A 108,226-nucleotide genomic window follows, 5' to 3' on the forward strand; every position below is an offset into this window, starting at 1 on the left:
CACGTCGTCGGCAGCGTGCTGCAGTCGGTCATGAGCGTGGTGCTCGTCGGCGCCATCGCCCTCGCCATCGGCTTCCGCTCCACCGACGCCTCCGCGCTGGAATGGCTGGCCGCGTTCGGGCTCCTCGTCATGGTGGCTGTGGCGTTCACGTGGATCGCGGTCGGCATCGGGATGGCGGGTCCCAACGCGGAGGCCGCAGGCAACAACGCGATGTCGCTGGTCATCCTCCCGTTGATCTCCAGCGCGTTCGTTCCGGTCGACGCGATGCCGGGCTGGTTCCAGCCGATCGCCGAGTACCAGCCGTTCACCCCCGCCATCGAGACCCTGCGCGGACTGCTGCTCGGCAGCGAGATCGGCAACAACGGCTGGCTCGCGATCGGTTGGTGCCTCGGGCTCGCGGTGCTCGGCTACTTCTGGTCGACGGCGTTGTTCAGGCGCGATCCAAAGTGAACTCGCGTGCTGCCGCGCGCAGTTCCTCCCGCTCCAGGGTGGCGTACTCCGACACGGCGTCGGCGTACGCCGCCCTGTCGGCGTCCTCGGCGGCCTGCCGGGCTCGGGCCGCCGACATGGTGGGCTGAAACTCGCGCAGCACCCGCATTCGTTCGGCGAGCGCGAGCATTCGGACGGCTCGGGTGTCTCCTGAGACGACCCCAGCCATGCCGAGAGCGTGCAGCACGGTCCCGTACACCGCTATTTCCAGGGGTAGTTGAGCCGATCTCTGCGCCGAGATTCGCACCAGACGTCGTAGCCGCTCGAGCGGCTCCACAACGAGGTCGATCCGGCCGGCGTGCGCGTGTGCCGTGATCGCCGCCGACTGGATCTGCAGCGCCCACGGGTAGAGCCACGCGTCTCCCCGTACGTTCGGTCCACCATCGCCGCGCGCCCCGCCGGCCCCGGACATCCGCTGCACGGCATCGCGCCACAGGCGGAGCCCGGTCTCCGTCTGCCCGCGGGCGAGTGCGATCTCCGCGCGCGCCGAGATCGGGGCTGTAGAAGTCGTCGTACGGTGAGGTCTCGGCGCGGTCCGCCTTCCGCAGCCACTTCTCGGCTTCGTCGGGGTCTCCCCGTTGCAGGCAGGCCAGGGCGAGGCCTGTGCGGATGCCGATGTAATCGTGCTCGTCGCCCAGCCGGGGCAGCGCGTCGAGCGCCGCCAAGAGGTGCTCATGGGCCTCGTCGCCACGGCCAGCTTTCAGGCACAGTTCACTCGCCCTGGAACGCACCATGACCTGGAGGGCCGGGCCGGCCACCGCCGCCAGGACGGTGGTCATCCGGCGGGCCGAGGCGAGCGCGCGGTCCATGTCGTGCTCGTATTCCCAGATATAGGTGGCGACGCACTCGGCGACGCCGGCGACCAGCGGTTGGTCGCTGTCACAGAGCTCGTGCGGCACGTCGTGGCCGGAGGCCAGCATGTCCGGGACGGCGCTCAGTACGGCCGCGGCTGCGCCCAGCAACGTGTCCGGCGGGGCCGGCGGAAGGCGCCGGAGGGTGACGAGCTGACGTGGGAGACCGACCTGCGGCCCGTAGTTCATGAACAGGCTTGCTCCGCTCAACACCGCTGCCGCGCGGGCGACTTCGACGTAGCCGGGTTCCGGGCGGTAGTGCGACAGCGGCTGTCCGGTGTCGGCGGCGAGTGCGGCCAGGCGGGGGTAGTCGGCGTCGGTGGACCACAGCGCGGCGAGCACGGCCGTGAGCGCTGCCGTGGTCGGACCGTCCGCACGGGCCATGGCGTGCCGGAGTGCCGACACGAGGTTGTCCTGCTCCGCCTTGACCCGCACCCCCACCGCCCGCGGGTCCGAACCGAAGGCCCAGTCGTGGTGGACGACTCCGAACTCCCTCGCCCAGACCAGGAATCCGTCGAGCGCCTGCTCCGCTTCGCCTTCCTCCGCGAGGCGGGCCGCACTGAACTCCCGTACGGTCTCCAGCATGTGGAACCGCACCCCGGTCTGCGTGTCGGTGGCGGTGAGCAGAGACTGGTCGGTCAACTCCGTCAGGAGGGGCAGGGCGTCGTCGCCGAGGACGTGGTCCGCCGCATCGGCGGAGAAGCCGCCGGGGAAGACGGACAGGGTGCGCAGCGCCGCCTTGGCGTCCTCGGAGAGAAGGTTCCAGCTCCAGTCGACGACCGCGTGCAGCGTGCGGTGGCGCACCGGCGCGTCACGTGCACCGCCACGTAACAGCGCGAACCGGTCACCGAGCCGGTGGGCGATCTGCTGGACGGAGAGGACGCGTACCCGCGCCGCGGCCAGCTCGACGGCGAGCGGCAGCCCGTCGAGGTGACGGCACACCTCGGCCACCGCGTCCGACGGCAGCTCCGCGCGGGTCCTGGCCGCACGTGCCCGCTGCGTGAACAGCTCGACGGCGACGTCGAGGCCGAGCTCGGGCAGGGCGTACACCGCCTCGGACCTGAGGGCCAACGGGGCACGGCTGGTGGCCAGCACGCATAGCTCCCGCGACGACGAGATCAACGTCCGTACGATGTCGGCGGCGCCCTGGACGACGTGCTCGCAGTTGTCGAGGACCAGCAGAGCGGGGCCCGAGCCGAGCACGCCGAGAATTGCCTGCACCGGGTCGAGCGCGGCAGGTCCGGTGACCGCCCCGTGTCGTCCCGCGCCCGCGCCGAGTGCCGAGGCCACCTCCACGGCGACGTCCTCGTCCGTGGTGACGCCGGCGAGCGGCACGGCATGCACGAGGCGCTGCGCGGCCCGGCGGCCGACGGCGTGGGCGAGCCGGGTCTTGCCGATGCCGCCGGGTCCGACGACGGTGACCACGCGCGCGGTGCGCAGCAACTCCTGGACCGCCGCGATGTCGTCGTCCCTGCCCAGGAGTTGGTTCGGTTCGTGCGGCACACCGTGGCGCGCCACGGGCTTCTGCTCACTCAGCAATGCCTGCTGGACGGCTCGCAGTTCGGCGCCCGGGTCCGTACCGAGCGTGTCGCGCAGTTGCCTGCGGTAGTCCTCGTAGCGGGTCAGTGCGGCGGCCGGGCCCACCAACGCTGCCTCACTGCGTAGAAGTTCGGCGAGCACCTCCTCGTCACGCGGGCGCTGCGCTGCGACAGTGGTCAATGGCGCGGCCGCCTCCGCGTGGCGTCCCGACCGGGCGAGCGCGAGCCCCTGTGCGCGGACGAGGTCGCCGCGCACGCGGGCACACCGGGCACGCAGCGCGGCCACAGGGTCGTCGGCAGCCGCCCCGTCGGTGTCGCCTCCCCAGCCTTCGCACAGCGCGAGTCCGGCCTCGGCAGCCGCCAACGATCCGGCGTGGTCCCCGGCCCTCGCGCGCTCCACGCTCACGGCGGCGTGCCGGAGGAGGGCTGAGCTGTCGACCTGGTCCTCGGCGAAGGTGAGCCGGTATCCGGTCGGCGTACTCGCGATGACGTCGGCGCCGAGCTGCGACCGAGCCCTGGAGACGAGGACCTGCAGAGCCTTCCCCGGGCGAGCCGGCAGCACGTCCGGCCACAGCCCGGCCACCAGCCGCTCGGTGCTGCATCCCGTACGCACGTCGTCCGCGAGCAGCGCGAGGAGAGCGCGCAGGCGTGGCGCGCCGACCTCCTGCCCACGGCAGGCCACGCGCGGCAGCAGGATCAGGGCGGGGGTCACCCGTGCAGGGTAACGGGGGTACGTCAGCCGACCGTTGACGCGGACGTCGTCCTGTTCGCCTTGCGCAACTCGTGTCCGCGCAACAGGCCAAAGTGACCGGGACGGATGAAGGCGCTCTCGATGATGGGGAACGCAGCTCAACGGGCCCTTTACCGAGCCCCGTTCAGAGTGCGCCCACGCCCGCTCGGCACGGGCAACCGCGTGAGATGATCCACCCCACCCACAGCGCTCGATGCCCTAAACACATGTCCCACTGACACGCGTCCACCTGCTCGTGTGTCTGGGGGTCCAGTGACGCTCTCCCACGGACCACCCGTGCGGAGAAGGAGAAACGGAGTCACCTTGCGAAGAACCACCCGTGCGGGAGCCACGATCGGGCTGCTGCTGACGCTCCTCACGCTCTGCATAGCACCGTCGGCCTAGGCCGGCGACATCCTGACCGAGAAGTCGGCGGGACGCAGGTACGCGCTCCAGTCGAAGGCGGCCAGCGACGAGGTCGGCAAGCCGGTGTGCGCGTCCGTGGCCGACCCCGACGGAACCAGCAATCAAGCGGGCAAGCTCCGCGCCCGGGTGGACTGCGCCGACGCGCGCACCCTGAAGCCGACGGAGACCTTCACCCTCCACACCGACAAGGACGCACGCCCGGCCCTGCGTTCCGAGGCGAACGGCCAGTACGTGTCCGCCGAGTTCCACGACACGGACCCCCACTTCGGCATGTTGCGCGCCCGCCAGAGCGAAGCCCTCGGGAACTGGGAGAAGTTCGAGCTGGTCGACCTCAAGGACGGCTGGTACGCGCTGCGCTACAACTACACCCAGAACGGCATATCCAAGGACTATTACGTCTCCGCACGGGTCAACCTCGAGGATGAGGACAAGGGGCTGCTGCGAGCGAGCACGGACGCGACGCCCGGCTCGTGGGAACGGTTCAAGCTCGTCGACATCCCGTTCCCATCCTCGGACGCGCCGCCCGCGGCCACCCTCCCGGCGCCGGCGCGCAGCCTCCGCACGCTGACCTGGAACACCTGCAGCAACAACGGCGCCTGCAAGATGTACGGCTACTCGGCGGACACGTTCACCGACACCGTCACGCAGCGGGCCACCGCCGCCCATGCCGCTGTGATCTTCCTCCCGGAGTTCTGCGAGAAGCTGGCCAAGCCGCTGGAGCACAAACTGGAGGCCAGGGACGGCGGGGCGGACACGTGGGACCTCCGGTTCGCGCCCATCCAGCTCGAGGTCGCCCCGGACCGCTTCGCGCAGAAGACGTGCACCAAGAACCGTGGGGCCTACGGTGTCGCCATCGCCGTACCCGCGGAGAACACCTGGTACAAGGCGGTGGAACTGGACTCGCCGGACAACACGGAGCGCCGGACCGCCCTGTGCGCCGCCGTCCGCTCCTGGGCCGTCATGGCTTGTACGGCCCACTTCAGCACCGGCGGCCCCAACTACGACGACCCGAAGCGGCACATCCAGCAGGCCCAGGCCGCCGACATGGCCGAGCGCTCCACGACGTACTCGGCATCGGGCTACCGAACCCTGATCGGCGGCGACCTGAGCGCCACCCCCACCGTCACACCCGACGGGAGCACGGTGCCCGTCCTGCAGCCGCTGTACGACGCGCACAAGGAATGTGACCAGCCCGCCAACCGCCCCACGGCGGGCAGCTCCAAGCTGGACTACCTCTTCGCCACGTCCCCCGCGACCTGGTCCGGCTGCACCATCGGCACCGACACCGACAACCCCTCGGACCACCGTCCGGTGTGGGGGACGGTGACGCTGCCGGCGCGGTAGGAACCGCGTCCGCAAGGCATCGATCACGCACAACGGAACGGCCGCCACACGCCGAGTGGACGTGTGGCGGCACACCAAACAGCCCCGTACCGCTCTTGTTCTGCGGCAGAGAGCCTGGTCAGAGGCCGGGTTCGCTCTCCAGTTCCCTCTTGAGGTTGCGCAGGGTCCTGTCGATGTTCCTCACCTGGAACACCGCGAAAGTGTGGCCACCCGTGGCGATCCGGTCGAAGACACCCGCCACGAAGTCCGGCCAGGAGCGGCGGTCGTCCGTCCAGGTCTCGGTCACCCGCGTCGACGTCCCCGCCGCGCCCGCCTCCTCGACCTCCTTGAAGCGGTACTCCCACGTGGCGATGGGCGCGCGCAGCCGGGGACGCTTCAGGCCGATCGCGTGCACGCGGAAGACGAACCGCCTGCCCGGCTCCGCCGCGGTGACCGTGCAGCGCGTGGTCCAGCGGAACGCGCCGCGCTTGTTGTGCCCCTCGAAGACCAGGCCCACCTCGGCCGGTTCGTCGGCGCCGGGCACGGTCGCGCCGAGGTTCTCCGGGCTCCAGCGGCCCATCTGCGCGGGCCGGCTGACCTGCTCGTACACCACCGAGGGCGAGGCCTTGACCACGATGCTGCGGGACACGGTGAACGTACGGGGCATAGGGAGCGCTCCATTCCTCGGCCCTGACCTTACCCGTCAGTAGGTTGGGCGGGAAGGGCACCGAACCCCTCAGAGAGGCCGGCTTAGTCGCCGCCCACCGTGTACCGGTCCTTGACCTTCACCTCGGTGACGGCGCGGCCCTCGGGGAAGACGCTCTGCCAGTCGCCGATCACGTGCAGCTCGTCGGTGCCCATGGCGCGGACGACCGTGAGGCCTTCGTCGTACGCCTTGTAGGCCTTCATCCAGAGGTTGGCGAAGGCCTGGGAGCGGACGAGGTGCATCCAGTCGGGGCGGTAGAGCTCACGGTTGTAGTTCGACTCCCCCATCGTGGAGACGAACTTGGAGTACATCGCCTTCACGTACTCCAACGTCACCTCGTCCTCCTCGGCGATCGCCCGGTCGCGGGCGTCCTTCAGCGCGATGCGGAACTTCTCCAGAAGGCCCTCGGTCGCGCCCGACGTGTACGACTCGTGGATCTTGGGCGGGTCGCACAGCCCGTACTTCGGTGAGGACAGGCGCAGGAGCAGGCGCAGCGTCGGCTCGGTGATCCAGAGCGGTCCCGGCTCGTCGCGGTTGCCGAGCGGGTTCGGGAGGACTCCCTCGTGGTGCCAGGCGGGCGGCGTGACGAGGTGCACGCCGGCCCGCCTGCGGTCGTGGTCGAAGCCGGTGGAGTGCTCCAGCTGGCCGATCGGGAGGTGCGTCTTCAGCGCCGACAGGTAGGCGCCGTTGACGTCGAGGGCCGTCACTTCGTGCGCGCCCGGCGGGAGTTCGGGGCGGGTCCACTTGGGACGGGCCTCCCACACCTGGTCCGCGCCGCGCGCGGTCTGCTTACGCAGGATGTCGGGGATCCAGGGGTGCGCCACGATGTCGTAGCGGCCGCCCTTGCGGGTCTCGTCCAGGAGGGCCATCGCGTCGGGGATGGCCCGCTTCACCAGGGCGGCCGTGGCGGCCTCCACGTCACCGGCGTGCGCGGCGAGCGCCTCTGTCACCGCCCTGCCGATCGTGTCGGGCGACTCGGCCTCGGTGCGAGCCCTGCGGCCGGTGGGGACGAGCTTCACCGCGCTGCCCTTTGGCTCACCTTTCTCAACCGCCGCTGCCGGCTCTACCTTTGGGCGTGCCGGGGCGCTCGTGGCAGAGGCGCCTTGCGGGTCCTGGCTCCCGCAGTCGGCCGGGTCCAGGTGCTGCGGGAAGCCCTCTACCTCGTCGGTGGCAGGCCGGCCGCACAGGACGCACGGTTCGGGGTGGGTGAGGCGCTCGGCCGTGCTGTCGGCGGCTTCGTCCCGGACGGGAGCCGGGGGTGTCGCGGGCTCTGCGCGTGACTCCGTTTGTGGCTGCGGCTGCGGCTGTGGCTGCGGTTGTGGCAGCGCTCGTGTTTCCGTCGGCGTGGGGGGCGGCCCTTCTGCCGCCGGTGACGCGAGCCTCGTTCGGGCGGCTTCCAGAAAGTACGCGTACTTCTCGCGCACGTCGCCGGTCGGTTCGCGGCCCGACTCCCAGCCGCCGACCGTCGTCGGATTCACCCCGATGGCGCGTGCCACCTGCGCCTGCGACAGGTTCAGTGCCGCGCGCAGCGCACGGCGTTCCTCGACGGACGGCAGCTCCACCTCCGGGCCGGAGGAGGCCAACAGAGCGTCGATCGCGTCGAACTCGCTCACCGTCCGGCCCCCTTCGCGGACGCGGCGGTCGGCACGGACGTGGTCGCGGCTCTGGTCGCGGTGCGGCGCCTGGGGACGGTACGTCGGCGGTCGGCGGCCAGCGCCTCGCAGGCGCGCGTGGGCCCGGCGAGGAGGTCGAGCACGTCGATTCCGTAGTGCGCGGCGATCGCGTCGCAGTCGTCCAGGCCCCAGGCCGCCGTACCCGACTGACGGCGCGACACCTGTGTCTGGTCGACGCCCAGGACGGCCGCGAGGCTCGCCTGGGTGTCACCGGTGACCTGCATCAGCGCGGCCACCGCGGTACGCAGTCTCTCGACGGAAGACATCCCCATGGCCTTAGCCTACTGAACTGGTCGCGGTTAGCGCACGAGGCTCGCGGATAACGCATGAATTGACAGCCCTGCACATGTCCCTGGGCATATCCCTGCGCGTCTCTCAGCGCCCTTCGTTCCGCCAGACGAAGACCTCGGTGCTCGGGACCCGTTCGGAGAAGAGGCCCGACGCGGAGGCCTCCCGCAGCAGGCCCCGAAGGTCTGCCTCGAAGCGGCCGCGCCGGCTCCCGAACAGGTGAGGCGCCGAACTGGACAGGGAGAACACACCCGCGACGACGTCATCGGCCGTACGTTCCAGGAGTTGCCCGCCGGGGACGACATGGCGGCGCGGCCCGGCGAACCCCGCCCGCGCGAGCACCGCCGCCTCACCGCCGGGGGTCCCCTGCGGCAGCACTCCTTGGCCCGCACGGCGCACCGGCCCCAAGTAGCGCCGTACCAACGCGTCGACAGCCGCGAAGGGTGGTGCCGGATACGGGAACCCGTCGGCGCTCCGCTCCTCCGTCTTCAGGTCCGACACGTGCACCAGCGCCCCGCCGGGACGCAGCATGCCCTTCACGGTCGCCGCCACCCGGTCGCGGTCCATCCAGTGGAAGGACTGGGCGAAGACCGCGACGTCGAACGTGCCGAGGTCGCCGGGCAGGTCCTCCGCGCGGGCCCGCACCCACCGCGCCCGTTCGGCCACGCCCCGCTCGACGGCTGCTCGTTCCGCCTCGGCGATCATGCCTTCGTCCGGGTCGACACCCACCACCTCGCCGAACAGGTGGGCGAGGCTCAGCGCGAGCGTGCCGGGGCCGCACCCCACGTCGATGAGACGGCTCCGCCCGCCCCGCTCAGGCCCCTCGGGTTCCCTGGCGTCGAGCTCCAGCACCTCGGCCAGTGCGTCCGCCAGATCCGGCGCGTAGGGAAGCCTGCCGCGCGCGTAATAGGGTGCCGCGCCCGCGAAGAGCGTGTCGTCCCACTTCCACTTCCAGTGGTCTTCCCCGTCGGCTGTCATGCGTGTTCGCCACCTTTCGTATGGCGGTGAGTGCTTGCGGCCCCGTACCGGACGCGCTCGAACCGCAGTCGACCGTACTGAGCCCGCTCACCGCACGCGGACGCGACGTTCCCCTCCGGTAATCTGCCGTTTTTCCTGCAGGAGGAGTCGCATCAGTGGAGTTCCGGCTGCTCGGCGTGGTCTCCGTGGCCGCTGATTCCGGTGAGCCCTCGAACCCGAGGACAGCACCGCTCTGCTCGCCGCGGTGCCCGGCAGGGAGCGTGTGCGCGCGGAGTTGCACGGCGGGCTGCCGCTCGCGCTGCGGGTGGCGGCCGCCCGCCTAACTGCCTGACGCACCAAGCCGGTTGGGCCTGCGCGACGTTGAGGACACGGGCGTCCGCGTGGCGTTGCGGCTGACGGTCCGTCGGCTCCCCACGGATGCCACGGGGCACTTCGCCGCGCTCCGGCAACACCTCGGGACGCACGTCGACCGGTACGCGACGGCGGCCCTGGCAGGCACCGATCCGGAGTTCGTCGAGGCCGCGCTGGACAAGCTCGCCGGCGCACACCTGGTGAACGCGCTTCGCCTGACCGCTGGACGATGCACCATCCGTCTCGTACGGCTGTACGCGCGCGACCTCGATGCCGGAACGACTCCCTGGTGCACGGGCTCAACCACAGGGTCGCCACGGCGCTGGCGGCCGCCGACGCCGGTGAGCCCGGCGACGAGTCGTACCTCTCGCTGCCCGCGGACTTCCGTTTCGCCTCCGGCGACGGAGTGGTACGCGGCCGAGCGTGGCGCGTACGGGACGGCTGGACTCCCCTGCTGCGTACCGCACTTGAAGCGGCGCGAGCGGTTGGCGATCCGGGCGCCCAGGCCCGGGTCCTCGACCTGCTCGCGGGTGGGTACTGACGGAGGAAGGACGTACGGGCGAGACGTCGGCCCATCTGAAGGCCGTCAAGCGGCGCGCTTGCGGCGGAGCTCGCGCACGGTGTCGGCGACCGCACGACCGAGGGTCTAGCCCTGTAGCACCTCGGCCGGCACCGCCTCGACGCCGCTCAGTGGCAGCCCGCCTCGACCGCGACGAGCGCCCTCGACCTCCACACCCCCGCGGAGACCCTCTCGGCGATCCGGGTGCTGCTGCGCACCGTGGCGGAGTCGTGCGAGCTACTACGACGGCACGGTCCGCGTGCCTAGCGCGCTGCTGCTGCGGGTGGCGGCGGACGCGGGGATGCAGGCGCGGTACGAGACGGCTTTGGGGTGGTTTATGACCCGGATGTGACGGGTCTGGGCCCCGACGAGGCCGGTCTGGGGCGGTGTTCCGTACGAGTCCGGTGTGCAGGGCGGGGCGGTCGCGGCACGGACTCGGCGCCCCCTAGGGGTCTCACGATCCAGGTCAGACCCCACCACCCCCGCGCATCACGTCACTCCGCCGACCTGTCCTGCGCGGTCGGCCCGTCCGCCTCGCGAGTCGCGTGTTCCGTGAGCTGCTGGTTCACCTCGCGGGCCTGTTCGGCCAGCTGACGCGCTCGCGCCTCGGCCTGGTCCGCCCGGGCGTTGATGCGGGCGATGTCGTCCTCGATGACCTTCAGGGCCAGCTCGGTCGCGGCGTCGGCCTCCTGCGGAGGGAGGTCGCCGGGGAGGTCCTCCAGTGCGCTCTTGACCGCGGGGATGCCGCCGCGTGCGTGGATCTCTTTCCAGAACTCGTAGTCCATGGGCGCCATCCTGGCCGATCGGCCACGGTCGACGCGAGGCGGGCCGACCACGAGACCCCTTACGGGTACCGAGCCGCCGTACCGACCTGAACCCGAGAACCGGGACCCAGGCACGAAACCCGGCGACGAGACCCGGGGACTAAGAGACCCGACGACTCAGGGACCACCCGCGGCCCGCCCCCGCCGCCTCGCGCCCCTCCGACGCACACACCGCACCGCGGCCCCACGCCGCGGCCCCGCACCGCGCCCCCTAGGACGCGGGGGCGGCAGGCGCCGCGGGCGCACCGGCTCTGCCCGGGATGCTGAAGTCCAGAAGGTCCTCGGCCGTCTGCTGGGTCTCCTCCGCGGCCTTGCGGGCCGTGGCGACGACGTCGCCGTGTTCCTGTATGAGCGTGTGGTAGATCGGCGCCTGGGTGGCGTCATTGGCCGGCATGACCTGCGGCTCCTTGTTCGGTGACTGCTGACTCGGCCGGGTGCGACCGACCCGCGACCTTACGCGAACTCGGTGCCCCGATGGCACCGACCCCGATCATGAGACGGCCGCTTGTGACGACCTTCACACGCTGCTGACCTGTCGAGGACAGCAGGTCAGGAGCAGTAAGTGTCGCGGCGCGGCCGCTCCCCCGTGGCCAGGAAGCGGGAGACCGTCCGGTCTCCGCAGGCGTTTCCGTTGGCGAGGTAGGAGTCGTGGCCGGTGGCGTCGACGGTGACCATGACGGCCCGGCGGCCGAGCGCCTCGCGCAGCTTCAGGGCGCCGCTGAGCGGGGTGTAGGGGTCGCGCTCGTTCTGCACGAGGAGGACGTTCGACGGGCCGCGGTCGGTGATGCGCACCGGCGCCTTCTTCGGTTCGAACGGCCACGCCGCACAGGGCATGGCGTTCCTGGGCATGCCCGCGGTCAGCGGGAACGCGTGGCGGCTCGCCGTGGCGCCCTTCTGGTACGCGGCCGTCGTGCTGGGCCACGCGACGTCGTTGCAGAGGGTCGCGGAGCCGACGGCGACGGAGTTCTGGACCGCCTCTTCGGGCGGCGCCGGGGGCGCGGGCGGCAGGCTGCCCCGTTCGGCGCCGAGCATGAGCTGGGCGAGGGCGGGGAAGTCGTCGGGGTCGTCCATCGCGTTGAGCATGGTCTGGCGCAGGACGTTCCCGTTCAGCTCCGCCGGGTCGGCGCCCTTCCAGGGGATCGGCGCGCGGTCGAGGCGCTCGGCGAGGCGCAGGAAGAGCGGACGCACCTCGGCCGCCGTCCTGGCCAGCCGGTACTTGTTGTCGGGCCGCGACGCCCACTTGGCGAACTCCGGGAAGGTGTCCTCGACACCCCGCTCGTGCGCGGCGAGCCAGCCGCGCCCGACGCGGGCCGGGTTCGGGTCGTCGTTGCTGTCCAGCACGATGCGGTCGGTGCGGTGCGGGAACAGCTGGTTGTAGACGGCGCCGACGTACGTGCCGTACGAGACCGCCCACGCGGAGATTCTCTTCTCGCCGAGCGCGGCCCGGATGCGGTCGATGTCGCGGGCGTTGTCGGCGGTGCTGATGTGGCGGATGAGCGCGCCGCCGTTGTGGGCGCAGGCGTCGGACATGCGGTGGGCGGCGGCCATGTTGTCGGTGACGGATCCGTCGGGGGCGGGCCAGGGGCGCAGTTTGGCGGGAGCGATGTCGGTGTCCTCGAAGCCGCAGCTGACCGGGGTGGAGCGACCGAGCCCGCGGGGGTCGAAGCCGATCAGGTCGTGGCTGTCCCGCACGCTCTGCGGGAGCTTCTGGCCCTTGCCGGAGGGGTCGTCGATGCTGGAACCACCCGGCCCGCCGGCGATGAGCAGCAGGGCGCCACGGCGGGTGGCGGGCTGCTCGCTCTTGATGCGGGAGATCGCGATCTCGATCTGCTCGCCCTCGGGGTGGGCGTAGTCGAGCGGGACGGCGAGCGTCGTGCACTGCTGCCGGGAGTCGGGGCCGTGGCCCTCGCAGGTGGTCCAGTCGAGCCCCGCGCCCGCCGCGCTCGTTCTGGAGGCGTCGGCCGCCTCGGTGACCGTGGACGCCGACGCGGCGAGTGGCGCGGTGAGGGTGAGGACGGCCGCGGAGGCGGCGAGCAGGGCGGTGTTGCGCTTGATCTTCGTCATGCGGAAGAGCTTCGCCGGTCCCCACGGTCGTCCGCATCGTCCCAACTGGCCGCAGCGGGTGGGGGTTTACCCTTATGGATCACCTAGGGGGTTTGGCCATCACATGGCGTCCGGTGCTGCCGCCTGTTCCTGGAGAGCGTCGATCAGCGTCCTGAGTCGGGGGGGGGTGGCGGCGGCTGATCGTGGCGAGGCCGATGTGCCGAGTCGGAACCGGCTGCTTGATCGCGACGATGCGCACGCCCGGATCCTCCGGGGTCAGAACTCGTCGTGCCGCGTATCTCGGGGTCGAAGCCGGCCTGCTGGGCGTAACGCCGTAGGTAGGCGTCCGTCTTGGAGCAGCCGAGGATCCAGGGCTCGGCGGCCAGTACGGCGCTGTCGGGTGCGGTGCGGGCGGCCGGCCGGCCGGCCGTGGAGCTCGCCCCCGTCGGCGGTCACGCGGAGCCCGCCGACCGCGTGAGATGCGTCCGTCTCCGGGTACTCGCAGACGGACGCTAGGAGGAGTCCATGCCACTCACGTTCCGCAAGAGTTTCCGGATACTTCCCGGGGTGCGGCTGAACATCAACAAGCGCTCGTGGTCCCTCACCACAGGTGGCCGTAACGGGCCCCGCCGCACCCACAGCAGCACCGGTCGGCGCACCACGTCCATGGATCTGCCCGGCCCCTTCGGCTGGCGCCGGACGACGAAGCGCCGCTAGCGGGCGGGCGCTCGGCCGTATGCGCCGGAAATTCCATCGCGTGGCGAGCTCGGCCTTGTTACCGTCACCCACATGTTGAAGCGCGCCGCAGTGACGACGACGCCGGAGAGTGTCCCGGCGCGCTGACCGATGTTCGAGTCCGAAGCCCCGGGGCGAGTGCCCCGGGGCTTCGGCTTGTCGGCGGTCACTCGCCCGTTGCCCGCGAGGAGACCCCCGTGTACGACATGAATCACTCGCACGACGATGCCGCAGCCGAGGCGCGGCCCGACATGCGCGACCCGCGCCACCCGCGCGCCCCAGGCGCCCCGCGCGACCACCGCCGACTCGGCCGCGAGCTCGGCCTGTTCGGCACCGATCCGCTGATCGGCGCGGGGCTGCCCTACTGGCTGCCGGACGGCGCGGACGTACGGCACGCCCTGGAGGAGTACATCCGCGACGCCGAGCGGCGCGCCGGCTACCGGCACGTGTACTCGCCGGTGCTGGGCAAACGCGAGTTGTACGAGATCTCCGGGCACTGGTCGCACTACAGCGACGACATGTTCCCACCGATGGATCTGGGCGGCGAACAGGTGGTGCTGCGGCCGAGCCTGTGCCCGCACCACGCCGTCATCTACCGGTCCCGCTCGCACAGTTACCGTGAGCTGCCGCTGCGCATGGCCGAGATCGGCGGCATGTACCGCGCCGAACTCTCGGGTGTACTGGGCGGGTTGAGCCGGGTCCGGGCCATCCACCTCAACGACGCGCACATCTTCTGCACCCTCGACCAGGTCGCCGACGAGGCGCGCGCCGCGCTGGAGATGATCCGCCGCGCGTACGAGGCGCTCGGCATCCGGGCGTCCCGCTACCGGCTCTCGCTGCCGGGCCCAGGCGGCAAGTACGTCGCCGACCCGGCGAAGTGGCGGCGCTCCACCGCCCTGTTGACCGCCGTACTGGAGGATTCCGGGCTGCCGTATGAGTCCGAGGAGGGCGAGGCCGCGTTCTACGGGCCGAAGATCGACGTCCAGGTCGTCGACGCGGCGGGCCGGGAGTCAACCCTCTCCACCGTCCAGGTCGACTTCCACCAGCCCGAACAATTCGATCTGCACTACATCGGCGCCGACGGCGCCAAGCACCGCCCCGTGATGGTCCACCGCAGCATCGTCGGGAGTGTGGAGCGAGCCGTCGCCCATCTCATCGAACAGCACGGCGGGGCCTTCCCCGCCTGGCTCGCCCCGACCCAGCTGGTGGTCCTGCCGGTCTCCGAAGCCCAGGTGCCGGCCGCCGAGCGTCTGCTGCGGCGGTGCGCGGAGCTCGGACTGCGGGCCGAGCCGGCCGGACCCGAGCACGGCAGCCTGGGCGCGCGCGTCCGGGCCGCCCGTCTCGTCCCCTATCAGGCCGTCATCGGCGCGAAGGAGGACGCGGACGATCGGGTCGCGCTGCGGCTGCGCGACGGGCGGCGCCTGGACCCGTTGCCCGCCGCCGAGGCTCTGGAACGCGTCCGCGCACTGGTGGCGCGGCACCGGACCGAGCTGTGGGACGCCGAACCCGGGGCGCGGTGAAGGCGTCAGAACACCCCGACGCTCCTCGGACCACCCCGACGGTTTCAGAGCACTCCGACGATCAGCGTCACCCCCATGACGGCCATCGTCGCCGCGATCAGGAAGTCGAGGGCGCGCCAGGCCGCGGGGCGCTCGAAGAAGCCGCTGAGCAGCCGGGCTCCGTAGCCGAGCACCGCGAACCAGCACACGCTGCCGACCATCGCGCCCAACCCGAACGCCCAGCGCAGCCCGTCATGGCTGGCGGCGACGGAGCCGAGGAGCAGGACCGTGTCGAGGTAGACGTGCGGGTTGAGCCAGGTCAGAGCCAGGCAGGCGAGCAGTGCGCCGCGCCGTGACCCGGCGGCCGAGCCGGTCGCCGTCAGCGCGGCGGGCCGCAGCGCCCTGCGTGCGGCGAGCACGGCGTACGAAAGGAGGAAGGCGCCGCCCACCAGTCCGATAAGGGTCAGCGCCGGCGGCCACGCGGTGACCACGGCGCCGACCCCGCCGACACCGGCGGCGATGAGCATGATGTCGGACACGGCACAAATGGCCACCACGCCGAACACCGCCTGGCGTCGGATGCCCTGGCGCAGCACGAAGGCGTTCTGCGAGCCGATGGCGACGATGAGCGAGAGTCCCGTGCCGAAGCCGGCGGCTGTGGCGGTCAGTGTCGATCCCATGACCACGACGTTAATGATCATTGTCGCTCTAAGTACAGGTAAGGATTCTCACGTGGTCCGCACACCGCGCGTCCGGCGTCCGGCGCGTTCGGCGGACGTTCGCGCGGCGTGTGAACGTGCGGCGCACGCGACTCCTGTCTAGCGTCACTGACATGACGACTGATCCGCAGAGTTACGAGCTCCTGCTGGTGCCCGAGTTCACCGAGAACGCGGCGGGATCCGGCGACACCGCCGACGCCCACGCCCTGCGTTCGGCGGTGGTGGTGGCCACCGGCGAGACCGGCGCCTCCGGCTATCCGCGGTACGCGGGGGACGGCATGGAGGCCGACATCGACCCGGCGACCCGCGCGGTCGAGGCACTTCTCGTCGACGGGGCCGAACTCGACTACGGGCTTTCGGTGCGGGTCGCGGACCGCGCCCGCTGACACCTCGGCCGCACCGTCCGAACACACGCCGGAATACACATCAGCCACATGACAGAAAGAAACGAAGCGTCAAAAACAATGTCGCACCAGTTTCGACTGCTTGGCTTGAACGCATCCCTTTTCTTGGGTGTCGACAGGATGACCCGGTAGGCTTCCGACTTCGAAATGGGCATGGACCGAAGTGAGCAAACCTCCTGCCGACGACGTTGGGAGCTGGTCATGCGACCGGACGGGCGGATCGGGGGCCTCGTTCAGTCCCTCTCGGAACACCTGGTCAGGAACATGGACGAGCACCGCTGGGAGGGCGCGCGCCGCGATTTCCTGCAGCGCGGATTCACCACCCTGCCCTTCCTGGCGCCTGACGAAGTCAAATCAGCGGTGGCGGACGAAATCGAAAGTCTCGTCGAGGCGCACGGCGTCCGCCGCGGAATGAGTTTCAAGGAGACGGGGCACACACCCCGGCAGATGCGCAATGTCCGCCATCGGGAAATAAGCGAGCACGGCACCGTCATCCCGGAGGTGTACACCGCCCCCGATCTCCTCGCGGCGCTGACGCGGGTCGCGGGCGAGCCGGTCCTCCCGTGCCCCTACGAACCGGAGCGGTACGTGATCACCGAGCTGGAGCAGTCCGGTGACACCCACGGCTGGCACTGGGACGACTACAGCTTCGCGCTCGTCTGGGTCGTCGCCTGCCCGCCCGCCGAGCACGGCGGATTCGTCCAGTGCGTACCGCGCACGTACTGGAACAAGCAGGACCCGCAGCTGCACCGGCAGTTCATCGCACAGCCCATCCATTCCTTCGAACTACGGCCGGGCGACCTGTACTTGATGCGCACCGACACCACCCTGCACCGCGTCTATCCGCTGAGCCGCGGCCGCCGGCTCATCATCAACATGGGGTACGCGTCCCAGGCGGATCTGCACAAACCGATCAGTCACGAGACGATGGACGGGCTCTGGCACGGCTCGCGCGAGGAACAGGCGGGTCAGACCGTATGACGTCGCTCGAGGGGGCCCCCGCGGAAGCGTCCGGACCCCCTCAACTACCGCGGCAGCTCGGCACGTCGGGGCTCGTGGCCCATTACGTCACCTCCGTGATGGGTGCGGGCGTCCTGCTGATCCCCGCTCTCGCCTGGGCCGAAGCGGGCCCGTTGTCCCTCGTCGCGTGGGGGGTGCTGATCCTTTACAGCTACCCCTTCGCCCTGATCTTCGCGAAGATGTCCGTGCTCCACCCCACCAGCAAGGGCGTCGCCCAGTTCGTGGAGGCGGCGTTCGGCACCCGGGCGGGCCGCGTCGCCGCCGTCTTCCTCCTCCTCACGCTGCTCGCCGGCAATCCGGTCCTCGGGCTCGCGGCCGGCCGCTATCTGCTCTCGGCGGTCGACCCCACCGCGTCGAACCGCGCCGCGCTCCTCGCGGGCGCCGCCGTCATCGTGTTCTGCCTGGCGCTCAACCTGTGGGGCATCAAGGTGAGTACGCGCGCCCAGATGGTGGTCCTCGGCGCCGTCGTGCTGTTGCTCGTCGTCGTCATCGGTCTGGCCCTGCCCGAGGCCGACTACACCCGCCTGACGCCGTTCGCGCCGCACGGCTGGGGCGCGCTCGGCAGTACGTTGCTCATCTGCTTCTTCGGGTTCATCGGCTGGGAGAACGCGGCGCCCGTGGCCGAGGAGGTACGCGACCCCGGGCACACCTTCCCCAAAGGCATTCTCTACGCGGTCAGTTGTGTCGGCCTGCTCTACTTCGCCATGGCCTTCACCGTCTCGGTGGCGCTGCCCGAACCGGCCGCAGGGCAGTCGGACATCACGGCGTTCGTACGCCTCATCCAGGTGGCCACCGGATCCTCGCTGCAGAGGAGCGGCTTTCTCGTCGCCGGAATTCTGCTCCTTCTCACCACCAACGCCTGGTGCCTGGGCACTTCGCGCGTCGTCTTCGCTCTCGCCCGCGACGGCGTCCTGCCCGCCGGACTCAGCAAGCTCTCCGCACAGGGGACGGTGCCGGCCCGTGCCGTGCTCGCGCTCCTGCCCGGCTACGCGGTGTCGGTCGTTCTCCTCCTGATCACCGACTCCAGCGAGTCCACGCTGATCAAGGCGTCGTCGGCCACGTATCTGCTCATCTTCCTGATGGCGTTCCTCTCCGCCGCCCGGCTGCTCCCCCGGGGCGGTGCCGCCCGCCTGAACCTGGCGCTCATCGCCACGACCGTCGCCATACTGCCGTTCTTCGGCATCAGCCTCGCCATCGCCCTGGCGATGCTCCTCCTCTCCGTCGTCGCCGAACGGTGGCTGCGCAAGCGCGTGACCCCACCCACCGAGACAGGAGTCCTCATATGACCGCGCGACACATCCTGCGCATACAGGACCTCTCCGCCAAGGAGATGCACTCCCTGCTCGACCTCGCCGAAGCGATGAAGCGCGGCGACGACACCCGTGCCCACCTGACGGGCCGCTGCATCGGCCTGCTCTTCAACGTCCCCTCCACTCGAACCAGGGTCTCCTTCCAGGTCGCCACCTCCCAACTCGGCGCCGACAGCTTCCCGTACGGCGTGGAGGAACTCCGGCTCGCCAACCGGGAGTCGATCGAGGACACCATCGGCGTGCTCAACCGCTATCTCGACGCGCTGGTGGTGCGCTGGTACGACATGGACGAGTACGGCGCGGGCCACCGGCGCCTCCGTACGATGGCAGAGCAGGCGACGATTCCCGTCATCAACGCACTCGACGACGAGGAGCACCCCTGCCAGGTCCTCGCCGACCTCATGACCCTGCGCGAGCTGTACGGGGCGGAGGTACCGGCCCAACGGATCGTGTACGCCTGGTCCTACTCGCCGCGCCAGAAGACCCCCGGCGTCCTGCACTCCTCCATGATGGCCGCGGCCGTGCTGGGCCATCGCATCACCGTCGCGCACCCGCCAGGCTTCGCACCGGAGGAGCGGGTGACCCGGGCAGCCCGGTCGGTCGCCGCCCGCACCGGCGCGAGCATCGAGCTCACCCATGACCTGGAGGACGCCGTCAAGGACTGCGCGGCGGTGTACACGCTGAGTTGGAAGTCCCCCACGCTGGTCGGCCAGGAGGAGATCCAGGCGCGGACCCGGCTCGCGGACCGGTGGCGCGTCACGGCTCCGCTGATGCGACGGGCCGCCGACGAAGCGGTGTTCCTCGACTGCATGCCCAGCAACCGGGGCGAGGAGGTCGACGGCGAGGTGAAGGACGGCCCGTGGTCAAAGATCTTCCAACAGGCCGAGAACCGTCTCCACACCCAAAAGGCCCTGCTCACGCAGCTGTTCGACGGCACGCTGTCCGGAGATGCGCGATGACGGCGGCCGGTTCGGACACGCGGGTCGCGCTGGTGACCGGGGGTGGCGGTGGCATCGGCAGCGCCGTGGCGCGACGGCTCGCGGACGAGGGGGCGGCCGTCGCGGTGGTCGACCGGGACGACGCGGCGGAGGCGGTGGCCGGACGTATTCGCGGCGCGGGCGGGCGGGCGGAGGCGTTCCTGTGTGACGTGTCGGCGGAGAGTGATGTGGCGGCCCTGGTCGAGAAGGTCAGCGGCAGGCTCGGCGCCGTAACCGACCTGTGCTGTGTGGCGGGCAGCATTCGGCGCGGCACAGTGCCGGATCTGTCCCTGGCGGACTGGCACCGGTCGTTCGCGGACAACGTGGACTCCGTCTTCCTGATGTGCCGGGCGGTGCTGCCGCTCATGGAACGGGCCGGGCAGGGCCGCATCGTGACGGTGGCCTCCGGCTGGGGTCTGCGCGCCGGGGAAAAGGCCGCCGCGTACTGCACGGCCAAGGCGGGAGTGGTGATGCTGACCCAGGCCATGGCCCTGGACCACAGCCCCGCGGGCATCCGCGTCAACTGCGTCGCACCGGGCGACACGCGCACCCCCATGCTGGCCCGCGAGGCCCGCCAACTCGGCCAGTCCGACACGGAGTTCCTGGCAGAAGCAGCCGACCGCCCACTGGGCCGGATCGGCACACCGGAGGACATAGCAGCGGCGGTCGCCTTCCTGGCGGGCCCCGACGCGGACTTCGTCACGGGTGCGGTGTTGACGGTGGATGGGGGTGGGAGCGTCTGAGGCCGCGCAGTCGTGCGGTCGCGCTAAGCGGGGCTGCGGCCCGCGGGTCGGCGGTAAGGATGGCTGGCGCTACTCGAGCCGCTCCCCCAGCTTGGCCATGCTCCGCTCCGAGCCCTTTGTGAACCACCACTCGAAAAGGCGGACGTGAAGACCCCACGCCACGCTCCGGACCAGGTGATAAGGCGGTCTACCGTCAAAGATGGCCATCTCGGAGCTGTCGCATTCAAGGCGAACCCGCCAGCGTTGATGGTGGGCCAGCAGCTCGAGTTCGACCGTGAAGCGTCGCCCGTGCTCGACGACGACGAGGGAGACCACGTCGAGTTTCGCCCCTCCGTCGTAGAGCTCACCCATCAGATGCGGGACGAGAAGATCGCGTACGCCTTCTGCTGACGGCACGAGGGCTTCTCCCATCACCATGTCATTGCACGCGCCCGCCCGACCGTATGCGGGGACCGGCTCGCCGTTTAGCCTCAATTTCGTTGAAAGGGGTGAGGATGGATCAGATGGTCTTCGAGTCCATAGAGTACTCGGCTGCATGCCAGGACTGCGGTGCAGAGTCGGCGTGGTGGGGTGTTCAAGCCCTGGTGAACGGCTCCTTGAGCTGGGACACGACATCCGAGTGCTCTGCCTGCGGGTCCATGGTGGCCGTATGCGGGGACGACCTGCCTGTCGAACTGCGGAAGCGGCTGCTCTCCGAGCATGGACCGGCACGCCTGCAGGTGGATCCGGCGGCAAGGAACGCTCAGATCATGCTGGTTCTGCGGTCGGAACTCGGCATCGCCCTGGCGGAGGTCAAGTCACTGCTGAAGGAGGTTCTGGCTGGAACCCACTCAGGCACGATGCCTGAGATCGAGCTCCTGGCCCGCATGCTGCGGGCGTCCGGCGTTGACGCCGTCGCCGTTCGGCCCTAGAGGCGCAGACCTGGCAACTCGACGACTACGACTCCCCAGGTAGCCCGCAGACCCGATCCGTCTCCCACCTCATCGGCGACCCGGCCGGCGCCGGATCGCCGCGTCGGCCCGGCGACGTCGGCGGTCAGTCGGCCTTGGGAGCGCACCGCATGCCGATGTAGACGCAGCGGGTGCCGTCGGGGAGGGCGGAGAAGATCACCGGGGTGTAGTCCGTGCTGAAGGCCGAACCCACGCCCGTGCCGGCGAAGGCCGTCTCCGTGACCGGCAGCAGGTTGATCCCCAGGGGTCCGAGAGATCCTTCATGCCGTCGACGAACTCGTAGAGCGCGTGCCCGGCACCGTCCTTCTCGGTCACCGTGATGACCACGCCCTCGCGCTGGTACGTGCCGACGAGCGGCGCCCAGTTGACCGCGGGCGGCGTCGGCGCCGGGGCGAAGGGCTCCGGCATGGTCACCTCGGCCAGATCGGCGAGAAGCTCGCGGTAGAGCGCCGCGTACACCTCGCGCGCACCGCCGCCGTTGGTGAGCAGCCCTACGGCGACGCCGGCCGACGGCACCACGCGCAGGTAGCCGTACTGCCCGATGGAGGCGCCGTCGTGGCCGTAGCCCGCGACGCCGTTCCAGTCGTACAGGGTCCAGCCCAGGCCCCAACCGTCCGAGCTGACCGTCCACTTGTCGGGGCAGTCCACCTCCCGACGCTGCATGAGGGCGACGGTCTCCTCGGAGAGCACGCGGGTGCCGTTCTCGGCCACGCCGCCGGCAAGGTGCATCCGTGCGAGCCGGGCGAGGTCACCCGCGGTCGCGATGACCCTGCCGTACGGGCCCGCCGATCGCGGCATCATGTCCCATGCCGGCGCCGGTTCCGGCTCCTGGCCCGGCTCGCCCAGGTGCCCCATGGCCGCCCGGAAGCGCAGCGCCTCCTCGGGCAGGGTCATGGTGCGGGTGAGGCCGAGCGGGGTGAGCAACAGGTCCTTGAGTGCCTCGTCCCACGTCTTGCCGGTCACCACCTCGACGATCCGGCCGAGCACGTTGTAGCCGACGCTGCTGTACGAGATCGCGCTCCCGGGCGGGCAGTCCAGCGCGATGTCCCTCGCGGCCTCGACGTACTTGGCGAGGCAGTCGTCACCGCGCCCACTGTCGTGATTGAAGTCGCAGGTCAACCCGCTCGTGTGGCTGAGCAGCCGGCGGACGGTGATCATCCGGGTCACTTCGGGGTCGCCGATCGAGAACTCCGGCAACACATCCGTGACCGGTGCGTCCAGTTCCAGCCGGCCGCCCTCGACGAGCCGCATCACCAGGGTCGCCGTGTAGATCTTGGCTATCGAACCCATCTGGAAGACCGAGTCGGTCGTCGTCGCCACGCCCGTGCCGCGGTGCAGGACGCCGCTCGCCCAATCGTGGACGGTCCCGTCGACGAGGACGGCCAGCGACGCGCCCGGCACGTGGTGCTCGGCGCAGAGCTGGTCGAGGCGGGCCTGCCACCGGGCGAGATCCAGCTTCCGCCCGGCCGAGTTCCGGGTCCCCCAGGCCCATTCGACACTCCAGTTGCCCTGCTCGTCGTGGGTCGTGACGGTCTGCGCGGTCTGAGTCCGCATGGCGGGTCCCCCTAAGTTGCGTAGCGAGTACGGCGTTCCCCTGATGCGAACACTGTACGCATCAGCAATCGGCGTTCGCAAGGTGCGTACGGTGTCGGCTACGGTGAGGGGGACAAGCAGCAGATGGACCGACGATGGATTGAAGAGAGTGGGCGCGCATGTCTGCCGACCCGAAGCCGATCACCTCGGTGTGGACACGTCCGCATCGCCCGCAGCGGGAGCAGCTGACGCGGGAGCAGATCGTGGCCGCGACGATCGAGCTGCTGGACGCCGAGGGCGTCGAGGCGCTCAGCATGCGCAAGCTCGGCACCCGGCTGCAGGCCGGGGCCACGTCCCTCTACCGGCACGTGGCCAATCGGGACGAGCTGATCCAGCTGGCCGTGGACGACGTGTTCGGCGAGCTGGACCCGCCGGTCGCCGCCGCCCGCGACACGTGGCGCGCCGCGGTCGCCCACGCCGCCACCGACCTGCGGGCCATGGTCCTGCGCCACCCCTGGATCGGCCCCGAGCTCGGCCAGGTCGGGCTTCTCCACGTCGGCCCGAACGCCGTCCGCATGACCTCGGGGCTCCTCGCGCAGTTCGAGGCGGCCGGCTTCCCCGCGGGCGAGGAGGACCAGGCCGCGTCGGCGCTCATGTCGTACGTCATCGGCGTCGCGACCAGCGAGGCCGCGTACCTCTCACTGGTCGCCCGCAGCGGTGCCTCCGAGCGCCAGTGGCTCTCGGAGCACAGTCCGGAATCCGGCGATGAGGCAGACCCGCGGCAGGTGCGCGAGGACCGCTTCACGTATGGACTCGACCGCATCCTCGACGGCCTCACCGGCCGCCTCGCGCCGGGCAGTGGAGGCCAGGCGTAGCTCCGGTGGCGTGGGCAGACCGGCGATGACCTTACGGCCGAGGGTAGTTGGGGCCGGCGTAGTTGGGGGCGGGGGAAGTCAGGGCCGGGGCACGGAGAGCTACTCGTTCGCCGCGTCCGCGGCCGTACGCCGGGGTGGCCGCGGCGGGGACGGCGGCCCGGTGATGCTGCCGGTGTCGGCTTCGGTGAGGCTGCCGGCGTCGATTGTTGGGCCACGGACGTGAGCAGGATGCGCTCGCTGCGCGCGTAGCTGCGCATGGCGTGGAAGGCCGCGTCGAGGGAGGTGTTGTGCTGGGCGGCGAGGAATCCTTTGGCCTGCTCGATGATGATGCGGCTGTGCAGAGCGGTGTGCAGTTGGTCGTTGACGGTCTCGGTGTCCCGCAGGGTGCGGGCGTGGAGCAGGCCGATGGTGGCCGCGTCGGCGAACGCCTGAGCCAGCATGAGGTCACCGGTCGGCAACGCACTGTCGGTGGTGCGCAACAGCAACAGGCTCCCGATGCTCTCCTCGCGTAGGCGCAGGGGCACCGCGCTGGCGTAGGAATAGCCGGCCTTACGAGCGGTCGTGGTGAAGTCGCGCCAGGCGGCGGGCGCGTGGGCGAGATCGCCGGGGGCGACGACGTCGGCGGTGCGGTGGCGTCCAGGGCGGGGCCTTCGCATAGGGCCAGGTCCAGCACCTTGCTCAGCGAGGGACCGGGGTCGCACGGGGCGGGGCTGTACAACTGCGGCCCCGGGTAGGCCAGCAGGACCGCGACGTCGGTGACGTCGAGAATGTCGCAGCAGCGGACGGTCAACTGCTGCAGGAAGTCGATGACGTCGAAGTCCGCGACGAAGGTGTCGGCGAGTTCGACGAAGGTTTCGGTGATCTTGCTTTCACGGCTCATGCCTTGACTCCTCTGTGCGCGGGAACCCTCCACGGATCCCGCGCCAGGCGGCTGGTTCACGACGGCAGTTCCCTCGCCAGGATCTCGCGAGCGGTCTCGGTCAGGGGCTGACCCGCCGCGAAGGCCCGGGCCCGCATTCGGACCAGCGCCTCCTCCAGCGACACGCCGAGCCGGCAGCTGAGTACGCCGGTGGCCTGATGCACCTCGACCCAGTGCAGGTCGATCGCGCCTGCCTCGCCCGGCTCGATGGACGGGTCGTCGGCGCCCGACCGCCAGGCCAGCAGCCGACCGGCCAGCGCGTCGGCCACCCGCAGCCCGTCCGCCTCCTGCCGCACGCTCAGCGGACCCGGCGTTCTGCGGTAGCCCGTGAGCGCACCCATCCGTGCCGCACCCGTGCGGACGGGCCAGATGAACACCGCCCGCACCTGCAACGCCCGCGCCTCATCGCCGAACTCGGGCCACCGCCCGCCCACGGACAAGTCCGCCAACTGATACGGAATCTGCGTGAAGTCGCCGGACGCACAGCCTCGACCGGTGCCACTCTTTGTGCTCGTGAGGTTACAGCGGGCAGCCCTGTCTCGGGGCGCTTTCTCGGGTGGCAGGGAGGGCGCCGAGCGGGACCCGGCGCGTACGGGTCGGAGCCGTCGAGTGACGGGCCTGCGTAGCAGAATGCACGTCACCCGCACCCACCTTGGAGCATGCCGTGACCGCCCTCGCCCTGTACCTCCCCGGCTCCGGCGCCACCCCGCGCTGGTTGCAGATCACCGTCGGCGTCGTAGTCCTCGGCCTGATCGCCGCGCGCATCTGGCTGTTCATCCGCCGCCGGAAATAGCAGCCTCGGTGCTCGATGGTCGCGCTCGGCGCTTCAGCGTCAAGCGAGGGCCGACGTAAGCGGTCCGGCTACACCGCCGCCTCCACGGCCGCGCCGATCGACGCCAGCGCAGCGCTCACGCTCTCCTTCAGCGATCGGGCGCTCGCCCCGGCCCGGGAGCGCAGATTCACCCCGTACGCCACCAGCGCCAGCACTTCGGCCGCCGTGGCCGGATCGGCGCCGCCCGCCAGCTGCCCGCGCGCCTGCGCCGCCACCAACGCGGCATGCAGCGCGTCCCGCAGCCCCTTGTGGTGCTGGTCCAGGAGTCGGGCGACGGCCTCGTCACTGCTCTCGGCACCGCCGTGAGCATTGGAGACCATGCAGCCCCAGCGCGCGTACTCGCCCGAGCAGCGCGCCTTGATCAAGCCGGAGAAGAACTCCTCGACGGCGGGCAGCCCCCGCTCGTCCTCGGCGAGCCGGCGAAACACCGGCTGCGAACGGTTCTCGAGGTAGCGGCGCAGGGCGGCCAGGTAGAGCTCCTGCTTCCCGCCGAACGTGGCGTACAGGCTGGAGCGGTTCAGGCCGGTCGCCGACACCACGTCCTGGATCCCGGTCGTCGCCACGCCCCGCTCCCAGAACAGCCGCAACACGGCGTCCAACGCCGTCTCCGGGTCGAAGTGCTTGACGTCCGGCATGGCCGACCTCACCAACTTGAACTGGGGGTTCCAAGATAGTGGCGTCGAGTGCGTGATGGACAGGCCGGGTGTCCGCGGGAGGGGGCCGGATACCCGCTCCCGACCCGCCTCGGCCAACCACAACCCAGCACCGGCCCCACAACAACCCCCGCATGGCGCCCACTTGGCAGGACAGCCCACACACCCCTATCTTGAAACGAGTGTTCCAAGTTCGGTGGCCCAGCCTCACGGCTCGGCCACGCACCCCGCGCACGAGAAAGGGCACACACATGTCGCTCAACGCCGAACTGCGCGCCTTCCACGAGGCCCGACGGCTGGAAATTCCCGCCGAGATACGGCAGGTCATGCAGCGGGCGGACGCCGAACTCGCCGCGTCCGGCCAGGCCGACCGTGCACTTTCCACCGGCGCGCAGGCCCCACGATTCACGCTGCCCTCCGCGACCGGTGAAGCCGTCGCCCTCCGTCAGCTGCTCGACCGAGGCCCGGTGGTGCTCACCTTCTATCGCGGCTCCTGGTGCCCATACTGCAACCTGGCCCTGCGCTCCCTCCAGCAGCACCACGGCGAGATCACCGACCGCGGTGCTCACCTCGTCGCAGTGTCGCCGCAAGTCCCCGACGAGTCCCTGTCCCTGGCCGAGAAGCACGCCTTGGACTTCACCGTTCTGAGCGATGTCGGATCCGAAACCGCCAAGGCGTACGGTCTGGCCTTCGAACTGCCCGACGACCTCGCCGCCGCCTACGACAAGCTTGGGATCGCCCTCGATCGCGTCAACGGCGGCCACCCGCGCACCCTTCCGGTCCCCGCGACCTACGTCATCGACCGGGGCGGCGTCCTCCGCTGGGCCTTCGCCGACACCGACTACACCAAGCGCGCCGAACCGGCGGACATCCTCGCCGCGCTCGACGCCTTGCGTTAGTGCACCTCGTGTGTGCAGCTCGTGAGTGCACCTCGTGTGTGCAGCTCGTGAGTGCAGCTCCTTGTGGCACTCCTCGCGTTGTAGATCACGTGTTCTAGGATCCCGGGATGAGTGACGATCTTCGCCTGACGGTCCTGGGATCCGCGACGCCGTACCCCAGCGTGGACAACCCGTGCTCGGGCTACCTGGTGTCGAGCCGTGAGACCCGGATCTGGGTGGACGCGGGGAGCGGGACGCTCGGCCCGCTCCAGCGGCATGCGCGGCTGGACGAGCTCGACGCGATCTGGATCTCCCATCTGCACGCCGACCACAGCGCGGACCTGCTCACCGCGTACTACGCCGTCCTCTACGCGGACATCAGCCTGGCAGCGTCCATCCCCCTCCTCGGCCCGCCGGGGATCGCCGACCGGCTGGCCGGGTTCCTCACCAACTCGTCGACCCGCAGTCCGGTCGAATCCGCCTTCGCGGTCACCGAGTTGTACGACGGCCACGAGGCGACCGTCGGCTCGCTGCGGCTGACGAGCCGGGCGGTGTCGCACGGCATGCCTGCGTTCGCCGTGCGCGTCGAGGCGGACGGCAGGTCCCTGGTGTACTCCGGGGACACCGCGCCGTGCCCGAACCTCACGCAACTGGCCGAGGGATGCGACGTGTTGCTGTGCGAGGCAGATTCCGACGGTGCGCCGGATCCTGCCGACGGCGACCAGGTGCACCACACCCCCGAGGACGCCGGCGACACCGCCCGCGCGGCCGGGGCAGGCCGACTGATCGTCACGCACGTCGGCCGCTCCCTCACCCCGCAGCAGGCCGTGGCCCGCGCATCCGCCCGCTTCGACGGGCCCGTCGACCACGCTGCCCCCGGCTCCACCTTCACCATCGGTCAGGCCCCTCCGGCAGCGTCCCGCCGACCTCAGGCCCCGGCTGCGCCACGGTTCGCGTAGGCACGCACGTCCGCATCGCTGTCCGTGGTCGCGGCGGCGAGAGCGGCGCGGGCGTCGGGGTCCGTCGCGTGGGCGAGGAGCGCGAGAACGGCGGCCTTGCGGACGTCCGCCTCGGGGTCGGCCGAGGCTTTGGCGAGGCCGGGTACCGCCGGGTCGGCCGGGGCCGCGCTCAGCGCGGTCGCGGCGCCCGCCCTCACCTGCCAGGCGGGATCGCCGAGCGCGGACACGGCCCGTTCGGCGTAAGGCAGCGGGCAGCCCGTGGCGGCGAGTCCGGTCAGGGCCGCCGCCCTGACCAGTGGGTCGGGGTCGTCGATGAGCGGGGCGAGGTGCGCCGGCGCCGGATCGCGCACCGCCGCCAGGCCGCGGGCCACCGCGACCCGCACCTCGCGGGCCGGGTCGGCCGCGGCGCCGACAAGTTGGGCGGTCGCGTCCACGGAGACCAGGGCCCGCACCGCGTGGATGCGGACGCCGATGTCGGTGTCGCCGAGCGCGGCGGCGTACACCTCGGCGGCGCCGAGCCGCAGTTCACGCAGTACGTCGAGGGCGGCGCCGCGCACCGCGGGGTCCGCCACGTCAAGCGCCGCCCGAAGCCCCTCCCCTAGCTCGGGGCCCGCCGGCAGCACCTCGGCCAGCTCGCGCAGGGCCCCCGCCGCGGCCTCCCTGACCTGGCGCGCCGGGTCCCGCAGCCGTGCCGCGAGTGCGGGGCCCGCGCCGGCGGGTGCCGTCTCGGCCAACACGGCGACAGCGGCCGCCCGCACCGCGGGCTCGGGGTCGGCTAGGTAGGGGGTCAGGGCGTCGAGCCCGGGTGCCTCCTCTGCGAGGGCGAGCAGGCGGAGGAGAGCGGGGTTCGACGCGAGCCCGGCGTCCGCATCACGGCTCTGCGCTAGCCCGGCGTCCGCATCGCGGCTTTGCGCGAGCCCGGCGTCCGCATCACCGTTCAGCACGAGCCCGTCACCCGCATCACCGTTCAGCACGAGCCCAGCGTCCGCATCACGGCCCTGCGCGGGCAGCGCATGCGCGTCGGGGCTCGATACGGGTCCGGCACCCTGGGTGGGACCGCTCGATGCCGGACCGGTGCCTGCGACAGGAGTAGACGCGGCCGAATGCGCCGCCGGTGCCGTGTTCCTCGGGCCCGCCGTCGCCACCGGCACCAGCGCAACCTCGCCGAGCGGCCGGTCCTCCCCCGCCACCGGGGCGAACTCCGGCACCGGCACCACGTACGGCTCGACCGCGCGGGCCCTGAACTCCATGGCCCCCGACGGCGCCTTGTACAGGTCGAGGTGGTGCAACCAGCCCGCGTCGTCGCGCGCGGGATGGTCGAGGCGCTCGTGGTACAGACCCCAGCGGGACTCGGTCCGCGCCAGCGACGCGCGCGCGGCCATCTCCGCGCAGTCCCGGATGAACGACACCTCCGCGCACCGCATCAGCTCATGGGCGGTCCGCGCCCCCATGCCGGCGATCTCGCCCCGCATCCGCTCGAACGCCTCGACCGCCAGCGACAGTTTCGCCCCGCTCTTCGGGGGCGCGACGTAGTCGTTCACGAAGCGCCGCAGCTTGTACTCGACCTGCGGCTGCGGCGGCCCGTCGGGATTGCGCAGCGGGCGGTAGACCAGTTCGTGCGCGGCGGCGAGCTGGTCGCCGGGCAACTCACCTTCATAGGCGCGGTATTGGGCCGCGTCCGCGCCTGCCAGGTCGCCGAAGACGAACGCGCCGATCATGTAGTTGTGCGGTACGCAGGCCAGGTCGCCGGCCGCGTACAGACCGGGCACGGTGGTGCGGGCGTGCGCGTCGACCCGCACTCCGGACGCCGAGTGGCCGCCGCACAGTCCGATCTCCGAGATGTGCATCTCAATGTCGTGCGTGCGGTAGTCGTGGCCGCGCCCCTCGTGGAAGGCGGCGCGCGTGGGCCGTTCGGTGCTGTGCAGGATCGACTCGACGGCGCTGATGGTCTCCTCGGGAAGGTGGCTGAGCTTCAGGTACACCGGGGCCCGGTCGGAGGCGAGCTCCGCCGCGAACTCGGACATCATCTGCCCCGACCAGTAGTCCGACTCCACGAACCGCTCGCCGTGCCGGTTCACTTGATAGCCCCCGAAGGGGTTGGCGACGTACGCGCACGCGGGGCCGTTGTAGTCCTTGATGAGCGGGTTGATCTGGAAGCACTCGATCCCGGTGAGCGCCGCCCCCGCGTGGTAGGCCATGGCGTAGCCGTCCCCCGCGTTGGTCGGGTTCTCGTACGTCCCGTACAGGTAGCCGGACGCGGGCAGTCCGAGGCGTCCGCAGGCGCCGGTGGCCAGGATCACCGCGCCCGCTCTGACGGTGACGAACTCGCCCGTACGGGTGTTGAATCCCGCCGCACCGACGGCACGTCCGTCCACGGTGAGCACCCGTACCGGCATCACCCGGTTCTCGATGCGGATGCGCTCCCGCATCTCGCGCCGCCTGAGCTGCCGGTAGAGGACCTTCTTGACGTCCTTGCCCTCCGGCATGGGCAGTACGTACGAGCCGGAGCGGTGCACCTGACGGACCGCGTAGTCGCCGTGCTCATCCTTCTCGAACTTCACGCCGTAGGACTCCAGGCGCTGGACCATCGCGAAGCCGCGCGTGGCGGTCTGGCGGACCGTGGACTGGTCGACGATGCCGTCGTTGGCGCGGGTGATCTCCGCTACGTAGTCGTCCGGTTCGGCACGGCCCGGGATGACCGCGTTGTTGACGCCGTCCATGCCCATGGCGAGGGCGCCGGAGTGGCGCACGTGCGCCTTCTCCAGGAGCAGCACGTCCGCGCCGTGCTCGGCTGCGGTCAGGGCGGCCATGGTGCCCGCGGTGCCGCCGCCGATGACGAGGACGTCGCAGGAGATCTCGGTCGCGTCGGCGAGGGCGGGGATGGCCAGGGGGGAGTCCACGGGCGCGCCTTTCACGAAGGGGGTATGGGAGGTGCTGGGCGTACGAGGGGTACGGGGCAGTACCGGGTTACAGCGACGCCAGGACTCGGCGGCGGAGTTCGGTCGTGCCGGGGGCGTTGCGGGCGTCCCGCTGCCGGGGGTGCGGGACGTCCAGGACGTCTCCGGAGGGCAGCAGGACGATCCGGTCGCCGAGGTGCAGCGCCTCGTCCACGTCGTGGGTGACGAAGACGACGGTCGCACCGGTGCCGTGCAGGATCTCCACGAGAAGGTCCTGCATGCCGGCGCGTGTGTGCGGGTCGAGAGCGCCGAACGGCTCGTCCATGAGCACCGAGCGGGGCTCCCCGGCCAGGGCACGGGCGAGCTGCACGCGCTGCCGCTGTCCGCCGGAGAGCTGACGGGGCAGCTTGCGGGCGTGCTCGGCGAGACCGACCCGCTCCAGCCAGTCGTCGGCGGCCCGCCGCCGTTCGGCCCTGCCCACCCGGCGTATGGCCAGGGGGAGTTCGACGTTGGCGCGGACGCTGCGCCAGGGCAGCAGCGCGTCCTCCTGGAAGACCAGCGCGCGGTCGGCGGCGGGCCCGCGGACGGCCGCCCCGTCCTGGGTGACCCGCCCGCCCAGCGGCGGCAGCAGTCCGGCGAGGGTGCGCAGCAGCGTGGACTTGCCGCAGCCGGAGGGGCCGAGCACGGCGACGAGTTCACCGGGCGCGATGCGCAACCGTACGGTCCCGGGGAGCACTTGGCCCTCGCGGTGGCCGAGTCGTACGTCGTCCAGGTTGAGTTGCGCGCCTTGCCGGGCGGGGGCGTCCACGCCGGCCACGGGGCCGCGGTGTACGGGGCTCATGCGACGGGCTCCTTGTCGAGGGCCGGTACCGGGGCGGGAGTGGGGAGGGAGTCCACCGGCCCCGCGGCGCGGACGGCGCGGCGTGCCGCACGGGACGGGGCCCGTTCGGGCGGACGCGGCAGCCAGGCGGTGGCGCGGCGGCCGAGGACCTCCACCGCGGTGGAGGTCAGCCAGCCGAGGGCGCCGATGGTGGCCATGCCGACGAAGACGCCCGGATAGTCGACGACCGTGTAGTCCTGCCAGGTGCGGTAGCCGACCCCGTACTCCCCGGAGATCATCTCCGCGGAGATCACGCAGATCCACCCGACGCCGATCCCCACCGAGAGGCCGCCGAAGATGCCGGGGAGCGCGCCCGGCAGTACCACCGAGAACAGCACGCGCAGCCGGCCGCCGCCCATGGTGAGCACGGCCTCCTCCCACACCGGGGTGAGGGCGCGCACCGCGTGCCGGGTGGAGACCAGGACGGGGAAGAACGCGGCGGCGCAGGTGATGAAGACGATGCCCTGTTCGTTGGTGGGCAGGAGCAGGATCGCCACCGGGACCAGGGCGATCGCCGGGATCGGGCGGGCCACTTCCACCAGCGGTCCGAGCAGGTCGGCGGCCCACCGCGACCGGGCGATCGCCGTGCCCGCCGCGACCCCGAGGACCGCGGCGAGCAGGAAGCCGACGAGGATGCGGCGCAAGCTGTGGACGAGGTCCTGCCAGTACGGGGCGGTGCCCACCCGGTCGCCGAAGGCGGCCGCGACCTCGCCGACCGTGGGGAATTGGCCGAACCGCAGCCACAGGTCGACGTCGAGGGTGGTCAGGAGCTGCCAGAGGCCGAGGGCGGCGGCGAGCGACGCGACCCTGACGAGCCTGCGGACGATGTTCATGACGCCGACTCCACGGCGTCCGCGTAGCTGATGACGCGGGCGCCCGCGTGCCGTTCCGTGTAGGTCTTGGCATGGCTCGGCGTGACGAAGGCGCGCAGCTCGGAGCCGTCCGCCACCCACACGGCCCGGTCCGCGAACCAGGGGGTGCCGGTCAGGGCGTCCGGCACGTAGGCGGCCCGGACGTCGGACTTCTTCGCGGCCGCGACGGCCGCGAGGAGCTTCTTCGGGCCGGCGAAGGTACGGGTGGTGTCGTGGCCCCTGAGCCACAGCTCGGACGTGGCGGCGCCCGCCGTGGGCTTGGGCGTGGGATGGGCGGCGGCTCGGGCGATCCGCTTCAACGGCTTCGGGGCGACGAAGGCGTCCACGTCGACGTCGCCGACCAGCTTGGCCGCCTTGAGGACGGGGACGTCCTTCTTCAGGGCGGCGACCAGTTCGGGCCGCAGCGCCGGGTCGAAGGTGGCGATGCCGTGGGCGCCGTTGTACAGGTAGACCGCCTCGGCGGGCAGCCCGGTCTCCTTCGCCACCGACTCGGCGGCGGCGACCGGCCGCTCGCGCAGGTAGTCGGTGGCCCGCCGCTGTGCAGTGAGGAAGTCGTCGAGCACTCCGGCCCGCTCCTTCGCGAACTCCTCGCGGACGGTGACCCCGTGGAAGGTCGGCAGGTTCAGATCGGCGCCGTCGTACAGCGCCTTCGCCTTTCCCTCGTAAGCCAGCTGCCCCGGCCAGGCGACGAACTGCGACAGGGCGTCGACGCTGCCGCCGGACAGGGCGGACGCGCCCACGCTGGGCTGCTGGTTGAGCTTGTGGATGTCCTTCTCCGGGTCGATTCCGGCCTGCTTCAGGGCCCGGATCAGCGTGCCATCGGCGGCGGAGCCGACGCTGGTCGACACCTTCTTGCCGCGCAGTCCCGACAGGGACCGCAGCGTCGAATCAGGCTTGGTGACCACGGTGTTGAGGCCGCCGCGCAGGTTGTAGCCGGTGACCGAGACGAGCCGCGTCGGCTGCCCGAGCTGTTTGCCGCGGGCCGCGTTGATCAGCAGCGGATAGTCGCCCATCGACCCGATGTCGATCTTTCCGGTGGTCATCTGGGCGGTGATCGGGGCGCCCGTGGCGTAGTCCTGCCACTTCACCTCGTACTTCTTGCCGTCCTTCTTGCCGCGCGCGGCGAGCTCCTCCTCGAAGTAGCCGAGGGAGCGCAGCAGGGTGCCGGCGGTGACGGTGTTGATGGTCTTCGACTGGTACCCGACGGTCACCGTGACGGTGTCGGAGTCATCGGCTCCGGCCACGCCGCCGCACGCCGTGGCCAGGGGCAGCAGCAGGGCGAGTGGGAGGAGGCGGGTGAGGGTGCGGGCGGGTACTTGGGTGCAAGTGCCCCCGCTGGTACGTACGTTGGAGGGTTTGTCTGTCGAACCCGTCGTGCGAGTCATCGGAGTCGGGCCTTTCACCGGAGCAGGTAGGGCATGTTGACGGTGACGGCGCCCGTGGGGCACCGGGCCGCGCAGGGGCCGCAGTACCAGCACTCGTCGACGTGCATGTACGCCTTGCCGTTGTCCTCGCGGATCGCGAGCGAGTCGAGCGGACACATGTCGACGCAGAGGGTGCAGCCGTCGATGCAGCGGGACTCGTCGATGGTCACGGGCACGTCGGCGCGCTGCGGGACAACAGGCATGGCGGACTCCAGGAAGGGCGGGTGAAGGTCCGGGAGAACGTCCCGGAAGGTGGGTGCGAGGTGGGTGCGAGGTGGGTGAAGGGCGTCGGCGGAAGGTCAGGCGGATCGGCGCAGGACACCGCTCATGGTGATGCGGTCCCCGCGGAACCGGATGAACTCCAGGTCCACGGGGCGGCCGTCGGGCAGATGGGTGAGCCGCTCCAGCATCAGGACGGCGCTGCCGCGCGGGGCTTCGAGGACCGCGGCGGAGTGCGTGTCGGCGTTCACCGCTTCGAGCGTCATCTCGGCGTGCCCCAGCGGCCCGCCGGTGACGGTCTCCAGGAGCCGGAAGACGTCCGTGTTCTCCAGGTCGCAGCCGAGCAGTTCGCCGCCCACGTCCATGGGCAGGTACGACAGATCGAGGGAGAGCGGAAGGCCGTTCAGGCGGCGCAGCCGCTCGATGCAGAGCACGTCGGTGTGGTCGGGCAGCCCGAGCCGGTGCGCCACCGGGCCCGGCGCGCTGACCGGACCGATCGTGCGGACCTCGTTGGTGACCCGGCCGTGCTCGTGGAGGATCTCGGCCAGGCCCTGGAGCCGGTCGAGGGCGTGCGGGTACTTCTCGCACACCACGACCGTGCCGACACCGGCCTTGCGGTCCACGAGCTGCTCGCCGCGGAGCAGGTCGAGGGCCTGTCGTACGGTGTTGCGGCTGGCCCGGTAGTCGGCGGCGATGGCGTCCTCGAGCGGCAGGACACCGCGCGGGAAGCCGCCCGTCAGGATCTGGTGCCGCAGCAGATCGGCGAGCTGCCGTGCCTGGTCAGCACGGAGCCGCCGACGCCGTGCGGCGGCGAGCGGACGTGAGGCGTGACTGTGTTCGGCTGGCATGGGCAGGAACCTACCGGCGTGGTGGCCCCGGTGGTGTTGCGGCAGCATTGCGCCACCTGACACACGTCAGCGCAAGGCTCTGAACTGCGGTTTTGGTCGGACGGCGCCGAAGACCCGCCACCCTGGCGCCCACCAGGTGGACGGTACGGCCGGTGCGCGAAGGTGGCCCTGAGCACTGCGCGAAGGTGTCATCGAGCACCGCACCCGACCGCACCCCGGACGGCGCGAGGCGTCGCCGCTCACGCCAGCAGGGCCGCGGCGAGCTCACGGGGGCGGGCGGCGAACGGGCTGTGGCCGCCCGGCAGGGTGCGCACGGTGAAGGAGGTGCCGGGCATGGCCCGGTCCGCTTCCGCGATCATCAGATCCTGCACGGCCCTCGGCAGTGCCCTGTCGTCCGCGCAGCGCACGAAGGTCCGCGGGACGCTCCCCCACCGTTGCGGGGTCACGACGACCGGAGTGGTCGGGATCGCCAGCGGCAGATCCGGGCTCAGCGCCGAACGCCAGCGGTCGAACCGGTTCGGAGCGGTGTCGTGGTAGTGGGTCTGCCGCAACTCCTCGACGTAGGCGGGATCCTGCGAGAGCGGGTTGATCCGCACGGCGCCCAGTTCCGCGGGGTCGCCGAGGTTGAGACTCTGGCCCCGTGCCGTGGCGTTCTCGGGGGAGCCGAGATAGTCGAAGAACCGGGGCCGTCCGGCGGGCACGAAGGCCGAGAGGTAGACGATCTCGTCGACGAGTTCGGGTGCGCGCTCGACGGCGAGTGACGCGGGGCCGCCCCCGGCGCTGTGCGCCACGAGCACGACCCGCCGGTGACGGCGAGCCTGGCGCAACGTGTCCAGCACGGCCTCGGCGTTGTCGTCCATCGTCACGGTGGCGAGCGCGGACTTCTCGGTCGACAGGCCCGGCTGGCCGGGGCGGAGGTAGCCGCTGGGCAGGAGTGCGTCGAAGCCGTGCCCCGGCAGGTCGACGGCCATGCTCGCGGCACCGAGTACGGCGAGTGCGCGCTGTGTCGCCGCCCACTGCCCGGAGCCGTGCCAGGCCCCGTGCACGAAGACGAAGACGGTGTCCATGGAGGAGTGAAGGGAGGAGTGAAGGGAGGAGGGAATGGCGGAGTGATCAGTCATGACCACATTGCACGCACCCCCACCCCCGCGCATCCAGCGAAGGATCTGACAAGCTGGCCGACGATACATGTGAGGTATCACGGGCGGCTGGAGCTGTGAGACCGGATAACGAGGCTGGGAGGCCGCCATGGAGGCACGGCACCTGCGGTACGCACTGGCCCTCGCCGAGCACGCGCACTTCGGCCGGGCGGCCCGCGCGCTGGGCATCGCGCAGCCTCCACTGTCCAAGCAGATCGCCGACCTCGAACGCGAAGTGGGCGCCCGGTTGTTCGATCGCACCCGCCAGGGAGTGTTCCCGACGGCGGCGGGCGCGGCCTTCCTCCCCCGGGCGCGCTCGGCGCTCGACGAGATCGCGGCGGCGTCGGTCGACGCGGCCAGGGCGGCGCGCGGCGAGACGGGGCGGCTGCGCCTGGGGTTCATCGCCTCGGCGCTGCTCGAACCGCTGCCGGACGTCCTCGGCCGGTTCGGCCGCGAACGGCCCGACGTACGCCTCGAACTGCACGAGATGGCGACCAGGCGCAGCACGGCCGCGCTCGTCTCCGGTGAACTGGATGTGGCGATCGGCCTCGGCCGGCCGGGGGGCGTGGGGGCCGAACAGTTGGTGTCGGTCCCGATCGGACACGACCACCTGGTCGCGGTCGTGAGCAGCGCGCACCCGTACGCGGGGCAGTCGTCGGTGGACGTGGAGCAGCTGCGGCGACAGCCACTGGTCGTGGCGTCGGAGGAGGACGAGCCGGCCGTCGTCGCCGGGCTGCGGAACCTGCTGGGCCACGACGCCCCGGCGCTCGTCGACGCGACCGTCGCGAGGGACGTCCACACCATCATCGGCCTCGCCGCCTGCGGGGTGGGCGTCGGCCTTGGCCCCTCTCGCATGCTGACGGCTCCCCGTCGGGGTACGTGGTTCTGCGAGGTGACCCCGCGGACGCCGCTCCCCGATCTGGTCCTGTCCTTCAGCTCCCGGGACCGCTCTCCGGCGCTGAACGCCTTCCTCGACGTCATCCGCGGGAACTGCCCCGAGGTCGGCGCCGCCCTCGACCACCGGCTCGGCCCGCGACACCGATGAGTTCGACAGTGACCGCGTCCGTACCACGCCACCTCGAACTGCTCCAGTGGGCCCGCGCGGAACCCCTAGGAACTCGTGTAGCCCTGGGCCGTCTCGGCCCCCGGTACCGGCGGCGCCTCGGTGATGTCGAGGAACACCTGATCGGCTTGCGGCCAGCGTTCGGCCACGCCGGACTTGATGCGCTCCATGACCAGTTCCACGACCTCGCTGTCCCGGCCGGGCGCGAGGTCGATGCGCGCGGCGACGAGCGTCGAGTCCATGCCGAGCCGCATCGTGAGCAGACTCGCGACGTGGTCGATCTCGGGCTGTTCGGCGAGGAAACGCCCTATGTCCTCGCGCAGTTCCGGGTCGACCGACTCACCGATCAGCTGCTCCTTGGCCTCCTTGCCCAGGCGGTAGGCGACCGCGATGAGCAGCAGGCCGATCGCCACCGAGGCGGCCGCCTCGTAGACGACCTCGCCGGTTGCCATGTGCAGGCCCATGCCGATCATGGCGAGGGTCACTCCGAGCACGGCGGTGCCGTCCTCGGCGATGACGGTGCGCAGGGCCGGGTCGGAGCCGATGCCGCCCTCCTGCTGCCGCACCTGCCAGAGGGCGCGTACCAGGGAACCGCCCTCGGCGAGAAAGGCGACCCCCAGGACGATGAGACCGACGATGTAGCCGGTCGTGGATTCCGCGCTCTCGGAACGCACCGCCTCGACGCCCTGGAAGATCGAGAAGCAGCCACCGGTGACGAAGATGCCGACTGCGGCGAGCAGCGACCAGAAGAAGCGTTCCTTGCCGTAGCCGAAGGGGTGCTGAGGGTCGGCCGGTTTACGGCTGCGGCGCAGGGCGGCCAGCAGGAAGACCTCGTTCATGCTGTCGGCGATCGAGTGCGCCGCCTCGGACAGAAGCGCGGGCGAACCGGCGAACAGCCCTCCCACCATCTTGGCCAGGGCGATGACCAGGTTGGCGGCGAGGGCCACCCAGACGGTGGTTTTCGTCTCCTGGTCCTTCGACGGCGCGTCGCCCGCGGCCTGCTCGTTCGGCGCTCGCTCGGCCGATGCTGAGGTGTTCGACAGGTGCTCGGTCGGCGGCTTGGCGCTCATCTGGCCTCTCAGTTCTGCGGTGGCTCAAAGGTGCTTGCAGGGGGCAGCACGCCGTTCGTGTACCCCGGAGGTGTGACTCCAGGCGAGCGAGGGTGGGGGTTTCAGGGCTGAGGCCTCTGCGCCGTGCAGATTCCCGCAAGGTGGCATCGGCGAGCGGGGTGCGGTCCAGGGGGGGCCGGGCCGCCCACCGCCATAAGGGCCGGCACCGCAACCGGTGCCTGCGTCGGCGAGGCCATGGGGGCCATAACCGGTCAGCCACCGTCCTCGACGAGTCCGAAGCTTTCAGGAAAGTCCTCCAGGAACGCCCGGCGCGAAGGATCAACTTCCTCCGCAGCCATCGATTCGAGCAGGTCGATGAAGTCGTCCCGCTGATCGCTCGACAGCTGAGTCACCAGATGGGCGACACCCTCCAACACCTTGAGCGCATCATGCGGATCCATCTGCTCGTCGTCGCAGCCCTCGACGAACCAGAGGACGTCGACCAACGCCACCGCCAGAGCACGGGTCAACGACGAGAACACAGGCATCGGGGCGATCTCCCACCAGGCGGCCAACAAGAGTGCGGTCATCTCACCACGCGCCTCTGACATCCCCGTCCGCTGCCCTGCGCGCTGTCCACCGATGGTGGAGGAGCTAGGAGTTCCCACTGTCAGTGGTGGCGGCGACAATCCCCAGATGACCTCAGCCCAACGACTCGATGATCGAATCTCCGACTTAGGACTCCAGGTTGCGGCCACGTTCACGGTCGTACGCAGCTGCGACGAGGACGCCGTGATCCGGCTGTTCGGCGGAGACCCCGGACAGACTCGCCCCATGCTTCTGGAAGAACTGCGCGACCACTATGACAACGACACGATCCTGGTCTCCCGTTCGGGACCCACCGTCGTCGTCGTGGAGAACAACAACTTCCAGGGGTCCCGCGAAGAGGTGTTGCGCCCGCTCTCCCGCCTCGGACGCACCGCCAGCGCTTTCTGGAACGTCAATGCGGTGTCCCAACTGAGCTTGGCCGAGGACGGCCTGATATCCGCCGCGCTCGACATGGTCGTCCCCGACGATCCGTTCGGGGCCCGCCCCGGCGCCTGGGAGCCCCTGCTTGCGGGTCTGACCTTGGGAGTAGGGGGCAGTTGGGGTGACGGCCTGGCGGCCGTCGAGCGTGCGACGGGTGCACGGTTCGACGAAGCGTGGATGCAAGGCCCGCACCGTGCCGTGCAGATCTCACCCGTGCCGGAATACCTGCTGGGGCAGGGGCTCATCGACTCGCCGCTGCTCAAGCGGGAGCCCTTCGTGAGCTACCTGGCCGACCTTGGCCCCGCCGTGCTGGGACGGCTGCGCGTCCACGCACTGCAACTCGCTGTGGAGCACGCCGGCTTGGGCCAACACCCTTTGGCCGTGGCTGTTGTCGCACCCGATGACGACTCCACGGGGGTGCGAAATCGCCTGCAGGAGGAACTCACGGCGGCGAAAGAACTGGCTCACTCCCAGGCCCGGGAACTCAGGGCCGGCGAGGACGATGACTTCACCCCGGAGTGGGAGCGCCCCTCCGCACTCGCGTTCCGACAAGCCATTGTCTTCGGCGTTCTCGCGCAGTGCGTCGCGGCGCGTCGGCCAGCCGCGGCGCAATGTCTCCCGGACATCTTGAGCCAACTGGTCACAGCCATGATGGGCGACGACGAACGAACCCAGGAGTTCTGGATGGTCCAGCATCTGCACGACGCGGCAAGGCGAGCAGCCTGAGCAGCGCGGCGCCACTCCGACCCACGCCTCCTTGGTCAGCGCCCCCACCACGGCCGCCCCGCACACCGATGGCGGCGAGCACCATGGCGCGGGTCCTGCCGAGGAGCCGGGACAGCGATCGCGTAGGGGCGGAGTGGGTAGTGGGAGCGCCCCACCGCGCTCGGGTTCAGGGCGGTGTAAGCGCCTTGAGTTGGGCGGCGAGGTCGGGATGGGTCGTGGTCAGGTGCGGGGCTGTTGCGATCAGGGGGTCGAGCAACTCCGCGGGGTCGTCGGCGGCCAGGGCCGCATGGAGTTGGCCGAGGGGACGGCGGGCCGCGGTGGGCAGGTCGGTGAGGGCCGTGATCTGGCCGGCGATGCGGCGCAGGTCGGCCGCGTTGCGGCGGGCCCAAGTGGCGGTGACGCGTTGCGCGGCGCGGTGTTCGCGGGTGGCCTGGACGCGTTGCTCTCCGGTGGTTCCGGCCGGGCCGGGCCGGTTCCGCAGGTAGCGGCGTTCGGCGGCCTGGCGGCTGGCGACGCCGAGGGGGTGGGCGAGGTCGGCCCAGCTGGCCCCCGCCTCGCGGGCCGTCTCGATCAGGTCGGTCTCCCATCCCGCGAGTTGCTCACGGACCTGCCGCAGCAGGAGAAGAGAAGCCAGGGCCTGCTCCAGGCGAGTCTCGTCACCTCCGGATGCGCCGGGTTCCTTCTGCCGGGCCGCCCGGAGGGCGTCGTCCACGGCTTGAAGGGCCGCCTCGGCTGCGGGAAACGACGCGGCGCTCTGCGTGCCGGTGCTGGAGCGGGCGGATCGGTCGGCCGGGGTCATGGCACCTCCCTCTGATGGTCATCCAGGCTATCCGGTCATCCATTGGATGACATCGAGTTTTGTCGTCCAATGGATGACATGATACAACGGTTTCAGTGAGGCGCATTGGCAGTAACTGCCCGTACCGCTGGAGGTGTTTCATGATGTTGATGCGCACTGCCCCCTTCCGTGGACTCGACCGGCCGGCGCAGCAACTGGTGGATCCCGGGACCTGGTCGCGGCCGTCCCCGATTCCGATGGACGCCTACCGCGAGGGCGATGAGTACGTCGTGTGCTTCGATCTCCCCGGCGTCAGCGTGGACGCGATCGACATCGACGTCGAACGGAATCTGCTGACCGTCAAGGCCGAGCGCCGCCCCGTGCCGACAGCCGACGACGTGCGGATGACGCTCTCGGAGCGGCAGCTCGGCGTGTTCTCCCGCCGGATCGCGCTCGCCGACACCCTCGACGCCGAGCGCATCCAGGCCAGTTACGACGCGGGCGTCCTCACCCTGCGCATTCCGATCGCCGAGCGGGCGAAGCCCCGCAAGATCGCCGTCAGCGCGGGCCCCGGAACCAGAATCGGAACCGGAACCAGTCGTCAGCAGATCTCCGGCTGACCCGACGGCCCCAGGAACAAGGTGGCCGACGCCGCCGCCCTAACCTCCCCCCTGCCCCCACCCGCTCCCCGGCCCCCACACCCGCGCCCCGACCCTGGTGAAGAAAGGCAACCACAGCAGTGATGTCCCACCTGAGCGCAGCGTTCCAGTCCCGGCCTCAGCCCCAGTCCCAGTCCCAGCACACGACGGCGTACGAGCAGATGCTGGACAAGGTCCGCTACCAAGGCGCCTACCCCACGCGGGAACGCGCCGAGGAAGCGGTCCGCCTGGTCCTCGCGGGACTGGGACGCCAACTGACCGGTGACGAACGGGTCGACCTGGCCGCCCGTCTGCCCCACGAAGCGGCACGCATCCTCACCGAACAGATCCCGGCCACCCAGCCGTTGAACGGCGGCTGGGCCTTCGTCAAGGACCTCGCCGCTCGTACGGGTGCCCCTCTGGCCACCACCCGCTGGGACACGGGGTCCGTCCTCTGGGCCGTCGCGGCCTACGCCGGCCCCGAGCTCCTGACCCGCATCCTGCATCGGCTCCCCTCCGGCTACGCCCTGCTGTTCGGTCGCGCCGAGCTCACCCCCGCGGCATAGCGAACGGGGCGCGGCCTGCGAAGTGCGCTTGAACCGGGCTCCCTATAGGTAGAAGCGCCCCCCTCCCGTCACCGCGAAGGCCCCGGCGACACACCCGACGGGTGGTGTCGCCGGGGCCTCGCTCAGCAAATCCCGGTGGCGCTCGCCGACCGGGATGAGCCGGCGGGCCGTCGTGAGAACTCGGTCAGGCGGACGGGTAGACCAGGGTTATCTCCCGGTTCAAGCCGGTCTCGTCGGCGTCCGGGTACATGGAGACCTCACCGTCGGACCACCGCACCAGGAAGTCGTCCGGGTGCCGGTTCTCGCTGTAGTCGCCTGCGGCGAGGACCGTGGCGTGCGTCCAGAGCTTGTTGGGCTTCTTGACCTGGATCTCTCCGTGGAAGCCGTTCTGATCGATGTCCTTGTAGAGGGTCAGTTCGCCATCCGTCCAGCGCACCATCAGGTCGTGCTGGTCGTTTCCGGTGAAGTCGCCCGAGGTGAGCATCGAGGCGTGCCCCCAGGTGCTGTTGGGCGCGGCGAGCTTCTTCTCGCCGTGGAAGCCGTCGCGGTTGACGTTGGTGTAGAGGGTGACCTCGCCGTCGCTCCAGCGGACCAGGAGGTCGTCGGTCCACTTGTTGTCGCTCGTGTAGCGGCCACCGGTGAGGGACGTGGCGTTCTTCCACAGGTCGTTGGGCTTCTGGAGCTGGACCTCGCCGTGGAAGCCCTGCTCGTCCACGTCGGGGTAGAGCGTCAGCTCGCCGTCGGACCAGCGGACGATGAGGTCGTCGCGGTCGGCACCGGTGAAGTCTCCGGACGCCATGGTGGCGGCGTGCTTCCAGGTGCCGTTGGGGCTGGTGAGGCGGATTTCCTTGTCGAAGTTGTCGGCGTCCTCGCCGGCGCCTCGGTACAGGGTGACTTCGCCGTCGGACCAGCGCACGATCAGGTCGGAGTAGTCCCACGTACCGGGGTTGCCGTCGGTGAAGTAGCCGCCGGTCATGGCCTCGGCGTGCTGCCAGGTGTCGGCCGTGCCCAGGACACCGCGGCCGGCCGGCTGCCGGTTGTTGACCGCGTCGTCGTACAGCGCCTTGGCGTCGCCGTCGAGGTAGGAGCTGTAGGAGATGTCGTCCTTGTCGCCGCCGGTCTTCCAGCCGCCGATGACACCGATGATGCCCCAGCCGCTCCCCTGCTTGATGAGGAACGGGCCGCCCGACGCTCCGCCCGAGTACTTGTCGCACGCGATGCGCAGGAAGCTGCCGGGGATCTTGGGGTCGGTGCTGTTGTAGCGGACGGTCTTGTCCGTGCAGTCCAGCGGACGCTTCTGGTTGGCCGGGTAACCGATCAGGCGGACCGGCGCGTGGTCGTAGCCGGCGTTGATCTTCAGCTCGGCGCCGCCGACGACGTCCTCGACGTTCTTTCCGCCGCGCGGTTCGAGCTGCAGGAAGTTGAAGTCGAGGTCGGCCCCGGCGTCAGGGCCCTTGGCCAGGTACCGCTTGTCGACATAGATCCGGCCGGGCTTGACGGTGAAGGCGCCGTGCGGCTTCTTGCCGTCGTCGTACTGCGGGACGAAGGTGAGGTTCTTGCGCGCGTCCTGGTCGTCGAAGCAGTGGCCGGCGCTCATCACGATGTTCTTGCCGGGGCTCTTGACGACCGTGCCGCCGCAGAACCGGCCGGTGTTGGTGCCGTCGTTCCAGAAGAAGGTGCCGACGATCGGCAGGCCTTCGAAGGGCCGGCTGGTGGAGCGGGGCATCCTGGTCGGAGCGGAGAATCCCTTGGCCTCCTGCTCCGGGACGGGCTTCGCGGACCTCATCCGTTCCGGCGTCCAGTAGTCGTCCGCGTCGGCCGGCGTGAATCCGCGCGCGTCCTCGTCCCCGTGGGCCGGCACGGGAGTCGGCGGAACGACGGGCGCTTCCCTGTCCCCCGCCACCGCCGGTGCGGTGGCGTCCCCCCTCGGCGTCGGTTCGCCGGGATCTGCGTACGCCGGAAGGCCCGGCAGCAGAACCAGTGCCGCGGCCCCCGCCGCGGCGCCCAGCGCTCTGCGCAATCTCATGGTCGTTTCCCCCATATGAAGATGAGAGGCGGGTCACCCCGTGTGGCGTGACCGCACCCAAATGAGTCATGATCGTAAATCTATTGCGGACTCGGGGGATATATGGGCAACTTCACACATGCGTCCGTACATGGCGTATATACGGCAATTGCCGCTCCTCTGCTGCTCCTTGGGGCGGCCGTCTCGGCCCACGGTGACGCGCTGCCCTTTCCCGGAGCGGGATACGTGTCCGTCGGCGGCCCGGCGCGACCGGGCCAACTCGTGGACATCACGGTGAAGGAGCGCCCCGGCAATCCGCACCCCACCGAGGTGGAAGTCTCCAGCCGCGCACTGACCGACGACACGGCCTTGGGCGATACGGGACAGGCCTGGGTGGGCGCCGGCCGGATCAAGGAGAACGCCGAACCCGGTACGTACGAGGTGAAGTTCACCCTCCGCCACAAGGATGCGAACTGCATGGCCGAGGCGGACCGGGACTATGTGTGCGACTACCCACCGATCGTGCTCCGCCGGCAGTTGAAGGTTGCCGCTCCGCCGTCGGAGGGGCTGAGCTTCGGCTCCGGCCTTGCGATCGGGGTTCCGGCGGGCGCGGCTGCGACGGTCGCCGCCGGAGCGGTCTGGCTGCGCCGCAAGCGTCGTCGCGCCGCTGGTGAGCCGGTATGACGTAGCTCCCCGCTCCGTGCTGCACCGATAACCACCCGCCCGGGAAATCGCCTATGAGGACTGGGAACCAGCCGCTTCGGTGCGCTGCACCAGACCCTCCAGAATGAGGGCGAGCCCCGCCTCGAACGCCGATTCGTGGTCGAGCTGCGGCACATCGGCCAGCCCCTCCATGGCGTCTCCGGCACCCGTGTCGGCCTGCTCTTCCAGGACGCTCCCGACCGTGTAGCGGCCGGCGGCCAACATGGCCATCTGCGCGTCGCGTTCGGGCACACCGGAGGTGACGAGGAAGGCCATCTTGCGGCGGATCCGGTCGAGGTCGCCGGTCGGGGCGCTGCCGGCATGGAGGCGAGCGCCGTCGCGGCGCAGGAGCAGGGTGCGCCGGAAGCTGCGCGTGTTCTCCAGGAACCAATCCCTCCAGTCGTCTTCGGGCGCGGGGAGGGGCGCGTCGGCGTGGGGGGCCATGGCCGCCTGCGCCATGGCCGCGAGGAGATCCTTCTTGGTGCGGAAGTGGTAGTAGAGCGAGGGCTGCTCGACGCCGAGCCGCTGCGCCAGCCGCCTCGTACTGACGCTCTCCAGACCGACCTCGTCGAGCAGATTCAGCGCTTCGGTGACGACGGTCGCACGGTTCATCTTGGTCACGTTGACATTCTATCGGCGATAGAAGACTCTGGAGAATAATCAATCACCGATAGAATTTTGGAGGTCGGCATGTCGAGCAAGATCACGAAGCGTTCGCTGCGGGTGCTCGTCGCCGGTGGCGGCGTCGCCGGGCAGGCGCTGGCCTTCTGGCTCACCCGTGGCGGCCACCAAGTGACGGTCGTCGAACGCTTCCCGGCGCTGCGCGCCACGGGGGCACAGGTCGACCTGCGCGGGCAGGGCATCGAGGCGGTCGAACGCATGGGGCTGCTGGACACCGTTCGCGGCCACCTCGTGGACGAGGCGGGCGTCGCGTTCATCGATTCCCGCGGGAAGCCGAAGGCGACGATCATGGCCAACACCGCCGGCAAGGGCCGCCAGACCCTCACCTCGGAGTACGAGATCATGCGCGGCGACCTGGTCCGCATCCTCCACGACGCGACCAAGGACGACGCCGAGTACGTCTTCGGCAAGAGCGTCGACGGCTTCGACCAGGACGAGCACCAGGTCACCGCCCGTTTCTCCGACGGCTCCTCCGGTGAGTTCGACCTGCTGGTCGGCGCGGACGGACAGGGATCCCGCATTCGCCGGGCGCTTCTCCCGGAGGGCGTCGATCCGTACTGGCGCGTCGGCATCCACATGGCCTACTGGTTCGTCCCGCGCATCGCCTCCGACAGCAACATCCGCGACACCTACATGGTCCCGGGCGGTCGCCAGATCATGCGGCGCAGCCACAACCCGACCGAGACCCAGGTGTACTTCGTGTTGCGCGAGGAGTCGGCGGAGGCGTCCGCGATCCACCGGGCGCCCGTGGAACGCCGGCGGGAGTTCTGGGCCGGGCGCTTCCGCGACGCGGGCTGGCAGAGCGAGCGGTTCATCGCGGGCATGGAGACGAGCCCGTTCTTCTACTCACAGGAGATCGCCCAGGTGCGCACCGACACCTGGTCCAAGGGCCGGGTGGCCCTGGCCGGCGACGCCGCGCACTGCGCATCCCCGTACAGCGGCATGGGGATCTCCGGTGGGCTGGTCGGCGCGTACGTCCTGGCCGGTGAGATCAACCGCCATGCCGATGACCTGTCGACCGCCCTGGCCAACTACGACCGCGTGCTGCGGCCGTTCGTCGACGCGATCCAGGCACAGGTGAATCCCCGCCTGCTGCGCGTGGGCCTGCCCATGAGCCGGCACGCGATCAGCGCCTTCCAGACAGCCACGGCCCTGGCGTGCGCCCTGCGCGTACCGGACCTCGCCGCGCGCTTCGCGAAAGAGGACCGAGGCGGCGACTGGCAGCTCCCCGACTACTCCCCCTACTCCCCCTACTCCCCCTGCTCTCACCCGCCGATACGTCGGCCCGTCCAGGGCTTTGGTCGTAGGCCGTAGGTCGGTGGTGCGGTGATCGGCGACGCCGGAAGATGGGAGTCGTGGACTCCCCCGGTTTTGATGTGGACGCCTTCTTGCAGCAGCCGCTCACCGCTCGCGTCGCGACGAGCGGGCCGACGGTGCGTCCGGTCTGGTTCCTCTGGGAGGACGGGGCCTTCTGGACCCTGACCGGCCCGTGGACCCGGCTGTTCGACCGCGTGCAGGACGACCCGAACGTCGCACTCGTGGTGGACGAGTGCGATGTCGCGTCGGGACGCGTCCGACAGGTGATCGCTCGGGGTCGGGCCGAGCTCGTGCCCTTCGATGTGCCGAGGGGGCGCCGGAAGCTCGCCCGCTACTTGGGGGTGGACGAAACTCGATGGGACGCGCGTTTCGTGAACTATCTGCACGATGATCCGGGCGAACGGGGCACCGTGTGGCTGCGTTTGGTGCCTTCTTCGCTCTCCGCCAAGGATCTCAGCTACTCCGTGGCTCCCTCGTAAGCCTCGCCCCTATCGGAGCGGAACAGCCCCGGCCTCCTCCGTGGCTCTTACCCCGGAGGTAATCGACCGACAGGTCACCTCCGACGCAGAGTTGGCGCAGCGCCGGGACATCCCGACGCCCTGCACCCTGCGGGCCCCGCTCCCCGGGAAGGACCCACCCCATGCCGTACTTCGAAGGTTCCGACGGAACGAGCCTCTTCTACACCGACTGGGGGCAGGGCAAGCCCGTGGTGTTCGTGGCCGGGGCCTGGCTCAGCAGCAGTTCCTGGGAGTTCCAGATGCTGCCGCTCTCCGAGGAGGGGCTGCGTTGCGTCGCCTTGGACCGGCGGGGCCACGGCCGTTCCGACTGGGTCGGCCACGGCTTCGACTACGACACCCTCGCCGACGATCTCGCGGCCCTGCTCGACCGCCTCGACCTGCGTGAAGTGACCCTGGTGGCGCACTCGATGGGCGGCGGTGAGGTGATCCGCTACCTCACCCGGCACGGGGACGACCGGGTGAGCCGGCTGGTGCTGATCGGGGCCACCGCGCCGTTGCTGCTGTGGGCGCCGGACAACCCGGACGGTGTCCCCCAGGAGGTTTTCGACGCCATGACGGCCGAGCGGAGCAAGGACCGGCCGCGGTGGATGGCCCAGAACGCGCAGGCGTTCTTCGCCACACATCTCGGCAATGGCGTCTCCGGCGAGCTCATGGAGTGGACGGTTCAGCGGTGCCTGGACTGTTCCGCCAAGGCGGCCGTCGAGGTGGTGCGGACGGGCGCCGGCACCGACCTGCGCAAGGAGGCCGGGGCGATACGGGTGCCGACCCTGATCCTGCACGGCGACGCGGACGCCTCCGCTCCCGTCGCCCTGTGCGGGCGGCGCATGGCGGAGCTGGTGCCTGACAACGTCTACAAGGAGTACCCGCTGGCGGGACACGGCATCTTCATGACCCACGCCGACGCGGTCAACCAGGATCTGCTCGACTTCATAGGGGCCGGTCAGGGTGGTGCGGGGGCCGGTCGGGGTGGTGCGTGAGCAACCAGGCCGCGAGCGTCGGCCCGTTGTCAGTGGTCGTTCTTATGCTGACGTCATGAAGATCACTCAGCACGCCCTGGCGGAGGCCTGGCAGCACACCGCCGCGCGCCACCCCCTGCTCCACGAGGTCGACCTGCCGCCCGTGACGATCTCGGAGGACGAGTTCGAGGAGTGGGCCGAGCGCGCCGACGAGGTGCCGGACGCCGGGCTGTTGCTGCTCGTCGAGGACGGCGCGGTGCACGGTCGGTTCGGTCCCCACCAGGAGGTCTCCGTCACCCGCGACCTCGGCCAGGTGATGTATCTGATCGCCGAGGCCGCGATGCGCCTGCGTTGCGACAGCCTCGAAGAGGCGGCCGAGGCGCTGGAGGAGATCGATCCGGTGTGGGGCAGACGGTTCCGCGGCGGCGCCCTGGACGACACGGGGACGGTCGAGCCGTGCGGGCAGGATCCGCTGGAGGGCCTCGCCTGGATAGCCGGGCCCTGGCGCGAGCAGAGCCCGTACACGACGCTTGCCTTCTTCCGCGCGGAACCCGGCCAGCCCGTCGACCCCGAGCGCCTCGCCCTGCTCTACGGGGCCGATCCCGCGCAGGTCGCCGCGGGCACCCGTCTCAAGGACCTGCGAGGGGAGAACGAGGGCAGGACCTACTGGGACCGGCAGTGGGAGAGCTGCTGCTACGGGCAGGCCGGCGGGTGGACGTACCTGCTGCACCACGAGACGCCGGTCGGGGCCTTCGCCGACAAGGACGCCTACGCGGCGCTCGGCATCACAGAGAGCGTCTGGCTGACCGCCACCTCCGCGAAGGCCATCTACACCTTCGACTACATACGGGACGGCCGCCGCGTCGACGACGACCGGGGCGCCCTGGAACTGATCTGGTACGAGCGGGGTTACGCCCCCTATCCGCGCGGCGGCGAGCTGGACTTCGTCAACCGGGGCCTGCGCCGGGCCGAGCTGGACCACCCCGAGCTGACCAACACGTTCGAGCTCCAGTTCCACGCCCTGGAGACCTCCTTCGGCCTGCGTCTGCCGCGCCAGGACTTCGCGGACGAGGTGGTGCGGGTCGCGTACTGGGCCGGGACATAGCGGGGCTGCCGCGCCGCGTCACCGCCCCGTTCGCCACACGCGTGACCCGGAGCCCCGGCAGACAACATGCGGTCACTTAGACTCGCCGAATGGCCAAGTACTTCGACGTGCACCCCGACAACCCCCAGCGGCGCAGCATCGGCAGCGTGGTCGACGGGATCCGTTCCGGCTCGCTCGTCGCCTATCCGACGGACTCCTGCTACGCGCTGGGATGCCAGCTCGGCAGCCGCGACGGCATGGACCGCATCCGGTCGATCCGGCAGCTCGACGACCGCCATCACTTCACCCTGATGTGCGAGAGCTTCGCGCAGATGGGGCAGTTCGTGCACCTCGACAACGACGTGTTCCGCGCCATCAAGGCGGCCACGCCCGGCAGTTACACCTTCATCCTGCCCGCCACCAAAGAGGTGCCGCGCCAGATGATGCACCCGAAGAAGCGGACCGTCGGTGTGCGCATCCCCGACCACACGGTGACCCAGGCGATCCTCACCGAGCTCGGTGAGCCGCTGCTCTCCAGCACGCTCCTCCTGCCGGAGCAGGAGGAGCCGATGACCCAGGGCTGGGACATCAAGGAGCGCCTCGACCACCTCGTGGACGCCGTCATCGACTCCGGCGACTGCGGTACCGAGCCCACCACCGTCATCGACTTCTCGGGCGGTGAGGCGGAGATCGTCCGCCGCGGAGCGGGCGACACCTCGCGCTTCGAGTAGCGAGGGGGCCGCCTCGCCCGCCGGATCGGGTCCGGCGGGGGGGCCGGTGGTCCTTCGTTGCCCGCGTCCGGTCGTTCAGGGCGTCGGTGTGCAGCAGCCGTCCCTGCGCATCAGGTGTCCCGCCGCCGGCCAGTGCTCCGCGTCCTTCGCGTCCGTACCGGCCCCGCTCTTCGGCCGCCGCTCGTACGCGGACGTCAGGTCGTCGGTCGCGTACGAGGTGCCGCCCCGCAGGACGGACACCGTGCGCACCATCGTGTCGAAGTCCGTGAACGGGTCGCCGTCCACCACCGTCACGTCGGCGATCTTCCCGGCCTCGATGGTGCCCAGGTGCCGGTCGAGCCCGAAGATCCTGGCCGGCAGGACCGTCGCGGTGCGCAGTGTGGCCGCCGGGGAGAGCCCGCCGCGGTGCAGGGCGCGCAGGCCCAGGTGGAGCGAGAGGCCCACCGGGACGAGGGGCTGGTCGGTGCCGAGGGCCACCTTGCCGCCGGCGGCGAGGACGCGACGGTAGATGTCGGTCTCCCTGCGCAGGGTGGCCAGTTGGTCCGCGCTGGGTGGCACGGCCGCTCCTGCCTTCACGGCGGCGGCGTCCCACGGCGGCATCACCGCGGTGACGCGCGGGTCGTCGGCCAGCGCCGGGTCCGCGCCGATCAGGGGCGCTGAGGTGAACGGGGTGGCGATCAGCGAGAAGGCCGCGCCGGAAGCGCTGTAGATCTCGATGACGTCGTCCCAGGCACGGCCCGTGGCCGTCGTGGCGTGCCCGAACTCCGCGCGCTGGGTGGCCTGCAGATGGGTCGTCAGGTCCTGACCCAGCTGGATGCCGGGTGAGAGCAGGTGGCTTCCCGCACGTACGCCGAGCCGCTCGTGGGCGTAGCGTGCCGCCTCCTCCATCACCCAGCCCGGCGCGCGTACGTACGTCTTCACGAAGTCCCAGTCGAGTGCCGCGCCGCGGTCTAGGGAGCGCCTGAGCGCGGCCTTGTTCCGGTGGGCGCGGCCCATGCTGTACGCGACGCGGGAGCCGTCGAGGAGTTCGCCCGTCGTGAGCAGGCGCGGGCCCGCGAGTTCCCCGGCGGCCACCGCCTCCCGGATGCGGGCCTGTTCGTACGCGAAGCCGCCCAGCGAGACCGCGGTGGTGATCCCGTACGTCAGCTGGCCGACGGTCTGGCGTCCGCCGTACGTCGTCTGCCAGGGGTGGGTGTGGGTGTCCCAGAGGCCGGGGACGACGGTGTGCCGGGAGGCGTCGACGCGCCGTGCCGCCGGGACGCGGCCGGCCGGGCGGTGGGCTCGTACGGACGCGATGCGGCCGCCGCGGACGACGACGTCCACGTCCTCCCGTACGTCGTTCCCGTCGCCGGTGCCGTCCCACAGCCGGCCCGCGTGCAGGACGAGGTCGGCGGGCGTGGGCCTGCGGTGGTCCAGTGGCACCCGCACGGTGCGCGGGTCGCCGCCGTCCGCGCCGATCAGCCGCAGCCGGCCGTTCGACAGGTGGAGGAGCGTCTTGGAGTCGCCCGACCAGGACGGGTGGTCGGCGGGTTCGGCGGAGAGCATTCGCGGGGCGCCGCGGGGCGTGCCGTCGGGTTCTACGGGCAGTACGTGCAGCGCGGAGTCGACGATCACCGCGAGCAGCCGGCCGTCCGGGGACCAGACGGGTCCTGAGTCGTACCGGTCGGAGAGCGAGGTGTGCGGGGCGACGGCGTGCAGGTGGTCGGCGCCGGTCTGCGTGTCGACGATCCGGATGAGGTTGTAGCCCTCGCGGAAGCGGTAGTTGAGGCGGTTGCGGTCGCACAGGGCGAGGTACCGGCCGTCCGGGGACCAGCTGGGTCTGCCGGGCAGTCCTCCCCCGCCGAGCGGGTCCGCCAGCGCGCGTTCGGTTCCCGAGGCGAGGTCGCGCACCAGGAGGCGCCCCGTCAGGTCCAGGCAGGCGAGCCGTTCGCCGTCGGGTGAGAGCACGGGGTGGACGCGGCCGCCGGTCGCCAGCGCGGTCTCGGTGCCGGTGGCGAGGTCGTGCCGGTACACGCCGAGCAGGCCGTCGCGGTCGTCGGCGTACACCAGGGATTTGCCGTCCGGCGCCCAGGTCGGGCCGAGCAGATAGGCGGTGGCCGCGGACCGGTGCAGTCGCCGGGGCGGTCGGCCGCCCGAGGTGTGGGCCAGCCAGAGCGAGTTGAGGGCCGCGAAGGCGATGCGCCGTCCGTCCGGTGAGAGGGCGGGCAGGTGGATGCCGCGGGTCGGCCGGACGCGGCCGAGGCCCAGGTCGTACTCCTTGACCCGGTAGCGCGGGCGGTCCACCGGCAGGGTGCCGCGAAACGGGATGACCTCGGGCGCGCTCCCGCTTCCGGGTCGTACGCTTCCGGGTCGCACGAGGGTGAAGCGGCCGTCGACGGTGAGCAGCAGCCGCCCGTCCGCCGTCCAGCGCGGTGGCACGGGCGCCAGGTCGCCGGACAGGTCGACGGGGCGGCCGTCGACGACGAGCGTGCAGGAGGCGTGGGGCGCGGGCGTGGTCCGCAGGTACGCGAGGTGCTCGCCGTCCGGGCTCAGGGCGGGCGTCATGACCTGCGCGGCCGCCGTCTCGGTGTGCGCCACGGTGACGGGGCCGGCCCCACGGGCGGGACGGCGGCGATGGTGCGGGAGTCGAGTGAGGTGCCCTGGGGTGTGGTGACGGTGGTGCCGCGGACGAACAAGAGGTGGGTGCCGTCCGGTGACCAGGTCGGGTCGAAGTCCTCCCACGGTCCGTCCTGGAGGGGCCCGTCCTGGCCGGGCAGCCCGGTGAGGCGCGTGAGGGCGCCGTCGGCGAGGTCCAGGACGTGGATGCGGTACGAGCCGCCTTTTACCGGGTCGCCGCCGCGCTCGGAGGCGAAGGCGATGCGGGTTCCGTCGGGTGACCAGGCGGGGCCGCGGTCGTCCCAGGGGCCTTCGGTGCGCTGTCGCAGCCGGGAGCCGTCGGCGTGCATCGTCCAGATGTGGAAGCCGCCGTCCTGGTAGGCGCAGAACGCGACCGAGGTGCCGTCGGGGGCGTACACGGGCCGGTTCGGTTCGAGGCCCGGTGGCGTCAGCGGTGCCGCTTCGCCGTGACCGTGCCCGTGGCCGCGGGGCACGGACCACAGGGTGGCCTGGGTCTCGACGATCAGCCGGTCGGCGCCGGGAGAGAGGGTCGCCGAGCCGTTGGTGACCCGGGTGAAGGAGAGGGGGACCGTGGTGCGCGGTCGGGCGGGTGCCGGGGCGGCGCCCAGGGCGACCGCGGCCCCGGACACGCCTGCGGCGACGATCAGTTGACGTCGCGTCAGGGGCAGCATGGTGTGGTGCCGGTCACATTCCATGACACAGCACACTCGCCCATCACCGGGGCACGGACAACTCTGTGGGGCGACAACACGCCGGGGTCATCAGCGGGCACACCCGGGTCGCGCAGCCGCCCGAGGCCCCGCCGACTCGTACCGCAAGCTGACAGGACGGCCTTCCCGTACCCCGAGAGTCTGGTGGTGCGTGATACCGCAGGGTGACGCGGCACCAAGTGCTCCCGAAATAGCGTCCTTTGACATGACGATGAACCGCACCACCGTACGCGGAAGCGCTCTGGTCTCCGCTCTCGTCCTCGCCTTCGCCCTGCCCGTCACCGGAGCGGGAGCGGCCTTCGCCGCCGACGCGGGCGACGCCGGGGCGACCCACCAGGTGGCCACCGCACCGCTCCACCTGCCCCGGCCCACCGGCCCGTTCGCCGTGGGACGCGACACCCTGCACCTGGTCGACAAGAGCCGCCGCGACCTCTGGGCGCCCTCGCCGAGCCCGCGCGAGCTGATGGCCTCCGTGTACTACCCGGGGCGACCCGGCGGCGGGCACCCCACCTCGTACACCTCGCAGGAGGAGGCCCGGCTGCTGCTGGAGTGGTGGAAGGTCGACCAGCAGGTCTCCCCCGCCGCCTACAGCGCCACGCGCACCCACGCGCGCGCCGGGGCACGGCCCGCGCCGGGACGCTTTCCCCTGATCGTGCTCTCCCCCGGATTCACCGCTCCCCGCTCCACGCTGACCCACCTCGCCGAGGATCTGGCGAGCCGAGGCTTCGTGGTGGCCACCGTCGACCACGCCTATGAGTCGGTCGGCACGACCTTCCCCGGCGGGCGGGTGCTCACCTGCCGGGCCTGCGGTCCCGCCGAGAAGCCCGACATGGGCAAGGTCGTCACTCAGGGGCGGGCCAAGGACCTCTCGTACGTGATCGACCGGCTGACCGGGCGCAAGGCAATCTGGCGGCACGCCGCCATGATCGACCCCGAGCGGATCGGTGCGGGCGGGCACTCCATAGGCGGGGCTGCCGCGCTCGCCACCATGGCCGCCGACTCCCGGGTCCGGGCCGGCATGAACATGGACGGCAGTTTCCACGTCAGGCCCCACGGGATCGGCGGCCGGCCCTTCCTGATGCTGGGCACCGAGGTGCAGCACACGCCGGGGGTCGAGGACGGCAAGAACTGGGACCGGACCTGGCGGTGGCTGGACGGCTGGAAGCGCTGGCTCACGGTCGAGGGCTCGGGCCACTTCACGTTCACCGACGTCCCCGTGCTCGCCGGGCAGGCCGGGGTGGTCGACCCCGAGGTGCCGCTGTCCGGTGAGCGCTCCGAGCAGATCACCCGGGCCTACGTGGGGGCGTTCTACGAGCAGGAGCTGCGCGAGACACCGCAGCCGCTGCTCGACGGGCCGACGCCGCAGCATCCGGAGGTCACCTTCCGGCACCGCTGACCACGCTCGGCCCGCGTGTTCGTCCGGCCCGTTCGACGTGTGAAGTCTCACCCTCACGTCGAGGGTGAGACCGCACTCGATACGGTCAGCAGACCCTGCCCCGGACATTTCTGTTATCGAGGTGGGCGCAGCGCGTCTCCTCTGTGTCGGAGGAGAAGGCCCCCCACACAGAAAGTGGTCACAGCGTGAGCAGCGAACGCCACATCGCGATGATCAGAGCAGCGCAGGACGGGAACCAGCGGGCGCAGGACGCGCTGGTGGCGGAGTATCTGCCGCTGGTCTACAACATCGTCGGGCGAGCCCTGAACGGGCATACGGACGTGGACGACGTGGTGCAGGAGACCATGCTCCGTGTCCTCGGCGGCCTGGACGGGCTCCGCGATCCGGAGAACTTCCGCAGCTGGCTGGTCGCCATCACCATGAACCAGATACGCGGCCACTGGCGGGAGCGCACGTCGGGCGCGATACCCACCGGTGGCGGTCTCGCGGACGCGTACGACGTCGTCGACCCCGGCGCGGACTTCGTGGATCTCACCATCACCCGGCTCGGGCTCTCCGGGCAGCGCCGGGAGACGGCCGAGGCCACCCGCTGGCTGGACGAGGACGACCGGGCCCTGCTGTCGCTGTGGTGGCTGGAGTCCGCCGGTGAGCTGACCCGCGCCGAGGTCGCCGAGGCGCTCGAACTGTCGCCCCAGCACGCGGCGGTGCGGGTGCAGCGCATGAAGGCGCAGCTGGAGACGGCGCGCGTCGTCGTCCGCGCGCTGTCCGCCAATCCGCCGTGCGCCGTGCTCCGGCAGATCACCGTCGGCTGGGACGGGGTGCCCTCGGCGCTGTGGCGCAAGCGGCTGGCCCGCCACGCCCGCGACTGCGCGGCCTGCGAGGGCCACTGGTCCAACCTGGTCCCCGCCGAGGGGCTGCTGGTCGGCCTCGGCCTGGTCCCGGTGGGCGCCGGGCTCGCCGGTCTGGTGGTGCCGCCGGACCTCGTCGAGGTCGGCTCGGCCACCCTCGCGTCCGGTCACGGCGCCGACGCTCCGGTCGCCGCGCGCACGCAGGCCCGCCGCGAACGCGCCAGACGCAGGCGCCGTACGACGAGTGTGGCCGCCGCGGTCGTCGCGCTCGGCATCGGGGGCGCCGCGGTGCATCTGCTGACCGGGCCGGACACGGACGACAGCGCCCCGTCGACCGCGGCGGCGCCCGCCTCCGACACCGCTCCCGCGGCCACGCCGTCGAAGAGCGCCTCCCCCAAGCACTCCGCATCGCCCAGCTCCAAGACCAAGCCCAAGCCGAGCAAGTCGAAGAAGAAGGCGAAGCCTTCCCCGAGCCGCTCGACGGCCGCGCCGCACAAACCGAAGCCGAAGCCGTCGAAGCCCGACACTTCCGACCCCGCGCCCCCGAAGCCGGGCGACCCCGCCGAGCAGGTCGTCGCGCTGGTCAACACCGAGCGCTCGAAGGCGGGTTGCGGCCCGGTCCGGTCCAACGCCAAGCTCGCCACGGCCGCCACCAACCACTCCGCCGACATGGCGGCCCGCGACTACTTCGACCACACCAGCCCGGACGGCAAGGGTCCCGGGGACCGCATCACCGCGGCCGGCTACCGCTGGAGCACGTACGGCGAGAACATCGCCCGCGGCCAGCAGACCCCGGCGTCGGTGATGGACTCGTGGATGAACAGCGCAGGCCACCGCGCCAACATCCTCAACTGCGACTTCAAGGAGATCGGCGTCGGCATCCACAACGGCTCCGGCGGCCCGTGGTGGACGCAGGCCTTCGGCACGGCCCTCTAGCGGAGTCCCTCCCCGCGCGGCTCAGCCGACGTGCTGGGTGTGGAACTGTTCCAGCCGCCGCTGGGCGAGCAGCAGGGTGCCGCGCTGCCGGCCGGGCACCTGCCGGCGCAGGGAGACCAGGGCGGGGCCAAGGGCGCGGACGGCCTCGGGGTCGCGTACGCGGTCCCACAGGTGGTGGGCGCGGTCCGCGGCGGCCTCCACCTCCGGGGAGTCGGGGGCCTGCCCGGACGTGAGGCGGGCCGAGGCCACCGCGAGCCAGGTCTCGCAGCTGCGCGCCGGGTCGCCGGCGAACCGCGCCAGGTCCGCCCGTACCTCCAGCCAGTGGATGGCGTCCTTCGAGCCGGGGCCGTGCATGCGCAGCGCGCTCTGCTCCCAGGAGGCCGCGAGCGCCGCCGCCTCGCCGTGTCGGCCCGCCTCGACGGCCGCGGTGATCGCCGCGTGCGGATCCATGCCGCTGTCGGCCGGCAGCGGGCGCTGCGGCACGGACGGGGCGGCCGGCGCCGAGGGCGCGGGGGTGATGAGCTGAGGTGCGCCCGGGTCGTGGACCGGCAGCAGGTCCTGGGCGCCCTCGTCGAGGCCCTGGGCCACGGCGTGCTCGTGGAGCTGCGGCAGGGGCGGGCGGTGGCCGCTGCGGAGGATCGTCGCGAGGGCCTTCATGTACGAGGGGGTCGCGGGCGTCCGGCGACGGGCGGGCGGGGCGACGCGGCCGTACAGGACGACGCCGGGCCCGGCGTCGAGGGGATGCGCGGTGAGGGCTTGCCAGCTCTCCGCGTCGGAGTGCAGGTCGGCGAGGATGGTGGTGCTGCCCGCCGGGCGCAGCCGCAGTTCCTGAGTGATCCAGTGCCAGGGGAACCCGGTGTAGCGCACGGTCGCCGTGGTGGTCCTGGCCAGCGCGACGTGCAACTGCCGCTGGCGCCGGTCGAGATGGACCTGCCCGATGAGGTAGATCGTCAGAGGTCCCGGCGTCATGGCCGCCGCCCGGAGGCGGGTCAGGACCGTCTGCGGGTCCAGCGGGTCCGCGAGTTCCACGATGCTCGCGGTCGGCGTTCCGGCCAGGGTCTCCGGGGGCACCGCCGCGAGGACGGGGAGCACGGAGGCCGCGTCCACCAGGCGCCCCCTGCCCACCGGGGCGGCCGCGATGAGCAACACGGTTCCAGGCACGGGCCCCTCCTTCTCGATCAGCACGTCAGCACCGTATCCGCATCTTCGGCCCGACGCGCCCATCGGGCTCCACCCGGTCCCCGTCCGACGGGCCCGTTCCGGCCCCCGGTCCCAACTGCCGCCGGTGCTCTTGGAGTCGGCGACGATGTCGCGCGGCCGCGAATGGCGAAGGATCGGCTCACCTGCTCCTCGATACGGAAGGCCACGTCTCATGGCTGTGCGACGCATGCGTCCGATGCCGGGAATCCTGGGCGGCATGGGTCCGCTCGCCACGGCCGCCTTCTACCGGAAGCTGGTCGAGCGCACCCCCGCCGACTCCGATCAGGGGCATCTGCCGGTGGTCGTGTGGGCCGACCCGTCGGTGCCGGACCGGAGCGCGGCGCTGCTCGGCGAGGGGCCCTCGCCGATACCGGCGCTGGTGGAGGACGCCCGCCGGCTGCGGGCGGCCGGGGCGACCTGTATCGCGATCCCCTGCAACACCGCGCACGCCTATGTCGAGCAGCTGACCAGGGTGACGGGGGTGGAGGTCATCGACATGATCGAGGCGGCGCTGCGGCGGGCGGCGGACAGCGCGGCGGGCGTGGAGCGGGTGGGGGTGCTCGCCACGCGCGGCACCCGGGCGGCGGGCCTGTACGAGCAGGCCGGCGCGCGCCTCGAGCTCGGCGTGCTGCAGGTGTCCGACGCGGTGCAACGCTCGCAGGTGGACCCGGCGATCCGCGCGGTCAAGGCGGGGACGGCCATCGAGGACGCCGTCCACCGGATCGGGACGGCGGCGCAGTCCCTCCGCGACCAGGGCGCGCAGGTGGTCGTCGCCGCCTGTACGGAGATCCCGCTGGTCGCCGGCGCGGCGACGCGGGTGCTGCCGCTGGTCGACTCGGCCGAGGCCCTCGCGGACCGTGTCCTGACACGGTTGTGGTGACGGTCTCGGCCCGTTTCGGCCGGCCTTCGTTCCGGGGGACGGGAACGGGTGCGTAATCTCGTACATGCGTACGGACGAACGGGTCCGCGCCGGTCCTAACCTGCGGAGATGATCAGGCACATGTCGACGCACCCCGCCCGCGGCCTGAGCAGGGTGCTCGAGGACCTCGGCCCCGGCCTCCTCGATCTGGTCCACGGCGACCCGGCGTCCGCGACGGAGCTCGGCGGCGTCGGCATCCACGATCCGCACGACGAGCAGTTCCATCCGGAGCGCGCCGTCGTGCTCGGCGTGGGGGTGCACGGAGCGGAGGAGACCGCGCGGCTGATGCGCCGGCTGTCCGGCGCGGGCGCGGCCGCCCTGGTCGTGCGCGGCCCCGTGGAGGGCGCGGAGCTCGAAGCCGTGGCCGCCGAGACGGGCATCGCCGTGCTGGCGCTCGCGCGCGGCGCGTCGTGGGCCCAACTGGCCGCCATGCTGCGGACGTTGCTGTCCGAGGACGACGTGGGCGGGGCGGACCGGCAGACGTTGGGCGGGGTGCCGTCCGGGGACCTTTTCGCGCTGGCGAACGCCATCGCGACGCTGCTTGACGCGCCGATCACCATCGAGGACCGCCGGTCGCGCATCCTGGCCTTCTCCGGACGCCAGGACGAGGCGGACGCGCCCCGGGTGGCGAGCATCCTGGCCCGCCGGGTGCCCGAGCGGTATCTGCGCGTCCACGAGGAGCACGGGGTCTTCAAGGAGCTGTACCGCAGCGAGCAGCCCGTGCACATCCCGCCGCCGACCGTGGGCGACGAGGTCGCGCTGCCGCGCATGGCGGTCGCCGTGCGGGCGGGAGACGAGATCCTCGGCTCGGTGTGGGCGACGCTGCGCACGCCGCTCACCCCGGAGCGGGAGGAGGCCTTCCAGGAGGCGGCCAAACTGGTCGCCCTGCACATGCTGCGCTTTCGCGCGGGCGCCGACGCCGAACACCGGCTCCGCGCCGACCTGGTGACGACGGCGCTGGAGGGCGGCTCCGGGGCGGTCGAGGCGCTGAGCCGCCTGGGGCTCGCCGACGGCCCGGTCCTCGTACTCGCCCTGGGGCTCGAACCGGCGGCGGACGGCGACCACGCCCACCTCACCGCGGAGCGCCAGCGGCTGGCCAGTGCGCTCGCCGTGCATCTGACGGCGGTGCAGCCGCGGTCGGCGGTGGCGCTGCTGGGCGATGTGGCGTACGCGCTGTTTCCCGTGCCGGACGACTCGGCGGCGGCGCGGGAGCGGGCCGTGCAGGTGGCGGCGAACTTCCTGCAGCGCACCGGTGACCGGACGGGCGCGGTCGTCGGGATCGGCTCGGTGGCGCCCGAGCCCGCGGCGCTCGCCCGCTCGCGGGCCAACGCGGACCGGGCGCTGCGCGTGTTGTTCGCCGACCGGGGCACGCGGCGGGTCGCCGCCATCGGGGACGTGTACATCGACGCGCTGCTGATCGAGATGCGGGATCTGGCGATCGCCAACCGTGACGAACTGTCGGGGCCCATCGCCCGCCTGGTGGCCTACGACCGGCGGCACAACGCGCATCTGGTCGAGACGCTGCGGGCGTGGCTGGACGCGTTCGGCGACGTGATCTCCGCGTCGGCGAGCGTGTTCGTCCACCCCAACACCTTCCGCTACCGGATCCGCCGGGTCGCCGAGGTCGGCGAGATCGACCTGCAGGATCCGTCGGCGCGGTTCGCCGCGATGCTGGAGCTGCGGTTGATGGGGCTGTACGACCAGGGTGGCGGGGCGGCGTCGGAGCGGCGCGCCTCGGCGTGAGGGCCTGTGCCGACTCCGCGCGCCGTTCGCGTTCATCCTGCCGAGCACCCGCTACCTGTTCATCGTCTGCGGCGCGGGCCTGAAGGAGCGCTCCCGGCTCGCACACGGCACCTCCGGCTCCGGCCCGTACCAGCTGACCTCCGCGCGGCCGATTCGGAGCTACACCTTCGCCCGGCGCGCAACCTCACCGAAGATCAGCTGCGCGGTGTGGCCGCCACGGGCGGGGTGATCTGCGGCAAGTTCATCCCGGTCGCCTCCGTGGCGGGGATCGACCATGTCGGCATCGGCGCCGACTTCATCCAGGAAGCCATGGTCGACCTCACGCCGCCGTGCTGCGAGTCCCTCGACGACGAGGACCCGCTCTTCGACTTCCCCGGCCTCGAAGGTCCGGCCGGCATGCCGCTGGTCACGGCCGCGCTGCTCGACCGCTGGTGACCCCACGGGCTGACGTCCGCCGTTGCCCGGCGGGTCGCGCCACCGCCGGGCGGCGGGTCATGCGCTCGCGGAGGGCGGCAGGACCTGCGATCACCGCGCAACGCGCCCGCTCCCCCGGCCCCACTCCGGTCCGCTTCGGTCCCCCGTACGAATCCGCGCCCGACGTTCTGTTCCTCGTACCAACTCCGCTTCCGGCCGCATCCTTAGCGTGGCGGTCATCCCACCATCTGGAGGAGTCCCCCGTGCAGGCCGACCACGTTTCCCGTCCCGCGCCGCCGCCGCTCGGCGCCATGCTCGACGACCTCGAAGAACTCGTCTCCTGCGAGTCCTACTCCGCCGACCACGAGGCCGTGGCCCGCAGCGCCCGGGTCGTCGCGGAGCAGGGCGCCCGGCTGCTCGGCGCGCGGCCCCGGACGCTGGTGACCGGCGGCGTGACGCATCTGCAGTGGACCTTCGGCACCCCGCGCGTCCTGCTCCTCGGTCACCACGACACCGTCTGGCCCATGGGCACCCTGACGACCCATCCGTTCTCGGTACGTGACGGCGTCGCGCGCGGGCCCGGCGTCTTCGACATGAAGGCGGGGCTGGTGCAGATGTTCCACGCACTCTCCCTGCTGCCCTCCCTCGACGGCGTCTGTGTGCTCGTCACCGGTGACGAGGAGGTCGGCTCGGACACGTCCCGCGCGCTCATCGAGGACACGGCGCGCGCCTGCCGTGCGGCCCTCGTCCTGGAGGCGTCGGCGGCCGGCGGCGCCCTCAAGACCGCCCGCAAGGGCGTCTCCCACTACGACCTCACGGTGCACGGCCGCGCGGCCCACTCCGGCCTCGACCCCGAGAAGGGCGTCAACGCGGCCACCGAACTCGCCCGCCACCTGCTCGCCCTGCAGGACATCACCGACACGGTGACCGCCCGCACCGGGCCGGGAACGACGATCACCCCGACGGTGATGTCGGCCGGCACGACCACCAACACCGTCCCGGCCCGCGCCGAACTGTCCCTCGACGTCCGGGTCCCCACCCCGGCGGCGCAGCAAGCGGTCGACGCTCTCCTGCGGGGGCTCACGCCGCACCACCCCGAGGCCCGGCTGCGGGTCGACGGCGGACCCAACCGTCCGCCGCTCGACCCGGAGGCCTCGCGCGAGCTGTTCCAGCTTGCCGACGAGGTGGCCGTCCGCTCGGGACTCGGCCCGCTGCGGCAGGCTGCCGTCGGCGGCGCGTCCGACGGCAACTACAGCGCGGGCGTCGGCTGTCCGACCCTCGACGGCCTCGGTGCCGTCGGCGACGGCGCCCACGCCGCCCACGAGCACGTGGTGACCGAGGCCATGCCGGAGCGCGCCGGGCTCCTCGCCGGCCTCGTGGGGGCGCTGCTGTGAGCCTCCTCGACATCCGGGCGCTGCACACCGTGGCGGAGTTCGAGGCCGTCAGCCGTCTCTACGCCGGCATCTGGGGCACCGACCCGAGCACGGCGCCGGTCTCCGCCGAGGTGATGCGCGCGCTCGCCCACGCCGGGAACTACGTCGCCGGGGCGTACGAGGAGGGCCGGCTGACCGGCGCGTCCGTCGCCTTCTTCGGGGAGCCCGCGGGCACCACCCTGCACTCCCACATCACGGGCGCCGAACAGGGGCGCGGCGTCGGCCTCGCCCTCAAACTGCACCAACGCCAGTGGGCCCTGGAGCGCGGCCTGAAGCGCATCACGTGGACGTACGACCCGCTGATCCGGCGCAACGCCCACTTCAACCTGACCAAACTCGAGGCGCGCCCCGAGGAGTACCTGGAGTCGTTCTACGGCGCCATGGACGACGCCATCAACGGCGGCGACGAGTCGGACCGGGTCCTCGCCGCCTGGGACCTGTCGACCCCGCTCCCGGCCGCCCGTGCCGACGGCGTCCCGCTGCCCGCCGACGCCGCACACGCCGTGCGCGACCGCGACGGGCACCCCGAACTGACGGAGACGGGCGCCGAGTTCGTGCTCGTCGACCTGCCGGACGACATCGAGGCGCTGCGCCGCACCGACGCATCGGCCGCCCGCGCCTGGCGGATGGCCGTCCGCAGGACCCTCGGCGGACTGCTGGCCGACGGCGCCCGCGTGGTCGGCTTCCACGACCGGCGCAGCTATGTCGTCCAGCGCCTCCAGACCACCCCCGCCCACCTGCCCACCGGGAGCGAACAGTGACCAAGACGAAGATCTCCGGCATCGAACTGCGCCGGATCGCGATGCCGCTCGTGGCGCCGTTCCGTACGTCTTTCGGGGTCGAGACGAACCGTGACGTCCTTCTCGTGCGGGTCGTCACGCCCGACGGCGAGGGCTGGGCCGAGTGCGCCGCGATGTCGGAGCCGCGCTACTGCAGCGAGTACGTCGACGGAGCCCAGGACGTGCTGCGCAAGTTCCTCGTTCCCGCGCTGCCCAAGGAGGGCGTGGACGCCGCGGCGGTGGGGCGGGCGCTGGCTCCGTTCACCGGCCACCACATGGCGAAGTCGGCCCTGGAGAGCGCGGTGCTCGACGCCCAACTACGGCGTACCGGGGAATCGTTCGGGTCGTATCTCGGGGCTTCGCGGGACCGCGTTCCGTGCGGGGTCTCGGTGGGCATCATGGACTCGGCCCCCCAGCTCCTCGACGCCGTCGAGCGCTATGTCGCCGAGGGCTATGTGCGGATCAAGCTGAAGATCGAGCCGGGCTGGGACGTCGAACCCGTCCGCGCGGTCCGCGAACGCTTCGGGGACGATCTGCTGTTGCAGGTGGACGCCAACGCCGCGTACACGCTCGTGGACGCCCAACACCTCGCCAAGCTGGACGACTTCGGCCTGCTGCTCATCGAACAGCCGCTCGCCAACGACGACATGGTGCAGCATGCCCAGCTGGCCAAAATCCTGCGCACGCCGATCTGTCTCGACGAGTCCATCGAGTCCGCCGCCCACGCGGCCGCGGCGATCTCCCTGGGGGCCTGCTCCATCATCAACGTCAAGCCGGCCCGGGTCGGCGGCTATCTGGAGGCCCGCCGCATCCACGACCTCGCCCGCGCGCACGGCGTTCCCGTGTGGTGCGGCGGCATGCTGGAGACCGGCATCGGACGCGCCGCGAACGTGGCGCTCGCCGCGCTGCCCGGCTTCACCCTGCCCGGCGACACCTCCGGCTCGCACCGCTACTTCGCGACCGACATCACCGAGCCGTTCGTCCTCGCGGACGGACACCTCGACGTGCCCACCGGCCCCGGACTCGGGACGGAACCCCTTCCGGACGTCCTCGACGAGGTGACCACCGCGACCGAGTGGATCGCTCTATGAGGTAGGGGAACGCTCAATGAGGCAGGCGAACGCCCTGCGAGGCAGGGGATCGCCCGTCGACCGCCTGACGGGCAGGCGACGGCGACACCTCGTCGCCCCGCGCCGGCCGGGGCCCACCGGAGGCCATACCGCGGGCGGCACGGACCTGGCCTCCGTCAGAGCCCCCCGAACTCCTCACGGCGCGACCGCCCCCCGCGGCAACGGTCGCGAAATGACCGCCCATTCCCTGCACTTCACCGTGGCGGAACGGATGCCGACCACGATGAACCCCGTCAGTATCTTCCCGGCATTCGGACGGCGTCCAATATCAGTTCCTACTGAGCGCCAGTCCGGTCGGTTATGGGGAACCGGCCGGTCCGGGCCCCGGTGACAGGACCCCGGAAGGCGCGCCGCGCACCCTCGGTCACGTACACCGGATGGCCCAGCCGGGGTGCGGGCCGCCGCTCCGGACGGTCTGCTGTCGGAGGTATGGGCTACCACATAGACAGCCCGCGCCAAGCGGGCACCACACGACGTGACGCACTGGGCATGGCGGCGGCGCTCCTCACCGGCGGCGTCCTCTCCGCGGGGGCGGCCGCGCCCCGGGTCGACCAGGAGGAGCCCGACGGCGCCTGTCCGGCCACCTACGATCCCGACTTCGAGGCGGCGCTCGCCGAGGCCGACGCGGCGCTCCCGGAGGACGACGCCCGCGGGCTCCCCCCGGAGGGCCCACGCCCACGGTTCAGACTGCCGCTGCGCCGCCACTTCCGGGTCACCACCCGCTACGGCGCCCGCGGCAACTGGTCCGCAGGCCACCACACCGGTGTCGACCTCGCGGTCCCCCGCGGCACCCCCGTGTACGCGGTGGGCGCCGGGGTCGTCGTGCTTGCCCGCTGGTCCGGCGCATACGGCAAGGCCGTGACCGTACGGATGTCCGACGGGCACTACGCCGTGTACGGGCACCTCTCCAGCATCCGGGTGCGGCAGGGCTCCCATGTCCGCGCCGGCACGCGGCTCGGGAGCAGCGGCAGCACCGGGCGCGCCACCGGACCCCACCTTCACCTGGAGATCAGAGCCCGGCGGCAGTACGGCTCGGACATCAACCCCTACCGGTACCTGGCCCGGCGGGGCGCCCACCTCTGGTGACCGCCGTGGGGCCGGTGCGACGGTCGAAGGGCCGGCCCCGGCCCGAGGTCCCGCGCAGCGCACGGTGATGCGCGTTCGCGCGCGGCCCGTCCCCTCCTCCGCGCGGCCGTCCCCTCCTCCGCGCGGCCCGTCCTGTCTCCTGCGCGGCACCCGACCGCATCGGGCACAGAATGTCGGGTCCGACACCATGCGCGCTCCCTAGCGTGGTGATCACAGGAAAGGAAGGAGTCCGGGCGTGCTGGAGCGGCTGAACGAGGCCATGGAGCACATCGAGCGCCACCTCGGCGAGTCCGTCGACATGGCGGAGACGGCGCGGGTGGCAGCCACTTCGGAGTACCACCTGCGCCGGATGTTCTCGGCGCTCGCGGGCATGCCGCTGTCGGAGTACATCCGGCGCAGGCGGCTCACCCTCGCGGGCGCCGAGGTGCTCGCCGGGCGGGACACGCTGCTGGAGATCGCGGTCCGCCACGGCTACGGCTCGGGCGAGGCGTTCGCCCGCGCGTTCCGCGCCATGCACGGCGTCGGGCCCGGCGAGGCCCGACGCACCGGAGCCGTGCTCAGCTCCCAGTCCCGGATGACCTTCCGTCTCACCATCGAGGGGAGCAGCAACATGCGCCATCGCGTAGTGGACAAGCCGGCCTTCACCGTGGTCGGCCACAAGGCCCGGGTGCCGCTGGTGCACGCGGGACCGAACCAGGCGATCATCGACTTCGTCCGCGGGATCCCGCGGGAGGACGTGGAGCGTCTGGAGAAGCTGTCGGACCAGGAGCCGCGGGGCGTCCTCGCCGTCTGCGACGACCTGGACCCGAGCCGCGCCGAGGGCACCGAACTCGACTACTACCAGGGGGTGATCACGGCTGCGGCCGCTCCTGAGGGCGCGGCGGAGCTGTCCGTCCCGGCCGGCACGTGGGCGGTCTTCACTGCCTCGGGGCCGATGCCGGAGACCGTGCAGTATCTGTGGCGGGACGTGTTCACCGAGTGGTTCCCGTCCAACCCGTACCGCAGCCGCCCCGGCCCGGAACTCCTGCGGATGCGGATGCCGGAAGGCGGGACCGGGACCGGGACCGGGACCGGGACCGGGACCGGGGCCGAGGGTGACGCCGAGCTGTGGCTGCCCGTGGAGCTGGAGCGGGGCTAACGCGTGCGCCTCACGGCGAAGCGGGACGGCGGTACGCCGAAGGCGCGCGTGAACGCCGCGGTGAAGGCCGCCGGCGAGGAGTAGCCGATCCGGCCGCCGACGTCGCTGACCGAGGCGGTGCCCAGGAGCGGTACCGCCGCCAGCAGACGGGCGCGGCCCCGCCACACGGCGGGGCTGTCGCCCGTTTCGGCCCGGAAGCGCCGGGTGAAGGCGCGTTCGCTCAGGGCGGCCGCGGCGGCCCAGGTGGCGTTGGTGACGTCGGGGTCCGGGGCGTCCAGGTAGGCACGGCACAGCCGTGCGAGGTCGGCGGAGGCGGGCATGCCCACGTGGAAAGGGAGCGGGGCGCGCTCGGCGATCTCGTACAGGAGGAGCGCGGCGATGGTTCCCTCCCGGCCGGACAGCCGGTAATCGGGCTCGAACTCGGCGGCGGCCAGGAGCAGTTCGCGCAGGAGCGGCGGCACGTCCACGACGGTGCAGGTGGTGGGCCACCAGGGGACGGCGCGCGGTTCGATGTACAGGCTGCGGGTGCTCACGCCCAGCATGCGGACCCGGTGCCGGGTGGCGGGCGAGATCAGTACGGCGCGCTCGGGCGGAACCGTCCAGGCCCCCTCGGCGGTGTCGACGGCCATGACGCCGGTGGCGCCGTAGAGGAACTGGGCGCGCCGGTGTTCGTGCCAGTCCAGTACGTGGCCGGGGGCGTAGTCGGTGCCGATCGGCAGGACGGCCCGGTCGACGTGGTCGACCTCAGCCAGGGGGACGTTCCTCACCCCGCCACCCTAGTGGCCGACTCGCGAAAGAACGGTGCCGACCATCGCATGCGGGCGGCCGGGTGGGGCTGGTGGGGTGAGGTCCATGGACTACGTGATGTTGGTCGGCGTGGGGCTCCTCACCGGGGTGACGACGGTGCTGTTCGGTTTCGGGGGCGGGTTCGTGGCCGTGCCGGTCGTGGCGGCGGCGGACGCCTCGCTCGGCGGTGACGCGATGCGGGTGGCGACGGCCACCTCGGCCCTGGTGATGGTGGTGAACGCCGGGTTCGCGACGGCCGTCACGCCGCGACGCGTGCTGCTCGCGCTGCGCGGCAGTGGCCTGCTGCTCGTTCTCCTCGCGGCCGGGGGCGCGGCCGGAGCGTTCGCCACCCGGTTCACGCCGGACGGTCTGGCCCGCTGGGCGTTCGTCGCGTACGTGCTGCTCACCATCGCCGACTTGTTGCTGCGCCCGGGGTTCCTGCGCCCCGGGTTTACGCGCCCGTACTCGGGCGGCGCGGAGTCGGGCGGTTCAGAGACGAACCGTGCGGAGACGAGCGGTGCGGCGTCGGACCGTGCGGAGACGGGCGGCGGTCCGCGTCCGCTGCCGGCCGCCGTCGGTGCGCCGATCGGCGCCGTGGCCGCCTTCCTCGGTGTGGGCGGCAGTGTGATGACCGTGCCCGCGATGCGGCGGGCCGGCCATCCGATGCGGGTGGCGACCTCGCTGGCCAACCCGCTGACCCTCGCCATCGCGCTGCCCGCCACCGCGGTCTCGCTGGCGGCGGCCGCGGTCCCCACCGCCACGAATGCGCGGGGCCACTTGGTGGGTCTGCTCGACGTCGGCGCCGCCGCGGCCCTGCTGGCCGGGGCGCTGCCGGTCATCGCGGTGCTGCGCAGGCGACCGCCCCGGATACCCGACCGGGCCCATGCCTGGGCGTACATCGGGCTGCTCGCCCTGGTGGCTCTGGCGATGCTGTTCCTCGCGTGAGGCGGGAGGGCGGGCGCGGCCCTGGACTCAGGGTTCCCGCCGCCAGCCGGCGGCGTCCGGGCACGCGGCGGGCGCGGAGCCGAAGGCGAAACGGAGGAAGTGCTCCAGCGCGGGCGTCCAGGTGGAGAAGTCGTGGCCGCCGGGTCCCGAGCAGTAGCGATGCGGGACGCTCTGCTGCTTCAGAACCGTGTGCAGCGCGTTGTTCCAGGCGTACGGATCCTCGTTGCGGCCGGCGTAGAGCGCCATCCGGCCCCGGTACGACCGGTACGCCTCGGGGCGGCCCTGCGCCACCTGGGCCGGGTTGAACGCGGGCCAACCGGACTGCGGCCCGAAGACCAGCTCGGTACGGCGTAGCGCGTCGGGGTTGCCGGGGAACAGGTACTTCCAGTAGTTCCCCACGTCACTGCCCGAGCCGTGCCACCAGAACCGCGCCCCGTAGAGCGTGGTGCCCTCGTCGACGATCTGCTGGTGGTCGGGGCGCCGGATGTCCGTGCCGCCGGAGAAGGCGCCGACGGCGCTGAACAGGTCGGGGTGCTGGGCCGCGTACTTCAACGCGCCGTAGCCGCCCATGGAGATGCCGGCGACGGCGCGGCGGCCGGAGGTGGCGAAGTGCGCGTCGATCCAGGGCACCAACTGCTTGATGTGGAAGGTCTCCCACTGCGGTGTGACGTTGCCGTAGGTGTATCCGTCCCAGTCGGAGTAGAAGCCGACTTTGCCGCCCTCGGGCATCACGACGATGTCCTTGAAGCCGGCCCGCGTGATGCTGCGGACGGCGTTGCCGCCGCCGCTGGTCCACTGCTCGTAGTCGGCGGCGCCGCCGTGGAGCAGGTAGAGCACCGGGTACTCCGCCGACGGGCTGTAGTCCGCGGGCAGATGGACACGGACCCGTACGGGCCTTTGGACCGGGGCGATCTGCGGCGCCCCGGGACCGCGCGGGGTGAACAGCGCCCCGGTGGTGAACTCCGCCTCACAGACCTGCCCGTCCGGCGCGGGCCGCCAGTCCCGCAGGGCGAGGCCGTTCGTGTCACCGGACCCGATGTCCGGGCAGCTCACGGCGGCCCGGGCGGGCGGGGCGAAGACCCTGGGGAGCATCAGGCCTAGGGCCAGCGCAGTGGCCGTAAGGAACGCCTCGAAGGATCTTCTCCGCCACCGCATGGCCCCCACCACTCCACTCCACGCCCCGGGGCCGCGCCCCGCCGCCAACAGCGCTTCGACGCTATCGCCGCGGTAACGCGCCCACATACCACCGAGGTTGGAGATCGAGTACCGCGGTGGTTTACCAAATGAGGGCAGCCCCTGGCCCCGGAAGCGGAGTGATCAGCAATCCGGGCTCAGCGCAGAGCGCCCGCGAGATAGGCGTTGCGGGTCCTGATGAGGCGGGGCATGTACCAGCGCAGGACCGTGCGGTCGGCGATGCGGCCGAGAAGTCCGAGCGGCGAGGCGAATTCGATGACGTCCCTCATCACGGTGCCGCCGGTGCCGTCCGGCTCGAAGTGATGGCTGTGATGCCATCGCTTGAACGGGCCGCTCTCCTGCTCGTCCACGAAGCATCGGGGCGCGTCGTACGACGTGACGCGGGCCGTGAGCCGCCAGGTCAGACCGAAGTGGCGGGCTTCGAAGGTCACCGTGTCGCCGAGCGAGAGACCGCCTCGTGTCCTCCCGCCGACCGCCCGCTCCGACGAATCGGCCATCGACTGCGTATGCGCCTCCACATCAAGGCACGCATCGAACACCCGCTCCGGGGGCGCGGCGACGGCGGTCACGATCTCGAAATGCGGCACCGGACCATCCTAGAGGGGGGCGGGACGGGATGCGTGATGGGCCCATTACATGGCGCGGATGTGTGCGAGCGCGGTGTCGAGGAGCTTGCTCACCTGGTGGAGGGTGGTGGCGGTGGCGGTGGCCAGGCAGGCGGGGTGCTGGGCGAGCGGGGTGAGAACGGCGTGGCCCTTCTCGGGATCGTCGCCGATGAGGATCGATGGATGGTCGGTGGTGAGGTGGGGGTCCACGACGAGGAGCTGGCCGGCGGCGCGGTGTCCGCCCAGCACGGCGGGGCCGTCCCAGGCCGGTGCCGTTCCGCCGTAGGCGGTGTGCTGGTCCAGGACGGGGCGCCCGCCGCGGTGCACGGTGAGACGGGTGGTGAGGTGGCCCGGGGGTTCGGCCGTGCGGCCGAGGAGTTGCTCCTCACGCAGCAGGACGGCGGCGGTGGATGAGAGGTCGACCGTGCAGGTCTGGTGCAGGGTGCTGCCCGAGGCGCTGATCAGGGGCTTGGGCAGCCAGGTCAGCATGGCGTGGTCGGCGACGGTGAGGCGGACGTCGTAAGTGGCGGGTGTGGCGGTGGCGCCGGGCAGCGCGATGGTGGCGGTCGGCGTGGTCACCTCCAACCTGGCGTGTTCCTCGGCGGTGATGTCGAGGGCGAGCCGGTCCCCGCCGAGCGGTGCGCACATGGAGCTGATCACGCTGACCCGGGCCCACCCGTCGTGGGGTTGCGTCTGGTGCAGATGGAAGGGGCCGCTGTTGCGCATGAGCGGCACGGTCGTGGTGGAGCCGTGGCGGGCGGCTTTGATGACGGCGGTGGCCCGGACTCCGGAGTGTTCGGGGTCCGTTGGTAGCACTCGCCCGTCCCCATGCCTTCCGTCTGTCCGACCGCTGTCCGCCTCGCTTCCCGCGGCGGTCGGCGCGGGGGGCGCCGTTGTGGGGGGCGGGCTCGGGTGAGGTGCGGTGGCTGTCATACGGCGGCCTCGGTCCGCCAGGCGGCCAGGCAGCCGTTGACCCAGTCAGCGACGGGCCGGATACCGTCGTCCGCGGCCAGGCTGGTGAAGACCACGGGCAGGTCGCCGCGCTGCCGGCCGGCGTCGGCGGCCATGGTGTCCAGGTCCGCGCCGACATAGGGGGCGAGGTCGGTCTTGTTGATGACGAGGAGGTCGGCGGTGGTGATGCCGGGGCCGCCCTTGCGGGGGATGTCGTCACCGCTGGAGACGTCGATGACGAACACCTGGTGGTCGATCAGGCCCTTGGAGAAGGTGGCGGTGAGGTTGTCGCCGCCGGACTCGATGAGGACCAGATCCAGTGAGGGCAGCGTCTCCTCCAGCTGTTCGACGGCTTCGAGGTTGGCGGAGATGTCGTCGCGGATCGCGGTGTGCGGACAGGCGCCGGTCTCGACGGCGGTGATGCGCTCCGGCGGCAGCACGGCTTCTCGGAGCAGGAACTCGGCGTCCTCGCGGGTGTAGATGTCGTTGGTGACGACCGCGATGGACAGCCGGTCACGCAGGGCGCGGCACAGCGCGGCGACGGTGGCGGTCTTGCCGGAACCGACGGGCCCGCCGAGGCCGATACGCAGGGCGCGGCGCTTGCCGTCGGGACGCAGTGCCTCGGCGCTGGGGGTGTGGTGGTGCGGCAGGGTCGTGGCGTGGTCGAGGTGCACGGCGTTCTCCGAACGGTATGGGGGCGGTGTCAGGAGGCGAAGAGCCGCATGGGCCAGGCGGCGTGCTGTTCGCCGGTGATGTCGAGGAGCGGCGAGGACGCGGCGGGCAGGACTCCGACACCGTCGGTGGCGAGCCGTGCCGCCGCGCCGGCGGCGGTGTGGGCGACGTCGTCGAGTTCGCCGGCGAGCCGGGCGAGCAGGGCGGTCGCGTCGAACGGGTCGAGACTCAGCAGCCGCACCGCCGCCGTCGCCGGGCCGCCGATGCTCTCGTACGCGGCACACTGGGCGGCATCGAGCGGGGTCAGGCCGGCGGCGCGGGCGGCGACGCCCAGGACCACCGGCTGGTGTGCGCCCTGCGGCAGGTGGTGGGCGATCTGGTCGAGCGCGGAGCAGGGCCAAGCGGCCCGGGCGGCACGCAGCATCTGCCGGCCGAGCTTGCGGGCGACCTGCCGCAGTGCCGGTGCGGGGGTGCGTGCGTCGGCGGCCTCGTCCAGCGCCATCGGGTCGTAGCCGGTGGCGGCCGCGGCGGCGAGGCCGGCCGCGGTCAGCCCGGCGGTGTGCAGGCGGCCCCGGCAGAACGCCTCCAGGCTTGCGGCGTCGTGCACCCCGTGCGAGGCGACCGCAACCTCCACACCGCCGGAGTGGGCGTGCCCACCGGCGGGGAAACGGCCGTCGGCCAGGACGAGCAGGGCGGCATGGCTCATGGGAACGGTGGCCTGCCTTTCACAGGTACGGACCTTGGGAGGAGGGACTTCCCGAGCAGGTGGTCCGGCGGCGGAGCGCCGCCGGACCGATGGCGCGCTCAGAAGAGGAAGTACCGCTGTGCCATGGGCAGTTCGGTCTCGTAGAGCTCCGGATCCTTGTGCGGATGATCCTTGTCGAACATCAGCTTGTCGTCGGGCTCGTCATCGTCGTCGGCACCATCCGGAAGGGCCTTCTTCAGCACGGTGCGGGCATCAGTCGTCGTGCCCCTGTTCGCGCCCGGTTCCCCTGTGCCGGGTTCTGTACCCGTACCCGTGCCCGTGCCCGCACCCTCGCCGATGGTGACCTGGAAGGTCTCGGGGCCGATCTCGATCTCCGGCGACTCGTCGTTGAGCTGCATGCTCTGCTTGGTGACGCCACGAGTGGATTTGGTTTTCTTCACCCCCTTGGTCAGGTTGTACGTCTTCTTGATGCCGACCGCCTCGGGCACCACGAAGTTGAAGGAGTTGCCTCCCGGGGCCCGGCCGCATGCTCCCCATACCGGGCGGGGCAGGTACGGCTGCGGTGTCGGGATCGACGCGTTGGCGTCACCGAGCTGCGCGTAGGCGATCTGTCCGCCCTTGATGATCATGTGCGGCTTGACGCCGAAGAACTTCGGCTCCCACAGCACCAGATCGGCGACCTTGGCGGTGCCACCGGAGCCGGCCGGCTCGACGGAGCCGACATGGTCGTCGATGCCATGGGCGATGGCCGGGTTGACCGTGTACTTGGCGATGTAGCGCCTGACGCGGTAGTTGTCGTGCCGGTCGGTGTCCTGCGGCAGAGGGCCGCGGCGCTTCTTCATGACGTGCGCGGTCTGCCAGGTCCGCAGGATCATCTCGCCGATACGCCCCATGGCCTGCGAGTCGGAGGACATCATCGAGATGGCACCGGTGTCGTGCAGCCAGTCCTCGGCGGCCATGGTGGAGGGCCGGATACGCGAGTCGGCGTACGACTTGTCCGCGGGGACCTCGAGGTTGAGGTGATGGCAGATGACCATCATGTACATGTGCTCGGCGACCGTGTTGACCGTCAGGGGCCGGGTCGGGTTGGTCGACGCGGGCAGGACGCTTTCGTAGCCCTTGCCCACCAGCTTCATGATGTCCGGTGCGTGGCCGCCGCCGGCGCCTTCGACGTGGAAGACGTGAATGCCCCGGGGCTTGCCGGTCTTGGGATTCTTGGTGGCGTCGAAGGTGTCCTCGACGAACCCGGACTCGTTCATCGAGTCGGCGTGCAGGGCGACTTGGGCGTGGTAGTCGTCACAGATCTCCAGCGCCTTGTCGATGGCCGCAGGGGTGGCTCCCCAGTCCTCGTGGACCTTGAGGCCGATGGCGCCGGCCTTGATCTGGGCCTCCAGCGCCTGGTAGGAGATCGTGCCGCCCTTGCCGAACAAGCCGATGTTGACCGGGTAGGCGTCCAGGGCCTCGAACGTCCGCCGGAGGTGCCACTCGCCGGGCGTCACGGTGGTGGCCCGGCTGCCTTCCGCGGGGCCGGTACCGCCGCCGATGAGCGTGGTCACCCCCGAAGCGAGTGCCTCGTGGATCTGCCCGGGGCCGATGAAGTGCACATGGGTGTCGATGCCGCCCGCGGTCAGGATCCGCCCGTTGCCGGAGATCACCTCGGTTTCCGGCCCCACCACGAAGTGCGAGGCACGCCCACCCCGGTTCTCCTCGGCCGGGTAGGGCTTCGGAGTCATCGTTTCCGGGTTGTAAGCCTGCCCGATCGCCTTGATCTCGCCGTCTCGCAGGCCGACGTCGGCCTTCACCACACCCCAGTAGTCGATGATCAGCGCACCGGTGATCACTGTGTCCACCGGCTTGTGCGTGGCGTCGCCCCTGGGGAAATGCGACTGGCCCATCGACTCCCGGATGACCTTGCCGCCGCCGAACAGCATCTCGTCGCCGCTACGGCCCGGCCCCCCGCACCAGTCCTCCTCGATCTCGACGATCAGATTCGTGTCGGCGAGCCTGACCCGGTCGCCCTTCGTCGGGCCGTACAGCGTGGCGTAATCCTTCCGCCACAGCGGCACCGGAGGGCGCACGGTGAAGCTGAGCTCGCTCGGCGTCGACTGCGCGACACCACTCGTCCCACTGGAGCCATCACTCATGGGGCCACCTGCCACTCACTCGAATCCTTGACTCGAAGGCCCTTGACCAGGTGGTCTCCCTTGATGGGCACCACCCACACCCTGCATACGTGTTCGGGCTCGATCCGCTCCGACGTGCCGGCCGCGATGTGCAGCCGCTTCCCCCTCACGTCGTCGTCGGCCGGGTCGGTGCACTCCTCGTCCTTGAAGAACTTGAGGCATGTGTTGACGTCTCCCAGGTGGAAGTGGGAGCCGACCTGGATGGGGCGCTTCGCGGTGTTCTTCACCCACAGCGGCCCCTCCCTCAGGGAGTCCTCGTGATCGTCCGCGTTGTACGTCACCGCGTGCCGATCGTCGTCCGGGAGGAGTTCGTACTTGCCCGGGTAGACCTTCGCGTGAGGGTCCGCCTTGCCGAGCGGGTCCGGGATGGTCACCAGCTTCGTGCCGTCCTTGAACGTCGCCTCGACCTGCACATCGCGGATCATCTCCCGCACGCCGTCCATGACCTTGAAGTCCGTCAAGTCGACGCCGGCGGTCTTGCCGGGGATCTTGAGCGACTTCGCCACATCGCTCAGCTTGGTGTCCATGAGCTCGGCGACCGTCTTCGTGTCGTGGCGGGCCTCCTCCAGGACGTAGGCCGCCAACAGCGCCATGACCTCCGGGTAGTTCAGTGCGAGATCAGGCTGGCGCCTGAGTCGTCGTTCGGCCAGATCCGCCGCGGCACGGATCATGAGCCGTTCCTGCTCATGTGGCGTCAGGTGCATGCGGGTTCTCCTCCCTGTGGTTCGGCGTGACGTGCGCGGCGAGTCGCCCAAGGAGAACCCGGTGCGGACGCCACTCATGACTCAACGACCCAGGCAGGAATAGAAGGGGAAGCAATGCATCCATTCATACTTTCGGATGTAGCTTGATCAGCGGGCCTCCGGCGTACCCCCTCATCGAGTAGTACCGGCACTCCAGGCGCTGGGCGACATGCCGGCGAGATTCCGGCATGGCGTCCGTGACCGCGGATGGGCGGGCCACCTGGCGGGTGTCGGCGTCGGTGACGACCTGGCGCGCGGTGGAGCAGCCCCGAACGGAACGAGCCGCCTTCGACCCGCCTTCGACTCGCCGCGCGTCGCCGGAGGGCTCTGAGGCCGGCGGGAATTCACAGGCATGCCCTAACTGACGAAGCCCCGGGTCACATGCGTTCCCGAACCGACGTCCTCCGCCCGGTAGTTGGACTCGCCCACACAGTCGCTGTACTCGTAGTTGGCCCTCGACGTGCCGCTCAGGCCGCCCGCGTCGGTGGACGTGGGGCCGCCGAACACCGCGTCGGAGCGGGGCATTTCGGCGCAGCTGGGGATCCCCGCGTAGTACTCCACGAAGCCGCCCTGGGATCCGCGCAGGCCGCCGCTGCCCGCCGGGAGCGTGTACGTGCCGAGGTGGGTCTCCTTGCCGGTGGCCGTGTCCCTGGCCGTGCCGGTCCAGGTGTCGGTTCCGGTGCGCTCGACCCTCATGTCGTAGCGGTGCCCGTAGACGCCGTCGAAGTCGACCGCGCAGGTCACCCCCGGCCCGCCGTCGGCGCCCGCATGGCAGAGCGGGTCGTCGGTGGTCGAGCCGGCGACGAAGGTGGAGAAGCGGGCGGACAGCCGCTCGCTTCCGCCGCTGTTCGCGCGGGGCTGCAGGCCGGTGTAGCCCACGTCCTGGGCGTTGGTGAAGCCGAACTGCTGCGCGAAGTAGATGCCCGACGTGTGCGCCGTGGCCGGGTTGACCGTCATGGGGAAGGTGAGGTTGCTCAGGCCCGCGGACGGTGTGCCGGGCACGGACCAGCTGATCGACACGTTGCCGCCGCCGACCGACGCGGCGGCGGGGTGGGGTGCCGCCAGCAGGAGGCCCGCGGCCGCGGTGGCCGCCGCGGTCACGCCGCACCGACGCCGGATTCCGACGAGAGTCATGTCCTGTTCCTCCTCAGTGTGGGGCCGGAGACTCTGCATGGGGGTCAGAGCCTCCGCGTGGGGGCAGAGACGTGCGCAGCAGTGTCCCGCCGGGCCACCACCACCGCGCCATGGACTATCGCGGCACGGGCTTGGACTCTTGCCGTCCCGGGAGGACCCGCCCGCCCCCGGATAGTCGCGTTCCATCCGCGCCGATCAGCACTCCGCCCACGGTTCCCGTGCGCCCTCTATACGACACCGGGCGGCTCCCGTCGCACCTTCCGCGCGACCCTGTGAGTCAACTCCCCTGCATAGCTACTCTCCGTAGTCACCGCGTCGACGCGTCATCGGGAGCGCGGTTCGGGGTTCCGCTTGCCCCGTACGGGTACGTATAGCTCTGAGCGGGAACGATTTACATATGACCTCGGTGCCACCCAGGACTTCGATGGCGTCCGGCACCGATCTTCGTCACCGAGCCACCGCACTTTTGATTACTCTCCGTGAAGGGAGAGGGACACTGCTGGACTGGGAAACGGGCACCGCCGACTTCACCTTCGGCCTGCGTCACCGCGTGGTGAACGGCACTGATGTCCTTGCGTTCTGGGGCGAACTTGACGCCTGGGCCGACCAGGAGCTCGCCCCCCGGGTCACGGCACTCCTCGACCGGGCCGGCCCGCGGGTCGTCACCGACCTGCGAGGAGTGACCTTCATGGACGCCGGCGGCCTGCGGCTGCTGGTACGGATCCGTCGTCAAGTGGACCGGGACCGGGGCACCTTGTGGCTCGTTCCCGGCAGCGCGCGCAACCGGCGGCTGCTGCGCATCACCGCGCTCGACCGGGCCTTCACCATCCCGGCCAGCGCGCCGGTCCCCTGCGAGCGCACCGGCGCGCGCAGCGGCTTCGGCTGACCCGCCCCGTGAGGGAAACGCCCCGCAAGCCCCCCACAAAGGGGGCCACGGTCCAGGGCGGGCCCTGACCACCGATAAGACCGTCTCGGGGGCAGCATGAGGCAACTCCCCGGGGGTACTCGGCAGCCATGCATCTCTCATCCATACGCCTCCCGTCGGCCACCCACCGCGGGAAGCGCAAGGCCCGGCAGGCGGCCAAGGGGCGGACCGTCGCGGCGGTCGCACGCGCCGGCTTCGTCGGGCGCGGTGTCATCTACCTTCTGGTGGGCGCGCTGGCCCTGCGCATCGCCTTCTCCGACGGCGGTGGCGGTGGCGGCGGCGGACGCCAGGCGGACCGGGGCGGGGCAATGGCGGAGATCGCCGACAAGCCGTTCGGCAACGTCCTGCTGTGGCTGCTCGGCTGCGCCCTCGCGGGCATGGCCCTGTGGCGGCTCTCCGAAGTCTTCTTCGGACAGGCCGGGCCCGACGGCGACAAGGCGAGCAAACGCGCCCTGGCGGGCGCGCGCTGCCTCTTCTACTGCTTCGTTTCGTACTCCGTGCTCGCCTACGCCGCGGGCGACAAGGGCAGCGGCAGCGGCTCGAGCGACAAGACCACCCAGGACGCGACGGCCAAGGTGCTCGACTGGCCGGGCGGGCAGTGGATCGTCGCTGCCGCGGGCGCCGGAGTGATCGTGGCGGGGGTCTGGATCGCCGGACGCGCGCTCCTGCGGAAGTACCACGACAAGCTGCGCATGGGCGAGATGTCCCGGCGGGTGCGGCAGGGCGTCGACGTCCTCGGCGTCACCGGCGGTACGGCCCGCGGCATCGTGTTCGCCGTCGCCGGCGGGTTCGCCGTCAGCGCGGCCCTTCGGCACAAGCCCGGCGAGGCCAAGGGCATGGACAACACGCTGCGCTCCTTCGCCGACACCGGCGCGGGGCCCTGGCTGCTGATGCTGATCGCCATCGGCTTGGGCGCGTTCGGACTCTTCTCCTGGGCCAACGCCCGCTGGCGCAAGTTCTGACGACCAGCCTGAGGGGACGACCGAACTGCCGGACAGGGTGCGCGGGACTCCTCCCGCGCACCCTGTCCGGCTTTTCGCTGCTGGCACCGGATGCCGGTCCGGACCCTCAACGCCATCCCTGGCACCCGACCGCCCGCTGTGTACGATGACCGCGTGACCTCCCGCCCCAAGCTGAGCATGGCCGAACGCAAGCGGCGCCTCGTCTCGGACGAACTCACCGAGTCCGCGCTGCAGTTGCTGGCCCTCAAGGGGTACGACGCGGTCACCGTCGACGAGATCGTGGCCGCCGCCGGAGTCTCCCGGCGGACGTTCTTCCGGTACTTCGCGTCCAAGGAGGACGTGGTCGTCCAGTTCCTCGCGGACATGGGGACCGACATGCGGGCGGAGCTGGCGGCCCGCCCCGCCGACGAGCGCCCTGCCGCGGCGCTGCTGCACGCCGTCGGGGTGCCGCTCGCCGCCTGCTCCGACCACTCCGACCGTGCGCTCGGCGTGGTTCAGCTCATCCTGCGGACGCCCGCGCTGCTGGCCCGGTTCCTGGAGCGACAGGCGCAGTGGCGCGGCCAGCTGACGGAGGAGTTGGCGCACCGCACCGGTCTCGACCCGGAGGCCGACCTGTACCCGCGGCTGGCCGCGGGGATGGCGCTGACCGCCTTCGACACCGTGCTGCAGCGGTGGAGCGGCAGCGACGCCGCCGAGGACCCCGCCGCCCTGCTCGACCGGGCCTTCGCCGTGATCGGCCCGGCACTGGACGCCGTCGAAGTCCGGTGAATCCCGGGGGCCGCGACGGGCCGGCCCGCCGAGGAACTCCGTGGAGCGGGGAGGCGTTGGCAGAACGACGCGCAGAACGCGCGGGTACCAGCGAACGGCAAGCCGAGGTGGCACGGATGGCGATGTGGGACCGGATCAAGGACCAGGCCAAGGGTCTGCAGCAGGGACAGGGGGCGCGGAGCTCCGGCGGCCTCGGAAGGTCGGGGACGAGGTCCGGGTCCGGCGGCGGGTCGAAGGCGCAGCTCGTGGGCGTCCTGAAGTCCCAGCTCAGCTCGCTCAAGACGGAGCTCAAGAGCGGCGCCTACCGGGACGCCAGCATGGCGATGTGCGCCCTGGTGGCGGCCGCGGACGGGTCGGTGGACCCGGCCGAGCGGCAGCATGTCGAGACGCTGATCCTGCAGAACGACGTGCTGCAGAACTTCCCGCCGGAGCAGTTGCGCCAGCGGTTCACCAAGCACGTCGACCAGTTGACGGCCAACTTCCAGCACGGCAAGACCGAGGCGATGCAGGAGATCGCCAAGGCGGCGAAGAAGCCGACGGAGGCCAAGGCGGTCGTGCAGACCGGCTTCGTCGTCGCGGGCGCGGACGGATACATCGCACCGGCCGAGGAGCAGGTTCTGCGCGAGGCATGCGCCGCGCTCAACGTATCCCCCCAGGAGTTCGGCCTCTGACCGGGTGACCGGTCGGGCGGCAGGAGTACGGGTGGGCGCCGCATCGGGCGGCGCCCGTCCCGCCCCCTTAGACCACCGCTCCCGTGCCGCGCTCCTTCCTCCTCCTCGCCTCCAACGGGCTGTATCCGTGCGGCACGTCGTCCGCACCGTACGACCGCTTCGGCTGCGCGGTAGGCGAAGCCGGTGGATTGCGGTGTTCGAGCGCGACGGCCAGCGGGACGGCCGTGAACACCGTCGACGCCATGCCGATGAGGACGCCGGCGATCAGCGCCAGCGAGAAGTCCGCGAGCGAGTCGCCGCCGAGCACCGCGAGGGCGGTGAGGATGAACAAGGCGCCCATGCCCGTGTTCACGGTGCGCGGCAGGGTCTGGACGACGGCACGGTTCGCGGTGGCCGCCAGATCGCGGCGCGGATCGCGGCGGCGGGCCTCGCGCAGGCGGTCGAAGACCACCACCGTGTCGTTGACCGAGTAGCCGATCACGGTGAGCAGCGCGGCGAGGAAGACGCTGTCGACGGGTTTGCCGAGCCAGGCGAAGAGACCCACGACGATCAGCACGTCATGGACCATCGCCGACACGGCGGCCGCCGCGAGGGCCCAACGGAAGCGCACGCTTAGATAGATGAGCTGAGCGGCGACGGCGATGCCGAGGGCGATCAGCGCCTTCTGACGGAGTTCGGCGCCGAGGCTCGGCCCGATCAGCTCGTCGCGTTCGACGGTGACCGTGCCGCCGGGCCCCGCCAACGCCGCCTTGACGCGCTGCTGTTCGACGTCGGTGAGCCGCTCCGTGCGCACGCTGATGTCGCCGTCCCCGGACTCCTGCACCACCGCGCGCGGGAATCCCGCGTCGGCCACGGCGCCACGGGCGGTGTCCGCGTCGACGGGCCTGCTGGTGCTGTACTCGACGAGCCGGCCTCCGGTGAACTCGACGCCGAACTCCAGGCCGCGCAGGGCGATGCCGGCGACGGCCACGGCGACCAGGAGTGCGCTGGCGCCGAGCCAACGGCGCCGGTGGCGCAGCAGGTCCGGGTCGCGGCGGGCCAGCCACGCGCGGACGCGGCCCGTGGTGGCGATGCCGGTCAGGGCGGGCCGCCGCCGGACGCGGCCGCGGCCGACGGCGAAGTCGGCGAGGACGCGGGTGATGACCAGCGCGGTGACCATCGACGCGAGAACGCCGATGCACAGGGTGACGCCGAACCCCTTGACCGGCCCCGTGGCGAAGAAGAACAGCAGTCCGGCGGCGAGCAGCGTCGTCACGTTCGAGTCGACGACCGCGCTCCACGCCTTCGCGAAGCCCGTACGCACCGGTTTGGCCAGGTCGGTCGAGCGTACGGTGAGGTACTCCTCCCTGGCCCGTTCGAAGACGAGCACGTTGGCGTCGACGGCCATGCCGATGGCCAGGACGAAACCGGCGAGTCCGGGCAGGGTCAGGGTCGCGCCGAGAGCCACCAGGGCCGCGTACGAGATCAGGCCGTAGAGCGCGAGGGCGAACGCGGCGAGCGCGCCGAGGAGCCGGTAGACGACGGTGATGAACAGCGCGGTCAGGGCGATGCCGATCAGGGCCGCCCGGGTGCTCGCCTCGATGGCTTCGGCGCCGAGCGTCGGGCCGACGGTGCGCTGCTCTACGACGTCGACGGGTACCGGCAGCGCTCCGCCCTTGACGAGCGCGGTGAGATCACGGGCCTCGGATCGCCCGAACGAGCCGGTGATCTGGGTGGAGCCGCCGGTGATGCCGGTCCGGCACCCCACGTCCTCGTTCACCCCGGGCGCCGAAATGATCTTGTTGTCGAGGGTGATGGCGACGCGGCGTTCGGGTGCGCCCGGCGGCGCGCAGGCGGCGGTGCCGGTGAGGTCCGCCCAGGTGCGCCCGGCGTCTTCGCGGAAGGTGAGGTTCACGGTCCAGCCGGCCGTCGACTGCTGGTCGAGCGTGGCAGCGGCGTCCTTCACGCCGTCGCCGGTCAGTGCGGTGGGTCCGAGCCGCAGGTGGTTGCCGGGTCGTTCGGGGTCGGGCAGCGTGCCCGACCCGTCGGGGGCGGGCTTCGCGGTGCCCTTCGCCGCCGACTCGCCCGTCACCGGGTGGATCGTCAGTTGGGCGGTGCGGCCGATGACTTCGGCGGCCTTGCGGGGGTCCTGTACTCCGGGCAGCTCGACGATGATGCGCTTCTCGCCGGAGCGAGCGATGCCCGGTTCGGCGACGCCGAGGGCGTCGACGCGCTGCCGCAGGACCTCCAGGGCACGGTCGGTGGACGCGGCGTCCGCCGGGACGGCGGGGGTGCTTCTGGTCTCCAGGACGATCTGGGTGCCGCCGCGCAGGTCGAGGCCGAGGCGGGCGGACTGGGTGAGGGCGATGTACAGGGACAGGGCGACGACGGCGAGTGCGACGATCGCCCGCCATCGGTGCGCGCGTGACATGGGTTCTCCGTGATGAGGGCAGGTCGAAGGCGCGCGTGACCGGGCGTCGGGCCGAGGAGGTGTGGCATGCGCCGCGCGGTGTGGCGTGCGGGGCTGCGGTGCGTCCTGCGGAGGCGACGGGTCAGGCGCCGGGGAGGGTCTGCGTGCTCATCGGTGGGGCGGCGCGCGCGGGGCGGCCGCCGCATGGGGTCGCGGTGTCGGCGCGTACGCGGCGGCGGGGCGGGCGTCGGGTCCGCCCGGAGCGCGGTGGGGCGCGATGTCGAAGGGGGTGGGCGGCGGGCAGGCCGGCCTGGGTCCCGGAATGTGCGCGTCCGGCCGGTGCGCGACGGCGACGTGCAGGGCGGGCACGTCCTGCGGCCCGACCGGCTGCGCGGCGTGCGCCGCTGCAGTGTGCGGCGTGAGCGGTCCGTCGGCCGGTGTTCCGTACGCCGCCACGGTGTGCCGCGTGAGCGGACCGTCGGCCGGTGTCGCGTACGCCGCGGCGGACGGGACCAGCAGGGCGAGCACCGTGACGACGAAGGACAGCGCGGACACGGCCACGCGCGCGGAACGGCTCTGCTGCGACACGTCCGCCCCGTCCCTCCGTTGCCCGTCCGGGTGCGCACGGCGCGGCCCCGCCCTGCTCAACGTACGGCCGCACCGGTCCGTTCCGCGTTTCCGTTCAACGCTTCCGTTCAACGGTGCCGTTCCCCGCCTCCGTCCACGTCACGGATCGGTCGGAACCGGCCCACCCGTGGTCCCGGACGCAACTCCCGACCCACAAAGAACAATTGAAGGGTTGACGGAGTTCAGACAATCAGTAAGGTCTAGGCCAATGAGTCGACCGAGGCGCCCGGTTGCCTCTTCCCCCTCACCCCCCACCCCAGAGGGAGCAGAGATGCACGCGAAGCGGAAACTGGCGGCGGTCATCGGTGTGGGCATCGCGCCCGTCCTCGTCCTGACCTCCATCTCCCCCGCCGGCGCCCACGGTTACGTCAACTCGCCGCCGAGCCGACAGGCCCAGTGCGCGGCCGGCACGGTCGAGTGCGGTGACATCACCCATGAGCCGCAGAGCGTCGAAGGGCCCAAGGGCCAGACGACCTGCAGCGGCGGCAACGACCGGTTCGCCGAGCTCGACGACGACAGCAAGGGCTGGCAGGTCACCGACGTCGGCTCCTCCCAGGAGTTCAGCTGGAAGCTGACGGCCCGTCACAGCACCAGCACCTGGCAGTACTTCGTCGGCGGCAACAAGATCGCCGAGGTCGACGACGGGGGCGCCCAGCCGGGCGAGACCGTCACGCACAAGGTCGACTTCGGCGGGCTCAAGGGCCGGCAGAAGGTGCTCGCGGTGTGGAACATCGCGGACACGGCGAACGCGTTCTACGCCTGTATCGACGTCAACATCAAGGGCTGACGCCGACGCCGACACCGGGGCGCGCCGCGGGACCTGACCCCCGCGGCGAGCCCCGATGCGGACCCCCCCACACATGCAACCGCGCCCGTCCCGCCGGACCACATCGGTCCGGCGGGACGGGCGTTTGCCGTACGGGAACGGGCTGGGCCGGCCGCTTCAGGGCGCGGCGACGGTGATCGACGCGAGGAAGCCGTCGAGCAGGGCGGTCTGCACGTCCTCCGGGAACCGGGCGGGGTCGAAGAGCGCCTGGACGACGAGGCCGTGGGTGAACGCCACCGCGGTGGCGGCGAGTTGTTCCGGATCGGCGTCGGCGGGCAGCTCGCCGAGCTCGCGTGCGGCAGCCAGGTGGGGACGGATCGTCGCGCGCAGCCGCGTGTAGCGGTCCGCCTGCTCCGCGGCCAGCTGCTCGTCGGCGAGGGAGAGGTCCCAGGAGCTGACCCAGACGCGGTTGCGGGCGGTGCCGCCCGGGGTCAGCGGCAGGATGTCCAGGAGCATGACCCGTACCGTCGCGAGACCCTCGGCGGGCCGCGCGCGGCGGGGGCGGTCCGCGGTGCGCTTCTCCAGCAGGTCCAGCGCGTGCGTGACGAGGGCCCGCTTGGTCGGGAAGTAGTGCATCAGCATGCCGGTCGAGACGTCCATCTCGGCGGCGACGGCGCGCAGCGTCAGGCCGCCGAAGCCCTTGTCGGCGAGGACCCGCCACACCGCCTCGGAGACATCCTTGCGGCGGGCTTCACGGTCTCCGGGTGCGGGTGGCATGGTGCTACCTTACGTACCGAACACGTGTTACGTACAGTACTGAGCACCTGTTCCGCACCACCCCCGGCCCGCCCCACCGGACCGGCCCCGAACCGTCCCGTACTCACACCGGTCCCGCGGTCCCCCGCCGGACCCGGTCGTCCCAGGAGGGCGCATGCCCATGTTCACTCTGCCGCTCGACGACGGCGACCACGCCCTGCTCCGCCCCCTGGAGCCGTGGCAGGCACCGGAGTTCCTCGCCCACATCGACCGCGCCCGGGCCACCGTCGACCCGTGGATCCCCTGGGCGACCTTCAGCACCGACCTCGCATCGGCCAGGACCACCCTGCAGCGCTATGCCGACCGTCATGCCGCGGACACCGGCCGCATCTTCGGCATCTGGCTGGACGGCACGCTGGTCGGCGGCGTCATGTTCCCCCGCTTCGAGGCCGACTCCGGGTACTGCGAGGTCGGCTGCTGGACGGAGCCTGCCGGTGAGGGCCGGGGTCTGGTGACGCGGGCCTGCCGCGTGCTGATCGACTGGGCCTTCGGGGAGCGCGGGATGAGCCGCGTCGAGTGGTGGGTCGCCGCGGGCAACACGCGCAGCATCGAGGTCGCCCGGCGGCTCGGCATGACCCGCGAGGGTGTCCTGCGGCAGCGCTATCCCTATCGCGGGGTGCGGCAGGACAGCGAGGTCTGGTCGGTCCTCGCCGAGGAGTGGCCGCCGGCCGGGGAAGGGGCGGACGCCGGGGGCGGGGCAGCGTCAGGGGCGGGCTCGACCGCCGGGGTCCAGCGTGAACTCGACCGGCTGATGGGCGTGTTCATGGACGCCTTCACCAACACCGACGGCAGGCAGCCGCACCTCGACGCCATCCGCGACATCTTCGTCCCGCAGGGCCGGATCATCGCGAACGTCGGCGACGAGCCCGTCTTCTACGACCTCGACGCGTTCATCGAGCCCCGGCAGAAGATGCTCACCGACGGCACCCTGACGGAGTTCACGGAGTGGGAGGTCTCCGCGCGCACCGAGATCTTCGGGTCGGTCGCCCACCGGTTCAGCGAGTACCGCAAGTCCGGCCGCCACAACGGCGAGCCGTTCGAGGGGTCGGGCCACAAGACCACGCAGTACCTCCGCACTCCCGACGGCTGGCGGATGGCCTCGCTGGCCTGGGACGACGCGCCCGCTACGGCCTGCTAGAACGGGGGCGGCCGCGAATCCGCCCGGGGAGGGGCCGCTTCCGATCCACCCGCCATGGGCGGAGCCGCCCTCCCCACCCGTCACACCGCGCCCGTCACTGCCCCACCCGTCCGTCCACGCACTCGCGCAACAGGTCGGCGTGGCCGCAGTGCCGGGCGTACTCCTCGATCCGGTGCACCCACAGCTCCCGGACCGAGACCTCCTCCTTGCCCAGCCGCTCCCCCAGGTCCTGGTGTCCGGCCAGCGCGGCGTCCAGCGCCTCCTGTTCGCGCGCCAGGTCCGCGAACGCCGACTCGACCTCGGCCTGTTCGGCGACCACCTCGTCGAAGTCGGCGCCCCGCCGGCCGTACAGCTTCGGCAGCGGGTCGTCCTCGGTGATCCAGTTGCGCCAGTCCCGCTCCACCTCGGCGAGGTGCCGCACGAGGCCGAGCAGCGACATCGTCGACGGCGACACCGACCGTCGCGCCAACTGCTCCGGGTCCAGGCCCTCGCACTTCATCCGCAGGGTCAGGCGGTAGCTCGTCAGGTAGTCCTGCAGCGTCGCCAGCTCACCGTCCGGGCTTGCCCCGTCGCTGTTGCGGGGGTCGTCGGCGGGGTCCGCCCACATGTCGGTGTAGACGGTCGCCTGGGTCCAGCGCTCTGGTCGGTCGCTCATGCGCGCCATGTTCGCCCGTACGGCCCCGGCGCCGCCAGCGATTTTGGCCGGGGCTCCGGCGGCGCTCCGCCGCCGCCCCGACAGCGCACCGGCGGGCTCAAGGAAATTCGAGTCTTTCTTGTTTGACCGGGCTTTGACAGGACACTCGATGGATCGAAGCGGCCGATCATTTCCGCGCCGCTTCCGGCATTCCTATGCCGCGTGTTTCCAGTGTCAATCAGGGAGTCCTGCGTGAGCAACGAAATGTGGAGCTACGTTCCGACCGCCGGCCACGGCCCCGACGCGGATCTGACGGGCTACAAGGTCGAGGCCACGGACGGGCACATCGGCAAGGTCGACAAGCACTCGGACGAGGTCGCCAACCAGTACATCGTCGTGGACACCGGCGTCTGGATCTTCGGCAAGGAGGTCCTGCTCCCCGCGAGCACCGTGACCGCCATCGATCACGAAGCGCGGCGGATCCTGGTCTCTCGCTCCAAGGAGGAGATCAAGAACGCCCCGGAGTTCGACAAGGAAAAGCATCTGGGCGATCCCGCCTACCGCGACCAGCTCGGCGGCTATTACAGCGGTCCGGGCCACTGATTCCGCCGCGGCGGTTTCCTTGCACGACACATCAGGGCCACGGGGTGGCGGGCGTTCGGACCCGCACCCGTGGCTTTGACAGCGGCATTCATCAACCTGACGGATTTCACCCGTCGGGAGTACACTAAGAAAAGTTCTCAGGGTCGGAGGATCCATGATCGCACTCGGCGTCATTCTGCTCGTCATCGGCCTGCTGACAGGCATCTCCATTCTCTGGACCATCGGCGTCGCACTTCTGGTCATCGGTGCGGTGCTGTGGGTTCTCGGGGCTGTCGGACACTCGGTGGGCGGGCGCAAGCACTACTGGTAGAAGTCAGCGGAATCGGTGAGCGAACCGGTGACATCGACGGTTCATAGGGAACGGCACAAAGGGAACACCAAAGGAACGGCTTAAAGGCCAACAGTTGTAGGCCATGGGAAGGGGGCCGGAGCGATTGCTCCGGCCCCCTTCCCATGGCCCGTAGGTGGTGGGCCGTTTTCTGGCCCTTCAGTTGCGGCCGTAAGGCCCGTCAGTGGTGGCCGTGGGCGCTGTCGGAAGCGCCGCCGAAGAGCCGCGCGATGGCGCGGAACGGCAGGGTGACCACCGTGGCAATGGCTCCACCGATGGCTCGGAGAACGTCTGCAATGGCCTTCAGCATGAGGGGCCTCCGTAGAGCTGTGACTCAATAGCGGTCGTTTGCTGTGTGCGGTCACACAGCCTGGCAACAGTCGCTTGCCCCGCGAATCACGGGGAAAACTCTTCCGATACGGCGACGGGGCGCGCCCCTCTTCGGCAAAGGGGCGCCGCGCGCTCCCGGCATGCCGGAATGTGTGACCTGACTCAGGCTGGACAGACGATGTCGTCACAGACCACGTTCGGCACGAGGGAGCAGCGCGCCATGGGAACCGATGCGTTCCATTCGGAAGTGCCCATGACGGTGAACGGCCGGGGCCTGCGCCCCGTCGTCGATCACCGTTCGACCCTGCTGGACGTCCTGCGGGAGCAGCTGGACCTGACCGGCGCCAAGAAGGGCTGTGATCACGGTCAGTGCGGCGCCTGCACGGTTCTCGTCGACGGGCGCCGCGCCAACAGCTGTCTGCTCCTCGCCGTCGCCGTCGAGGGCTGCGAGATCACCACCGTCGAGGGCCTGCGCGCCGACGACGGCGAGGGCAGGCACCCCCTGCAGCGGGCGTTCCTGGAGCGCGACGCCTTCCAGTGCGGGTACTGCACCCCGGGCCAGATCTGTTCGGCCGTCGGCGCCCTGGCGGAGGCCGCCGCGGGCCGCGCGTCGCACGTGACGGAACCGGCCGCGGCCGACGGCACCCCCGTACGGCTGACCAGGGACGAGATCAAGGAGCGCCTGAGCGGCAACCTGTGCCGCTGCGGCGCCTATCCCCACATCGTCGAATCCGTCGAGGACGTGGCCCGGTGAAATCCTTCATGTACGTACGCGCCCACAGCGTCGACGAGGCGACCGCGGCCCACGCCGGCCGCCCCACCTCCCGCTACCTCGGCGGCGGGACCAACCTCGTCGACCTGATGAAGCTGGGCGTCGAGCACCCCGAGACGCTGATCGACGTCAGCCGGCTGCCGCTGGACACCGTCGAGGAGCTCCACGACGGGTCCGTCCGGGTCGGCGCCGCCGTGCGCAACAGCGACCTCGCCGCCCATCCGCTCGTTCGCGACCGCTATCCCGTCCTGGCCCAGGCGCTGCTCTCCGGAGCCTCCGGACAACTGCGCAACGTCGCGACGACGGGCGGCAATCTCCTCCAGCGCACCCGCTGCCCCTACTTCCAGGACCTCGGCAAGCCCTGCAACAAGCGGGAGCCCGGCACCGGCTGCGCGGCGCGCGACGGCGTCCACCGTGACCACGCCGTCCTCGGCCACTCGCCGCTGTGCATCGCCACCCACCCCTCCGACATGGCCGTCGCGCTCGCCGCGCTCGACGCGCAGGTCGAACTGCAGGGCGCCCGGGGGGCGCGGACGCTGCCCGCCGCCGAGTTCCACCGGCTGCCCGGCGACCGTCCCGAGCAGGACACCGAGATCGCGCACGGCGAGCTCATCACCGGTGTCGTGCTTCCCGCCGCGACCGCGGGCGTCCCCTCGGCCTACCGCAAGGCACGCGACCGCGCCTCGTACGCCTTCGCGCTCGCTTCCGTCGCGGTGGTGCTCGACATCGACGACGCCGTCGTACGCCAGGTGCGGATCGCGTTCGGCGGCCTGGCGCACCGGCCCTGGCGTGCCCGGCGCGCCGAGGAGGAGCTGCTGGGGGACGCGCCCACGGACGAGGCGTTCCTGCGGGCGGTCGACGCCGAGCTCGCCGCCGCCGAGCCGCTGCCGGAGAACGCGTTCAAGGTGCCCCTGGCCCGCAACATCGCCGTCGACGTGCTGCGGCGCCTGGCCGCCTCCCGCGCCGCGTCCTGACCCGCCCCCTCACGTCTTCAGGGAGAACCCATGCCGGACACCGTCAGTGCTCTCGGGGCGCCCGCCGAGCGCAGGGAAGGTCCCGACAAGGTGACCGGGACCGCCCGCTACGCCGCCGAGCACTCGCCCGAGGGGTGCGCCTACGCCTGGCCGGTGCCGGCCACGGTGGCCTGCGGTGAGGTCACGGCCCTCGACGACACGGCGGCCCTGGCACTGCCCGGCGTCGTCGGCGTACTGAGCCATCTGAACGCGCCGCGCCTGGCCGAGCCGGACGACGCCACCCTCGCGGTGCTGCAGGACGCGCACGTCCCGCACCGCGGCTGGTACGTCGCGCTCGTCGTCGCCGACAGCCTGGAGGCCGCGCGCGAGGGCGCCGCGGCGGTCCGGGTCAGCTATGCCGAAAAGGCGCACGACGTCACCCTGCGCACCGACCACCCGGCCGCCTATGTGCCGGAGGACTCCGACGGCACGTCGGGAGAGCACGTACGGGGCGACGCCGAGGCCGCGTTCGAGGCGGCGCCGGTGCGCGTCGACGTCGACTACCGGGTGCCGCCGCTGCACAACCACCCCATGGAGCCGCACGCGGCGACCGCACGCTGGCAGGACGGGCACCTGACCGTGCACGACTCCAGCCAGGGCGCCACCACCGTCCGCGACGTCCTGGCCGGCCTGTTCGAGCTGCCCAAGGAGCAGATCACGGTCGTCTCCGAACACGTCGGCGGCGGCTTCGGCTCCAAGGGCACGCCACGGCCGCACGTGGTGCTCGCCGCGATGGCCGCCCGGGTCACCGGCAGGCCGGTGAAGCTCACGCTGCCCAGGCGGCAGATGACGGCCGTCGTCGGGCACCGCTCCCCCACGCTGCACCGGATGCGGCTGGCCGCCGAGGAGGACGGCACGCTCACCTCCGTCATCCACGAGGTGACCGCGCACACCTCGCGTCTCAAGGAGTTCATGGAGACGGGCGCCGCCGCGACACGCGTCATGTACCCCTCCGCGCACGGCCGCACGACCCACCGCATGGTGCCGCTCGACGTCCCGAGCCCGTCATGGATGCGGGCTCCGGGCGAGGCCCCCGGCATGTACGCGCTGGAGTCGGCGATGGACGAGCTGGCCGACGCGGTCGGCGTCGACCCCGTCGAACTGCGGCTGCGCAACGACACCGACAAGGAACCCGACAGCGGCCGGCCGTTCAGCAGCCGCCATCTCGCCGAGTGTCTGCGCGAGGGAGCCCACCGCTTCGGCTGGTCCGGGCGCGATCCGCGTCCGCGCTCCCGGTCCGAGGGTCCCCTCCTGGTGGGCAGCGGGGTCGCCGCGGCGACGTATCCGTTCAACGCCTCGCCGTCCCGGGCCGCCGCCCACGCCTACCCGGACGGCAGCTACGTGGTCCGGATCAACGCCACGGACATCGGCACGGGCGCCCGCACGGTGCTCGCCCAGGTCGCAGCGGACGCGCTCGGCGTCCCCGTGGAGCGGGTGCGCACCGAGATCGGCAGCAGCGACCTGCCCGCGGCACCGCTGGCCGGCGGTTCCATGGGCACCGCCTCCTGGGGCTGGGCCGTGCACGAGGCGTGCGCACGGCTGGCCGAGCGGCTCTCCGGACAACACGGCCAGCAGCTTCCCCCCGAGGGCGTCGGCGCCTCCGCGGACACGGCGGGCACCGCCGACGCCGACAGCGACTACGCCCGGCACGCGTTCGGTGCCCACTTCGCCGAGGTCACCGTCGACCGGGTGACGGGCGAGGTACGGGTGCGCCGCCTCCTCGGCGTCTACGCCGCGGGCCGCATCCTCAACGCCCGTACGGCCCGCTCCCAGTTCATCGGCGGCATGACGATGGGCCTGGGAATGGCGCTGACCGAGGGCAGCACGATGGACGCCGCGTTCGGTGACTTCACGGAGTCCGACCTGGCCTCGTACCACGTTCCGGCCCACGCCGACGTGCCGGAGATCGAGGCGCACTGGATCGACGAGGACGATCCCCACCTCAACCCCATGGGCAGCAAGGGCATCGGTGAGATCGGCATCGTCGGGACGGCCGCGGCCATCGGGAACGCGGTGCACCACGCGATCGGCGTACGGCTGCGCGAACTGCCGCTCACGCCGGACCGCGTCCTTTCGGTGCTGGAGAGCGGCGACTGAGACGAGGACGCGGCACGCCTCTGGGCTCAGGACCTGGCCCTGCTCCGCCGCGTCCACGCCGTGAGTTCTTCCGCCGACCAGGTGGTCACCACGCGCTCGGCGGGCACCGCGCACTCCTCGGCCCGCGCGCAGCCGATGATCTGCCAGTCCAGCTGGCCGGGCGCGTGCGCGTCGGTGTCCACGGAGAACAGCACACCGGCGTCCACGGCCCGGCGCAGCAACCGCCGTGGCGGGTCGAGCCGTTCGGGGCGGCTGTTGATCTCCACCGCCGTCTCCGCGGCCGCGCACGCGGCGAACACCTCGTCGGCGTCGAACTGCGACTCCGGTCTGCCGCGTCCGGCGACGATGCGCCCCGTGCAGTGCCCGAGGATGTCGGCCCGGGGGTCGCTGACCGCGGTGACCATGCGGCGCGTCATCGCCGCCGCGTCCATGCGCAGCTTGGAGTGCACGGACACGACCACCACGTCCAACCGGTCGAGCAGCTCCGGCTCCTGGTCGAGCGAGCCGTCGTCGAGGATGTCGCACTCGATGCCGGTGAGCAGCCGGAAGGGCGCCCAGCGTTCGTTGAGCGCGGCCACCACGTCCAGTTGCTCACGCAGCCGTTCCGGTGACAGGCCGCGGGCGATGGTCAGCCGCGGCGAGTGGTCGGTGAGCACGGCCCACTCGTGCCCGATCTCCTGTGCCGCCCGGCCCATCTCCTCGATGGGGCTGCCGCCGTCCGACCAGTCGGAGTGCAGATGGCAATCGCCGCGCAGCAGCGCCCTCAGCTCGGCGCCGCCCTCGGCGATCGGATCGCGGGCCTCGCCCTCGAGCCGCTCCAGGTAGCCCGGCACCTCACCGGCCAGCGCCTCGCGCACCACGCCCGCGGTCTTGGGGCCGATCCCCTTGAGCGACTCCAGCGAGCCGTCGGCGGCGCGACGCGCGGTCTCGCCCTCGGCCAGCCCGGCGACCACCGCGGCCGCGGTACGGAAGGCGCGCACCCGGTAGGTGGGTGCGCGGCCCCGCTCCAGCAGAAAGGCGATCCGCTCCAACGCCTCCACGGGCTCCATCGACACCTCCGGCGCGCTCACGTGCGGTGTGGCCCTTCCAGCGTCGCCCAGGTGCGGGCGAGCGGCACGACGAGCGGAGGACGGCAGCGGCGGCTAGCGCCGGTGCGGGACCGTGGCGAGGGTGGGAGGGGTCAGGCGGCCAGGTCGGGCGTGTCGACGTGCACGGCCCTGCCCAGTTGGGCCATGGCGGCCTCGACGGCTGCCTCCACGCTGCGGGTGCCGGTGGTGACGCACAGCGTGTACGAGACGTCGTCGAGGTCACGACGGACCTCGGCGGAGTCCTCCGTCAGGCGCCGGGCGCGCAACGTCGAGTAGGTGTTCAGCAGAGCGTCCAGAATCGCCGGGTGGGGCCTGAGCACGCCGCACTCCTTCCACGATGTGAAATTCCAATGGGTTTCTCCTCTGTACCCCCGCTTTCATGCCGTACTCATCCATAAAGTCCGTTGTCGTGCCGGCCGACCCCTGCCGTCTTCGCAGCCCCTCCCCTACGGGCGGTTACTCCCTCTGCTGCGGACCGGAGGCGGAGCGTGCGGCGGGCGCCCAGGATGAGGCCATGGCGAACACCACGACGCGGACCGGACCGCAGCGCACCGACGGCCTCGACGCCGTCACCACTCGCTGGGCCGCCCGCGACATCTCCTCGACCCACGGCCGCCTGCGCGACGCCCTGATCTCCTGGCGGACGTCCCTGCCCCCGGCCTTCCACGCCCCCGGCACGGGCCCGGCCGGCGAGCACGTACGGCTCGTGATCGCCCCTGCCGCGCCCGGCGCCCCCGAGGACTCCCTGCTCCTCCACCTCAGCCCCGACGAGGTGGAGCTGCTCGTCGCACGGCTGTCCGACGAGTCGCCCTGAGCGGATCGCGTCATGGGCAAAACCCCGATCACGGGGTATCCGGCTCGTCGAGACCCCGGATTCGAGACCGACCGGGCCGCAGCGCCGCCCCCGCGCGCCCCGGCCCAGGAAAGGCAGACCCCATGTCCCCGACGAAGGACGTCGTCGAGTTGATCCTCCGGGACCACCGCACGATGGAGGACCTCTTCCGCGACATGCGCAGCGTGGAGGCCGACCGGGCCGCCGCGCTCAATGAGTTCGCCGACCTGCTCATCGCGCACGCCCTGGCCGAGGAGGCGAAGGTGTACCCGGCACTGCGCCGGTACAAGAACATCGACGACGAAGAGGTCGAGCACGGCGAGGAGGAGCACGAGGAGGGCAACAAGGCACTCCTCGAACTGCTCGAGGTCGAGGACATCGGCTCGGACGAGTGGGACGAGAAGCTGGAGCAGCTCGTCGAGGCCATCGCCCACCACACGGACGAGGAAGAGCGCACCATCCTCAACGACGCCCGCGAGAACGTCGCCATGGAGCGGCGCGAGGAACTCGGCACCGCCTTCCTGGAGGAGCGCGAGAAGCAGCTCGCCGCGCACCGCGGGAACGCCGAAGACATCCGCCGCATCCTCGGCAAGGAGTGAGCGCGGACGCGACGTCGAAGAGAACGCGGACGTAACGTCCGACAGAACCCGCACGCCCCTGTGTCTCAACGAGTGGCAGCAGGCCGCCCGTCGAGGCGCAGGGGCGTGAGCTGCTCGATGTCGTAGCGGGCCCGCAGGTCCGCGATGGCGGCATGGTCGGGGGCGCCACCGCAGTCGAGGAGGGCGAGAAGCTCCTCGAAGTAGCGCTCGTGGTCGGGCGGCGGCGAGGCCTGGAAGAACATCTTCGCCGGCTTGTCACCCCGATTGGCGAAGGCGTGGGGGCAGCCGGGAGGCACGACGATGACGGTGCCGGGCGTGGCCCGTACGCTGCGACGGCCGGAGGTCGACTCCCAGTGCTGCCAGCCGTCGGGCGTGCGTACCTTCGGTTCGAAGGCGAGTACGTCGAGTTCGCCCTCCAGGAGGTAGAAGAGCTCCTCGCTGCGCCGGTGCACATGGGCTCCGACGTCGAAGCCGGGCGGCACCACCACCTCGAAGCTCGACGCCACCTGCGAGTGCGCACCCGTGACCTTGAAAGTCACCTGCTGTGCCGGGGTGCGCAGGGTGCGCCCGTGGCCGGTCGGCACCAGGAGGCCGTCCGCGGTCCGGACGTGGTCCGAGGTCACCAGGTCACCGGGAGGGCTTCGGGGCCACGGATCAGGGCGCCGGGCCGCCAGCGCAGCTCCTCCACCGGGACGGCGAACCGCAGTCCGGGGAAACGGTCGACGACGGCGTTGATCAGGAGCTCGGTCTCCAGTCTGGCCAGCATCGCGCCGACACAGAAGTGCGGCCCGTGCCCGAAGGCCACGTGGGGGTTGGGGCTGCGGTCGAAGTCCAGACGGTCGGGGTCGGGGAAGACCTCGGGATCGCGGTTGGCGGCGAGGTAGGAGACGTAGACGGCGTCGCCCGCGGCGATGCGGACGCCGTTCAGGATCGTGTCCTCGGTGGCGATGCGGGACAGGCCCACCGAGTTGCGGTGGGGGATGTAGCGCAGGAGCTCCTCGATGGCGCGCGGGCGCAGTTCGGGTTCGGCGCGCAGCCTGGCCAGATGCTCGGGGTGGGTGAGCAGCAGGTACACCATGTTGCCGCAATTGTTGGTGACCGCTTCGCCGCCGATCTGGATGAGCAGGGCGAGGCCCACGGCCTCCGCCTCCGTGACCTCGCCGCGGTCCACCGCGGCCGCGAGGAGGCCGACGACGTCCTCTCCCCCGCTGCCGCCGCGCCGTCGGATCTGCTCCCGGAAGTAGCCGGACATCGCCTTCTTGGCCTGCTCGCTGCGGTCCGCTCCGTTGGCGGAGGACAGGATCAGCGCCGTCCACTCGTGCATCCGCGGCTGGTCGGCGGCCGCGACCCCCATGAGTTCGCAGATGACGGCCAGCGGGAAGGGCGCAAGCAGTCCCGCGGTGAGGTCGGCGGGCGGGCCCTCGCGCAGCAGGACGTCGACGCGTTCGTCGAGCATGTGCTGGGCGCGCTCCCGCAGGCGTTCCACACCGCGGCCCGTGAACGCCGGCGCCACGGCACGGCGCATCCGGGTGTGGTTCGGGGGGTCCTGCATCCCCACGGCTTCCTTGCTCGGGATGAAGTGCGGGGCGAGCCGGGTCACGTCTCGCTCCAGGACCGCCTCACGGCTGAACCGGGCGTCGTTGGTCACCGCGCGGACGTCGTCGTAGCGGGAGACCATCCAGGCCCAGCCCTGACCGTGGGGCAGCCGGATGCGCGTGAGAGGGCCCTCGCGCATCAGGTCCGCGAGGACGGGGTCGAAGTCCACCCCGGTCAGCTCCGCGGCCGGCCAGTACCGGATCGGCGGAAGCTCGGTCGTGGTGGTGGTCTCACTGGTCACTGGGCGTCTCCCGTGGGGGCGTGGGGCGAGCGGTGGTCCAGTGGCCCAACGACATCTCCGCGGTGATGCCCGGGCCGAAGCCGGCGAGCAGCCCTCGGCCCAGCTCCGGGGCGCCGCCGTCGTCGAAGAGCCGGCGCAGCGCGTCGAGGACGACGGCGCTGGCGATGTTGCCGTACTCGGTGAGCGTGGCACGGCTGTAGCGGAAGGCTTCGGGAGGTACGCCGAGGAAGGTGCTGAGGTCGTCCAGGATGCGCGGACCGCCGGCGTGGATGACGTAGAAGTCGAGGTCGGACGCGCGCCAGCCGTGTTCCTTGGTCAGCGCCTCCAGGACCGGTGCGAGCGCCTCCATGGTGCCGGGCACCCGCTTGTCCAGCTGGAAGTGGAATCCGGTCGCCCGTACGTTGTAGGCGATCCAGTCCTCGGTGCCGGGGACCAGGTAGGAGCCGTTGCGCTCCAGGGCGATGCCCTCGCCGCCCTGCCCCCGGACCACGGCGGCGGCGATGCCGTCCCCGAACAGGCCGTTGCACAGCAGGTTGCCGACGGTCAGATCCGTGGGCTGGTAACAGAGGGAGCAGAACTCGCAGGCCACGATGAGCGCGTTGGCCTCCGGGTAGGCCTGACAGAAGTCGTGGGCACGGTTGACGGCCGCCCCGCCTGCGGCGCAGCCCAGCTGGGCTATGGGTATCTGACGGGCCTCGCTCTTGAAGCCCATGGTGTTGATCAGCCAGGCCGTGAGGGACGGCATCATGAACCCGGTGCAGGAGACGTAGATGATGACGTCGATGTCCGCGGGCCGCAGACGGGCGTCGGCGAGGGCCTCGAGGATGACGGCGGGCACCCGGGCCTTGGCCTCGCTTTCGTAGAGCGCGTTGCGTGCTTCGAGTCCGGGGTGGCGCAGGGTCTCCTCGATCGGCTGGAGGAGGTGGCGCTTGGCCACGCCGGTGTTCTCGATCAGCCGCAGGGCGAGCGGGAGTTGCGGGTGGTCGGCGTGGAGTGTGCGCGCCAGGTCGAGCGTCTGCTCCATGGTGATCACATGCTCGGGCACGGACACTGCAGGTCGGCACAGAGTCGCCATGGGGAGCCCTTCTGTCACACAGCGGAGACGAAGCCGTTTTCCCACCATCCCCTGAGGGGGGTGCCGCCCCCAGATCAATTGGTCCGATCGGGTGTCCGTGGCCGAGCCGACGCGGCGGACCTCTCGGCACCGGGCCGTCCCGCCGGGGAGGGCCCGGCCGGCTCTTCGGTACGTCGTACGAGGGCATGGGCGGCCCGCGCAGCGGATGCCTCGCGGCCGCCGACCGCACAAGATGTGGGGACCAGCGATCGGCTCTGGGGTCGGAGGTCCTTCGATGACGTTGGCGGACGGCTCAGCCACCGCGGTCCAGCCCCTAGATGCGGAACCACCCGGGCAAGTGGCCGACGGCGGGCGGGAGATGGTTCACCGGGTCGCCGAGCTCGACGGCGCGCGCGACCGGGTGGACCAGCTGTTGGACGAGGGATCCTTCGTCGAGACGCATCCCCTGCGACGGCACCAGGACCCTCGGTGCGCGAGTGTGGCGGACCCCGAGTACGCCGACGCCGTCGTCACCGGGTGGGGGACGGTGGAGGGACGCACCACCTTCGTGTACGCGCTCGATTCCCGGGGCACGGGGAGCGGGCTCGGCGAGACGCACGCGGAGAAGATCCACAAGGTGATGGACCTCGCCGAGCGTGCGGGGGCGCCCTTGGTGAGTCTCTGCGAGGGCGCCGGGGCTCACCCCCTGGAAGGGGCGACCTCACTGGCCCGGTACGGCGGCATCCTGTGCCGCGCCGCCCGCGCTTCCGGGGTCGTCCCGCAGATCAGTGTGGTGCTCGGACCGTGCGAGGGCGCCGCCGCGTACGCCCCGCTGCTCGGCGACTTCGTCTTCGTGGTGCGGGGCACGGCCGCGGCTGCGGGCGGCGCCGGGCTCCCGGAGGCCGACGCGCGGACGGCTAGCTTCCTCTACGACGACGAGGAGAGCTGCCTGGCCGGTGTGCGCCGCCTGCTGTCGTTCCTGCCCGCGAACAACCGTGAACTTCCGCCGCTCGACGCGTCCGACGATCCCGTGAGCCAGAGCACCGCTTCTGTCAGCCGGAGCAGGAGCCGCAGCGAGAGGCTGCGTGAGATCGTCCCTCAGGAGCCCGGACGGCCGTACGACATCCACGACGTGATCGGCGAAATCGTGGACGATGGCGCGTACATGGAGGTCCACGAGGGCTGGGGCAGCGGTTTCGTCTGCGCGTTCGCGCGGCTGGGTGACGAGGCTGTCGGTGTCGTCGCGGACCAACCCCGTTCCGAGCGCGGTGCGCCGGACGCGGAGGGGCTAAGGAAGGCGGCCAGGTTCGTGACGATCTGCGACGCGTTCAACATCCCTCTGGTCACCCTGGTGGACGCGCCCGACTTCGTCGTCGGCAGCCGGCGGGAGGCGAGCGAGCTCATTCGGCACGGCGCGGGCCTGCTCTACGCCTACGGCAATGCCACCGTGCCCCGGATCTCCGTCGTCCTGCGCAAGGCGCACGGGGCCGCCTACCTGATGCGGGACTCCCGTGCCATGGGTACGGATCTGGCGCTCGCCTGGCCCACCAACGAGATCGCGGTGACGGACGCCGAGACGGCCGTGGACGTGGCGTTCCGGCGGGACCTCGCGGAGTCCGACGATCCACCGATCACGCGTGAGCGGCTGGTCAAGCAGTACACCGCCCGGTTTCTGCATCCCTACTACGGGGCCGAGCACGGCCTCGTGGACGACGTGATCGACCCCGCCGCGACCAGGGGCGTCCTGATCGAGGTCCTGGCGACGTTGCGGCCCAAGCAGGAGGATCCGCCCTCGCGCAAGCACGGAAATCCGCCGCTGTGACAGATCGACTCCCCGTAGATCTGGAGATCCACGGCGGACAGCCCAGCAGCGACGAACTGGCGGCTCTCGCCGCGGTGTTGGCGACGCGGCTGCGACGGCGCGCGGCCGCGCCGCGCGAGGAGGCGACAGGACCTCGCCGGGCGAGCTGGGACCACTCGGGGTGGGCGGCCCGTCGCCACCCGACCGGGTCGTGGCGGTCCACTCCCGCGTCCCGGTACCGCCACCCTCCGCCCTAGGGCGAGCAGAGGCGACCACCACGACAACTCTGGCCGCCACCGCGCTCCTTGCGGCGCCGGCCCTGACGGCGATCACGGCCTACCCGTCAAGGCGGGCGGCGCCGGCTCCGCAGCCGATTCCGTACCGGCGTGCGGGCACTCCGAGAGGCCGGTTGAGGAGGGCGGGCGTGGGCGTCGGTCACCGTCTGGAGCACTCCCCCGCGACAACGCGCCGGATGGCGCCCGATCGTTGAGCCATGGCAGAAGACACCACCACCCTCGCCGAGCCGACCCCTCCCCCGGTCCGGGAGTGGCCCGACGCCGGTGTGCCGGGCACCGAGTTCGACCCGGTCCTCGCGGAGCTCATGGCCGAAGGGCCGCTGACGCGGATCCGGCTTCCGCACGGCGAGGAGGAGTGGGCGTGGCTCGCGACCCGGTACGACGACGTGAAGATGATCACGAACGATCCGCGGTTCAGCCGCAGGGCGGCCTCCGTACGCCAGTTCACCCGGCTCGCCCCGCACTTCGCCCCGCGCCCCGGAGCGCTGGCCTGGGCCGATCAGCCCGATCACAACCGGCTGCGGCGCGCCGCCTCCGCCGCGTACACCGTGGGCGCGGTCAAGCGGCTGCGCCCCCGCGCCGCGGCGATCCTCGATGAACTCGTCGATGCCATGGCGAAGGACGGCCCTCCGGCCGACCTGATCGAGCGGGTCCTCGAGCCGTTCCCGATCTCCGTCGTCTGCGAGGTGATGGGAGTTCCCTCCGACGAGCGACGCAAGGTGCACGAGTGGACACGGGAGATCATCTCCACCGCGGGCGGCGCCGAGGCGTCCGAGCGTGCCAAGAAGGGCCTGTTCGGCTGGATCGCGCAGGCCATCCGCGACCGGCGGGACGGGGACGACGTGCTGTCGCGGCTCGGTGCGGCGGTGCGCGACGGCGAGCTCGCCGAGGAAGAGGCGATCAGTGTCGCGGGCCCCCTGCAGATCGGCGGCGAGGCGCTGACCAACAACAGCGGCCAGATGTTCTACCTGCTGATGACCCGGCCCGACCTGATGGACCGGGTGCGTGACGACCCCGCGTCCCGCCCCGCCGCCATCGACGAACTCCTGCGCCACATCCCCCACCGCACCGCCGTGGGCCTGCCGCGCATCGCCCTGGAGGACGTCGAGATCGGCGGCATCCGGGTACGCGCGGGGGATCCCGTCTACGTGTCCTACCTGGCCGCCAACCGCGACCCGGCCGTCTTCACCGACCCCGACCGGATCGACGTCGACCGGGACGCCGGCGCGCACATGGCGTTCGGAAACGGGTCGCACTACTGCACGGCCGCCGTCCTGTGCCGTATGCAACTCGAGTTGCTGCTCGACGCTGTACTGGACCGCTTCCCCGGCCTGCGCCTCACCGTGCCCGCCGACGAGGTTCCCTTCCGGCAGCGCACGATGATCCGCGGCCCCCTCTCCCTGCCGGTCACTTGGCGACCGTGACCGTGACCACGTCGGCGTCCGAGTCCGCGAGGGGGAAGAGGCGGAATCAGCCGCGCCGGGGGTGACCGAGCCCGCGGTCGGTCCGGCGGAAGCGGGTGGGGGAGCCGGGCCGGGACCGTTCTCGGCGCGCCCGCCGTACGAGGTCGGCCGCTGCCTGTGGCCAGGTGCCGTGGTCGAAGGTGAACCCGGCGTCCATCAGCCGCCCGGGCACCACCCGCCGGCTCTTGAGGAGGAGTTCGGTGTCGGAGCGGAGCACGAAGGCGCCGACTTCGGCCATCCACCTCGTCGCGGGCAGCCCGACCGGCATGCCGCACGCTCCGCGCAGCGCGCGCATGAACTCCCGGTGCGGCAGCGGCCCGGGAGCGGCGAGATTGACCGGCCCATCGATCTCCTCCCGCTCGATCAGGAACTCCACGGCGCGGACGAAGTCCCGGTCATGGATCCAGGACACGTACTGCGCGCCTCCCGCGACCGGACCGCCGAGGCCGAGCCGTGCCAGCCACAGCAGGTAGTCGAAGACGCCGCCGCGGTCGGGGCTCATGACCATCGCCGACCGCAGGGCCACCTTGCGGGTGTCCGGCGTCGCGGCACGCTCCTGCTCCCGCTCCCAGTTCCGCGCGATGTCGACGCTGTAGGACCAGTAGCCGGGGAGGCCGGGCTCGTCTCCGCCGATCGCGCCGGTGGCCTCGTCGTTCGGCGCGTCGAAGCGGTGGGCGTAGATGGTGGCGGTGCTCATCTGGAGCCAGACCCGGGGCGGCTTGCGGGCGGCGGCGATCGCCTCACCCACGACGCGCGCGGAGTCCACACGCGAGTCCATCATGGCGCGGAGGTTCTCTTCGGTGTAGCGGCAGCTGACGCTGCGCCCCGCAAGGTTGATCACGACGTCACTGCCGTCAACCGCTTCCGCCCATGGGCCCAAAGCGCGGCCGTCCCAAGGAAGTTCGCCGTCCCGGCGGGGGCGTCGGGTCAGGACCACGACCTCGTGGCCCGCAGCGGTCAGTGCTCGACGCAACACGCCGCCCACCTGACCGGTCCCTCCTGGCAGCACGATCTTCACTGGGGCCTCCCGTGACGCGACGCCTGACCTCGTACGGCGAGCCTACGACGCGCCCGTTCGTGCGCGGACGCCGCACCCGGGCTTGGTTTGGCCGGACATGGGTCGAAGCGAGGCCCGGCGCGGAGGGCGGAGCCACGTACTGAGATCCTGGCCCGGTGATCGGGATCAAGTGGCGTATCAGCAGAAATATCGGAGCGCGGCGGTCCGTGCGGGTGGGTCTGGGCGGCGTCCTGCTCCTCGCACTCGTCGCCGGCTGCTCAGCCGGCGGCTCCGGCCGTTCCGGGCATCCCGAGCGCGGTACCGCCGCGCGGGGCGAGGTCCGGCAGCCGCCCGTCGACGCACGCTTCGACTACCAGTTGGGCGGCGCCTACCCACCCCCGGCCAAGGTCCGCGCCGTCTCGCGCGACCGCGCCGCCGAGCCCGCCGCGGGCCGCTACAACATCTGTTACGTCAACGCCTTCCAGGCCCAGCCCGGCAAGAAGGCGGCGCGCTGGTGGCAGCGCGAGCACCCCCGTCTGCTGCTCCGCGACGACGAGGGGCGGACGGTCGTCGACGAGGACTGGCAGGAGCCCCTGCTCGACATCTCCACGGCGAAGAAGCGCGCGGCGCTCGCCGAGATCGTCGGCAAGTGGATCGACGGCTGCGCCACGGCGGGCTACGACGCGGTGGAGCCCGACAACCTCGACTCCTACGAGCGCTCCGACGGCCTGCTCACCCCCGACGACGCGGCCGCCTTCGCCCGGCTGCTCGCCCGGCGCGCCCACGGCCAGGGCCTGGCCGTCGCGCAGAAGAACACCACCGACCTCCTGGACCGGCGCGAACACATCGGCTTCGATTTCGCCGTGACCGAGGAGTGCGCCCACTACAAGGAGTGCCCCGACTTCGCGTCCGCGTACGACGGGAAGGTCTTCGACATCGAGTACGTGGCCAAGGACTTCGACGCCGCGTGCCGCACCTGGGGCAAGAAGCTCTCGATCACGTTGCGCGACCGCGACGTCCGGCCCGCCGGCGAGAACGGCTACGTGTACCGCCACTGCTGAGCGATCCGGGCTGCCGACCGATCCGGGGTGCTGACCGATCCGGGCTGCCGGTGAAGGCGGCCGGGGTCAGCTCTCCGCCGCTCGGCCCGTCGGCGCGCCCGGCACCCCCGCCCCCACGAGCGCGGCCAACTCCTCCGCCGTGCGCGGCCCGTCGCCCGCCCCGGCCGGCAGGCCGTGCGCCCGCAGCAGCTCGCCGACGGCGATGCCCCACGGCAGGTGCAGCCCGGCCTGCGCCAGCAGGTCCCGCCGGCCCAGCGTCTCGGTGACCGGCCCGGTCCGCACCCCGGTGGGGGTCAGCAGCGCCGCGTCGTCGGCCCAGCGCAGGGCCAGATCGACGTCGTGCGTTGCCATCACCACGGTGGTCCCGGCGTCCCGCAGTTGCCGCAGGGTGACGAGGAGGCGTTCCTGGCCGTCGGGGTCCAGTCCCGCGGTCGGCTCGTCGAGGACGAGGACGCGGGGCCGCATCGCCACGGCGCCGGCGATGGCGGTCCGCTTCCGCTGGCCGTAGGAGAGCAGATGGGTGGGCCGATCGGCGAGGGCGACGATGTCGAGCGCCGCGAGCGCCTCGGCCACCCGGGCCCTGACCTCGGCGTCGGGCAGGCCGAGGTTGAGCGGCCCGAACGACACGTCCTGCTCGACCGAGGCGGCGAAGAGCTGGTCGTCCGGGTCCTGCACGACCAGCTGGACGGTGGTGCGCAGCCGGGTCAGGCCCTTGCGGTCGTACGTCACGGGTACGCCGTCGACCGTCAACCCGCCCGTGGCGGGGCGCAGTCCACCGCTGAGCAGGCGCATGAGGGTCGTCTTGCCGCTGCCGTTGCGGCCGAGCAGCGCCAGGGCGCGGCCCTCGACGACGTCGAAGTCCAGTCCGCTGAGCACGGTGGGCCCGTCCTCGTACGCGTAGGACGCGCCGCGCAGAGCGACCAGGGGCTCCCCCGGCCCGCCGCGGGCGCCCGGCTCGCGAAGAGCCCTCGGCTCGGTCATGGCAGGAACCTTTCCAGTACGAAGGTGAGGGCCACCAGGCCCGCGAGGAGGACGCCTGCGGCCGCCACGAAGGGCCGGGAGATCCGGGCTTCGGGGACGAGAACCCGCAGCGTGCCGTCGTAGCCGCGTCCGGCGAGCCCGGCCTGCAGCCGGCCGGCCCGGTCGAAGGCCCGCACGAACGCGGTGGCGCCGAGCGAGGCGAGGGAGCGCCAGGTGGCGGCGCGGGTGGTGTGGCCGAGCCGGGCGGCCTGCGCCTGCCGGATCCGGCTCATGGAATCCAGGAGCAGGAAGCTCATCCGGTACGTGACGAGTGCCACGTCCACGACCGGTGCGGGCACACCTGCCTTCACCAGCCGGGGCAGCAGGTCCGACATCGGTGTGGTGAACGCGAACAGCAGCACGCCGAGCGAGGCCGCGGAGGTCCGCAGGAGCAGTCCGCCCGCGCGCGCCGGGCCTCCGTCGGCGAGCGTCACGAAGCCCTCGGGGCCGCCCAGTTGGACGAGCAGCGTGAGGGCGCCGGTGACGCAGAAGCCGAGCGGCACGCGGTAGGCGCGCCACAGTTTGCGGGGCGGCACGCCCGCAGGTCCGAGCAGCAGGACGAGCGCCGCGGCCAGCACCAGCGCGGCGCCCGGCCAGGGCGGCAGCGAGATGGCGAGGACCGTGAGGCCGAGCCCGAGCACGGCCTTGTCCACGGGGTGCCGGCGGCGCCAGCGACTGCTGTGCGCCGCCGCGTCGATGGGCAGCACGCCGGGTCAGGCCTGCCCGGTCCCGGACCGGCTGCCCTCCGCGGCGACCGGAGCGTCGGACGCACCGGCCGGCACGCCGGTGGGCCGCTCCGCGTCCGCCTCCTGCGCCAGCGCCTGCTCCGCGCCCTGGCGGCGCCCCTTGCGCAGTCCGAAGTAGTACGCGAGGACACCGCCGCCCAGGGCCGCCTGCAGGGCGAAGAGCGCCGACTCGATCTCCCCCGAGGGGGGTTCGTACAGCGGTGAGAACCACGGCTTGTAGTCCGGCTTGATCTCGGTGATCGCGGTCTCGGCCTGCGCGTCGGCGCCGGCGAACGGCTCCTTCTCGTCGTCGCCGAGCCCGAGGGCCACGGGCAGCACCGCGAGCGCGGCGACCACCACGAGCAGCAGGATGTTGATTTTCGCGTTCCGGCTCATCGGGCGCTGGCCCCCGTCTCCGTCTTGGTCGTGGTCGTCGTCACGTCCGGCGTGCTCTTGCGCTGCAGCAGCACGCCGAGCCGGGTCAGCTCGCCCCTGCTGGACTGCACGAGCAGCCGCATCACCAGGACGGTGAGCAGCCCCTCGCTGATCGCCAGCGGGATCTGCGTGACGGCGAAGATGCCGCCGAACTTGCCGAGGGCCCCGAGGAACCCGCTGCTGGGGTCGGGGAAGGCGAGCGCCAGCTGGACGCTGGTGACGCAGTACGTGGACAGGTCGGCGACGAACGCCCCGAAGAACACGGCGACCATGAGCGGGACGTCGAACCGCTTGAGGAGCCGGTAGACCGCGTATCCGGCCCAGGGGCCGACGATCGCCATCGAGAAGACGTTGGCGCCCAGGGTGGTGAGCCCGCCGTGGGCGAGCAGCAGGGCCTGGAAGAGCAGGGTGATGGTGCCCAGCACCGTCATGATGGGCGGCCGGAACAGGATGGCTCCGAGCCCGGTTCCCGTCGGATGCGAGCAACTGCCCGTGACGGACGGGATCTTCAGCGCGGACAGGACGAACGTGAAGGCCCCGGAGGCGCCGAGGAGCAGGGTGCTCTCCGGGTGTTCCTTGACCTCACGGGTCAGGGAGCGGACTCCGTGGACGACGAACGGCGCGGACGCTACGCCCCAGGCGATCGCGTGCGCCGGTGGGAGGAAACCCTCGGCTATGTGCATGGCTCGGCAGACCCTCTCCAGCACCTCGTGGATGGACAACGCGCCTTGGCCGGTCTCCTGGCTGACGGGTCGTACCGACCGGACTCCGCCTTCCCGGGTGCGTGAGCACCCAGTGGCTGCCGCGAGGGCTGGAGCCGGACTTCCCGATCACAGTGGCGAGGGCCGCACCGGCATCACACCGGATTTCCCGTTCACCAAGGCGTGGCGACATTAGTGCGCAACTGATCTGCTGACAACTTGCGCACCGGTTGCGGCGGTGGCACACGGAGCGCGTGTACCACCGCGTACGCCCCTGCTCAGAGGTCGTGCGGAGCGTGCGTCAGCGCAGCCACTGGTCCTGGTCGGCGGGCCGGTACAGGGTGAGGGCCTTGGGGAGCTTGTCGAGGACGAGCCGCTGGTACGTGGTGTCCGTAACCTCACCGTCGTAGGCGAGGTGCGGGTCCCCCTCCACGACCTCCAGCTCCAGCCTGCGCACCTGGGCGGTCGTCAGGACACGGGAGTTGTGCAGGGTTCCGGTGAGGACGGCGAGGAGCAGCCGGGTGCGGGCCAGCGGAGTGCCGGCCTCCACGGCGCGGACGTCGAGGAGTCCGTCGTCGAGCTGGGTGCGGTAGGTCGGGGCGAAGCCGGCCGGGTGGTAGATGCCGTTGCCCGCGAAGAGCAGCCAGATGCGGCGCGGCCGACCGTTGATGACCACGGAGAGCGGGGTGCCCGTCGCCAGGACCTTGGCGAGGCCGATGACGAGCGCGGGCCATTTGCCGATGCGCTTCTCGAGCCGCTCCCGGGCGTGGACCAGGTCCGAGTAGACGCCGATGCTGAACGTGTTGAGGAAGAGCTGCTGTTCGCCGCGGGCGTCGATCTCCGCGGTGGGCGCGTCCGGTACGTCTCCGGTGGCGGCGCCGGGCTGCTGGTAGGCGGAGGCGCGTCCCACGTCGGAGGTGACGGCGTCGCCGGACCCGATGGCGCGGGTGACGTCTTCGAGCGTCACGTTGCCGAGGTCCACGGCGAAGTGGTTGAAGGTGCCGCCGGGGAAGACGGCGAGGGGCACTTGGTGCCGTGCCGCCGTGACGCTGCCCGCGTTGACGGTGCCGTCGCCGCCGCACACCCCCAGCGCCCCGCCGTCCGCGACGGCGCGCTGCGCGGCCGCGTCGAGCAGGGCCACCAGGTCGTCACCGGGTTCGAAGACGGTGATCGATGCTTCGGGGAGCAGGGTGCGCAGCGTGTCGGCCGCGTCCCTGCTCCAGGCGACGCCGGAGGACGGGTTGACGACCACGTGCAGGCCCTGGCCGTCCTTGAGCGCGGGGGCCGGCCGGCGCGGCGGGGCTGCGGCCGCCGCGGCCGCGGGCTTCACGGGCCACCAGCGGCAGGTGAGCAACGCGGCCCCGACGCCGATGAGAGCGCCGGCGGCGGAGCGGCCCCGGTGGTCCAGGCCCTTCTGGCCGCGTGCGTAGGCGAGACCGGCCGCGAACGGCAGGACGGCCAGGCCGTGCCGGGGTGACTCCATGACGACGGCCGAGGCGAAGGCGGTCGCCGCGGCTATGGGGCTGGCGGGCAGCGAGGCGGTGCGGGGGCGGGGGAACAGCGCGGGCAGTCCGTCCAGGACGGGCCGGGCGCTGCGGGCCGCGGGCTTGGCCAGCGCATGGTTCACAGCTGTGACGATCGCCACCGATCCGAGTCCGCGCAGGGCCGCCCGGCGAGCGCTCCGGTCCCCCGAGAGCCCCAGGGCCGTGGCGGCGCCCAGCCATACGGCGTCGTGCTCGACCGCCGTCCGGAGCGCCCGTTTCACGGCGCTGCCGCGGGCCGGGCCCACCAGGTCGAGGGCGGCGGCCAGCCGTTTGCCCGGCCCCGGGCCCGGCACCTTCCACCGCTGAACAGATCGCTTCATTCGCTCGCCACACCTCTGCATTTGTAAAGAATCCGCAGCACGCGGCCGGAACGGACCACAACGAAGTCTCAGCCTACCCGCGTCGAATGCGCCCACTCCGCCTGGTCCGCCCACTCCGCCTGGTCCGTCGGCAAGGAACCGCGGAGCCACGCGGGGCTGCCCCGGAAAGAGTGACGCGGCGCGGGTGGATGGCCCCAGCCGCGATTGGGGCCGGGGCGCCGGGAGGTAGGTCTGCGGCTGCCACCAGGGCGGCCACGGGGCGGCCCGGCCGGCATCGCCACGAAGGGAGACGCCTCAATGGCAGCAAGGAAAGTCCGGGAGGCCCGTCGCACCCGGCTCGCTCCGCGCGTGCTCGCGCTCGTCGCCACGGCGGTGTTCACCGTGGGCGCCTCCGCCTACGCGAGCGCCCCCGCCCCCGCACACGAGGACTCCCCCGCGCCCCGGAGCCCGTCGCCCTTCACCGGGCTCACCGCCCGTCAGGGCCAGGTCGTCGCGGTCAAGTTCGACAACGCCCGGGCCGCCCGCCCGCACACCGGTCTCGACCGGGCGGACATCGTCTACGTGGAGAAGGTCGAGGGCGGGATGAGCCGCCTCATGGGCGTCTACTCCAGCACGGTGCCGTCGGCGGTCGGGCCGGTGCGCAGCGCCCGTGAGTCCGACGTCGAGCTGCTGCGCCAGTTCGGCCGGCCGGTCCTCGCCTACTCCGGGGTGCGCACCGCGCTGCGGAAGAAGCTCAGGGGCGCGCCGCTGTACGCCCGTCCCCAGGGCCGCTTCCCCGGCGCCTACTTCCGCCAGAACGGCCGGCCCGCCCCGCACGACCTCTTCCTCCGCCCGCAGGCGCTGCTGCGCTCGGTGCCGCGGACCGAGCCGCCGGCCGACATCGGGTTCCGCTTCGGCCCCGCGCCGGCGGGCGGCACGCCCACGCGGGACAGGAGCGTCCGGTACGCCGCCGCCAGCCACTCCTTCCGCTGGTCGTCCGGGCAGCACCGCTGGCTCGTGTCGTTCGACGGGGCGCCGGCCCGCAGCACGTCGGGGACGCGGCTCGGCGCCCCCACGATCGTCATCCAGTACGTGACCATGCGGGCGTCGCGGTTCAAGGACTTCAAGGGCGCGGTGACGCCGTACATCGAGACCATCGGGAGCGGCCGGGCGCTGGTGCTGCGCGACGGCAGGAGGTACGCGACGCGCTGGAGCCGCCCCACGGCCGCGGCGGGCACCACGTTCACCCGCGCGGGCGGTGCGCGGATGCCCTTCGCGCCGGGCCAGGTGTGGGTGGTCTACGCGGACCGCGGCTGACGCGGGCTGCGGCCCCGGCGCCTGGAAAAAGGACCGGGCGGGGGGGGGGGGGAGCCCCCCCCCCCGGGGGGTTTTCCCCCCCCCCCCCCCTCGGGAACGGGTGTTGTTCCTCCGTCGCCCCAAAACAGACCCCCCTCCCTCCCC

The 108,226-nt window shown here is 71.6% G+C and carries 103 protein-coding genes, 5 pseudogenes and 1 riboswitch; of the genes and pseudogenes, 54 read left to right on the forward strand and 54 right to left on the reverse strand.

All coding sequences use genetic code 11. From position 1 onward, the window contains the following. Positions 1-450 (forward strand): ABC transporter permease (locus ACZ6CV_RS34320; protein ID WP_469255404.1); only part of this gene is annotated, 450 nt, incomplete at its 5' end. Here ACZ6CV_RS34320 and ACZ6CV_RS34325 read toward each other — a convergent pair. After that, positions 431-3,590 (reverse strand): annotated as a pseudogene (locus ACZ6CV_RS34325) (ATP-binding protein). The gene ACZ6CV_RS34320 and the pseudogene ACZ6CV_RS34325 sit on opposite strands and share 20 nt — an antisense overlap. Before the next feature lie 519 nt (positions 3,591-4,109). Between ACZ6CV_RS34325 and ACZ6CV_RS34330 the strand changes: the two are divergent. Continuing rightward, positions 4,110-5,378, forward strand: coding sequence for a hypothetical protein (locus tag ACZ6CV_RS34330; RefSeq protein WP_469255406.1), 1,269 nt, complete (start codon positions 4,110-4,112; stop codon positions 5,376-5,378). A 118-nt stretch (positions 5,379-5,496) separates the two neighbouring features. On the opposite strand, the gene ACZ6CV_RS34335 is transcribed toward ACZ6CV_RS34330, so the two are convergent. The 4 genes from ACZ6CV_RS34335 to ACZ6CV_RS34350 all read right to left on the reverse strand — a co-directional run bounded on the left by ACZ6CV_RS34335 (position 5,497) and on the right by ACZ6CV_RS34350 (position 9,002). Further along, on the reverse strand, positions 5,497-6,024 hold the full coding sequence (locus tag ACZ6CV_RS34335) for an SRPBCC family protein (RefSeq protein WP_469255407.1): 528 nt from the start codon (positions 6,022-6,024) through the stop codon (positions 5,497-5,499). A gap of 83 nt (positions 6,025-6,107) precedes the next feature. Continuing rightward, positions 6,108-7,676: a helix-turn-helix transcriptional regulator gene (locus ACZ6CV_RS34340; RefSeq protein WP_469255409.1), complete on the reverse strand. Its 1,569-nt coding sequence runs from the start codon at positions 7,674-7,676 to the stop codon at positions 6,108-6,110. Then, positions 7,673-8,008 (reverse strand): helix-turn-helix domain-containing protein, encoded by a 336-nt coding sequence (locus tag ACZ6CV_RS34345; RefSeq protein WP_469255411.1) that lies wholly within the window; start codon positions 8,006-8,008, stop codon positions 7,673-7,675. The genes ACZ6CV_RS34340 and ACZ6CV_RS34345 overlap by 4 nt, the downstream gene beginning before the upstream one ends. Positions 8,009-8,111: 103 nt before the next feature. Continuing rightward, positions 8,112-9,002 (reverse strand): class I SAM-dependent methyltransferase, encoded by an 891-nt coding sequence (locus ACZ6CV_RS34350; RefSeq protein ID WP_469255413.1) that lies wholly within the window; start codon positions 9,000-9,002, stop codon positions 8,112-8,114. Between the two features lie 640 nt (positions 9,003-9,642). On the opposite strand from ACZ6CV_RS34350, the gene ACZ6CV_RS34355 reads away from it, so the two are divergent. Next, the gene (locus ACZ6CV_RS34355) at positions 9,643-9,894 is read left to right on the forward strand and encodes a hypothetical protein (RefSeq protein WP_469255415.1); all 252 of its coding nucleotides are present in this window, start codon (positions 9,643-9,645) and stop codon (positions 9,892-9,894) included. Between the two features lie 512 nt (positions 9,895-10,406). Here the strand turns inward: ACZ6CV_RS34355 and ACZ6CV_RS34360 are convergent. The 3 genes from ACZ6CV_RS34360 to ACZ6CV_RS34370 all read right to left on the reverse strand — a co-directional run bounded on the left by ACZ6CV_RS34360 (position 10,407) and on the right by ACZ6CV_RS34370 (position 12,800). Continuing rightward, the gene (locus ACZ6CV_RS34360) at positions 10,407-10,697 is read right to left on the reverse strand and encodes a hypothetical protein (RefSeq protein WP_362372956.1); all 291 of its coding nucleotides are present in this window, start codon (positions 10,695-10,697) and stop codon (positions 10,407-10,409) included. Between the two features lie 250 nt (positions 10,698-10,947). Continuing rightward, positions 10,948-11,130, reverse strand: a complete 183-nt coding sequence (locus ACZ6CV_RS34365) for a hypothetical protein (RefSeq protein WP_362372958.1) — start codon at positions 11,128-11,130, stop codon at positions 10,948-10,950. A gap of 155 nt (positions 11,131-11,285) precedes the next feature. Next, positions 11,286-12,800: an alpha/beta hydrolase gene (locus tag ACZ6CV_RS34370; RefSeq protein ID WP_469255417.1), complete on the reverse strand. Its 1,515-nt coding sequence runs from the start codon at positions 12,798-12,800 to the stop codon at positions 11,286-11,288. A 504-nt stretch (positions 12,801-13,304) separates the two neighbouring features. On the opposite strand from ACZ6CV_RS34370, the gene ACZ6CV_RS34375 reads away from it, so the two are divergent. Both ACZ6CV_RS34375 and thrS read left to right on the forward strand, forming a co-directional pair. Next, positions 13,305-13,496 carry a DUF4236 domain-containing protein gene (locus ACZ6CV_RS34375; RefSeq protein WP_358713159.1) on the forward strand — a complete coding sequence of 64 codons (192 nt, stop codon included), beginning with the start codon at positions 13,305-13,307 and terminating at the stop codon, positions 13,494-13,496. A 269-nt stretch (positions 13,497-13,765) separates the two neighbouring features. Beyond that, positions 13,766-15,034, forward strand: a complete 1,269-nt coding sequence (thrS, locus tag ACZ6CV_RS34380) for a threonine--tRNA ligase (RefSeq protein WP_469255586.1) — start codon at positions 13,766-13,768, stop codon at positions 15,032-15,034. Positions 15,035-15,078: 44 nt separating this feature from the next. Here thrS and ACZ6CV_RS34385 read toward each other — a convergent pair whose 3' ends face one another. After that, entirely contained in the window at positions 15,079-15,693 is a 615-nt protein-coding gene (locus ACZ6CV_RS34385) for a LysE/ArgO family amino acid transporter (RefSeq protein ID WP_469255419.1), read from the reverse strand. Between the two features lie 152 nt (positions 15,694-15,845). Between ACZ6CV_RS34385 and ACZ6CV_RS34390 the strand changes: the two genes are divergently transcribed. The 5 genes from ACZ6CV_RS34390 (at position 15,846) to ACZ6CV_RS34410 (ending at position 20,186) form a co-directional block, all read left to right on the forward strand. Then, a complete protein-coding gene (locus ACZ6CV_RS34390) occupies positions 15,846-16,118 on the forward strand; it encodes a hypothetical protein (protein ID WP_469255421.1) in 273 nt (90 codons plus the stop codon). Between the two features lie 219 nt (positions 16,119-16,337). After that, the gene (locus tag ACZ6CV_RS34395) at positions 16,338-17,117 is read left to right on the forward strand and encodes a HalD/BesD family halogenase (RefSeq protein WP_469255424.1); all 780 of its coding nucleotides are present in this window, start codon (positions 16,338-16,340) and stop codon (positions 17,115-17,117) included. Then, entirely contained in the window at positions 17,114-18,442 is a 1,329-nt protein-coding gene (locus tag ACZ6CV_RS34400; RefSeq protein WP_469255426.1) for an APC family permease, read from the forward strand. The genes ACZ6CV_RS34395 and ACZ6CV_RS34400 overlap by 4 nt, the downstream gene beginning before the upstream one ends. Next, positions 18,439-19,425, forward strand: coding sequence for an ornithine carbamoyltransferase (locus tag ACZ6CV_RS34405; protein ID WP_469255428.1), 987 nt, complete (start codon positions 18,439-18,441; stop codon positions 19,423-19,425). Before ACZ6CV_RS34400 ends, ACZ6CV_RS34405 begins: the two co-directional genes overlap by 4 nt. Beyond that, a complete protein-coding gene (locus ACZ6CV_RS34410) occupies positions 19,422-20,186 on the forward strand; it encodes an SDR family NAD(P)-dependent oxidoreductase (RefSeq protein WP_469255430.1) in 765 nt (254 codons plus the stop codon). The genes ACZ6CV_RS34405 and ACZ6CV_RS34410 overlap by 4 nt, the downstream gene beginning before the upstream one ends. A 69-nt stretch (positions 20,187-20,255) precedes the next feature. On the opposite strand, the gene ACZ6CV_RS34415 is transcribed toward ACZ6CV_RS34410, so the two are convergent. Further along, positions 20,256-20,582, reverse strand: a complete 327-nt coding sequence (locus tag ACZ6CV_RS34415) for a hypothetical protein (protein ID WP_469255432.1) — start codon at positions 20,580-20,582, stop codon at positions 20,256-20,258. Between the two features lie 98 nt (positions 20,583-20,680). Here ACZ6CV_RS34415 and ACZ6CV_RS34420 point away from each other — a divergent pair, with 98 nt between their 5' ends. After that, positions 20,681-21,097 (forward strand): hypothetical protein, encoded by a 417-nt coding sequence (locus ACZ6CV_RS34420; protein ID WP_469255434.1) that lies wholly within the window; start codon positions 20,681-20,683, stop codon positions 21,095-21,097. 124 nt (positions 21,098-21,221) lie between these two features. Here ACZ6CV_RS34420 and ACZ6CV_RS34425 read toward each other — a convergent pair. Further along, positions 21,222-22,690 (reverse strand): annotated as a pseudogene (locus ACZ6CV_RS34425) (serine hydrolase domain-containing protein). 158 nt (positions 22,691-22,848) lie between these two features. On the opposite strand from ACZ6CV_RS34425, the gene ACZ6CV_RS34430 reads away from it, so the two are divergent. Further along, the gene (locus tag ACZ6CV_RS34430) at positions 22,849-23,544 is read left to right on the forward strand and encodes a TetR/AcrR family transcriptional regulator (RefSeq protein WP_469255436.1); all 696 of its coding nucleotides are present in this window, start codon (positions 22,849-22,851) and stop codon (positions 23,542-23,544) included. Positions 23,545-23,807: 263 nt separating this feature from the next. Here the strand turns inward: ACZ6CV_RS34430 and ACZ6CV_RS34435 are convergent. Together ACZ6CV_RS34435 and ACZ6CV_RS34440 are read right to left on the reverse strand one after the other, a co-directional pair. Further along, positions 23,808-24,200, reverse strand: a pseudogene (locus ACZ6CV_RS34435) (ANTAR domain-containing protein); the annotation flags it as partial. A 280-nt stretch (positions 24,201-24,480) separates the two neighbouring features. Continuing rightward, positions 24,481-24,912, reverse strand: a complete 432-nt coding sequence (locus tag ACZ6CV_RS34440) for an ANTAR domain-containing protein (RefSeq protein ID WP_469255438.1) — start codon at positions 24,910-24,912, stop codon at positions 24,481-24,483. A gap of 215 nt (positions 24,913-25,127) precedes the next feature. Here ACZ6CV_RS34440 and ACZ6CV_RS34445 point away from each other — a divergent pair, with 215 nt between their 5' ends. Further along, entirely contained in the window at positions 25,128-25,256 is a 129-nt protein-coding gene (locus ACZ6CV_RS34445; protein ID WP_355807248.1) for a hypothetical protein, read from the forward strand. Between the two features lie 68 nt (positions 25,257-25,324). Here ACZ6CV_RS34445 and ACZ6CV_RS34450 read toward each other — a convergent pair whose 3' ends face one another. Next, entirely contained in the window at positions 25,325-25,930 is a 606-nt protein-coding gene (locus ACZ6CV_RS34450; RefSeq protein WP_469255440.1) for a TetR/AcrR family transcriptional regulator, read from the reverse strand. Positions 25,931-26,199: 269 nt separating this feature from the next. On the opposite strand from ACZ6CV_RS34450, the gene ACZ6CV_RS34455 reads away from it, so the two are divergent. Beyond that, positions 26,200-26,847 (forward strand): peroxiredoxin-like family protein, encoded by a 648-nt coding sequence (locus ACZ6CV_RS34455; protein ID WP_469255442.1) that lies wholly within the window; start codon positions 26,200-26,202, stop codon positions 26,845-26,847. A 107-nt stretch (positions 26,848-26,954) separates the two neighbouring features. Then, positions 26,955-27,785 (forward strand): MBL fold metallo-hydrolase, encoded by an 831-nt coding sequence (locus tag ACZ6CV_RS34460; protein ID WP_469255444.1) that lies wholly within the window; start codon positions 26,955-26,957, stop codon positions 27,783-27,785. On the opposite strand, the gene ACZ6CV_RS34465 is transcribed toward ACZ6CV_RS34460, so the two are convergent. The 7 genes from ACZ6CV_RS34465 to ACZ6CV_RS34495 all read right to left on the reverse strand — a co-directional run bounded on the left by ACZ6CV_RS34465 (position 27,755) and on the right by ACZ6CV_RS34495 (position 36,046). Then, positions 27,755-30,685: a fumarate reductase/succinate dehydrogenase flavoprotein subunit gene (locus tag ACZ6CV_RS34465; RefSeq protein ID WP_469255446.1), complete on the reverse strand. Its 2,931-nt coding sequence runs from the start codon at positions 30,683-30,685 to the stop codon at positions 27,755-27,757. The two genes, ACZ6CV_RS34460 and ACZ6CV_RS34465, sit on opposite strands and share 31 nt — an antisense overlap. Positions 30,686-30,752: 67 nt before the next feature. Continuing rightward, on the reverse strand, positions 30,753-31,523 hold the full coding sequence (locus ACZ6CV_RS34470) for an ABC transporter ATP-binding protein (RefSeq protein WP_469255448.1): 771 nt from the start codon (positions 31,521-31,523) through the stop codon (positions 30,753-30,755). Next, positions 31,520-32,395, reverse strand: a complete 876-nt coding sequence (locus ACZ6CV_RS34475) for an ABC transporter permease (RefSeq protein ID WP_469255449.1) — start codon at positions 32,393-32,395, stop codon at positions 31,520-31,522. Before ACZ6CV_RS34475 ends, ACZ6CV_RS34470 begins: the two co-directional genes overlap by 4 nt. Next, positions 32,392-33,678 (reverse strand): ABC transporter substrate-binding protein, encoded by a 1,287-nt coding sequence (locus ACZ6CV_RS34480; RefSeq protein WP_469255451.1) that lies wholly within the window; start codon positions 33,676-33,678, stop codon positions 32,392-32,394. The genes ACZ6CV_RS34475 and ACZ6CV_RS34480 overlap by 4 nt, the downstream gene beginning before the upstream one ends. Positions 33,679-33,833: 155 nt before the next feature. After that, entirely contained in the window at positions 33,834-34,061 is a 228-nt protein-coding gene (locus ACZ6CV_RS34485) for a 4Fe-4S dicluster domain-containing protein (protein WP_055563275.1), read from the reverse strand. Positions 34,062-34,157: 96 nt separating this feature from the next. Further along, complete coding sequence (locus ACZ6CV_RS34490) at positions 34,158-34,925, reverse strand: GntR family transcriptional regulator (protein WP_469255453.1); 768 nt, start codon at positions 34,923-34,925, stop codon at positions 34,158-34,160. A gap of 239 nt (positions 34,926-35,164) precedes the next feature. After that, entirely contained in the window at positions 35,165-36,046 is an 882-nt protein-coding gene (locus ACZ6CV_RS34495; protein WP_469255455.1) for an alpha/beta fold hydrolase, read from the reverse strand. A gap of 127 nt (positions 36,047-36,173) precedes the next feature. Between ACZ6CV_RS34495 and ACZ6CV_RS34500 the strand changes: the two genes are divergently transcribed. Further along, a complete protein-coding gene (locus ACZ6CV_RS34500) occupies positions 36,174-37,109 on the forward strand; it encodes a LysR family transcriptional regulator (RefSeq protein ID WP_469255457.1) in 936 nt (311 codons plus the stop codon). Positions 37,110-37,174: 65 nt separating this feature from the next. Here ACZ6CV_RS34500 and ACZ6CV_RS34505 read toward each other — a convergent pair whose 3' ends face one another. Both ACZ6CV_RS34505 and ACZ6CV_RS34510 read right to left on the reverse strand, forming a co-directional pair. Then, on the reverse strand, positions 37,175-38,197 hold the full coding sequence (locus ACZ6CV_RS34505; protein WP_469255459.1) for a cation diffusion facilitator family transporter: 1,023 nt from the start codon (positions 38,195-38,197) through the stop codon (positions 37,175-37,177). A gap of 251 nt (positions 38,198-38,448) precedes the next feature. After that, positions 38,449-38,766, reverse strand: a complete 318-nt coding sequence (locus tag ACZ6CV_RS34510; protein WP_469255461.1) for a hypothetical protein — start codon at positions 38,764-38,766, stop codon at positions 38,449-38,451. A gap of 244 nt (positions 38,767-39,010) precedes the next feature. Between ACZ6CV_RS34510 and ACZ6CV_RS34515 the strand changes: the two genes are divergently transcribed. After that, positions 39,011-39,931 carry a DUF6461 domain-containing protein gene (locus ACZ6CV_RS34515; RefSeq protein WP_469255463.1) on the forward strand — a complete coding sequence of 307 codons (921 nt, stop codon included), beginning with the start codon at positions 39,011-39,013 and terminating at the stop codon, positions 39,929-39,931. A gap of 166 nt (positions 39,932-40,097) precedes the next feature. Here the strand turns inward: ACZ6CV_RS34515 and ACZ6CV_RS34520 are convergent, their stop codons facing one another. Continuing rightward, on the reverse strand, positions 40,098-40,730 hold the full coding sequence (locus ACZ6CV_RS34520) for a type III effector protein (protein ID WP_469255465.1): 633 nt from the start codon (positions 40,728-40,730) through the stop codon (positions 40,098-40,100). A 143-nt stretch (positions 40,731-40,873) separates the two neighbouring features. Here ACZ6CV_RS34520 and ACZ6CV_RS34525 point away from each other — a divergent pair, with 143 nt between their 5' ends. Both ACZ6CV_RS34525 and ACZ6CV_RS34530 read left to right on the forward strand, forming a co-directional pair. Then, positions 40,874-41,329 carry an Hsp20/alpha crystallin family protein gene (locus ACZ6CV_RS34525; protein WP_469255467.1) on the forward strand — a complete coding sequence of 152 codons (456 nt, stop codon included), beginning with the start codon at positions 40,874-40,876 and terminating at the stop codon, positions 41,327-41,329. 200 nt (positions 41,330-41,529) lie between these two features. After that, entirely contained in the window at positions 41,530-41,913 is a 384-nt protein-coding gene (locus ACZ6CV_RS34530; RefSeq protein WP_469255588.1) for a DUF2267 domain-containing protein, read from the forward strand. A 184-nt stretch (positions 41,914-42,097) separates the two neighbouring features. Here ACZ6CV_RS34530 and ACZ6CV_RS34535 read toward each other — a convergent pair whose 3' ends face one another. Continuing rightward, a complete protein-coding gene (locus ACZ6CV_RS34535; protein WP_469255469.1) occupies positions 42,098-43,939 on the reverse strand; it encodes a trypsin-like serine peptidase in 1,842 nt (613 codons plus the stop codon). A 261-nt stretch (positions 43,940-44,200) separates the two neighbouring features. On the opposite strand from ACZ6CV_RS34535, the gene ACZ6CV_RS34540 reads away from it, so the two are divergent. Continuing rightward, a complete protein-coding gene (locus tag ACZ6CV_RS34540) occupies positions 44,201-44,602 on the forward strand; it encodes a hypothetical protein (RefSeq protein WP_469255471.1) in 402 nt (133 codons plus the stop codon). A 51-nt stretch (positions 44,603-44,653) separates the two neighbouring features. Here the strand turns inward: ACZ6CV_RS34540 and ACZ6CV_RS34545 are convergent, their stop codons facing one another. Further along, the gene (locus ACZ6CV_RS34545) at positions 44,654-45,232 is read right to left on the reverse strand and encodes a TetR/AcrR family transcriptional regulator C-terminal domain-containing protein (protein WP_469255589.1); all 579 of its coding nucleotides are present in this window, start codon (positions 45,230-45,232) and stop codon (positions 44,654-44,656) included. 78 nt (positions 45,233-45,310) lie between these two features. Between ACZ6CV_RS34545 and ACZ6CV_RS34550 the strand changes: the two genes are divergently transcribed. The 5 genes from ACZ6CV_RS34550 to ACZ6CV_RS34570 all read left to right on the forward strand — a co-directional run bounded on the left by ACZ6CV_RS34550 (position 45,311) and on the right by ACZ6CV_RS34570 (position 49,907). After that, the gene (locus tag ACZ6CV_RS34550; RefSeq protein ID WP_469255473.1) at positions 45,311-46,615 is read left to right on the forward strand and encodes an FAD-dependent monooxygenase; all 1,305 of its coding nucleotides are present in this window, start codon (positions 45,311-45,313) and stop codon (positions 46,613-46,615) included. Positions 46,616-46,656: 41 nt separating this feature from the next. Beyond that, positions 46,657-47,097, forward strand: a complete 441-nt coding sequence (locus tag ACZ6CV_RS34555) for a pyridoxamine 5'-phosphate oxidase family protein (protein ID WP_469255475.1) — start codon at positions 46,657-46,659, stop codon at positions 47,095-47,097. A gap of 161 nt (positions 47,098-47,258) precedes the next feature. Continuing rightward, a complete protein-coding gene (locus ACZ6CV_RS34560) occupies positions 47,259-48,113 on the forward strand; it encodes an alpha/beta fold hydrolase (RefSeq protein ID WP_469255477.1) in 855 nt (284 codons plus the stop codon). A gap of 55 nt (positions 48,114-48,168) precedes the next feature. Next, entirely contained in the window at positions 48,169-49,197 is a 1,029-nt protein-coding gene (locus ACZ6CV_RS34565; RefSeq protein WP_469255479.1) for a hypothetical protein, read from the forward strand. 89 nt (positions 49,198-49,286) lie between these two features. Further along, positions 49,287-49,907, forward strand: a complete 621-nt coding sequence (locus ACZ6CV_RS34570; RefSeq protein ID WP_355807101.1) for an L-threonylcarbamoyladenylate synthase — start codon at positions 49,287-49,289, stop codon at positions 49,905-49,907. Positions 49,908-49,982: 75 nt separating this feature from the next. Here ACZ6CV_RS34570 and ACZ6CV_RS34575 read toward each other — a convergent pair. After that, positions 49,983-53,218, reverse strand: a pseudogene (locus ACZ6CV_RS34575) (amidohydrolase family protein). Between the two features lie 220 nt (positions 53,219-53,438). Here ACZ6CV_RS34575 and ACZ6CV_RS34580 point away from each other — a divergent pair. Continuing rightward, on the forward strand, positions 53,439-54,629 hold the full coding sequence (locus ACZ6CV_RS34580) for an alpha/beta hydrolase family protein (protein ID WP_469255481.1): 1,191 nt from the start codon (positions 53,439-53,441) through the stop codon (positions 54,627-54,629). A 185-nt stretch (positions 54,630-54,814) separates the two neighbouring features. After that, the gene (locus ACZ6CV_RS34585) at positions 54,815-56,413 is read left to right on the forward strand and encodes a sigma-70 family RNA polymerase sigma factor (protein ID WP_469255483.1); all 1,599 of its coding nucleotides are present in this window, start codon (positions 54,815-54,817) and stop codon (positions 56,411-56,413) included. A 21-nt stretch (positions 56,414-56,434) separates the two neighbouring features. Here ACZ6CV_RS34585 and ACZ6CV_RS34590 read toward each other — a convergent pair whose 3' ends face one another. Then, positions 56,435-57,574: a hypothetical protein gene (locus tag ACZ6CV_RS34590; protein WP_469255485.1), complete on the reverse strand. Its 1,140-nt coding sequence runs from the start codon at positions 57,572-57,574 to the stop codon at positions 56,435-56,437. Positions 57,575-57,785: 211 nt separating this feature from the next. Here ACZ6CV_RS34590 and cuyB point away from each other — a divergent pair, with 211 nt between their 5' ends. The 8 genes from cuyB (at position 57,786) to ACZ6CV_RS34630 (ending at position 66,255) form a co-directional block, all read left to right on the forward strand. After that, positions 57,786-58,493: a cysteate racemase gene (gene cuyB, locus ACZ6CV_RS34595; protein ID WP_469255487.1), complete on the forward strand. Its 708-nt coding sequence runs from the start codon at positions 57,786-57,788 to the stop codon at positions 58,491-58,493. 108 nt (positions 58,494-58,601) lie between these two features. Then, the gene (locus ACZ6CV_RS34600) at positions 58,602-60,275 is read left to right on the forward strand and encodes a PucR family transcriptional regulator (RefSeq protein WP_469255489.1); all 1,674 of its coding nucleotides are present in this window, start codon (positions 58,602-58,604) and stop codon (positions 60,273-60,275) included. Between the two features lie 207 nt (positions 60,276-60,482). Beyond that, positions 60,483-60,710 carry a hypothetical protein gene (locus ACZ6CV_RS34605; protein WP_469255491.1) on the forward strand — a complete coding sequence of 76 codons (228 nt, stop codon included), beginning with the start codon at positions 60,483-60,485 and terminating at the stop codon, positions 60,708-60,710. A gap of 290 nt (positions 60,711-61,000) precedes the next feature. Then, positions 61,001-62,083, forward strand: a complete 1,083-nt coding sequence (locus ACZ6CV_RS34610; protein ID WP_469255590.1) for a M20 family metallopeptidase — start codon at positions 61,001-61,003, stop codon at positions 62,081-62,083. Then, positions 62,080-62,883 (forward strand): GNAT family N-acetyltransferase, encoded by an 804-nt coding sequence (locus ACZ6CV_RS34615; protein ID WP_469255496.1) that lies wholly within the window; start codon positions 62,080-62,082, stop codon positions 62,881-62,883. Before ACZ6CV_RS34610 ends, ACZ6CV_RS34615 begins: the two co-directional genes overlap by 4 nt. A gap of 41 nt (positions 62,884-62,924) precedes the next feature. Beyond that, positions 62,925-63,992 carry an o-succinylbenzoate synthase gene (gene menC, locus ACZ6CV_RS34620; RefSeq protein ID WP_469255592.1) on the forward strand — a complete coding sequence of 356 codons (1,068 nt, stop codon included), beginning with the start codon at positions 62,925-62,927 and terminating at the stop codon, positions 63,990-63,992. A gap of 468 nt (positions 63,993-64,460) precedes the next feature. Then, positions 64,461-65,117: a M23 family metallopeptidase gene (locus tag ACZ6CV_RS34625; RefSeq protein WP_469255512.1), complete on the forward strand. Its 657-nt coding sequence runs from the start codon at positions 64,461-64,463 to the stop codon at positions 65,115-65,117. 235 nt (positions 65,118-65,352) lie between these two features. After that, positions 65,353-66,255 (forward strand): AraC family transcriptional regulator, encoded by a 903-nt coding sequence (locus ACZ6CV_RS34630; protein ID WP_469255514.1) that lies wholly within the window; start codon positions 65,353-65,355, stop codon positions 66,253-66,255. Here ACZ6CV_RS34630 and ACZ6CV_RS34635 read toward each other — a convergent pair. Next, a complete protein-coding gene (locus tag ACZ6CV_RS34635; protein ID WP_469255516.1) occupies positions 66,252-67,022 on the reverse strand; it encodes an AraC family transcriptional regulator in 771 nt (256 codons plus the stop codon). The two genes, ACZ6CV_RS34630 and ACZ6CV_RS34635, sit on opposite strands and share 4 nt — an antisense overlap. 85 nt (positions 67,023-67,107) lie before the next feature. Here ACZ6CV_RS34635 and ACZ6CV_RS34640 point away from each other — a divergent pair, with 85 nt between their 5' ends. Next, the gene (locus tag ACZ6CV_RS34640) at positions 67,108-67,986 is read left to right on the forward strand and encodes a TSUP family transporter (RefSeq protein ID WP_469255518.1); all 879 of its coding nucleotides are present in this window, start codon (positions 67,108-67,110) and stop codon (positions 67,984-67,986) included. Positions 67,987-68,013: 27 nt separating this feature from the next. On the opposite strand, the gene ACZ6CV_RS34645 is transcribed toward ACZ6CV_RS34640, so the two are convergent. From ACZ6CV_RS34645 to ACZ6CV_RS34685, 9 genes and pseudogenes are all read right to left on the reverse strand, one after another. After that, positions 68,014-69,078 (reverse strand): alpha/beta hydrolase, encoded by a 1,065-nt coding sequence (locus tag ACZ6CV_RS34645; RefSeq protein WP_469255520.1) that lies wholly within the window; start codon positions 69,076-69,078, stop codon positions 68,014-68,016. 239 nt (positions 69,079-69,317) lie between these two features. Beyond that, on the reverse strand, positions 69,318-69,767 hold the full coding sequence (locus ACZ6CV_RS34650) for an SRPBCC family protein (RefSeq protein ID WP_469255523.1): 450 nt from the start codon (positions 69,765-69,767) through the stop codon (positions 69,318-69,320). 45 nt (positions 69,768-69,812) lie between these two features. Beyond that, positions 69,813-70,511, reverse strand: coding sequence for an urease accessory protein UreD (locus ACZ6CV_RS34655; RefSeq protein ID WP_469255524.1), 699 nt, complete (start codon positions 70,509-70,511; stop codon positions 69,813-69,815). A gap of 203 nt (positions 70,512-70,714) precedes the next feature. After that, positions 70,715-71,410: an urease accessory protein UreG gene (gene ureG, locus ACZ6CV_RS34660; protein ID WP_469255525.1), complete on the reverse strand. Its 696-nt coding sequence runs from the start codon at positions 71,408-71,410 to the stop codon at positions 70,715-70,717. A 29-nt stretch (positions 71,411-71,439) separates the two neighbouring features. Further along, positions 71,440-72,114 carry an urease accessory protein UreF gene (locus tag ACZ6CV_RS34665; RefSeq protein ID WP_469255527.1) on the reverse strand — a complete coding sequence of 225 codons (675 nt, stop codon included), beginning with the start codon at positions 72,112-72,114 and terminating at the stop codon, positions 71,440-71,442. Positions 72,115-72,212: 98 nt separating this feature from the next. Next, positions 72,213-74,258, reverse strand: a complete 2,046-nt coding sequence (gene ureC / locus ACZ6CV_RS34670) for an urease subunit alpha (protein WP_469255528.1) — start codon at positions 74,256-74,258, stop codon at positions 72,213-72,215. Next, positions 74,255-74,671 (reverse strand): urease subunit beta, encoded by a 417-nt coding sequence (locus ACZ6CV_RS34675; protein WP_469255593.1) that lies wholly within the window; start codon positions 74,669-74,671, stop codon positions 74,255-74,257. Before ACZ6CV_RS34675 ends, ureC begins: the two co-directional genes overlap by 4 nt. Next, positions 74,651-75,001 (reverse strand): annotated as a pseudogene (ureA, locus tag ACZ6CV_RS34680) (urease subunit gamma); the annotation flags it as partial. The gene ACZ6CV_RS34675 and the pseudogene ureA, both read right to left, overlap by 21 nt. A 396-nt stretch (positions 75,002-75,397) precedes the next feature. Continuing rightward, positions 75,398-76,174, reverse strand: a complete 777-nt coding sequence (locus tag ACZ6CV_RS34685; RefSeq protein WP_469255530.1) for a DUF3472 domain-containing protein — start codon at positions 76,172-76,174, stop codon at positions 75,398-75,400. A 397-nt stretch (positions 76,175-76,571) separates the two neighbouring features. Here ACZ6CV_RS34685 and ACZ6CV_RS34690 point away from each other — a divergent pair, with 397 nt between their 5' ends. The 4 genes from ACZ6CV_RS34690 to ACZ6CV_RS34705 all read left to right on the forward strand — a co-directional run bounded on the left by ACZ6CV_RS34690 (position 76,572) and on the right by ACZ6CV_RS34705 (position 79,500). Then, the gene (locus tag ACZ6CV_RS34690) at positions 76,572-77,060 is read left to right on the forward strand and encodes an STAS domain-containing protein (RefSeq protein WP_469255532.1); all 489 of its coding nucleotides are present in this window, start codon (positions 76,572-76,574) and stop codon (positions 77,058-77,060) included. A gap of 128 nt (positions 77,061-77,188) precedes the next feature. Next, positions 77,189-78,061 carry a DUF1206 domain-containing protein gene (locus tag ACZ6CV_RS34695; RefSeq protein ID WP_469255534.1) on the forward strand — a complete coding sequence of 291 codons (873 nt, stop codon included), beginning with the start codon at positions 77,189-77,191 and terminating at the stop codon, positions 78,059-78,061. Between the two features lie 153 nt (positions 78,062-78,214). Then, a complete protein-coding gene (locus ACZ6CV_RS34700) occupies positions 78,215-78,829 on the forward strand; it encodes a TetR family transcriptional regulator (RefSeq protein ID WP_469255536.1) in 615 nt (204 codons plus the stop codon). A gap of 116 nt (positions 78,830-78,945) precedes the next feature. Continuing rightward, complete coding sequence (locus ACZ6CV_RS34705; RefSeq protein WP_469255538.1) at positions 78,946-79,500, forward strand: tellurite resistance TerB family protein; 555 nt, start codon at positions 78,946-78,948, stop codon at positions 79,498-79,500. Positions 79,501-79,567: 67 nt separating this feature from the next. Here the strand turns inward: ACZ6CV_RS34705 and secD are convergent, their stop codons facing one another. Beyond that, positions 79,568-81,910 (reverse strand): protein translocase subunit SecD, encoded by a 2,343-nt coding sequence (gene secD, locus ACZ6CV_RS34710; RefSeq protein WP_469255540.1) that lies wholly within the window; start codon positions 81,908-81,910, stop codon positions 79,568-79,570. 147 nt (positions 81,911-82,057) lie between these two features. Continuing rightward, on the reverse strand, positions 82,058-82,477 hold the full coding sequence (locus ACZ6CV_RS34715) for a hypothetical protein (protein WP_469255541.1): 420 nt from the start codon (positions 82,475-82,477) through the stop codon (positions 82,058-82,060). A 310-nt stretch (positions 82,478-82,787) separates the two neighbouring features. On the opposite strand from ACZ6CV_RS34715, the gene ACZ6CV_RS34720 reads away from it, so the two are divergent. Further along, entirely contained in the window at positions 82,788-83,303 is a 516-nt protein-coding gene (locus ACZ6CV_RS34720) for a lytic polysaccharide monooxygenase auxiliary activity family 9 protein (protein WP_469255544.1), read from the forward strand. Between the two features lie 156 nt (positions 83,304-83,459). On the opposite strand, the gene ACZ6CV_RS34725 is transcribed toward ACZ6CV_RS34720, so the two are convergent. Then, a complete protein-coding gene (locus ACZ6CV_RS34725) occupies positions 83,460-84,059 on the reverse strand; it encodes a TetR/AcrR family transcriptional regulator (protein ID WP_469255546.1) in 600 nt (199 codons plus the stop codon). A 160-nt stretch (positions 84,060-84,219) separates the two neighbouring features. On the opposite strand from ACZ6CV_RS34725, the gene ACZ6CV_RS34730 reads away from it, so the two are divergent. Then, complete coding sequence (locus ACZ6CV_RS34730; protein ID WP_469255595.1) at positions 84,220-85,236, forward strand: GNAT family N-acetyltransferase; 1,017 nt, start codon at positions 84,220-84,222, stop codon at positions 85,234-85,236. 94 nt (positions 85,237-85,330) lie between these two features. Here ACZ6CV_RS34730 and ACZ6CV_RS34735 read toward each other — a convergent pair whose 3' ends face one another. Further along, positions 85,331-85,900 carry a DinB family protein gene (locus ACZ6CV_RS34735; RefSeq protein ID WP_469255548.1) on the reverse strand — a complete coding sequence of 190 codons (570 nt, stop codon included), beginning with the start codon at positions 85,898-85,900 and terminating at the stop codon, positions 85,331-85,333. A 222-nt stretch (positions 85,901-86,122) separates the two neighbouring features. On the opposite strand from ACZ6CV_RS34735, the gene ACZ6CV_RS34740 reads away from it, so the two are divergent. Together ACZ6CV_RS34740 and ACZ6CV_RS34745 are read left to right on the forward strand one after the other, a co-directional pair. Beyond that, entirely contained in the window at positions 86,123-86,473 is a 351-nt protein-coding gene (locus ACZ6CV_RS34740; RefSeq protein ID WP_469255549.1) for a PRC-barrel domain-containing protein, read from the forward strand. 154 nt (positions 86,474-86,627) lie between these two features. Next, positions 86,628-86,783, forward strand: coding sequence for a DUF6131 family protein (locus tag ACZ6CV_RS34745; protein ID WP_355807043.1), 156 nt, complete (start codon positions 86,628-86,630; stop codon positions 86,781-86,783). Between the two features lie 199 nt (positions 86,784-86,982). On the opposite strand, the gene ACZ6CV_RS34750 is transcribed toward ACZ6CV_RS34745, so the two are convergent. Next, positions 86,983-87,111, reverse strand: coding sequence for an LPFR motif small protein (locus ACZ6CV_RS34750; RefSeq protein WP_355807042.1), 129 nt, complete (start codon positions 87,109-87,111; stop codon positions 86,983-86,985). A gap of 273 nt (positions 87,112-87,384) precedes the next feature. On the opposite strand from ACZ6CV_RS34750, the gene ACZ6CV_RS34755 reads away from it, so the two are divergent. From ACZ6CV_RS34755 to ACZ6CV_RS34765, 3 genes are read left to right on the forward strand one after another with little or no spacing between them, the layout of a single operon-like run. Further along, entirely contained in the window at positions 87,385-87,885 is a 501-nt protein-coding gene (locus tag ACZ6CV_RS34755; RefSeq protein WP_469255596.1) for a (2Fe-2S)-binding protein, read from the forward strand. Next, on the forward strand, positions 87,882-88,877 hold the full coding sequence (locus tag ACZ6CV_RS34760) for an FAD binding domain-containing protein (protein WP_469255552.1): 996 nt from the start codon (positions 87,882-87,884) through the stop codon (positions 88,875-88,877). Before ACZ6CV_RS34755 ends, ACZ6CV_RS34760 begins: the two co-directional genes overlap by 4 nt. Positions 88,878-88,907: 30 nt before the next feature. Continuing rightward, positions 88,908-91,013, forward strand: a complete 2,106-nt coding sequence (locus ACZ6CV_RS34765; protein WP_469255554.1) for a xanthine dehydrogenase family protein molybdopterin-binding subunit — start codon at positions 88,908-88,910, stop codon at positions 91,011-91,013. A gap of 26 nt (positions 91,014-91,039) precedes the next feature. Here the strand turns inward: ACZ6CV_RS34765 and ACZ6CV_RS34770 are convergent, their stop codons facing one another. Continuing rightward, complete coding sequence (locus ACZ6CV_RS34770) at positions 91,040-92,062, reverse strand: PHP domain-containing protein (protein ID WP_469255598.1); 1,023 nt, start codon at positions 92,060-92,062, stop codon at positions 91,040-91,042. Positions 92,063-92,193: 131 nt separating this feature from the next. Beyond that, positions 92,194-92,421 carry a DUF5133 domain-containing protein gene (locus tag ACZ6CV_RS34775; protein WP_469255555.1) on the reverse strand — a complete coding sequence of 76 codons (228 nt, stop codon included), beginning with the start codon at positions 92,419-92,421 and terminating at the stop codon, positions 92,194-92,196. Between the two features lie 194 nt (positions 92,422-92,615). Here ACZ6CV_RS34775 and ACZ6CV_RS34780 point away from each other — a divergent pair, with 194 nt between their 5' ends. After that, positions 92,616-92,915, forward strand: coding sequence for a hypothetical protein (locus ACZ6CV_RS34780; RefSeq protein WP_469255557.1), 300 nt, complete (start codon positions 92,616-92,618; stop codon positions 92,913-92,915). Positions 92,916-93,037: 122 nt separating this feature from the next. After that, positions 93,038-93,532 (forward strand): hemerythrin domain-containing protein, encoded by a 495-nt coding sequence (locus ACZ6CV_RS34785; protein ID WP_359330734.1) that lies wholly within the window; start codon positions 93,038-93,040, stop codon positions 93,530-93,532. 65 nt (positions 93,533-93,597) lie between these two features. Here the strand turns inward: ACZ6CV_RS34785 and ACZ6CV_RS34790 are convergent, their stop codons facing one another. The 3 genes from ACZ6CV_RS34790 to ACZ6CV_RS34800 are packed head-to-tail and all read right to left on the reverse strand — an operon-like array spanning position 93,598 to position 96,444. Further along, the gene (locus ACZ6CV_RS34790; protein WP_469255558.1) at positions 93,598-94,155 is read right to left on the reverse strand and encodes a cupin domain-containing protein; all 558 of its coding nucleotides are present in this window, start codon (positions 94,153-94,155) and stop codon (positions 93,598-93,600) included. After that, entirely contained in the window at positions 94,152-95,369 is a 1,218-nt protein-coding gene (locus tag ACZ6CV_RS34795) for a cytochrome P450 (protein WP_469255560.1), read from the reverse strand. Before ACZ6CV_RS34795 ends, ACZ6CV_RS34790 begins: the two co-directional genes overlap by 4 nt. Beyond that, positions 95,359-96,444, reverse strand: coding sequence for a type III polyketide synthase (locus ACZ6CV_RS34800; RefSeq protein ID WP_469255562.1), 1,086 nt, complete (start codon positions 96,442-96,444; stop codon positions 95,359-95,361). The genes ACZ6CV_RS34795 and ACZ6CV_RS34800 overlap by 11 nt, the downstream gene beginning before the upstream one ends. 274 nt (positions 96,445-96,718) lie before the next feature. Here ACZ6CV_RS34800 and ACZ6CV_RS34805 point away from each other — a divergent pair, with 274 nt between their 5' ends. The 3 genes from ACZ6CV_RS34805 (at position 96,719) to ACZ6CV_RS34815 (ending at position 99,944) form a co-directional block, all read left to right on the forward strand. Then, a complete protein-coding gene (locus ACZ6CV_RS34805; RefSeq protein WP_469255568.1) occupies positions 96,719-98,245 on the forward strand; it encodes an acyl-CoA carboxylase subunit beta in 1,527 nt (508 codons plus the stop codon). Then, on the forward strand, positions 98,242-98,481 hold the full coding sequence (locus ACZ6CV_RS34810) for an acyl-CoA carboxylase epsilon subunit (RefSeq protein WP_469255570.1): 240 nt from the start codon (positions 98,242-98,244) through the stop codon (positions 98,479-98,481). Before ACZ6CV_RS34805 ends, ACZ6CV_RS34810 begins: the two co-directional genes overlap by 4 nt. Positions 98,482-98,717: 236 nt before the next feature. Further along, on the forward strand, positions 98,718-99,944 hold the full coding sequence (locus ACZ6CV_RS34815; RefSeq protein WP_469255572.1) for a cytochrome P450: 1,227 nt from the start codon (positions 98,718-98,720) through the stop codon (positions 99,942-99,944). A gap of 46 nt (positions 99,945-99,990) precedes the next feature. Here the strand turns inward: ACZ6CV_RS34815 and ACZ6CV_RS34820 are convergent, their stop codons facing one another. Beyond that, complete coding sequence (locus ACZ6CV_RS34820; protein ID WP_469255574.1) at positions 99,991-101,001, reverse strand: TIGR01777 family oxidoreductase; 1,011 nt, start codon at positions 100,999-101,001, stop codon at positions 99,991-99,993. A 164-nt stretch (positions 101,002-101,165) separates the two neighbouring features. Between ACZ6CV_RS34820 and ACZ6CV_RS34825 the strand changes: the two genes are divergently transcribed. Continuing rightward, on the forward strand, positions 101,166-102,041 hold the full coding sequence (locus ACZ6CV_RS34825; RefSeq protein ID WP_469255599.1) for an endo alpha-1,4 polygalactosaminidase: 876 nt from the start codon (positions 101,166-101,168) through the stop codon (positions 102,039-102,041). A gap of 66 nt (positions 102,042-102,107) precedes the next feature. Here the strand turns inward: ACZ6CV_RS34825 and ACZ6CV_RS34830 are convergent, their stop codons facing one another. The 5 genes from ACZ6CV_RS34830 to ACZ6CV_RS34850 all read right to left on the reverse strand — a co-directional run bounded on the left by ACZ6CV_RS34830 (position 102,108) and on the right by ACZ6CV_RS34850 (position 106,786). Further along, positions 102,108-103,022, reverse strand: a complete 915-nt coding sequence (locus ACZ6CV_RS34830; RefSeq protein ID WP_469255576.1) for an energy-coupling factor ABC transporter ATP-binding protein — start codon at positions 103,020-103,022, stop codon at positions 102,108-102,110. After that, positions 103,019-103,768 carry a cobalt ECF transporter T component CbiQ gene (gene cbiQ, locus ACZ6CV_RS34835; protein WP_469255577.1) on the reverse strand — a complete coding sequence of 250 codons (750 nt, stop codon included), beginning with the start codon at positions 103,766-103,768 and terminating at the stop codon, positions 103,019-103,021. Before cbiQ ends, ACZ6CV_RS34830 begins: the two co-directional genes overlap by 4 nt. A 6-nt stretch (positions 103,769-103,774) precedes the next feature. Beyond that, entirely contained in the window at positions 103,775-104,182 is a 408-nt protein-coding gene (locus ACZ6CV_RS34840) for an energy-coupling factor ABC transporter substrate-binding protein (RefSeq protein WP_469255579.1), read from the reverse strand. Next, a complete protein-coding gene (locus ACZ6CV_RS34845; RefSeq protein WP_469255581.1) occupies positions 104,179-104,904 on the reverse strand; it encodes an energy-coupling factor ABC transporter permease in 726 nt (241 codons plus the stop codon). The genes ACZ6CV_RS34840 and ACZ6CV_RS34845 overlap by 4 nt, the downstream gene beginning before the upstream one ends. Before the next feature lie 30 nt (positions 104,905-104,934). Further along, positions 104,935-105,118, reverse strand: a riboswitch (cobalamin riboswitch). A 105-nt stretch (positions 105,119-105,223) separates the two neighbouring features. Next, entirely contained in the window at positions 105,224-106,786 is a 1,563-nt protein-coding gene (locus ACZ6CV_RS34850) for a diacylglycerol/lipid kinase family protein (protein WP_469255582.1), read from the reverse strand. 297 nt (positions 106,787-107,083) lie between these two features. Between ACZ6CV_RS34850 and ACZ6CV_RS34855 the strand changes: the two genes are divergently transcribed. Next, positions 107,084-108,082 carry a DUF3048 domain-containing protein gene (locus ACZ6CV_RS34855; RefSeq protein WP_469255584.1) on the forward strand — a complete coding sequence of 333 codons (999 nt, stop codon included), beginning with the start codon at positions 107,084-107,086 and terminating at the stop codon, positions 108,080-108,082. The last annotated feature ends 144 nt before the right edge of the window (positions 108,083-108,226 follow it).

Source organism: Streptomyces sp. NPDC041713 (assembly GCF_055591085.1).

Excerpts from the sequence above, each read along its gene's own strand:
- ACZ6CV_RS34335 (WP_469255407.1), bottom strand. The coding sequence starts at position 6,024 with ATGCCCCGTACGTTCACCGTGTCCCGCAGCATCGTGGTCAAGGCCTCG.
- ACZ6CV_RS34345 (WP_469255411.1), bottom strand. The coding sequence starts at position 8,008 with ATGGGGATGTCTTCCGTCGAGAGACTGCGTACCGCGGTGGCCGCGCTG.
- ACZ6CV_RS34350 (WP_469255413.1), bottom strand. The coding sequence starts at position 9,002 with ATGACAGCCGACGGGGAAGACCACTGGAAGTGGAAGTGGGACGACACG.
- ACZ6CV_RS34360 (WP_362372956.1), bottom strand. The coding sequence starts at position 10,697 with ATGGACTACGAGTTCTGGAAAGAGATCCACGCACGCGGCGGCATCCCC.
- ACZ6CV_RS34365 (WP_362372958.1), bottom strand. The coding sequence starts at position 11,130 with ATGCCGGCCAATGACGCCACCCAGGCGCCGATCTACCACACGCTCATA.
- ACZ6CV_RS34370 (WP_469255417.1), bottom strand. The coding sequence starts at position 12,800 with ATGACGAAGATCAAGCGCAACACCGCCCTGCTCGCCGCCTCCGCGGCC.
- ACZ6CV_RS34375 (WP_358713159.1), top strand. The coding sequence starts at position 13,305 with ATGCCACTCACGTTCCGCAAGAGTTTCCGGATACTTCCCGGGGTGCGG.
- thrS (WP_469255586.1), top strand. The coding sequence starts at position 13,766 with ATGCGCGACCCGCGCCACCCGCGCGCCCCAGGCGCCCCGCGCGACCAC.
- ACZ6CV_RS34385 (WP_469255419.1), bottom strand. The coding sequence starts at position 15,693 with ATGGGATCGACACTGACCGCCACAGCCGCCGGCTTCGGCACGGGACTC.
- ACZ6CV_RS34390 (WP_469255421.1), top strand. The coding sequence starts at position 15,846 with ATGACGACTGATCCGCAGAGTTACGAGCTCCTGCTGGTGCCCGAGTTC.
- ACZ6CV_RS34395 (WP_469255424.1), top strand. The coding sequence starts at position 16,338 with ATGCGACCGGACGGGCGGATCGGGGGCCTCGTTCAGTCCCTCTCGGAA.
- ACZ6CV_RS34400 (WP_469255426.1), top strand. The coding sequence starts at position 17,114 with ATGACGTCGCTCGAGGGGGCCCCCGCGGAAGCGTCCGGACCCCCTCAA.
- ACZ6CV_RS34405 (WP_469255428.1), top strand. The coding sequence starts at position 18,439 with ATGACCGCGCGACACATCCTGCGCATACAGGACCTCTCCGCCAAGGAG.
- ACZ6CV_RS34410 (WP_469255430.1), top strand. The coding sequence starts at position 19,422 with ATGACGGCGGCCGGTTCGGACACGCGGGTCGCGCTGGTGACCGGGGGT.
- ACZ6CV_RS34420 (WP_469255434.1), top strand. The coding sequence starts at position 20,681 with ATGGATCAGATGGTCTTCGAGTCCATAGAGTACTCGGCTGCATGCCAG.
- ACZ6CV_RS34430 (WP_469255436.1), top strand. The coding sequence starts at position 22,849 with ATGTCTGCCGACCCGAAGCCGATCACCTCGGTGTGGACACGTCCGCAT.
- ACZ6CV_RS34450 (WP_469255440.1), bottom strand. The coding sequence starts at position 25,930 with ATGCCGGACGTCAAGCACTTCGACCCGGAGACGGCGTTGGACGCCGTG.
- ACZ6CV_RS34455 (WP_469255442.1), top strand. The coding sequence starts at position 26,200 with ATGTCGCTCAACGCCGAACTGCGCGCCTTCCACGAGGCCCGACGGCTG.
- ACZ6CV_RS34460 (WP_469255444.1), top strand. The coding sequence starts at position 26,955 with ATGAGTGACGATCTTCGCCTGACGGTCCTGGGATCCGCGACGCCGTAC.
- ACZ6CV_RS34470 (WP_469255448.1), bottom strand. The coding sequence starts at position 31,523 with ATGAGCCCCGTACACCGCGGCCCCGTGGCCGGCGTGGACGCCCCCGCC.
- ACZ6CV_RS34475 (WP_469255449.1), bottom strand. The coding sequence starts at position 32,395 with ATGAACATCGTCCGCAGGCTCGTCAGGGTCGCGTCGCTCGCCGCCGCC.
- ACZ6CV_RS34485 (WP_055563275.1), bottom strand. The coding sequence starts at position 34,061 with ATGCCTGTTGTCCCGCAGCGCGCCGACGTGCCCGTGACCATCGACGAG.
- ACZ6CV_RS34490 (WP_469255453.1), bottom strand. The coding sequence starts at position 34,925 with ATGCCAGCCGAACACAGTCACGCCTCACGTCCGCTCGCCGCCGCACGG.
- ACZ6CV_RS34495 (WP_469255455.1), bottom strand. The coding sequence starts at position 36,046 with ATGACTGATCACTCCGCCATTCCCTCCTCCCTTCACTCCTCCCTTCAC.
- ACZ6CV_RS34500 (WP_469255457.1), top strand. The coding sequence starts at position 36,174 with ATGGAGGCACGGCACCTGCGGTACGCACTGGCCCTCGCCGAGCACGCG.
- ACZ6CV_RS34505 (WP_469255459.1), bottom strand. The coding sequence starts at position 38,197 with ATGAGCGCCAAGCCGCCGACCGAGCACCTGTCGAACACCTCAGCATCG.
- ACZ6CV_RS34510 (WP_469255461.1), bottom strand. The coding sequence starts at position 38,766 with ATGACCGCACTCTTGTTGGCCGCCTGGTGGGAGATCGCCCCGATGCCT.
- ACZ6CV_RS34515 (WP_469255463.1), top strand. The coding sequence starts at position 39,011 with ATGCTTCTGGAAGAACTGCGCGACCACTATGACAACGACACGATCCTG.
- ACZ6CV_RS34520 (WP_469255465.1), bottom strand. The coding sequence starts at position 40,730 with ATGACCCCGGCCGACCGATCCGCCCGCTCCAGCACCGGCACGCAGAGC.
- ACZ6CV_RS34525 (WP_469255467.1), top strand. The coding sequence starts at position 40,874 with ATGTTGATGCGCACTGCCCCCTTCCGTGGACTCGACCGGCCGGCGCAG.
- ACZ6CV_RS34530 (WP_469255588.1), top strand. The coding sequence starts at position 41,530 with ATGCTGGACAAGGTCCGCTACCAAGGCGCCTACCCCACGCGGGAACGC.
- ACZ6CV_RS34535 (WP_469255469.1), bottom strand. The coding sequence starts at position 43,939 with ATGAGATTGCGCAGAGCGCTGGGCGCCGCGGCGGGGGCCGCGGCACTG.
- ACZ6CV_RS34545 (WP_469255589.1), bottom strand. The coding sequence starts at position 45,232 with ATGAACCGTGCGACCGTCGTCACCGAAGCGCTGAATCTGCTCGACGAG.
- ACZ6CV_RS34550 (WP_469255473.1), top strand. The coding sequence starts at position 45,311 with ATGTCGAGCAAGATCACGAAGCGTTCGCTGCGGGTGCTCGTCGCCGGT.
- ACZ6CV_RS34560 (WP_469255477.1), top strand. The coding sequence starts at position 47,259 with ATGCCGTACTTCGAAGGTTCCGACGGAACGAGCCTCTTCTACACCGAC.
- ACZ6CV_RS34565 (WP_469255479.1), top strand. The coding sequence starts at position 48,169 with ATGAAGATCACTCAGCACGCCCTGGCGGAGGCCTGGCAGCACACCGCC.
- ACZ6CV_RS34570 (WP_355807101.1), top strand. The coding sequence starts at position 49,287 with ATGGCCAAGTACTTCGACGTGCACCCCGACAACCCCCAGCGGCGCAGC.
- ACZ6CV_RS34580 (WP_469255481.1), top strand. The coding sequence starts at position 53,439 with ATGACGATGAACCGCACCACCGTACGCGGAAGCGCTCTGGTCTCCGCT.
- cuyB (WP_469255487.1), top strand. The coding sequence starts at position 57,786 with ATGGCTGTGCGACGCATGCGTCCGATGCCGGGAATCCTGGGCGGCATG.
- ACZ6CV_RS34600 (WP_469255489.1), top strand. The coding sequence starts at position 58,602 with ATGATCAGGCACATGTCGACGCACCCCGCCCGCGGCCTGAGCAGGGTG.
- ACZ6CV_RS34610 (WP_469255590.1), top strand. The coding sequence starts at position 61,001 with ATGCTCGACGACCTCGAAGAACTCGTCTCCTGCGAGTCCTACTCCGCC.
- menC (WP_469255592.1), top strand. The coding sequence starts at position 62,925 with ATGCCGCTCGTGGCGCCGTTCCGTACGTCTTTCGGGGTCGAGACGAAC.
- ACZ6CV_RS34625 (WP_469255512.1), top strand. The coding sequence starts at position 64,461 with ATGGGCTACCACATAGACAGCCCGCGCCAAGCGGGCACCACACGACGT.
- ACZ6CV_RS34640 (WP_469255518.1), top strand. The coding sequence starts at position 67,108 with ATGGACTACGTGATGTTGGTCGGCGTGGGGCTCCTCACCGGGGTGACG.
- ACZ6CV_RS34645 (WP_469255520.1), bottom strand. The coding sequence starts at position 69,078 with ATGCTCCCCAGGGTCTTCGCCCCGCCCGCCCGGGCCGCCGTGAGCTGC.
- ACZ6CV_RS34655 (WP_469255524.1), bottom strand. The coding sequence starts at position 70,511 with ATGCGCAACAGCGGCCCCTTCCATCTGCACCAGACGCAACCCCACGAC.
- ACZ6CV_RS34665 (WP_469255527.1), bottom strand. The coding sequence starts at position 72,114 with ATGAGCCATGCCGCCCTGCTCGTCCTGGCCGACGGCCGTTTCCCCGCC.
- ureC (WP_469255528.1), bottom strand. The coding sequence starts at position 74,258 with ATGAGTGATGGCTCCAGTGGGACGAGTGGTGTCGCGCAGTCGACGCCG.
- ACZ6CV_RS34685 (WP_469255530.1), bottom strand. The coding sequence starts at position 76,174 with ATGACTCTCGTCGGAATCCGGCGTCGGTGCGGCGTGACCGCGGCGGCC.
- ACZ6CV_RS34690 (WP_469255532.1), top strand. The coding sequence starts at position 76,572 with ATGACCTCGGTGCCACCCAGGACTTCGATGGCGTCCGGCACCGATCTT.
- ACZ6CV_RS34695 (WP_469255534.1), top strand. The coding sequence starts at position 77,189 with ATGCATCTCTCATCCATACGCCTCCCGTCGGCCACCCACCGCGGGAAG.
- ACZ6CV_RS34705 (WP_469255538.1), top strand. The coding sequence starts at position 78,946 with ATGGCGATGTGGGACCGGATCAAGGACCAGGCCAAGGGTCTGCAGCAG.
- secD (WP_469255540.1), bottom strand. The coding sequence starts at position 81,910 with ATGTCACGCGCGCACCGATGGCGGGCGATCGTCGCACTCGCCGTCGTC.
- ACZ6CV_RS34720 (WP_469255544.1), top strand. The coding sequence starts at position 82,788 with ATGCACGCGAAGCGGAAACTGGCGGCGGTCATCGGTGTGGGCATCGCG.
- ACZ6CV_RS34725 (WP_469255546.1), bottom strand. The coding sequence starts at position 84,059 with ATGCCACCCGCACCCGGAGACCGTGAAGCCCGCCGCAAGGATGTCTCC.
- ACZ6CV_RS34730 (WP_469255595.1), top strand. The coding sequence starts at position 84,220 with ATGTTCACTCTGCCGCTCGACGACGGCGACCACGCCCTGCTCCGCCCC.
- ACZ6CV_RS34735 (WP_469255548.1), bottom strand. The coding sequence starts at position 85,900 with ATGGCGCGCATGAGCGACCGACCAGAGCGCTGGACCCAGGCGACCGTC.
- ACZ6CV_RS34745 (WP_355807043.1), top strand. The coding sequence starts at position 86,628 with ATGATCGCACTCGGCGTCATTCTGCTCGTCATCGGCCTGCTGACAGGC.
- ACZ6CV_RS34750 (WP_355807042.1), bottom strand. The coding sequence starts at position 87,111 with ATGCTGAAGGCCATTGCAGACGTTCTCCGAGCCATCGGTGGAGCCATT.
- ACZ6CV_RS34755 (WP_469255596.1), top strand. The coding sequence starts at position 87,385 with ATGACGGTGAACGGCCGGGGCCTGCGCCCCGTCGTCGATCACCGTTCG.
- ACZ6CV_RS34765 (WP_469255554.1), top strand. The coding sequence starts at position 88,908 with ATGCCGGACACCGTCAGTGCTCTCGGGGCGCCCGCCGAGCGCAGGGAA.
- ACZ6CV_RS34770 (WP_469255598.1), bottom strand. The coding sequence starts at position 92,062 with ATGGAGCCCGTGGAGGCGTTGGAGCGGATCGCCTTTCTGCTGGAGCGG.
- ACZ6CV_RS34780 (WP_469255557.1), top strand. The coding sequence starts at position 92,616 with ATGGCGAACACCACGACGCGGACCGGACCGCAGCGCACCGACGGCCTC.
- ACZ6CV_RS34785 (WP_359330734.1), top strand. The coding sequence starts at position 93,038 with ATGTCCCCGACGAAGGACGTCGTCGAGTTGATCCTCCGGGACCACCGC.
- ACZ6CV_RS34800 (WP_469255562.1), bottom strand. The coding sequence starts at position 96,444 with ATGGCGACTCTGTGCCGACCTGCAGTGTCCGTGCCCGAGCATGTGATC.
- ACZ6CV_RS34805 (WP_469255568.1), top strand. The coding sequence starts at position 96,719 with ATGACGTTGGCGGACGGCTCAGCCACCGCGGTCCAGCCCCTAGATGCG.
- ACZ6CV_RS34815 (WP_469255572.1), top strand. The coding sequence starts at position 98,718 with ATGGCAGAAGACACCACCACCCTCGCCGAGCCGACCCCTCCCCCGGTC.
- ACZ6CV_RS34830 (WP_469255576.1), bottom strand. The coding sequence starts at position 103,022 with ATGACCGAGCCGAGGGCTCTTCGCGAGCCGGGCGCCCGCGGCGGGCCG.
- ACZ6CV_RS34840 (WP_469255579.1), bottom strand. The coding sequence starts at position 104,182 with ATGAGCCGGAACGCGAAAATCAACATCCTGCTGCTCGTGGTGGTCGCC.
- ACZ6CV_RS34845 (WP_469255581.1), bottom strand. The coding sequence starts at position 104,904 with ATGCACATAGCCGAGGGTTTCCTCCCACCGGCGCACGCGATCGCCTGG.
- ACZ6CV_RS34850 (WP_469255582.1), bottom strand. The coding sequence starts at position 106,786 with ATGAAGCGATCTGTTCAGCGGTGGAAGGTGCCGGGCCCGGGGCCGGGC.
- ACZ6CV_RS34855 (WP_469255584.1), top strand. The coding sequence starts at position 107,084 with ATGGCAGCAAGGAAAGTCCGGGAGGCCCGTCGCACCCGGCTCGCTCCG.